At 36.8% G+C, this 114904-nt stretch carries 124 protein-coding genes, 1 other RNA gene, 2 pseudogenes and 3 riboswitches; of the genes and pseudogenes, 89 read left to right on the forward strand and 38 right to left on the reverse strand.

Annotated elements, in window-relative coordinates; genetic code table 11:
• Positions 1 to 199 precede the first annotated feature (199 nt).
• A complete protein-coding gene (locus tag BAZO_RS04560) occupies positions 200 to 535 on the forward strand; it encodes an ArsR/SmtB family transcription factor (RefSeq protein ID WP_003330130.1) in 336 nt (111 codons plus the stop codon).
• A gap of 88 nt (positions 536 to 623) precedes the next feature.
• A complete protein-coding gene (locus tag BAZO_RS04565) occupies positions 624 to 2387 on the forward strand; it encodes a SulP family inorganic anion transporter (protein ID WP_003330131.1) in 1764 nt (587 codons plus the stop codon).
• Positions 2388 to 2461: 74 nt separating this feature from the next.
• Here BAZO_RS04565 and BAZO_RS04570 read toward each other — a convergent pair whose 3' ends face one another.
• The 5 genes from BAZO_RS04570 to BAZO_RS04590 all read right to left on the reverse strand — a co-directional run bounded on the left by BAZO_RS04570 (position 2462) and on the right by BAZO_RS04590 (position 6303).
• Positions 2462 to 3046, reverse strand: a complete 585-nt coding sequence (locus BAZO_RS04570; protein WP_003330133.1) for a hypothetical protein — start codon at positions 3044 to 3046, stop codon at positions 2462 to 2464.
• A 26-nt stretch (positions 3047 to 3072) separates the two neighbouring features.
• The gene (locus BAZO_RS04575; RefSeq protein ID WP_003330134.1) at positions 3073 to 3678 is read right to left on the reverse strand and encodes an SCO family protein; all 606 of its coding nucleotides are present in this window, start codon (positions 3676 to 3678) and stop codon (positions 3073 to 3075) included.
• Positions 3671 to 5152, reverse strand: coding sequence for a cbb3-type cytochrome c oxidase subunit I (locus BAZO_RS04580; RefSeq protein ID WP_003330135.1), 1482 nt, complete (start codon positions 5150 to 5152; stop codon positions 3671 to 3673). The genes BAZO_RS04575 and BAZO_RS04580 overlap by 8 nt, the downstream gene beginning before the upstream one ends.
• A 26-nt stretch (positions 5153 to 5178) precedes the next feature.
• Positions 5179 to 5697: a cupredoxin domain-containing protein gene (locus BAZO_RS04585; RefSeq protein WP_003330136.1), complete on the reverse strand. Its 519-nt coding sequence runs from the start codon at positions 5695 to 5697 to the stop codon at positions 5179 to 5181.
• Between the two features lie 276 nt (positions 5698 to 5973).
• Positions 5974 to 6303, reverse strand: a complete 330-nt coding sequence (locus BAZO_RS04590) for a winged helix-turn-helix transcriptional regulator (protein ID WP_003330137.1) — start codon at positions 6301 to 6303, stop codon at positions 5974 to 5976.
• A gap of 488 nt (positions 6304 to 6791) precedes the next feature.
• Between BAZO_RS04590 and BAZO_RS21095 the strand changes: the two genes are divergently transcribed.
• Positions 6792 to 8150, forward strand: a complete 1359-nt coding sequence (locus BAZO_RS21095; RefSeq protein WP_003330138.1) for a sensor domain-containing diguanylate cyclase — start codon at positions 6792 to 6794, stop codon at positions 8148 to 8150.
• A 41-nt stretch (positions 8151 to 8191) separates the two neighbouring features.
• Here the strand turns inward: BAZO_RS21095 and BAZO_RS23375 are convergent, their stop codons facing one another.
• From BAZO_RS23375 to BAZO_RS21100, 4 genes are all read right to left on the reverse strand, one after another.
• Positions 8192 to 8410 carry a double zinc ribbon domain-containing protein gene (locus BAZO_RS23375; protein WP_157382064.1) on the reverse strand — a complete coding sequence of 73 codons (219 nt, stop codon included), beginning with the start codon at positions 8408 to 8410 and terminating at the stop codon, positions 8192 to 8194.
• Between the two features lie 7 nt (positions 8411 to 8417).
• Positions 8418 to 8912, reverse strand: coding sequence for a hypothetical protein (locus BAZO_RS04600; RefSeq protein WP_003330139.1), 495 nt, complete (start codon positions 8910 to 8912; stop codon positions 8418 to 8420).
• Between the two features lie 12 nt (positions 8913 to 8924).
• Positions 8925 to 9170, reverse strand: coding sequence for a hypothetical protein (locus BAZO_RS04605; RefSeq protein ID WP_003330140.1), 246 nt, complete (start codon positions 9168 to 9170; stop codon positions 8925 to 8927).
• Between the two features lie 92 nt (positions 9171 to 9262).
• A complete protein-coding gene (locus BAZO_RS21100; RefSeq protein ID WP_003330141.1) occupies positions 9263 to 9757 on the reverse strand; it encodes an Hsp20/alpha crystallin family protein in 495 nt (164 codons plus the stop codon).
• 164 nt (positions 9758 to 9921) lie between these two features.
• Here BAZO_RS21100 and recQ point away from each other — a divergent pair, with 164 nt between their 5' ends.
• The gene (gene recQ, locus BAZO_RS04615) at positions 9922 to 11709 is read left to right on the forward strand and encodes a DNA helicase RecQ (protein WP_003330142.1); all 1788 of its coding nucleotides are present in this window, start codon (positions 9922 to 9924) and stop codon (positions 11707 to 11709) included.
• A gap of 26 nt (positions 11710 to 11735) precedes the next feature.
• On the opposite strand, the gene BAZO_RS04620 is transcribed toward recQ, so the two are convergent.
• The gene (locus tag BAZO_RS04620; protein WP_003330143.1) at positions 11736 to 12173 is read right to left on the reverse strand and encodes a GNAT family N-acetyltransferase; all 438 of its coding nucleotides are present in this window, start codon (positions 12171 to 12173) and stop codon (positions 11736 to 11738) included.
• A gap of 343 nt (positions 12174 to 12516) precedes the next feature.
• Between BAZO_RS04620 and BAZO_RS04625 the strand changes: the two genes are divergently transcribed.
• The 21 genes and pseudogenes from BAZO_RS04625 (at position 12517) to BAZO_RS04720 (ending at position 32672) form a co-directional block, all read left to right on the forward strand.
• Complete coding sequence (locus tag BAZO_RS04625) at positions 12517 to 13131, forward strand: metallophosphoesterase (protein WP_003330144.1); 615 nt, start codon at positions 12517 to 12519, stop codon at positions 13129 to 13131.
• A gap of 11 nt (positions 13132 to 13142) precedes the next feature.
• A pseudogene (locus BAZO_RS22270) lies at positions 13143 to 13217 on the forward strand (stalk domain-containing protein); the annotation flags it as partial.
• Between the two features lie 161 nt (positions 13218 to 13378).
• Positions 13379 to 14968 carry a nickel ABC transporter substrate-binding protein gene (gene nikA / locus BAZO_RS04630; RefSeq protein ID WP_087946149.1) on the forward strand — a complete coding sequence of 530 codons (1590 nt, stop codon included), beginning with the start codon at positions 13379 to 13381 and terminating at the stop codon, positions 14966 to 14968.
• Between the two features lie 24 nt (positions 14969 to 14992).
• Positions 14993 to 15922: a nickel/cobalt ABC transporter permease gene (gene opp1B, locus BAZO_RS04635; RefSeq protein ID WP_003330146.1), complete on the forward strand. Its 930-nt coding sequence runs from the start codon at positions 14993 to 14995 to the stop codon at positions 15920 to 15922.
• 5 nt (positions 15923 to 15927) lie between these two features.
• Positions 15928 to 16764 (forward strand): nickel/cobalt ABC transporter permease, encoded by an 837-nt coding sequence (opp1C, locus tag BAZO_RS04640; protein ID WP_003330148.1) that lies wholly within the window; start codon positions 15928 to 15930, stop codon positions 16762 to 16764.
• Between the two features lie 4 nt (positions 16765 to 16768).
• Positions 16769 to 17590: an ABC transporter ATP-binding protein gene (locus BAZO_RS04645; RefSeq protein WP_003330149.1), complete on the forward strand. Its 822-nt coding sequence runs from the start codon at positions 16769 to 16771 to the stop codon at positions 17588 to 17590.
• Positions 17583 to 18362, forward strand: a complete 780-nt coding sequence (locus BAZO_RS04650) for an ABC transporter ATP-binding protein (protein WP_003330150.1) — start codon at positions 17583 to 17585, stop codon at positions 18360 to 18362. The genes BAZO_RS04645 and BAZO_RS04650 overlap by 8 nt, the downstream gene beginning before the upstream one ends.
• A gap of 1 nt (position 18363) precedes the next feature.
• Positions 18364 to 18882 carry a GNAT family N-acetyltransferase gene (locus BAZO_RS04655; RefSeq protein ID WP_003330151.1) on the forward strand — a complete coding sequence of 173 codons (519 nt, stop codon included), beginning with the start codon at positions 18364 to 18366 and terminating at the stop codon, positions 18880 to 18882.
• A 195-nt stretch (positions 18883 to 19077) separates the two neighbouring features.
• Positions 19078 to 20148, forward strand: coding sequence for a hydrogenase small subunit (locus BAZO_RS04660; RefSeq protein ID WP_003330152.1), 1071 nt, complete (start codon positions 19078 to 19080; stop codon positions 20146 to 20148).
• 23 nt (positions 20149 to 20171) lie between these two features.
• Positions 20172 to 21887, forward strand: coding sequence for a nickel-dependent hydrogenase large subunit (locus BAZO_RS04665; RefSeq protein WP_003330153.1), 1716 nt, complete (start codon positions 20172 to 20174; stop codon positions 21885 to 21887).
• Between the two features lie 15 nt (positions 21888 to 21902).
• A complete protein-coding gene (gene cybH, locus BAZO_RS04670; protein WP_003330154.1) occupies positions 21903 to 22655 on the forward strand; it encodes a Ni/Fe-hydrogenase, b-type cytochrome subunit in 753 nt (250 codons plus the stop codon).
• Positions 22627 to 23115, forward strand: coding sequence for a HyaD/HybD family hydrogenase maturation endopeptidase (locus BAZO_RS04675; protein ID WP_003330155.1), 489 nt, complete (start codon positions 22627 to 22629; stop codon positions 23113 to 23115). Before cybH ends, BAZO_RS04675 begins: the two co-directional genes overlap by 29 nt.
• A 1-nt stretch (position 23116) precedes the next feature.
• Positions 23117 to 23533, forward strand: coding sequence for a hypothetical protein (locus BAZO_RS04680; protein ID WP_003330156.1), 417 nt, complete (start codon positions 23117 to 23119; stop codon positions 23531 to 23533).
• A 35-nt stretch (positions 23534 to 23568) separates the two neighbouring features.
• A complete protein-coding gene (locus tag BAZO_RS04685; RefSeq protein WP_003330157.1) occupies positions 23569 to 23919 on the forward strand; it encodes a hydrogenase maturation nickel metallochaperone HypA/HybF in 351 nt (116 codons plus the stop codon).
• A 14-nt stretch (positions 23920 to 23933) separates the two neighbouring features.
• Positions 23934 to 24596, forward strand: a complete 663-nt coding sequence (hypB, locus tag BAZO_RS04690; protein ID WP_003330159.1) for a hydrogenase nickel incorporation protein HypB — start codon at positions 23934 to 23936, stop codon at positions 24594 to 24596.
• Positions 24578 to 26866, forward strand: coding sequence for a carbamoyltransferase HypF (hypF, locus tag BAZO_RS04695; protein WP_003330160.1), 2289 nt, complete (start codon positions 24578 to 24580; stop codon positions 26864 to 26866). Before hypB ends, hypF begins: the two co-directional genes overlap by 19 nt.
• Before the next feature lie 34 nt (positions 26867 to 26900).
• Positions 26901 to 27125, forward strand: a complete 225-nt coding sequence (locus BAZO_RS04700) for a HypC/HybG/HupF family hydrogenase formation chaperone (RefSeq protein ID WP_003330161.1) — start codon at positions 26901 to 26903, stop codon at positions 27123 to 27125.
• Entirely contained in the window at positions 27109 to 28218 is a 1110-nt protein-coding gene (gene hypD, locus BAZO_RS04705; RefSeq protein ID WP_003330162.1) for a hydrogenase formation protein HypD, read from the forward strand. The genes BAZO_RS04700 and hypD overlap by 17 nt, the downstream gene beginning before the upstream one ends.
• Positions 28219 to 28220: 2 nt before the next feature.
• The gene (gene hypE, locus BAZO_RS04710) at positions 28221 to 29228 is read left to right on the forward strand and encodes a hydrogenase expression/formation protein HypE (protein WP_003330163.1); all 1008 of its coding nucleotides are present in this window, start codon (positions 28221 to 28223) and stop codon (positions 29226 to 29228) included.
• 174 nt (positions 29229 to 29402) lie between these two features.
• On the forward strand, positions 29403 to 31412 hold the full coding sequence (locus BAZO_RS04715) for a methyl-accepting chemotaxis protein (RefSeq protein WP_003330164.1): 2010 nt from the start codon (positions 29403 to 29405) through the stop codon (positions 31410 to 31412).
• Between the two features lie 318 nt (positions 31413 to 31730).
• Positions 31731 to 32672 (forward strand): manganese-dependent inorganic pyrophosphatase, encoded by a 942-nt coding sequence (locus BAZO_RS04720; RefSeq protein WP_003330165.1) that lies wholly within the window; start codon positions 31731 to 31733, stop codon positions 32670 to 32672.
• A 74-nt stretch (positions 32673 to 32746) separates the two neighbouring features.
• On the opposite strand, the gene BAZO_RS04725 is transcribed toward BAZO_RS04720, so the two are convergent.
• The 3 genes from BAZO_RS04725 to BAZO_RS04735 form a co-directional block, all read right to left on the reverse strand.
• Complete coding sequence (locus tag BAZO_RS04725) at positions 32747 to 33394, reverse strand: nitroreductase family protein (RefSeq protein ID WP_003330166.1); 648 nt, start codon at positions 33392 to 33394, stop codon at positions 32747 to 32749.
• Positions 33395 to 33727: 333 nt separating this feature from the next.
• On the reverse strand, positions 33728 to 35044 hold the full coding sequence (locus tag BAZO_RS04730) for a nucleobase:cation symporter-2 family protein (RefSeq protein ID WP_003330167.1): 1317 nt from the start codon (positions 35042 to 35044) through the stop codon (positions 33728 to 33730).
• Positions 35045 to 35068: 24 nt separating this feature from the next.
• Positions 35069 to 35659: a xanthine phosphoribosyltransferase gene (locus BAZO_RS04735; RefSeq protein ID WP_003330168.1), complete on the reverse strand. Its 591-nt coding sequence runs from the start codon at positions 35657 to 35659 to the stop codon at positions 35069 to 35071.
• A 128-nt stretch (positions 35660 to 35787) separates the two neighbouring features.
• Positions 35788 to 35889: riboswitch (purine riboswitch) on the reverse strand.
• A 168-nt stretch (positions 35890 to 36057) separates the two neighbouring features.
• On the opposite strand from BAZO_RS04735, the gene BAZO_RS04740 reads away from it, so the two are divergent.
• The 17 genes and pseudogenes from BAZO_RS04740 (at position 36058) to tatC (ending at position 51363) form a co-directional block, all read left to right on the forward strand.
• Positions 36058 to 37044, forward strand: coding sequence for a thymidylate synthase (locus tag BAZO_RS04740; protein WP_411844588.1), 987 nt, complete (start codon positions 36058 to 36060; stop codon positions 37042 to 37044).
• 18 nt (positions 37045 to 37062) lie between these two features.
• Positions 37063 to 37677: a DedA family protein gene (locus tag BAZO_RS04745; protein WP_003330170.1), complete on the forward strand. Its 615-nt coding sequence runs from the start codon at positions 37063 to 37065 to the stop codon at positions 37675 to 37677.
• A gap of 24 nt (positions 37678 to 37701) precedes the next feature.
• A complete protein-coding gene (locus tag BAZO_RS04750; protein ID WP_003330173.1) occupies positions 37702 to 38193 on the forward strand; it encodes a dihydrofolate reductase in 492 nt (163 codons plus the stop codon).
• A 215-nt stretch (positions 38194 to 38408) separates the two neighbouring features.
• Complete coding sequence (ilvA, locus tag BAZO_RS04755; protein ID WP_003330174.1) at positions 38409 to 39674, forward strand: threonine ammonia-lyase IlvA; 1266 nt, start codon at positions 38409 to 38411, stop codon at positions 39672 to 39674.
• Between the two features lie 247 nt (positions 39675 to 39921).
• Complete coding sequence (fdhD, locus tag BAZO_RS04760) at positions 39922 to 40680, forward strand: formate dehydrogenase accessory sulfurtransferase FdhD (RefSeq protein ID WP_003330175.1); 759 nt, start codon at positions 39922 to 39924, stop codon at positions 40678 to 40680.
• A 29-nt stretch (positions 40681 to 40709) separates the two neighbouring features.
• Entirely contained in the window at positions 40710 to 41276 is a 567-nt protein-coding gene (locus BAZO_RS23495) for a twin-arginine translocation signal domain-containing protein (protein ID WP_003330176.1), read from the forward strand.
• A gap of 12 nt (positions 41277 to 41288) precedes the next feature.
• Positions 41289 to 43688: pseudogene (gene fdnG, locus BAZO_RS04770) on the forward strand (formate dehydrogenase-N subunit alpha); the annotation flags it as partial.
• 1 nt (position 43689) lies between these two features.
• Complete coding sequence (locus BAZO_RS04775; RefSeq protein ID WP_003330178.1) at positions 43690 to 44505, forward strand: 4Fe-4S dicluster domain-containing protein; 816 nt, start codon at positions 43690 to 43692, stop codon at positions 44503 to 44505.
• Positions 44492 to 45085, forward strand: coding sequence for a formate dehydrogenase subunit gamma (locus BAZO_RS04780; RefSeq protein ID WP_003330179.1), 594 nt, complete (start codon positions 44492 to 44494; stop codon positions 45083 to 45085). The genes BAZO_RS04775 and BAZO_RS04780 overlap by 14 nt, the downstream gene beginning before the upstream one ends.
• The gene (locus tag BAZO_RS21560; protein WP_411844589.1) at positions 45072 to 45167 is read left to right on the forward strand and encodes a formate dehydrogenase, nitrate-inducible, cytochrome b556(fdn) subunit; all 96 of its coding nucleotides are present in this window, start codon (positions 45072 to 45074) and stop codon (positions 45165 to 45167) included. The genes BAZO_RS04780 and BAZO_RS21560 overlap by 14 nt, the downstream gene beginning before the upstream one ends.
• Positions 45168 to 45171: 4 nt before the next feature.
• Positions 45172 to 45972 carry a formate dehydrogenase accessory protein FdhE gene (locus tag BAZO_RS04785; protein WP_003330181.1) on the forward strand — a complete coding sequence of 267 codons (801 nt, stop codon included), beginning with the start codon at positions 45172 to 45174 and terminating at the stop codon, positions 45970 to 45972.
• Positions 45973 to 46050: 78 nt separating this feature from the next.
• Positions 46051 to 46644, forward strand: coding sequence for a molybdenum cofactor guanylyltransferase (gene mobA, locus BAZO_RS04790; protein ID WP_003330182.1), 594 nt, complete (start codon positions 46051 to 46053; stop codon positions 46642 to 46644).
• A gap of 39 nt (positions 46645 to 46683) precedes the next feature.
• Positions 46684 to 47916 carry a molybdopterin molybdotransferase MoeA gene (locus BAZO_RS04795; protein ID WP_003330183.1) on the forward strand — a complete coding sequence of 411 codons (1233 nt, stop codon included), beginning with the start codon at positions 46684 to 46686 and terminating at the stop codon, positions 47914 to 47916.
• Positions 47917 to 47930: 14 nt separating this feature from the next.
• Positions 47931 to 49853, forward strand: coding sequence for a molybdopterin biosynthesis protein (locus tag BAZO_RS04800; RefSeq protein ID WP_003330184.1), 1923 nt, complete (start codon positions 47931 to 47933; stop codon positions 49851 to 49853).
• Between the two features lie 178 nt (positions 49854 to 50031).
• On the forward strand, positions 50032 to 50235 hold the full coding sequence (gene tatA, locus BAZO_RS04805) for a twin-arginine translocase TatA/TatE family subunit (RefSeq protein WP_003330185.1): 204 nt from the start codon (positions 50032 to 50034) through the stop codon (positions 50233 to 50235).
• Between the two features lie 34 nt (positions 50236 to 50269).
• A complete protein-coding gene (locus BAZO_RS04810) occupies positions 50270 to 50467 on the forward strand; it encodes a twin-arginine translocase TatA/TatE family subunit (RefSeq protein ID WP_003330186.1) in 198 nt (65 codons plus the stop codon).
• 77 nt (positions 50468 to 50544) lie between these two features.
• Entirely contained in the window at positions 50545 to 51363 is an 819-nt protein-coding gene (gene tatC / locus BAZO_RS04815; RefSeq protein ID WP_039957000.1) for a twin-arginine translocase subunit TatC, read from the forward strand.
• 31 nt (positions 51364 to 51394) lie between these two features.
• Here tatC and BAZO_RS04820 read toward each other — a convergent pair whose 3' ends face one another.
• A complete protein-coding gene (locus BAZO_RS04820) occupies positions 51395 to 51775 on the reverse strand; it encodes a globin domain-containing protein (protein ID WP_003330188.1) in 381 nt (126 codons plus the stop codon).
• A gap of 159 nt (positions 51776 to 51934) precedes the next feature.
• Here BAZO_RS04820 and BAZO_RS04825 point away from each other — a divergent pair, with 159 nt between their 5' ends.
• Both BAZO_RS04825 and BAZO_RS04830 read left to right on the forward strand, forming a co-directional pair.
• Positions 51935 to 52162: a YozE family protein gene (locus BAZO_RS04825; protein ID WP_003330190.1), complete on the forward strand. Its 228-nt coding sequence runs from the start codon at positions 51935 to 51937 to the stop codon at positions 52160 to 52162.
• Positions 52163 to 52271: 109 nt separating this feature from the next.
• The gene (locus BAZO_RS04830; RefSeq protein WP_003330191.1) at positions 52272 to 53084 is read left to right on the forward strand and encodes a CAP domain-containing protein; all 813 of its coding nucleotides are present in this window, start codon (positions 52272 to 52274) and stop codon (positions 53082 to 53084) included.
• A gap of 68 nt (positions 53085 to 53152) precedes the next feature.
• Here the strand turns inward: BAZO_RS04830 and BAZO_RS04835 are convergent, their stop codons facing one another.
• Entirely contained in the window at positions 53153 to 53908 is a 756-nt protein-coding gene (locus BAZO_RS04835; protein WP_003330192.1) for a DUF4931 domain-containing protein, read from the reverse strand.
• Positions 53909 to 54084: 176 nt separating this feature from the next.
• Here BAZO_RS04835 and BAZO_RS04840 point away from each other — a divergent pair, with 176 nt between their 5' ends.
• Positions 54085 to 54348, forward strand: coding sequence for a stage VI sporulation protein F (locus BAZO_RS04840; RefSeq protein WP_003330193.1), 264 nt, complete (start codon positions 54085 to 54087; stop codon positions 54346 to 54348).
• Between the two features lie 53 nt (positions 54349 to 54401).
• Here the strand turns inward: BAZO_RS04840 and BAZO_RS04845 are convergent, their stop codons facing one another.
• From BAZO_RS04845 to trhA, 3 genes are all read right to left on the reverse strand, one after another.
• Positions 54402 to 54749 (reverse strand): hypothetical protein, encoded by a 348-nt coding sequence (locus BAZO_RS04845; RefSeq protein ID WP_003330194.1) that lies wholly within the window; start codon positions 54747 to 54749, stop codon positions 54402 to 54404.
• A 16-nt stretch (positions 54750 to 54765) separates the two neighbouring features.
• Positions 54766 to 54942, reverse strand: coding sequence for a hypothetical protein (locus BAZO_RS04850; protein ID WP_157382066.1), 177 nt, complete (start codon positions 54940 to 54942; stop codon positions 54766 to 54768).
• 67 nt (positions 54943 to 55009) lie between these two features.
• Complete coding sequence (trhA, locus tag BAZO_RS04855) at positions 55010 to 55660, reverse strand: PAQR family membrane homeostasis protein TrhA (protein ID WP_003330195.1); 651 nt, start codon at positions 55658 to 55660, stop codon at positions 55010 to 55012.
• A 220-nt stretch (positions 55661 to 55880) separates the two neighbouring features.
• On the opposite strand from trhA, the gene BAZO_RS04860 reads away from it, so the two are divergent.
• The 5 genes from BAZO_RS04860 (at position 55881) to BAZO_RS04875 (ending at position 60465) form a co-directional block, all read left to right on the forward strand.
• The gene (locus BAZO_RS04860) at positions 55881 to 56759 is read left to right on the forward strand and encodes an FRG domain-containing protein (RefSeq protein WP_003330196.1); all 879 of its coding nucleotides are present in this window, start codon (positions 55881 to 55883) and stop codon (positions 56757 to 56759) included.
• 46 nt (positions 56760 to 56805) lie between these two features.
• Positions 56806 to 57717, forward strand: a complete 912-nt coding sequence (locus tag BAZO_RS04865) for an RluA family pseudouridine synthase (RefSeq protein WP_003330197.1) — start codon at positions 56806 to 56808, stop codon at positions 57715 to 57717.
• A 64-nt stretch (positions 57718 to 57781) separates the two neighbouring features.
• Complete coding sequence (locus tag BAZO_RS22275) at positions 57782 to 57928, forward strand: hypothetical protein (RefSeq protein ID WP_157382067.1); 147 nt, start codon at positions 57782 to 57784, stop codon at positions 57926 to 57928.
• Positions 57929 to 58055: 127 nt separating this feature from the next.
• Positions 58056 to 60224: a GDYXXLXY domain-containing protein gene (locus tag BAZO_RS04870; protein WP_003330198.1), complete on the forward strand. Its 2169-nt coding sequence runs from the start codon at positions 58056 to 58058 to the stop codon at positions 60222 to 60224.
• A 61-nt stretch (positions 60225 to 60285) separates the two neighbouring features.
• The gene (locus BAZO_RS04875; RefSeq protein WP_003330199.1) at positions 60286 to 60465 is read left to right on the forward strand and encodes an H-type small acid-soluble spore protein; all 180 of its coding nucleotides are present in this window, start codon (positions 60286 to 60288) and stop codon (positions 60463 to 60465) included.
• Between the two features lie 46 nt (positions 60466 to 60511).
• Here the strand turns inward: BAZO_RS04875 and BAZO_RS04880 are convergent, their stop codons facing one another.
• The 5 genes from BAZO_RS04880 to phaQ form a co-directional block, all read right to left on the reverse strand.
• Positions 60512 to 60817, reverse strand: coding sequence for a DUF3846 domain-containing protein (locus BAZO_RS04880; RefSeq protein ID WP_003330201.1), 306 nt, complete (start codon positions 60815 to 60817; stop codon positions 60512 to 60514).
• 122 nt (positions 60818 to 60939) lie between these two features.
• The gene (locus BAZO_RS04885) at positions 60940 to 61329 is read right to left on the reverse strand and encodes a PilZ domain-containing protein (protein WP_003330202.1); all 390 of its coding nucleotides are present in this window, start codon (positions 61327 to 61329) and stop codon (positions 60940 to 60942) included.
• 170 nt (positions 61330 to 61499) lie between these two features.
• Entirely contained in the window at positions 61500 to 61940 is a 441-nt protein-coding gene (locus BAZO_RS04890; protein ID WP_003330203.1) for a MaoC family dehydratase, read from the reverse strand.
• A gap of 33 nt (positions 61941 to 61973) precedes the next feature.
• Positions 61974 to 62501, reverse strand: a complete 528-nt coding sequence (locus BAZO_RS04895) for a hypothetical protein (protein WP_003330204.1) — start codon at positions 62499 to 62501, stop codon at positions 61974 to 61976.
• 39 nt (positions 62502 to 62540) lie between these two features.
• A complete protein-coding gene (phaQ, locus tag BAZO_RS04900; protein ID WP_003330205.1) occupies positions 62541 to 62954 on the reverse strand; it encodes a poly-beta-hydroxybutyrate-responsive repressor in 414 nt (137 codons plus the stop codon).
• 185 nt (positions 62955 to 63139) lie between these two features.
• Here phaQ and phaR point away from each other — a divergent pair, with 185 nt between their 5' ends.
• The 5 genes from phaR to BAZO_RS04920 all read left to right on the forward strand — a co-directional run bounded on the left by phaR (position 63140) and on the right by BAZO_RS04920 (position 67566).
• Complete coding sequence (gene phaR, locus BAZO_RS04905; protein ID WP_003330206.1) at positions 63140 to 63553, forward strand: polyhydroxyalkanoic acid synthase subunit PhaR; 414 nt, start codon at positions 63140 to 63142, stop codon at positions 63551 to 63553.
• 52 nt (positions 63554 to 63605) lie between these two features.
• Positions 63606 to 64697 (forward strand): class III poly(R)-hydroxyalkanoic acid synthase subunit PhaC, encoded by a 1092-nt coding sequence (phaC, locus tag BAZO_RS04910; protein ID WP_003330207.1) that lies wholly within the window; start codon positions 63606 to 63608, stop codon positions 64695 to 64697.
• Positions 64698 to 64772: 75 nt separating this feature from the next.
• Positions 64773 to 65168, forward strand: an RNA gene (gene rnpB / locus BAZO_RS21565) — RNase P RNA component class B.
• Positions 65169 to 65355: 187 nt separating this feature from the next.
• Positions 65356 to 66186 carry an undecaprenyl-diphosphate phosphatase gene (locus BAZO_RS04915; RefSeq protein WP_003330208.1) on the forward strand — a complete coding sequence of 277 codons (831 nt, stop codon included), beginning with the start codon at positions 65356 to 65358 and terminating at the stop codon, positions 66184 to 66186.
• Between the two features lie 96 nt (positions 66187 to 66282).
• Positions 66283 to 67566 (forward strand): purine/pyrimidine permease, encoded by a 1284-nt coding sequence (locus BAZO_RS04920; RefSeq protein ID WP_003330209.1) that lies wholly within the window; start codon positions 66283 to 66285, stop codon positions 67564 to 67566.
• Between the two features lie 52 nt (positions 67567 to 67618).
• Here BAZO_RS04920 and BAZO_RS04925 read toward each other — a convergent pair whose 3' ends face one another.
• Together BAZO_RS04925 and BAZO_RS04935 are read right to left on the reverse strand one after the other, a co-directional pair.
• The gene (locus BAZO_RS04925) at positions 67619 to 68110 is read right to left on the reverse strand and encodes a peroxiredoxin (protein WP_081585640.1); all 492 of its coding nucleotides are present in this window, start codon (positions 68108 to 68110) and stop codon (positions 67619 to 67621) included.
• 122 nt (positions 68111 to 68232) lie between these two features.
• Positions 68233 to 69495, reverse strand: coding sequence for an FAD-dependent oxidoreductase (locus tag BAZO_RS04935; RefSeq protein WP_003330213.1), 1263 nt, complete (start codon positions 69493 to 69495; stop codon positions 68233 to 68235).
• 218 nt (positions 69496 to 69713) lie between these two features.
• On the opposite strand from BAZO_RS04935, the gene BAZO_RS21570 reads away from it, so the two are divergent.
• From BAZO_RS21570 to BAZO_RS22645, 3 genes are all read left to right on the forward strand, one after another.
• Complete coding sequence (locus BAZO_RS21570; RefSeq protein WP_003330214.1) at positions 69714 to 69878, forward strand: YozD family protein; 165 nt, start codon at positions 69714 to 69716, stop codon at positions 69876 to 69878.
• Positions 69879 to 70020: 142 nt separating this feature from the next.
• Entirely contained in the window at positions 70021 to 70227 is a 207-nt protein-coding gene (locus tag BAZO_RS04940) for a YozQ family protein (protein WP_003330215.1), read from the forward strand.
• A gap of 287 nt (positions 70228 to 70514) precedes the next feature.
• Positions 70515 to 70670, forward strand: coding sequence for a hypothetical protein (locus tag BAZO_RS22645; protein WP_003330216.1), 156 nt, complete (start codon positions 70515 to 70517; stop codon positions 70668 to 70670).
• Between the two features lie 51 nt (positions 70671 to 70721).
• Here the strand turns inward: BAZO_RS22645 and BAZO_RS04945 are convergent, their stop codons facing one another.
• The gene (locus BAZO_RS04945) at positions 70722 to 71006 is read right to left on the reverse strand and encodes a hypothetical protein (RefSeq protein WP_003330217.1); all 285 of its coding nucleotides are present in this window, start codon (positions 71004 to 71006) and stop codon (positions 70722 to 70724) included.
• Between the two features lie 38 nt (positions 71007 to 71044).
• Positions 71045 to 72274, reverse strand: a complete 1230-nt coding sequence (locus BAZO_RS04950; RefSeq protein WP_233276100.1) for an MFS transporter — start codon at positions 72272 to 72274, stop codon at positions 71045 to 71047.
• A 188-nt stretch (positions 72275 to 72462) separates the two neighbouring features.
• On the opposite strand from BAZO_RS04950, the gene BAZO_RS04955 reads away from it, so the two are divergent.
• The 3 genes from BAZO_RS04955 to BAZO_RS04965 are packed head-to-tail and all read left to right on the forward strand — an operon-like array spanning position 72463 to position 74512.
• Positions 72463 to 73233 carry a phosphosulfolactate synthase gene (locus BAZO_RS04955; protein ID WP_003330219.1) on the forward strand — a complete coding sequence of 257 codons (771 nt, stop codon included), beginning with the start codon at positions 72463 to 72465 and terminating at the stop codon, positions 73231 to 73233.
• Between the two features lie 24 nt (positions 73234 to 73257).
• Positions 73258 to 73803 (forward strand): histidine phosphatase family protein, encoded by a 546-nt coding sequence (locus BAZO_RS04960; RefSeq protein WP_003330220.1) that lies wholly within the window; start codon positions 73258 to 73260, stop codon positions 73801 to 73803.
• 13 nt (positions 73804 to 73816) lie between these two features.
• Positions 73817 to 74512, forward strand: a complete 696-nt coding sequence (locus BAZO_RS04965) for a phosphoadenylyl-sulfate reductase (protein ID WP_003330222.1) — start codon at positions 73817 to 73819, stop codon at positions 74510 to 74512.
• Positions 74513 to 74601: 89 nt separating this feature from the next.
• Here BAZO_RS04965 and BAZO_RS04970 read toward each other — a convergent pair whose 3' ends face one another.
• Entirely contained in the window at positions 74602 to 75219 is a 618-nt protein-coding gene (locus BAZO_RS04970; RefSeq protein ID WP_003330223.1) for a YitT family protein, read from the reverse strand.
• Positions 75220 to 75357: 138 nt separating this feature from the next.
• On the opposite strand from BAZO_RS04970, the gene BAZO_RS04975 reads away from it, so the two are divergent.
• From BAZO_RS04975 to BAZO_RS04985, 3 genes are all read left to right on the forward strand, one after another.
• Positions 75358 to 75585 (forward strand): hypothetical protein, encoded by a 228-nt coding sequence (locus BAZO_RS04975; protein ID WP_003330224.1) that lies wholly within the window; start codon positions 75358 to 75360, stop codon positions 75583 to 75585.
• Between the two features lie 165 nt (positions 75586 to 75750).
• The gene (locus tag BAZO_RS21105; RefSeq protein ID WP_003330225.1) at positions 75751 to 77205 is read left to right on the forward strand and encodes a D-alanyl-D-alanine carboxypeptidase family protein; all 1455 of its coding nucleotides are present in this window, start codon (positions 75751 to 75753) and stop codon (positions 77203 to 77205) included.
• A gap of 39 nt (positions 77206 to 77244) precedes the next feature.
• On the forward strand, positions 77245 to 78693 hold the full coding sequence (locus BAZO_RS04985) for a phosphodiester glycosidase family protein (protein ID WP_003330226.1): 1449 nt from the start codon (positions 77245 to 77247) through the stop codon (positions 78691 to 78693).
• Between the two features lie 39 nt (positions 78694 to 78732).
• Here the strand turns inward: BAZO_RS04985 and BAZO_RS04990 are convergent, their stop codons facing one another.
• Complete coding sequence (locus BAZO_RS04990) at positions 78733 to 79767, reverse strand: ThiF family adenylyltransferase (RefSeq protein WP_003330227.1); 1035 nt, start codon at positions 79765 to 79767, stop codon at positions 78733 to 78735.
• A 169-nt stretch (positions 79768 to 79936) separates the two neighbouring features.
• Between BAZO_RS04990 and BAZO_RS04995 the strand changes: the two genes are divergently transcribed.
• Positions 79937 to 81745, forward strand: coding sequence for an aldehyde ferredoxin oxidoreductase family protein (locus tag BAZO_RS04995; RefSeq protein WP_003330228.1), 1809 nt, complete (start codon positions 79937 to 79939; stop codon positions 81743 to 81745).
• A 61-nt stretch (positions 81746 to 81806) separates the two neighbouring features.
• Here BAZO_RS04995 and BAZO_RS05000 read toward each other — a convergent pair whose 3' ends face one another.
• Positions 81807 to 82079 (reverse strand): MoaD-like domain-containing protein, encoded by a 273-nt coding sequence (locus BAZO_RS05000; protein WP_003330229.1) that lies wholly within the window; start codon positions 82077 to 82079, stop codon positions 81807 to 81809.
• Between the two features lies 1 nt (position 82080).
• Positions 82081 to 82359: a ubiquitin-like small modifier protein 1 gene (locus tag BAZO_RS05005; protein ID WP_003330230.1), complete on the reverse strand. Its 279-nt coding sequence runs from the start codon at positions 82357 to 82359 to the stop codon at positions 82081 to 82083.
• Between the two features lie 153 nt (positions 82360 to 82512).
• On the opposite strand from BAZO_RS05005, the gene BAZO_RS05010 reads away from it, so the two are divergent.
• The 3 genes from BAZO_RS05010 to BAZO_RS05015 all read left to right on the forward strand — a co-directional run bounded on the left by BAZO_RS05010 (position 82513) and on the right by BAZO_RS05015 (position 84494).
• Complete coding sequence (locus BAZO_RS05010; RefSeq protein WP_003330231.1) at positions 82513 to 83283, forward strand: sporulation protein; 771 nt, start codon at positions 82513 to 82515, stop codon at positions 83281 to 83283.
• A 344-nt stretch (positions 83284 to 83627) separates the two neighbouring features.
• Positions 83628 to 83750, forward strand: a complete 123-nt coding sequence (locus tag BAZO_RS22915; RefSeq protein WP_087946148.1) for a hypothetical protein — start codon at positions 83628 to 83630, stop codon at positions 83748 to 83750.
• A gap of 264 nt (positions 83751 to 84014) precedes the next feature.
• Positions 84015 to 84494 carry a GNAT family N-acetyltransferase gene (locus BAZO_RS05015; RefSeq protein ID WP_003330233.1) on the forward strand — a complete coding sequence of 160 codons (480 nt, stop codon included), beginning with the start codon at positions 84015 to 84017 and terminating at the stop codon, positions 84492 to 84494.
• A gap of 88 nt (positions 84495 to 84582) precedes the next feature.
• Here BAZO_RS05015 and BAZO_RS05020 read toward each other — a convergent pair whose 3' ends face one another.
• Positions 84583 to 84939 carry a YolD-like family protein gene (locus tag BAZO_RS05020; RefSeq protein ID WP_003330234.1) on the reverse strand — a complete coding sequence of 119 codons (357 nt, stop codon included), beginning with the start codon at positions 84937 to 84939 and terminating at the stop codon, positions 84583 to 84585.
• Positions 84940 to 84991: 52 nt separating this feature from the next.
• Positions 84992 to 85903, reverse strand: coding sequence for a 4-hydroxy-tetrahydrodipicolinate synthase (gene dapA / locus BAZO_RS05025; protein ID WP_003330235.1), 912 nt, complete (start codon positions 85901 to 85903; stop codon positions 84992 to 84994).
• Positions 85904 to 86002: 99 nt separating this feature from the next.
• Positions 86003 to 86184, reverse strand: a riboswitch (Lysine riboswitch).
• 182 nt (positions 86185 to 86366) lie between these two features.
• Here dapA and BAZO_RS05030 point away from each other — a divergent pair.
• Entirely contained in the window at positions 86367 to 87611 is a 1245-nt protein-coding gene (locus BAZO_RS05030; RefSeq protein ID WP_003330236.1) for an MFS transporter, read from the forward strand.
• On the opposite strand, the gene BAZO_RS05035 is transcribed toward BAZO_RS05030, so the two are convergent.
• The gene (locus BAZO_RS05035) at positions 87608 to 88963 is read right to left on the reverse strand and encodes an MATE family efflux transporter (protein WP_003330237.1); all 1356 of its coding nucleotides are present in this window, start codon (positions 88961 to 88963) and stop codon (positions 87608 to 87610) included. The genes BAZO_RS05030 and BAZO_RS05035 overlap by 4 nt on opposite strands.
• A 158-nt stretch (positions 88964 to 89121) precedes the next feature.
• Here BAZO_RS05035 and BAZO_RS05040 point away from each other — a divergent pair, with 158 nt between their 5' ends.
• From BAZO_RS05040 to BAZO_RS05070, 7 genes are all read left to right on the forward strand, one after another.
• Positions 89122 to 91266 carry a putative bifunctional diguanylate cyclase/phosphodiesterase gene (locus tag BAZO_RS05040; RefSeq protein WP_003330238.1) on the forward strand — a complete coding sequence of 715 codons (2145 nt, stop codon included), beginning with the start codon at positions 89122 to 89124 and terminating at the stop codon, positions 91264 to 91266.
• 81 nt (positions 91267 to 91347) lie between these two features.
• The gene (locus BAZO_RS05045; protein ID WP_003330239.1) at positions 91348 to 91662 is read left to right on the forward strand and encodes a hypothetical protein; all 315 of its coding nucleotides are present in this window, start codon (positions 91348 to 91350) and stop codon (positions 91660 to 91662) included.
• A gap of 193 nt (positions 91663 to 91855) precedes the next feature.
• Positions 91856 to 93043 carry an MFS transporter gene (locus tag BAZO_RS05050; RefSeq protein WP_051015770.1) on the forward strand — a complete coding sequence of 396 codons (1188 nt, stop codon included), beginning with the start codon at positions 91856 to 91858 and terminating at the stop codon, positions 93041 to 93043.
• A 54-nt stretch (positions 93044 to 93097) separates the two neighbouring features.
• Positions 93098 to 93301 (forward strand): DUF6501 family protein, encoded by a 204-nt coding sequence (locus BAZO_RS05055; RefSeq protein ID WP_003330242.1) that lies wholly within the window; start codon positions 93098 to 93100, stop codon positions 93299 to 93301.
• A gap of 268 nt (positions 93302 to 93569) precedes the next feature.
• Complete coding sequence (locus BAZO_RS05060; RefSeq protein WP_039957022.1) at positions 93570 to 96065, forward strand: U32 family peptidase; 2496 nt, start codon at positions 93570 to 93572, stop codon at positions 96063 to 96065.
• Between the two features lie 226 nt (positions 96066 to 96291).
• Positions 96292 to 96933 (forward strand): thiamine diphosphokinase, encoded by a 642-nt coding sequence (locus tag BAZO_RS05065; protein WP_003330244.1) that lies wholly within the window; start codon positions 96292 to 96294, stop codon positions 96931 to 96933.
• A 31-nt stretch (positions 96934 to 96964) separates the two neighbouring features.
• On the forward strand, positions 96965 to 97171 hold the full coding sequence (locus tag BAZO_RS05070) for a hypothetical protein (protein ID WP_152551221.1): 207 nt from the start codon (positions 96965 to 96967) through the stop codon (positions 97169 to 97171).
• Positions 97172 to 97368: 197 nt separating this feature from the next.
• Here the strand turns inward: BAZO_RS05070 and BAZO_RS05075 are convergent, their stop codons facing one another.
• A complete protein-coding gene (locus BAZO_RS05075; RefSeq protein WP_003330246.1) occupies positions 97369 to 98988 on the reverse strand; it encodes an ABC-F family ATP-binding cassette domain-containing protein in 1620 nt (539 codons plus the stop codon).
• 238 nt (positions 98989 to 99226) lie between these two features.
• Here BAZO_RS05075 and ilvD point away from each other — a divergent pair, with 238 nt between their 5' ends.
• The gene (gene ilvD, locus BAZO_RS05080; RefSeq protein ID WP_003330247.1) at positions 99227 to 100903 is read left to right on the forward strand and encodes a dihydroxy-acid dehydratase; all 1677 of its coding nucleotides are present in this window, start codon (positions 99227 to 99229) and stop codon (positions 100901 to 100903) included.
• Between the two features lie 391 nt (positions 100904 to 101294).
• Here ilvD and BAZO_RS05085 read toward each other — a convergent pair whose 3' ends face one another.
• Entirely contained in the window at positions 101295 to 102221 is a 927-nt protein-coding gene (locus tag BAZO_RS05085) for a nuclease-related domain-containing protein (RefSeq protein ID WP_003330249.1), read from the reverse strand.
• 249 nt (positions 102222 to 102470) lie between these two features.
• On the opposite strand from BAZO_RS05085, the gene BAZO_RS05090 reads away from it, so the two are divergent.
• Positions 102471 to 103127, forward strand: coding sequence for a VC0807 family protein (locus tag BAZO_RS05090; protein WP_003330250.1), 657 nt, complete (start codon positions 102471 to 102473; stop codon positions 103125 to 103127).
• Positions 103128 to 103202: 75 nt separating this feature from the next.
• Here the strand turns inward: BAZO_RS05090 and BAZO_RS05095 are convergent, their stop codons facing one another.
• Positions 103203 to 103442 (reverse strand): hypothetical protein, encoded by a 240-nt coding sequence (locus tag BAZO_RS05095; protein ID WP_003330251.1) that lies wholly within the window; start codon positions 103440 to 103442, stop codon positions 103203 to 103205.
• A 118-nt stretch (positions 103443 to 103560) separates the two neighbouring features.
• Between BAZO_RS05095 and BAZO_RS05100 the strand changes: the two genes are divergently transcribed.
• From BAZO_RS05100 to BAZO_RS05150, 11 genes are all read left to right on the forward strand, one after another.
• Positions 103561 to 105258, forward strand: a complete 1698-nt coding sequence (locus tag BAZO_RS05100; protein ID WP_003330252.1) for a DUF2339 domain-containing protein — start codon at positions 103561 to 103563, stop codon at positions 105256 to 105258.
• Positions 105259 to 105387: 129 nt separating this feature from the next.
• The gene (locus BAZO_RS05105; protein ID WP_003330253.1) at positions 105388 to 106149 is read left to right on the forward strand and encodes a copper amine oxidase N-terminal domain-containing protein; all 762 of its coding nucleotides are present in this window, start codon (positions 105388 to 105390) and stop codon (positions 106147 to 106149) included.
• Complete coding sequence (locus BAZO_RS05110) at positions 106146 to 106466, forward strand: hypothetical protein (RefSeq protein ID WP_003330254.1); 321 nt, start codon at positions 106146 to 106148, stop codon at positions 106464 to 106466. The genes BAZO_RS05105 and BAZO_RS05110 overlap by 4 nt, the downstream gene beginning before the upstream one ends.
• Positions 106466 to 107410 (forward strand): FAD:protein FMN transferase, encoded by a 945-nt coding sequence (locus BAZO_RS05115; RefSeq protein WP_003330255.1) that lies wholly within the window; start codon positions 106466 to 106468, stop codon positions 107408 to 107410. Before BAZO_RS05110 ends, BAZO_RS05115 begins: the two co-directional genes overlap by 1 nt.
• A 1-nt stretch (position 107411) precedes the next feature.
• The gene (locus BAZO_RS05120) at positions 107412 to 107957 is read left to right on the forward strand and encodes a ferric reductase-like transmembrane domain-containing protein (RefSeq protein ID WP_003330256.1); all 546 of its coding nucleotides are present in this window, start codon (positions 107412 to 107414) and stop codon (positions 107955 to 107957) included.
• Positions 107958 to 108005: 48 nt separating this feature from the next.
• Positions 108006 to 108686 carry a response regulator transcription factor gene (locus tag BAZO_RS05125; protein ID WP_003330257.1) on the forward strand — a complete coding sequence of 227 codons (681 nt, stop codon included), beginning with the start codon at positions 108006 to 108008 and terminating at the stop codon, positions 108684 to 108686.
• Positions 108667 to 109983 carry a sensor histidine kinase gene (locus BAZO_RS05130; RefSeq protein ID WP_003330258.1) on the forward strand — a complete coding sequence of 439 codons (1317 nt, stop codon included), beginning with the start codon at positions 108667 to 108669 and terminating at the stop codon, positions 109981 to 109983. The genes BAZO_RS05125 and BAZO_RS05130 overlap by 20 nt, the downstream gene beginning before the upstream one ends.
• Positions 109984 to 110003: 20 nt before the next feature.
• The gene (locus tag BAZO_RS05135) at positions 110004 to 110579 is read left to right on the forward strand and encodes a hypothetical protein (RefSeq protein WP_003330259.1); all 576 of its coding nucleotides are present in this window, start codon (positions 110004 to 110006) and stop codon (positions 110577 to 110579) included.
• A 108-nt stretch (positions 110580 to 110687) separates the two neighbouring features.
• Positions 110688 to 110882: a hypothetical protein gene (locus BAZO_RS05140; protein WP_003330261.1), complete on the forward strand. Its 195-nt coding sequence runs from the start codon at positions 110688 to 110690 to the stop codon at positions 110880 to 110882.
• 118 nt (positions 110883 to 111000) lie between these two features.
• On the forward strand, positions 111001 to 112227 hold the full coding sequence (locus BAZO_RS05145; protein ID WP_003330262.1) for an MFS transporter: 1227 nt from the start codon (positions 111001 to 111003) through the stop codon (positions 112225 to 112227).
• A gap of 150 nt (positions 112228 to 112377) precedes the next feature.
• On the forward strand, positions 112378 to 113178 hold the full coding sequence (locus BAZO_RS05150; protein ID WP_003330263.1) for a Cof-type HAD-IIB family hydrolase: 801 nt from the start codon (positions 112378 to 112380) through the stop codon (positions 113176 to 113178).
• A 169-nt stretch (positions 113179 to 113347) separates the two neighbouring features.
• On the opposite strand, the gene BAZO_RS05155 is transcribed toward BAZO_RS05150, so the two are convergent.
• Positions 113348 to 114121: an alpha/beta hydrolase gene (locus BAZO_RS05155; protein WP_003330264.1), complete on the reverse strand. Its 774-nt coding sequence runs from the start codon at positions 114119 to 114121 to the stop codon at positions 113348 to 113350.
• Positions 114122 to 114353: 232 nt separating this feature from the next.
• Positions 114354 to 114457, reverse strand: a riboswitch (SAM riboswitch).
• Positions 114458 to 114904 lie beyond the last annotated feature (447 nt).

Here is a 114904-nt window from a genome sequence, read left to right on the forward strand (position 1 = left end):
TGATAATGATATTCATAGTATATAGTTTAAAATTTAATATTATTGATAATAATTATTAATAGGACCTTGTTGTATCCATTTCTTTTATAAAAAGTATTTGAATTTTTCTTTAATCGGCAGTATAATCCATACATATTCAAATATTTGAATATGTGAAACTATCTTTTGCATGTTCAATGGTTTTTAGGGGGACGATTTTTTGTGGAACGATATGCACCAATTTAAAGCTGAATTTTTCAAAGCGTTGGCACATCCTTTGAGAATTCGAATTTTGGAAATATTATCGGAGGGGGAGAAAAGTGTAAACGAAATTCAAACTAGCCTTAATAGTGAGGGCTCTGCCGTGTCACAACAGCTAAGTGTGTTGCGAACGAAGAATATTGTCGTTGGTGTAAAAGACGGGAAAAGGGTGATTTATTCACTGCGGGACCCGGCCATTGTTGAGTTATTAAAGGTTGCTAAGGAAATATTTAATAATCATTTAATTGATGCTATTAATGTGCTCGAAGGGTTAGATGATCAAAAAACAAATTAGTTTGGGTGGCCATAAATTTTGGGTGAACACAAAAACGGGGAAAAAATAATCTAGAGTGGAGAAAGTATAAAGAAAAGAAGGGTCAGTAGTGAGAAGCTTATTTATTGAGCGATTCGAAGGGTATACACTTAAACACTTTCAAAAGGATTTAATTTCAGGAATAATAGTAGGGGTTATTGCCATTCCATTAGGTATGGCTTTTGCAATTGCATCTGGGGTTAAACCGGAATACGGGATTTATACAACGATTATTGCGGGAATTTTGATTTCCTTGTTTGGAGGCTCCAAGTTTCAAATTGGTGGTCCTACGGGTGCCTTTATCCCGGTTTTGTTTGGGATTGTTATTACGTATGGATATACAGACCTATTACTAGCCGGCTTTATGGCGGGAATCATGCTTTGCCTGATGGGTATTTTTAAAGTCGGTAATTTAATTAAATTTATTCCACGTCCAGTTACAATAGGTTTTACTGCTGGAATTGCTGTTATCATTTTTTCAGGACAAATTGGTAATTTTCTCGGGCTGACTGACTTAGAGAAGCATGAAAAATTCATCGATAATATGAAAGAAATCATAATGCATATTGATACAATCAATATGTATAGCATATTTACAGCATTACTTTCGTTATTAGTTATTTTAATTACACCGAAAATATTACCTAAAGTACCCGGTTCATTGGTTGGCTTAATTGTTTCAAGTGTTGTGGCAACGATCTTCTTTTCAGGACATATCGAAACGATAGGCACGGCTTTTGGTGAAATACCAAGTAAACTTCCGCACTTTCAATTACCGGAGATTACTTGGGAGCGGATTGAAAAATTATTGGCACCAGCCTTTGTTATCGCGATTTTGGGTGGAATTGAGTCATTATTATCAGCTGTAGTTGCGGATGGAATGACGAATAGTAAGCATAATAGTAATCGTGAATTAATCGGTCAAGGTGTAGCCAACATCATTACACCATTATTTGGGGGAATCCCAGCAACTGGTGCAATTGCAAGGACAGCAACGAATATTAAAACAGGTGCGGTTTCTCCATTATCAGGTGTCATTCACGGTGTATTTGTGCTATTTACATTGCTCGTGTTTGCTCCATATGCGTCACATATTCCATTAGCAAGTATGGCACCAGTATTAATGATCGTTGCATGGAATATGAGCGAACGAAAAGAATTTTCACATGTATTAAAAATGAAAACAGGGGATTCACTGATTTTGGTAGTGACTTTCCTTGTTACCGTATTTGCAAATATAACAACAGCGGTCGAGGTCGGACTTATTTTAGCCGTAGTCTTATTTGTAAAACGAATGAGCGAAATGCCAATTGTTTCGAAGGTGTTACCGGACCATACAAAAAAGAATCAACCAGTGCAGCCTCATGTTGTGAGCGATACACATGACTGTCCACAAGTAAGCATTTATACGATCGAAGGTCCGCTGTTCTTCGGAGTTGCCCAGTTTTTTGAACAACGAATTACAGAAACAATCCACTACAAACCCAAGGTATTAATTTTACGAATGGGAAAAGTTCCTTTTATGGATACAACGGGAGAGGCAAATCTTAGAAGCATTATCCGTCACTTTAAGAAGCAGGGCGGCACCGTATTAATTTCCGGAGCTGTTTTACCATTATTGGACACATTGAAAAAGTCAGGATTATACGATGAAATTGGTGAAAATCACTTTTTCAATCATACTGGGGAAGCGATTAATTTTGCCTTGAAGGAAATTGAAACAAATAAATGTTTAGGCTGCAAGCATTTTGCATTTCACGAATGCGAACAACTATCACGTGCCGGGAGCCTTGAAAAGGGAGTAGGGCGCAACAGTCAAAAAGGAATCGTTTAAAGAAACTAAAAGGCAGATTTAACATGTTATTATGTTAAATCTGCCTTGTTTAATTTGGTGAACTTTTTAAGAACCTAGTTTTCTTCACTTACTATATAGTTTGCACGGTGGTCACCTACAAAAGATCGGAAAATAAAGTAAAGTATAATCAGAGCCGTTATCAATAAAAAGATCTGGCCTAATAGTACTTGTTGACCAAGTAGATAATTATTACAAAGCCGTACCGGTGATATAATATACAACCATCCATAAACACCAAACATTGAAATATTATTGGCCCATATAAAACTTTTCCAAAGAGGATGTAACCTTTTCCAACACAAACTGATTGGAATTCCTGCTAGTAACGGTAACGTGCTATATTTTAGAATTCCAAACACTACATCATTCAAAGAAGCATCCACTGCTCTTGGCAGCATCCAATAGGTGATCGTGAAAAGAGCCAAGAGAATTCCGGCGACTCCATTGAGTTTGGAATTGTTATTTTCAACTGAAATTTTTGTTTTTATGGCTTCTCCCATAAAAAATCCAGCTAGAACGAGCAGGGGAAGCTGGATAATCATTTGACCAACCATGTGGGATTCCATTAATTGTTTAACTGGAGGAAGTGCTAAAAGAATGAACAAACCGGTTCCCAATGTTGCGTCTCTTTTAAACATCTTTTTCTCCTCCTGATCTGAAAATTTTAACCAATTATAGAACTAACTTTTTTAATAACTTTATCTGGATTTTGATAATCAAAAATCTCAACAAGCTTTCCTTTTTCATTAATCATATAGATAGCAGAATTATGTTCATATCCGCCAGTTTCATTCGGTATGACGATCACACCAATTAAATCTAAAAATGCTTGTTGGGCATCATAGTCGGTGAATCGCACCATTTTCCATGTGACACTATCGACATCAAAATGTTTTCCATATTCCTTTAACCTTTCAGGAGTGTCCCGTTCTTGGTCAAAGCTAAAACTTAAAAAAACAACTTCTTTCCCTAAATATTCTTTAGGCAAACCCTCATAAACCTCTTTAAATTTCATTTCTAAAATAGGGCAAACATCGCCGCAGCTCGTATACATAAACGTTGCCAGAACGATTTTGCCTTTATAATCATGAAGCTGAAGTTTCTTACCGTCACCATCTTCCAAGCTAACATTCGGAAGTAGGGGAGCGGTTTCCGTAATATCAATTTGACGGGCTTTCTCCGCCGTAAAAGCGTGAAGCCCGTCAGTTCCTTCCCATAGAACTAATAATCCAATTATAAGTACGATGAGAATAGAAACTAGATTACGCATATAACTTTTCCTTTGTTTCTTTTTCATCTTTTTGTGTACCAATTTGTTTTGCTGATACCGCAAAACGGATGATAAATACAGATGTTGCAAAAATAATACCAATGGCAGCAACTGCACCTAATTGGTCAGCAGGAACCCATTCAGGGAAATGCTGGGACCAGCGTCTTGGTGCACTTAGTTTTCCGCTGTAAAGGAATGAGAAAGTTAATCCTGCAAAGAATAATAAGTATACCCAGAAGCTTAATTTATCAAGATAGGAAGACATTTTAAGTCCTTCAACTTTAAGGACATAATACATAAAACCAAAAATCATTGCGACAGCTCCGATACCCATGTACATATGGAAATGTCCAGGTACCCATTTTGTATTATGCATCACGTGATTGATTGCAATTGTTGCGTCGATAATAGCAGGAACTACACCCATAACCCAACCAAACATGGACATAAAAAATAAGGTTGAAGGCATATCCCATTTAATACCAGATCTAAATATAATTTGTAATGCACCAAAAGCTGTTACAACAAGAACTGGAAGTCCATTTGCATAAGAAAGAACTTGACCTAGGATCAACATCCATTTTGGTACAGCAAAGTCCATTAATAAATGGTGCGGATAAATAATCATTGTAAATAATGTAGACGCATTCCATGCAATTAAGAAATTACCGTATACTTTCCAAGGTCTTCCTGTATATTTAGGGAAGATTTCATAAACAGCGATAACGCCCATATAAATGATAGAGTTCGCAAAAATATGTCCAAACGCATAAATCAAGTTTTTAGATAAAAGTGGATCCATCGTAAAGCTAGGATTAAATATATTAATTATACTCATAATTAGTACGGATGCACCGGAAACTAAAGCAGCTGTGTTAACAATCGTAACCATTGTTCCTGCCACAATTGCAGGAGGAAGCTCTTCCTTCATTGTTTTACCGAAAATGATCGGCCAGCCTAATGCGTTACCAAGATTTCCATATTTTTTAATAATGGCTCTTCCTGTATCAAGGTAAAATAAAAGGAAACCGGTACCGAGAACAGTCATACCTCCAAGGTAGAAAACTGCTCCGGCAGCTCCCCACATTCCACCTGAAATGGCTGGAAGAGGATAAAGGAAAGTCCATGCTGCCGCAAAATCAAAAACGAAAATACCAATAAGAACCATTACGACTCCCAGAATAGAAAGAACGATATTTGATACAAAAATGGCCTTGCTTAATTTAATATATTGACTTGTGAAATAATACATGATGGCTGTTCCGGCCAGAGCTCCTGCACCGATCATTCCAGTTCCATGTAGAGTCATAATTTTATAGAAAAAACCATCGGAAATGGTAATTAATTTCCCTTGATTTAATAGCATGATTAAACCCACAACCATCATCAGTAAAATAAGAACGCTGCCCAAAAGGGTCGGAAAAACAACACTTTTTCTTGTTGAACTATTGACTGTATCAGTAATAGGTCTCATATGACGTTACCCCCTTTAAATAATTATTATTCTGTTACTGTAATTGTTGCTTGCATTACATGATGGGCAATCCCACAGTACTCCAAGCATAAAACTTTATACGTACCTGGTTTTTTAAATGTTACATAAACTGGATTCGTATATTCAGGCATTGCTTGTGTTTGTGCAACAATTTGCATGTTGTCATCATAAATTCCAAAACCATGGTTGACGTCCTTACTTGTTACATTAAAAACAATGGGTTGCCCAACTTTGAATTCATTTTGCGATAATTCGAAAGCGAATTGCATAGCAGTTGCATCGACTTCAATTTGATTTTCTTGTGCTTTTGCTCTATCAAAAGGAAGATCTTGAAGTGTAATGGTTGTTGCAATACCAAGCACAACAATTAAACCAAGAAAATAAAATTTTTGAACCGTATGCCCTTTATGTTTTACTGAAGCATACTCTTCTTTTTGACTTGAATTGATTAGTACGTAAACAAATACTCCAATAATACCAGCGATGAAAATAATGGTCGTAAACCAAGCTGCTTGTTGATACATAAATGAACCCCCTTAATAAAAAGTTTTAATACAATTCTTCATTTTGTTTTTTTAGGTTTCTTACGTTTTAGAAGTGCACCCCCTACAGTTGCTCTCGAAATAACCATATAAAATTTAAAATACTTCATCTGTAACAAACTTCACAAATTGCTCACAAATTTTACAGTAATTTACATTTTTATAAATAGAGTAATAAAAACTATCGTAATAGTGTTAAATACGCGAAAAAACCGTCTGTACAATTTTTGACAGACGGTTTATCATTTATTTATATTCTTATTTTTCATCTAAGTTACTATGATCCATGGAATTTTCTGCCCAATACTGAATCGCTTTAATAATAGGTTCCATCTCTCTACCACGTTTTGTTAACTCGTATTCGATGCGTACCGGAATTTCAGGATAGACATTTCTCGTTACAACACCCCATTTTTCTAATTCCTTTAGCCTTTCAGAAAGAAGTTTCCCACTGATTGGTAAACTTGATTCCATCTCTCCAAATCGTTGGGGTCCAACTAGTAATTGAGAAATAATAAGTCCCATCCACCGTTTTCCTAATAATTGCATAGCTGCTTCAAATTTAGGGCAGAGTTCATAATTACTCATAAAAATTCACCTCTACCTTTATTATAAACAAAAAGTAATGTTGTTACCATATTTCAATAATAAATATAATAACTAATTAATATGAAATAACTAAAGGTCACTATATATTGTATAAAATATACACAATTACACTTAAGCAGAAGCAAGTAATGAAGAAAGATTTACTTCGCTCAATCCAGATTTCTTTTGCTTTTTTTCGTTCATAGATTCTATGGTTACGAATACTATTTCTGCGGCTTTCCATCTTCGAAAACTCCCTTCATACATATTAAGGTATAAATTGAAATCTTTGTTATAATCATTTTAACACTGAAAAATTCAACTTTTGTCGTCGTTTTAGGAATAATTTTTGAAATATAAAATATGAAATTTTTGTAAAATATTTCTAAATGGACTATTTTAATTGTTTATTATTCTGTAAAATAATGAAAGAAAATATAAATATCAAAAGTAAAAAAAACTAAGACATATTATTGGAGAAAAATAGAATGAAATTTTTAAATTTCGGGAGAATTGGCAGGAAACTCTTAATTACTACTAGTATTTCTGCGATTGTTTTCTTTATCTATGTATTTTTTAGTTACTTGGAAATCGATCATCAATTTTCAACAAATGCAAGATTACAGATAGAGATTGATGAACTTCAAAATTCACTACATATTTTATACGTATCATTATTAAACCAAGAAAGTGCACAAAGTGGTTATCATTTAACAAAGGAAACTACTTTTTTGGATTCTTTTGAAAAAAGTACAGAAGAATACAATAATGCAACAGATTTTCTTATCGGAAAGCTTGAAACACAGCCCCCAAATATTAAAAAGTCAATTGAAGATGTTATCAAAAAAGGACAGTCATGGCATGAGGAATATGGTGCTCCTTTAATTACGATGACTAAAAACGGAGAACAGCCTACGGTGGAGTTATATAAAGAATCTAAGGCATCGTTTGATGACTTCCGCCAATCACTTCATGAAGCAGAAATCGTCGCCGCAACATTAAGAGATACATACCGAAATACTTACAAAGACAAAATTTCCGAAGCAAGAAACACATTATTTATTATTTCGATTTTACTCATTATTCTTAATGTACTTATCATTAACAGACAAACAAAATCGATTATTCAACCCGTTCTATTATTAAATAATAGTGTGAAGGCCTACACAAGAAAAGATTTTACAGTTGGAATACCTCCATATAAAAGGGAAGATGAATTAGCTGAACTCATTCGAAATATAAATACGATGAGAATAGAATTACATGAAAAATTCTCATCAATGGAATCCTTAGTCGACCTGGATGGCCATACCGGTATATACAATCGACGGTATTTTGATCAAACATTAGAATTGGAATGGGCCAATGCTAGATATTATTCAAAAGTGATTTCACTCATTTTATTTGATATTGATTATTTTAAAAATTACAATGATACCTTTGGTCATTTGGAAGGTGACAAGTGCTTAAAAAATATCTCCAGGCAATTGTGCGAGCTATATGGTGATTCATCGGATATTGTAGCCAGGTTCGGTGGAGAGGAGTTTGCTATTATTCTACCGGATCAAAGTGAAGAGGTTGCGTTAACAAAAGCTGAAACCTTAAGAAAAATGATTTTGGATTTAAAGATTTTACACCCAACCTCAGAGGTTAATAAATTTGTTACGATTAGTGTTGGTGTTGCAACAATGACTCCGTCCAATGGAAATAGAAGATCAACCCATTTAATTTCCCTGGCAGATCAAGCCTTGTACCATGCAAAGGAAAATGGAAGAAATCAAGTGACCCAATATAGCGATATTACAACCGATAATTCACCGGGATTGAAACAAAAAATTGTCCAATAAAAATAAATAGCACTTTTTCGCTTTAGAAGTGCGAAAAAGTGCTATAGTAGCCCGTGCTGCCTAAAAACTGTTTCAAATCCGCATTTTGCACAAAAAGCCGCGTCAGGCCTATTTGTGTGCCCACAACAGTGTTTGCCACTCGTTTTAGAATCTGAACAGCGATTAATTAACGGTGCTCCGCATCGAACACAAAATTGATCTTTTTCTTCGGCAAGATGATGGCATCTTATGCAATGTTTTTCTTCTTTTTGATCACTCAAGGCCCCATCACCCTATTTCTGTAGTTGGTGAAAAGTTTATTAAGCGCTGTTGCACTGGTGCATCAATGATATCATCATCTTTGATGACATTTAGGCTGTCCGCTAAGACATTATCTCCAATAAATTGTCCGTTCCCCAAGTTGCCTTTTATTTGAGATGCCCACCCGGATTGAGTGCTTTCCCCAATTGATATTGTCGAATTTGTATCAAGAAGATCAACCTTAATTTCATTAAAATTTATATTAATATCACTATCAGAGGTTTTTATGTTATTTTCAATCCACATGCTGTTATTGACCATTGGGGTATCGACATTGTCATCATCAGATACAATGGAAATAAAATTTTCTAATTTATTTTGATTACCAACTTCCCCTAACCCTGAATTCAATTTGATTTGGGACCGCCAGCCGTTCATAATATTCGATTGCGAGATGAAAATCCCTGATGAAGATTCAATTGAGGTTACTTGAATATCACCTAGATCAAATTGGACTCTCATAGTGTACCCCCCTTAAAGTGCTTGAGTTTGGTTTGATGGGACAACATCATTATCAGACACTGGCATATCAATGACATCGTTATCAACAATATTAATGATCATATTTATTTCAGCAGTATTGCCGATAGCCTGACCAGTTCCAAAATTTTGCTTTTGATGTGAATTCCAGCTTGATTGCAAATTTTCACCGATTGCAACCGCTGCATTTGTATTTTGAGAGTTGATGACGATAGAAACAAAGTTAATGGCAATTGCCATAACAAGATCACCCTAACATGTTTTGGTATTATATCTTATGCAATACTTTATTGAAAAAGTACGTAACTAAACGGTCGCTTCGACCGGACATCCTATAAATTCAAATCAATTTCCGTAAATTGAAGGTCATCAGCTTTAGGTATTTTAATCTGAAGGATACCATTTTTATAATTAATTTTCGCCCCCCGCTGCTGAACAATAGCAGGTAATAGTACTTTATGCTTGTCGCCAATATTTGGAATATCCTTTAAAATGAGTTGATTTGAATTGTAAAATATTTTTCCGGCCTTAATATCATTTTTATTATTTAGCGGGAAGTGGACAAAGACATCTTCGTGCGACTCAAATACCTTTATTTCAATGGGTTCATTTTTATGTTGAGCACTAGTAGGATTTTTTGTAGGTTCTTTATTCGTTAGGGTGGATGGTTTTTGCTCCCTTGATTTCACATCCGTTTGCGGGGAAGATTGAAAAGGAACATGACTTGATAGAATTTTTTTAATAAAATCTTCAACCTCATTCGGTTTAACATTTGTAAATTGTTTTATATACTCCTGCAGGTTTCCGTTAAGATTCCAAGGGAACATCACCACTCACTCCCTTCAGACCCTTGTTATCTTTATATGTATGCTAAAAAATTATTTTTTTTCAACAAAGTTTTGCTTTACCGGGTAATTGTTATAGCACCTATGATGCTAGAAATTGTGATATGATAATATATACGATTGAGACTCACAGCTGAGGTGATGAAATGCTTCAAGAAGCACAAAAAATATTAAAGACTTATTTCGGTTATTCCTCATTTCGAACAGGGCAAGAAGAGATCATCTACCAAATTCTCCAAAAGCAAGATACACTTGGTATTTTACCAACTGGGGGAGGGAAATCCCTTTGTTACCAAGTGCCTGCATTACTTGCAGAGGGCGTGACCATTGTAATATCTCCATTAATTTCCTTAATGAAAGATCAAGTTGATCAACTTCAGCAGGCTGGCATATCTGCTACGTTTCTAAATAGCTCCATTGATGCTTTTGAAATGGAGGAAAGGGTAAGAGATGCTATTCATGGGAAATACAAGCTTCTTTATATTGCCCCGGAGCGTCTAGAGACTCCAAATTTTCGAGCGGTACTGGAAAGGATTCCAATTTCAATTGTCGCTGTTGATGAAGCGCATTGTATTTCGCAATGGGGACACGATTTTCGGCTAAGCTATCGATTAATTTACCAAATGATCGAAGGTTTGAGGGTAAAGCCAACTGTAGTTGCGCTCACAGCGACAGCCACGCCAATTGTAATGGAAGATATCCGTGAACAGCTTCGTATCCCTCGGGAAAATACTGTTGTAACCGGATTTAAACGTGAGAATTTAACTTTCTCTGTTGTAAAAGGCCAGGAAAAACGTTCATTTATTTTAAAATATATTCAAGACCGCCCCAATCAGTCGGGAATTATTTATGCCGCAACGAGAAAAGAAGTCGATCAGCTCCATGAATTTCTACTGCAAAAAGGAATTAAAGCAGGAAAATATCATGCCGGACTCAGTGAAGAAGAGCGCAATCATGCACAGGATCAATTTATTTTTGAAAAAATAGCCGTGATGGTCGCAACCAACGCTTTTGGAATGGGCATTGATGCCTCAAATGTCCGCTTTGTTATCCACCACAATCTTCCGAAAAACATGGAATCCTATTATCAGGAAGCAGGCAGGGCCGGTAGGGATGGGGAACGAAGTGAATGTATTTTATTATTTACACCGTATGATATTCAGCTTCAAAAGTTTTTGATAGAGCAATCGCTTTTGGACGAATCCGCTAAACAGATCGAATACGAACGACTTCAAAAAATGACTGACTACTGTCATACCGAGCTTTGTCTCCAACGCTATATTGTCGAATATTTTGGGGACCATTATGAAGAAGAAACATGTGGGACATGTCAAAACTGTACGGACAATCGGGAAAAAATAGATATCACAACCGAAGCACAAATGATTTTTTCTTGTATAAAAAGAATGGACGAGCGCTTCGGGAAAACCCTTGTTGCCCAAGTATTAAAGGGCTCGAAAAATAAGCGGATCATCGAAATGCATCTACAAAAACTATCAACTTATGGTTTACTAAAAAATCGAACAGAAAAAGATATTGCTAACTTGATTGATTTTCTAATTGCAGAAGGGTATTGCAAGTTAACAAACAGCCAATATCCAACCGTGGGCTTAACAAATAAAGTTGTACCCGTATTAAAAGGGGAGCAGAAGGTATACAAAAAAGAGCAGGCGATAAGACATCTGCTCGATGCCAATGATGAGTTATTTGAAATTTTACGCACGGTTCGAAAAGAAATTGCCGACCGCGAGAAAGTTCCGCCTTACATCGTTTTCTCAGATAGCACCCTCCGGGACATGTGTGCAAAATGTCCGGAAGATGAAGCAGCGATGTTATCTGTAAAAGGGGTTGCCGAAACGAAGTTAGAGCGGTACGGCCGTGAGTTTTTAGCTGCCATCACGGAGTATTTGAAAGGGGTCTCTGTTCCAAGGTAAATAGTAATGGGAGCTGTTGCTTTATCTCACAGCTCCTTTTCCATTAACATGGTAACCTCTTTAAATCCAAGCTTCTCGTACATATTTTTCGCCGAATTCCCAGCAAATACATTCAACTGTACGGATTTCATCCCTGCCTGTTTAAGCTGGTCCATAGCTTCTTTCATTAGGATTTTCCCAACCCCATTCTTCCGATAGGGCGGGAATACATAAAGTTCATAAAGAAAACCAACCGGGTTATTTTTATAAAAATTCTGGTCGAATCCCAACAAAATCCAGCCCATTACTTCCCAACCATGTTGGGCAATCAGATAATAACCACCATGAGAAAGAACCTTTGAAACCATATCATGTGTCATATGTAAATTACTTTCCATATAACCCGCTGAAAGTTCTTCAGTCAATGATAAAGACCATTGAAATAAATGATTTATTTCATATTCGTTAGCCCTTCTAATAATCATTTTTTGAAACCACCCTATTATTTTGTACATCCCTGTATGGGAAAAATATTCACGGTATAGTAAATGATATTTAAAGAAATTGGTTACCTGCAAAATGGTAAGGTACGTATGAAAATACGGGAAAAAGCAGGATTCACTGTGATATATACCATAGACTAAAAATACTTATTTGAAATAATGTTTGTATCGCACTGTTCAGTTGGTATAAGTGTTAATACTATTATTACAGTTGGAATATTCAGTAATTACATTTTGTCTATAATAGGGGGAATAATTGAATGAAAATCGCAATATTATCCGACATTCACGAAGGACTTAACCGCAAAAAACAAGGATTGATATCATGACATTATTAAATAATTGGCTCGATGCGAACCAGCCAGATGTATTTATTATAAGTGGTGACATGACAGCAGGTCCTGAAAAAAGTCTTAATCTGTTGAATCAACTTCAAAATTCAAATCTGCAAATTAAAATAATATTTGTTCATGGGAACCATGATGTTTATTATGGAGATTCAACTCAAGCATATGAAATTTTGCTTAAGTTCCCAGGTAATCTTGGTAATGGACCAATTAAATTGGATGATAATTGGGTAGTCATCGGTGAAGGTGGTTGGTATGATTATACATTTGGAATGAAGGACTATAATGCCGAACATTATGCTCTCGGAACATTCGGTAATTTTACATGGCCTGATAAAACCTATGCCAATTGGCCGATGGATGACCAAAATTTGACGGATTATTATGTTGAAAAAATTGAGAAATGGCTACAAGAGTATGAAGGAAAAAATATTATTATGGTTACGCATTATGAAGGAAAAAATATTATTATGGTTACGCATTATGAAGGAATTGAAATAATCTGCAACCCATTAGGCTACTATCCCCATGAATGGAACCATAGTTCCCCGGAAAAAGAGATCCATTCAACAATAAAAGTTATTGTCATTTAAAGTTATATTATGTAAATGGTCAAAGAAAAACGATGGATGTCGCCCCGTTTATCGAAAAAAGCAGGACTTTCCTGCCTATAAGATAGGTTGCTATTGCTTTAGGTGTGGATACTGATTCCATATTGATTCTACAAGCTTTTTTTTTGCCTAAAAATTAGAGGCTTATATTATAATAGTATATAATCATTTTTTGCTGATGAATGCTCTTTGGGATGCATATTTTAAAAATGTTGGGACGGAAAATGGAATGAAAAAAAATAAATTTACAATCATACTATTTACTTTGCTGCTTCTGTTTATTAATGGGTGCTCAGGTGAAATTAATGCACCAAGAGAAAACAGTGAACTAGACGAAATTGTGTATGCCAGTACAAAGGATATACGCGACATCAATCCCCATTTATATAGTGGTGAAATGGCCGCTCAAAACATGGTTTTTGAACCTCTCGTGATCAATACTGACGATGGTGTTAAGCCATGGTTGGCTGAAAGTTGGGAGATTTCGGAAGATGGATTAGAATATACTTTTCATCTAAGACAAGATGTTACGTTTACAGATGGTGAACCGTTTAATGCACGGGCTGTTAAAATGAATATGGATGCTATTTTAGAAAACAAAAGTCGGCATGCTTGGCTCGATATGGTACATTTAATTAAAGAAAACATAGTCGTTGACGAATATACATATAAACTTGTTTTACAACAGCCATATTACCCTACTTTAATAGAATTAGGTTTAACCCGTCCATTTAGGTTTATATCGCCTTCAAGCTTTATAAATGGAACAACGAAAGAGGGTGTGAACGGGTATGTTGGGACTGGTCCTTGGATTTTATCAGAGCATAAAAACGACCAATATGCACGATTTATAGCCAATGATCACTATTGGGGAGAAAAACCTAAGGTACGTGCCCTCAGATGGAAAGTCATGCCAGATCATCAGTCTATATTACTTGCACTTGAAAAAGGGGATATCAATCTTATTTTCGGCTCTGACGGGGATATGGTTAATATCGATTCCTTTAAAGCTTTGGAAGATCAAGGTGTATTTCAGACACTATTAAGTGAACCGATTACATCACGTACAATCTTATTGAATTCAAACAGCCCAGTATTAAATAATTTACAAATTCGTGAGGCAATCCAGTATGCAATTGATAAAGAATCCATCGCTGACGGCTTGTTTAACGGATTAGAAACAGCTGCTTATACATTGTTTGCGCCAAATGTCCCATATGCAAATGTCGATTTGCCGAAAAGAACCTACAACCCTGTTTATGCAAAAGAACTTCTTGACCGAGCGGGTTGGAAGCTTGGTGAAGATCGATATCGCTATAAAGAGGGAAAAAAGTTGGAGATGACTATTTACTTTAATTCAGATAATGCCAGTGAACGTACGATTAGTGAATATTTGCAGCAGAATTTACAAGAGGTAGGAATAAGTCTAAAAATAGTCGGGGAAGAGAAACAAGCCTTTTTAGATCGCCAAAAGTCCGGGAAATTCGATTTGCAGTTTTCAACATCATGGGGAATACCGTATGATCCCCAATCTTTTGTATCCTCTTGGAGGATCCCGGCTCATGGCGATTACCAAGCACAATTGGGACTTGAGAATAAAGAATGGTTAGATCAAACAATAACAGCCCTATTAATAGAGCCCGATGCAGAAAAACGCCAGAAAATGTACACCGATATTTTATCCTATCTCCATAAGGAGGCTGTTTATGTACCGCTTACTTATTCTCGGACAAAGGCAATTTTTGATCCTGCCCTTAAAGGTGTTACATTTACCCAGTCACAGTATGAGATTCCTTTTGAAAAAATGTACTTCGAATAGTTCGATATGGATTTGGGGGTATAAATGAATAGATACATCCTAAATAGAATGCTAGGCATTGTTCCAATTGTTATTGGAATTTCCTTTCTATCCTTTGTTTTAATTAATCTAAATCCTAGTGATCCAGCGGAAGTTGCGTTACGTGTTAATGATGTAATCGCTACGGAACAAGCTGTAGCAGAAAAGCGTTTGGAGCTTGGATTGGACAAACCTTTTATGGAACGGTATCTTGATTGGATTTTTGGGAGTTTTCATGGGGATTTTGGGACTAGTTTTATAACAAAGGAGCCTGTCCTTGCTGAAATGAAGAACGCGATAGCAGCCACGCTTTTACTGGTGGCCGTTGCCCTGATTATGATTATGGTTGTGAGCATTACAGTAAGTATTTTTTGTGTGATTTACGAAAATAGCATAGGAGATCGTTTAATAAGAGCGGTCGTTTTTATCGGTGAAGCGATGCCGAGCTTTTGGATAGGAATACTCCTCATATGGTTCTTTTCTGTAAAACTAGGATTGTTCCCAATCGGCGGTATGGAAACACCTAGTTCTGTAGTCTTGCCAGCTCTTACTCTTTCACTCGGTTATATTTCGATGTATGTTCGATTGATCCGAAATAATATGGTGCAAAACAAAAGTGAATCCTATGTTTTTTATGCCCGCGTTCGAGGTCTTAAAAAGCGGGTAATATTAAAGCATATTTTAAAAAATTCGTTGCTATCAACAATAACAGCCATTGGTATGTCAATTCCCAAGCTGATTGCAGGTGCAGTCGTCGTAGAGAATATCTTTGCTTGGCCGGGTGTAGGAAGATTATGTGTAACGGCAATCTTTAATCATGATTATCCGATAATCCAAGCCTATATACTGATTATGGCTGTTTTATTTGTTGTTTTTAATTTACTCGTCGATATCATAACTGCGTTTGTAGATCCAAGAGTGAGAAAAGGGGCGTAATAGGTGTGCGATTAATAGAAAGACTTAAGAAAGATCGGCTTGCTGTACTATGTGCGGGCATTCTGCTCGTTATCATAATCGTTGGAATCTTTGCACCTTTTATTGCCCCAAATAGTCCAATCGATGTAAATGTGAAGGAGAAAATTGCAGGGGTTAGTTGGAAATATCCTTTGGGGACCGATCATCTTGGCCGTTGTATATTATCAAGATTGATATATGGAATTCGTACAACCGTTGTCCTATCAATAGCAGCAATGATGACAACGATCTTAATAGGAACTCTGTTAGGGTTACTTGCCGGTTATTTTCGCGGCAAGGTTGATGAAATAATAATGAGAATTTGCGATGTTTTTTTATCAATACCAAGTGAGATCATGATCTTAGCAATCGTTGGGATTTTAGGTACGGGTTTAGTAAATATCGTATCTGCAGCCATCATCGCTAAATTGGCTTGGTATACAAGGATGATTCGAACCATTGTCATTAAATATTCAGACAAAGGTTATATTCATTTTGCAAAAGTTAACGGATTAAGTACAGGCCACATTATGAAAAAGCATATTCTGCCTGGGGCTGCTGGTGAAATAATGGTCCTCGCTACACTTGATACTGGATCAGTAATTTTAACAATTTCAGCTCTTTCATTTTTAGGGTTGGGTGTGCAAGCACCTACACCAGAATGGGGAATGATGTTAAATGAAGCCAAGAATATTATGACAGTAGCACCTCTACAAATGCTCTTCCCTGGATTAGCAATCGTCCTTGTTGTTGCGGCATTTAATTTTTTAGGAGACAGTTTACAAACTTCTCATCATATAAAAGGGGATAATATAACGAGGTGAGGACATGGTAGTCTTAGCTATGCAAAACCTAGTCATTAGGGACTTTAGGACAAAGGCTGTCCTTGTAAATGGGATTAATTTTACATTGGAGAGGAATAGCTGTCTAGCCATTGTCGGTGAAAGCGGTAGCGGTAAAACGGTCATCTTAAAGGCCATCTTAGGGCTTACAAATCCTTCACTTGAGGCTTCAGGCTCTGTTTTCTTTGACGGTATTGATTTGCTTCAAGCGAAAGGAGAAATGATTAGAAGGATAAGAGGTAGACGAATTTGTATGATCCTCCAAGACCCATTAACAGCCTTTGACCCAGTCTATACAATTGGAAATCAAATGGCTGAAACTTTATGTGAACATCTCCAAATTTCTAAAAAAGAAGCCATGAAACGGTCACTATTTGAACTCCAACGGATGAATATAGGCGAGCCATTGGACGTTTTAAAAAAATATCCTCATCAGCTTTCAGGTGGGATGTTACAACGATGTATGATTGCCATCGTAATGGCGATGAAACCGGAGATTATAATTGCAGATGAACCAACTACTGCCCTTGACTCTATTAACCAAAATGAAGTATTAGCAGAATTTCAGAAAATTAGAAAGGAATATCGCACTTCACTTATTTTTGTTTCCCATGATCTTAAAATCGTGCAGAGTCTTGCAGATTACGTGTTAGTTTTGAAGGATGGAAAACAGGTGGAGTATGGTAGAGCGGAAGATATATTTTCACACCCAAAACACGAATACACAAAGTATTTACTAAACAGTCGAGATAAAGTAACCGAAGCCTTTATAAAGGCGATGAGTTTGGGGATTAGAAATAATGATTGAAGTAAAAAGAGTAAGTAAATCTTATTCGAAAGGTGAATATTGGTTTAGGGAAGATAATCAAACGGTATTAAAAGATATAACTTTTACAGTAAAGGCTGGGGAATGCGTAGGTTTGGTTGGAGAAAGTGGCAGTGGAAAAAGTACGCTAAGCCGAATTATAACGGGTCTTGAAAAAGCGGATAAAGGCGATGTACTTATTGATGGAAAAGTCGTCCCAGAGTGGAAGAAGGAAAATAAGGGACGAATGAGTATCGTATTTCAGGACTATGCTTCTTCTGTAAATCCAAACTTCACAGTAAAGGAAATTATTAGTGAACCGCTACTTGCGTTAGGTCAAAAAAATGATCGGATAGAAATCATAAATGAATTATTGGAAAAGTTTAGATTAACGAAATCATTACTTAACCGCTATCCACATGAAATAAGTGGGGGGCAATTACAAAGAGTGTGCCTTTTAAGGGCGATTAGTACATCCCCAAGATTTTTAGTGTTAGATGAGGCGTTAAGCGCTTTAGACGCGCCAACACAATCCCAATTATTAGAGTTATTAACTAGAATTAAGCGAGAAAGCAGGGTAACATATTTGTTTATCACACATGATATACTGTCAGCTGTGAAGCTTTGTGACAGAATATTGTTTTTATATAAAGGGGAAATAGTAGAGCAAATAGCGACGAATCAGCTTGCATATGTTCAACATGAGTACTCAAAAAAATTATTACATTCTGTTGCCAATGTCATCTTTCAAGAAAACAAGAGGGGTGTCTTCTAAGTTGAATACAATTCAATCCTTTATGATTAGAAGGGTTTCTAAAGATAACTACAGCCAAGTGATGGACTTTATTATTAGGCTCCGTAAAGAACTCTTTCCAATGTTATCCCAAGAGGATGTTCCAAAGGATCTCGTCTGTTTTGAAGAATATTATCACAATCAGGATGACGCAGCATTATTTGCAGCATTTTTATTAAATGGATACGTAGTAGGTACAATTGGGGTCCTTCCCTATGATGGACGTTTTAACCAGCTCCAGCAATTTTATGGCAATACTAATATGGCTGAAATTGTAAAATGTTATGTGGATTCTAACTATAGACGCTTGGGTATTGGCACCCGTTTATACAAAACCGCATTAGACTTCAGCCGTTCTGCCGGATATGAAGATCTTTACTTACATACCCATCCGTTTCTGCCTGGAGCTATTCCGTTTTGGAAAGCCAAAGGCTTTAGAAGCAGGATAGTGGAGGACGACCCGATTTGGAATACGATACATATGGATAAAAAATTAGTTTAAAGTCAAAGACGGCATTTACCAAAAATATATTGTTACCATGTTAATGCAGTTAAGGAGAATTAGTGAACAACTAAAAAAATCACATGATATTTTAAGATAATATGATAAATTCTAAAATAGGATGGTAAATATAACCTCCTATTTTTTATTTGTTTTTCCTTAAAGAATGGAGCTTCGCTTGGAGGGAGATTGCTTATGAATGAAAGAAAGTCCATCTATGAAACTGCACTGGAACGAGGGATATCTCGTCGAAACTTTTTAAAGATGTGTACAGCGTTAGCTGCAACAATGGGGTTGGACTTTTCCCAAACCGACCATGTTGTTAAAGCAATGGAAACTAAGAAAAGGGTGCCTGTTATATGGTTACAATTTCAAGATTGTACCGGTTGTTCTGAGTCGTTTATCCGTTCTACTCATCCGAAGGCTGAAAGCGTTTTACTTGATATGGTCTCACTTGAGTACACTGAACTATTATCGGTGGCATCTGGACATCAAGTAGAAGCAGCCCGAAAGCATGTTATTAAAAATTATCCTGGTGAGTACATCCTTTGTGTAGAAGGCAGTGTCCCTGGAGAAGATTATTATTGCACTGTCGGTGGACATTCTGCTAAAGATACTTTGCTTGAAACAGCAAAAGGTGCCATGGCGGTTATTACTTATGGTAGTTGCTCTTCCTGGGGAGGCATACCAGCCGCTTATCCAAACCCGACAAAGGCTGTTTCTGTAAGGGATATTGTCAAAAACAAGCCGGTCATTTTAGTGCCGGGTTGTCCGCCGATTGCGGAAGTAATGACGGGTGTGATTGCCCATTTTATTACTTTTGGTACAGTACCAGAGCTTGACCATCATGGCAGACCGAAGGCGTTTTACCGTCACCGGGTTCATGATAAATGTAATCGTCGTGCCTATTTTGATGCTGGTTTATTTGTGGAATCATTTGATGATGAAGGAGCAAAACAAGGTTATTGTCTTTATAAAGTTGGCTGTAAAGGACCAACTACGTATAACTCCTGTGCTGAAATGCGCTGGAATGGCGGCGTTAGTTATCCAATCCAATCTGGTAACCCGTGTATTGGTTGTTCAGAGAAAAATTTCTGGGATAACGGTCCATTCTTTGAGCGGCTTGCTGAAATCCCTGGAGGCCAAACGACATTTAATCCTGAGAAGGTTGGACTATATGCCGCAGGTGTGACAGCTGTCGGTGTTGCTGCACATGCTACAGCTACTGCAGTAAAGAAAAAGATGGATGAAAAACAAAAACAATAGTTTACGGTAGAGGTGAAATATAAATGGCACAACGTATTGTAGTCGATCCAGTTACACGTATAGAGGGTCACTTACGGATTGAAGCGGATATAAATAATGGTGTAATCGAGAGAGCGTACAGCTCTGGAACAGCGGTGCGTGGAATTGAATTAATCGTTAAAGACCGGGATCCACGTGATGTTTGGGCGTTTGTTCAGCGTATCTGTGGAGTTTGTACAACAACACATGCATTGGCATCCATCCGTTCGGTTGAGGATGCGCTAGATATTAAAATTCCCAAAAATGCCCATTTAATTCGCGATATTATGAACGCGGCAGTGTTTGTCCATGACCATGTCGTTCATTTCTATCATTTACATGCACTTGACTGGGTAGATATCGTCAGTGCTTTAAACGCAGATCCAAATGAAACGAGCCGCATTGCCCAATCGATCTCCGACTGGCCTAAATCATCACCTGGTTATTTTAAAGAAATCAAAGAAAAAGTACAAAAAATCGTTGATAGTGGTCAATTGGGCATTTTTGCTAACGGATACTGGGGACACCCTGAATATAAACTTCCGCCGGAAGTGAATTTACTAGCAGTAGCCCACTACTTAGAAGCATTGGATTGGCAAAAGGAAATCGTTAAAATACATACAATCTTTGGTGGTAAAAATCCGCATCCACATTATGTTGTCGGTGGTATGGCTACCCCGATTGATATTAATAGTGATAACGGTATCCATGCTGAGCGTTTAATGCACGTTTCACAGCTAATAGACGAGGCTAATGAGTTTGTAAACAAGGTATATATACCAGATCTATTAGCAATCGGTTCTTACTATAAGGACTGGTTATACGGTGGGGGCCTAAATAACTATTTATCATATGGAGACTTTGCAACTGGTGATATTCGGGATGTTAACACCTACCGTATGCCACGGGGAGTCATTTTAAATGGGGACTTAACGAAGGTATTGGATATCGATCCAACGGATCCTGAGCAGGTCAAGGAGTTTATTGATCACTCTTGGTATTCCTATGATGGTAAGGATAATGGTGGAAAGCATCCGTGGGAGGGTGAAACAACCTTAAATTACACTGGACCTAAAGCTCCTTTTACGGAATTGAATACGGCTGAAAAATACAGCTGGATTAAAGCTCCGCGCTGGAAGGAAGAGCCGATGGAGACAGGTCCATTAGCTAGATTAATCGTAGGATATGCAAAAGGGCAAAAGGAGATTGTGGAAATTGTTGATGCAACATTAGAAAAATTAGGCGTTGGAATAGAGGCTCTTCAATCTGCATTAGGTCGTACAGTTGCACGCGGCTTAGAATCAGTCTTAGTTGCAAAATGGATGAGAGAGGATATGGACCAGTTATTAACCAACATAAAGAATGGTGACCAAGTTACATTTGACCGTACAAAATGGGAACCAAAAACATGGCAGAATCAGGCAAAAGGAGTTGGCTGGGTGGAAGCGCCTCGTGGTTCGCTCGGACACTGGGTAGTCATAGAGGATGCAAAGGTGAAAGGTTATCAGGCTGTTGTACCTACTACATGGAATGCTTCCCCAATTGATGGAAACGGTAAAATCGGGGCATATGAAGCTTCTTTGGCTGGAACTCCTGTTCATGATCCCAATCTGCCGTTGGAAATTATCCGGATTATTCATTCCTTTGACCCGTGTCTAGCCTGTGCGGTTCATTTAACAGACCTGGAAAACAATAAGACAACTGAAATTAAATTAGGATAAAAGGGGGTTCAACTGATGATTAACCCTTCTAATAAAGCGTTCGACCCGGATGGATTAAGAATTTCCGAAAAGAAGGGGGGGCATATTTATGTTTGGCAGGCCCCGGTCCGTGTTTTTCACTGGATTAATGCAGCGGCTATTATCATTTTAATGGTAACTGGGATTTATATTGGCAGACCGTTCGTTAGTGCCCCTATCCCTGAAGAGGCCTCGTACAACTTTTTAATGGGCTGGGTCCGAATCGTTCACTTTGTTACAGCGTTTATTTTCACATTTAATTTGGTTATTCGTTGGTATTGGGTATTTGCAGGGAATGAGTACGCAACTTCCAACCTACTAAGAAAAGACTTTTGGCTCGGCATCTTTGAAACATTAAAGTCTTATTTATTCTTACCAAACAAGAAAAAGCACTACATCGGACATAACCCGTTAGCCCAATTGAGCTATTGGCTCTTTATTGGCGTTGGTTCAATCATTGTTATTTTTACGGGATTTTATATGTTTCTTGAGCCACAACCTGAATCGACTTTGGGAAAACTATTCAGCTGGGTTCCTTACGTATTTGGTAACAGCTTTACAATCCGTTCTTGGCATCATATTGCGGCATGGGGCTTTATGGTCTTTATGATCGTCCATGTTTACATGGCATTTCGTGAGGATTGGTTACAAAAGAATGGAACATTGTCATCCATTTTTACTGGCTACAAGCATGAGCAAGAACATATTGAAGGTGGAGAAATTGACAAAACTAAAAAACAAGCAAACTAATAAAATCTCAATACTTGGAATCGGCAACACCCTCTATTCTGATGAGGGTGTTGCTATCCATGTGTTGCCTTTACTCGAAAACGCCTTAGCGGGCTTTGAAAATGTTGAGATTATTGAAGGGGCTACAGACGGTATGCGCCTTTTAGGACCAGTGGAAGAAGCCGACTATTTATTAATTATCGATGCTATTAATGCCGGAGAAGCGGGAGGAACATTAATTACAATTAGTAATGATGATATTCCACAGTATTTTGGAGTGAAAATGTCAATTCATCAAGTAGGCTTTCAAGAAGTTTTATTTGCATCAAAGATTCGTGACAAATTACCAAATGAAATGGTTATGATTGGCGTTCAACCGGAATCATTAGTATTAGGTGTTGAATTGTCTGATACTGTACGTGCTGTATTACCAGATTTAGTGATTGCGGTTGTAGAGCAAGTGAAGAAGTGGAGCAACTAAAATGGATCGCTTAGGTTTTTTTTCTTATGTCAAAAAGAGCCTCGTAAATACAGTTAAGGAAATTAGTGTGCCTTTTGTTGAGGAGGATATAAAAAAGGTTGATCGATGGATTGACGATTTGGCAGGGATTGAGTGGATTCCAATCCAAGGAAAAGAGTTAGATGACGCAGTTGGCTACAAGGATTTATATATTGCAAACAAACATTTTCTATCATTTTTTAATGGTGAAGATGTTCGCATTTATGAAAAGGTGTGTCAAAAATGTCATATAATTGTTCATTGGCTAAGTTATGATGAAAGTTTAAAATGTTTTCAATGTGATACTTCATTCAAAGTCAAGGAGAGGCAAGGTGAATTACAACTAAAAGAATACCGGGCAAAATGTGAAAACGGCATTTGGTTTATTGGTATTCTTTAAATTTTACAATATTTACCACTATAAGGAAGATGTATATGCATGAAATGGCTTTAATGGGTGATATATTAAACATCGTTGGTACAAATGCCAAAAATCAAAGCATAAGAAAGGTGAATAAAGTACATTTAATTGTTGGAGATTTGAGTAATGCTTTACCTGATGCACTGGAGATGGCCTTTGATATCTATAAAAGGCAAGGCATTGACTTTTTAAACGAATACTCCCAATTAGTGATCCATCGTGAGGAAGCGAAAGCTATTTGTTCGCTTTGTCAAAGAGAGTATGTGCCTGATCAAAGGATTGCGGTTTGTCCGGAATGTCATATACCTACTGGAAGGTTGATCTCAGGTGAAACATTTAAAGTAGATTCGTATGAAGGGGAATAAGGAGGAAAAAGACGATGAAAGTTATCTTAGGAGAAGATGTACTAGTAGACAATAACACAGCAGCAGCTTTTAATAGAGAACAATTCGTAAAAAATAATATTCTCGTAATCAACCTTATGAGTTCACCAGGTGCCGGTAAAACAACACTGCTGCAGAAAACAGTGGCCTGCCTTTCTAATGAATTTCGTATTGGTGTTATAGAAGGTGATCTAGCCACAGAAATAGACGCCAACCGAATTCGTGAGGCTGGAGCACAGGCGGTTCAAATTAATACCGGTGGCGGCTGTCATTTGGATGCTAGAATGATAGCGAAGACTTTACCACAATTTGATCTAGAGCATTTTGATATATTGTTTATTGAGAATGTAGGGAACCTCGTTTGCCCATCAGGCTATGATCTAGGTCAAAATCATAAAATAGCGATATTAAGTGTTCCTGAAGGAAATGATAAAATTCCTAAATATCCAGTGATGTTCCGTCGCACTGAAATGGTCATTCTCAATAAGATTGATCTTCTTCCGTATTTGGATTTTAGTGTTGAACAAGCTATAGAAGATTTAAAAGGAATTAATCCTGATTCTAGTCTAATGATAGTATCCGCTAGAACAGATGAGGGGATGGACCAATGGATCAATTGGATCAGGAGTGCCTATCAACAATGCCAAAGGCAATCTTAGTAAGAATAAAAGGACGGGTTCAAGGTGTGGGATTCCGTCCCTTTGTCTATCAACTTGCGAAAAAGTATGGTTTGAAAGGAACTGTGCAAAATAATATGGATGGTGTTCGCTTAGTATTGGAAGGGCAGGAAAAAACACTGTGTTATATGTTGGATGAACTAGAAAATAAGAGTCCACGCTTAAGCAGAATAGATTCAATAGAGAGCGAAGAACTCTCTTATTCTAACTTTCAAGATTTTACTATTATTCCAAGTGAACGGTTGGGTACATCTTCACTTGTGATTCCTGTCGATGCATCGGTTTGTGATGATTGCTTAAAGGAAATGAATGATCCTACAAATTTTCGGTTTCAGTATCCGTTTATTAATTGCACCCAATGCGGGCCACGTTACACAATTATTGATGAATTACCATATGACCGCACCTTTACAGTCATGCGTGAATTTGAAATGTGTGAAAAATGCCGAAATGAATACAACGATCCAACAAACCGCCGCCACCATGCCCAACCAATCGCATGTCCGTTTTGTGGACCAAAGGTTACTCTTTATTCAATAAATGGTAAAAAAGAGGCTACTGGGTCCGATGCTATTCATTTAGCTAAGGAGCAGTTGAAAGCGGGAAAAATATTGGCGGTAAAAGGGATTGGTGGCTATCATCTTGCTTGCGATGCAACGAATCAAAAAGCAATTGAGGAACTAAGGAGAAGAAAAACAAGACCACAAAAACCATTGGCAATTATGGTGAAAAATATAGAGTTGGTAAAAACAAGTTGTGAAGTGAATTCACTTGAGGAAAAAGCTTTAATCTCAACAGAAGCTCCAATTGTCGTTCTTAGACAAAAGCAACCGCATCAATTACCAACAGCTCTGGCACCTGGAATCAAGACTCTCGGTGTCATGCTTCCTTATACGCCACTACATCACCTGTTATTCGCTGAAAGCAAGCTGGACTATCTTGTGATGACAAGTGCCAATCCATCTGGGATGCCAATGCTATATAAGGATGATGAAGCGTTTGATTATTTAGGTGATATCGCTGATTATGTGTTGACGGGAAATCGAAAAATCAAGCACCCTATTGATGACTCCGTAATTCAGGTGATTAATAGTGAAATAACATTTTTACGACGGGCGAGAGGATATGTCCCTGACCCGATTTATACAAAGAATAGTCATCACGGTGTTCTTGCTTTTGGTTCCCAGCAAAAAAATACATTTGCAATTGGAAGACATCATGAGATTTTTGTCGGGCCACATATTGGGGATATGAACCATTACAATATGCTTCAGCACTATAACCAAGAATTAGACCATCTCCTTCAATGGATGGGGCCATTTGAAAACCCTGTAATTGCAATCGATAAGCATCCCGGTTATACCGTTCGTGAATTGTTGGATAAGTTTAATCCTTCCAAGGTTGTCGAAGTCCAGCACCATCATGCCCATCATGTTTCTTGTATGGTTGACAATGGAGTGGACGAGTGTTGCTTTGGGATTATCCTTGATGGAACCGGATACGGGGAGGATGGGAATGTTTGGGGATTCGAAATTTTATACGGTGATGCCGTAAATTACAAACGTTTAGCCCATTTGCGCTATACTCCACTTCCAGGAGGAGAAAAGGCGATTAAAGAGCCATGGAGAATCGCGGTAGGAATGCTGATTGAACATTTTGGGGTAGAGGGAAAAAAGGTATCTGAACAGCTATTTCCTGAAAAAAAATATGAAATTGGCATTATTCATAACATGATCGAAAAAACTCTCAATAGTCCTCTTGCAGGTTCATGTGGTCGGCTTTTTGATGCTGTAAGTGCAATCTTAGGAGTTTGTACAACTTCCAGCTATGATGGAGAAGCTGCTATCAAGCTTTCAGAACTAATGGATGCAACGGCGTCCTTATCGAATAATGGCTATGGTTATCAGTTTAATAGGGTGGGAGAACTGCTTGAAATTGATTTTGCACGATGTCTTTCAGGAATTGTTCACGATTATGTAAACGGTCGTAACAAGAAAGAAATTATCCATGCCTTCCACGAAACCATTGTAAAAGCTTGTCGAGATTGCATTAAAATAATGAGTACCCAGTTGCCTCAAGCAAATCGTAAGGTAGTTTTGTCAGGCGGTAGTTTTCATAATCCATTTTTAGTAACACAAATGAAAAGAATTCTAGAAATGGAAGGTTTTAGAGTGTATACCCATAAACAAGTTCCTTGTAATGATGGGGGTCTTTCCTTAGGGCAACTAAAGGTTGCCTCAGCACAAAACTGATTGAATTATGCGCAAGATGAAAGGAGATATTTCGATGTGCGTAGGTGTACCTGCTAAAGTTCTTGAAAAACAAGAATATAGTGCTGTCGTAGATGTGATGGGTTCACGGATGACGGTTGGTATCATTTTTGTTCCAGAAGTTGAAATTGATGATTTTGTTGTTGTTCATGCTGGACAAGCCATGTCCATTATCGATGAAAAATTCGCAAAAGAAAGCATGGATGAATGGAGGAAGCTTGCTGATGTTAGAGATGCTTGAACAAACATCTAATCCGGAAATTAGCAAAAGACTTCTTGAAAAAACGATACAACATGCAAAAAAATTCGAAGAAAAATATGGTCATAAACCAGCTTTTATGGAGGTTTGTGGTTCACACACGATGGCTTTAGCTCGCACAGGAGTAAAAAAGGCTCTTCAGGCCCATGTCAAATTAATTTCCGGACCGGGTTGTCCTGTTTGTGTAACCGATCAAAAATCAATTGATGCTATGATTGAGTTAGCGAATGGAGAAAATCGCATCATTTGTACATTTGGTGATATGATCCGTGTTCCGGGTACAAAGCGAACCTTAATGGAAGCAAAAACTGAAGGTGCAGATATCCGTATTATCTATTCACCAACTGATGCTGTTCGAATTGCGGAGGAAAATCCTACTAAAGAAGTTATCTTTTTAGGTGTAGGGTTTGAAACGACAATCCCGATCTTAGGGGTGGCTTTAAAGACTGCTTATGAAAAACAAGTTAAAAACTTTTCAATGTGGGTCACAACAAAGCTTGTTGAGCCTGTTCTCCGCACTTTATTAGATGCTGGTGAAGTAAAAGTCGATGGCTTTATGCTACCAGGCCATGTTTCAATTGTCTTAGGAAGAAAAGGGTACCAGTATTTGGTTGATGAATATAAGATTCCTGGTGTTATTACTGCTTTTGAGCCCGTCGAGCTTCTAAGTGGAATCTATCATCTTATCGATCTATTGCTTGAAGAACGAGTCGATATAATTAATAACTATAAAAGGATTGTGACTGAGGATGGCAACCCAGTTACTCAAAAGATTTTGGAAACGTATTTCAAGCCTTGTGATGAAGCTTGGCGTGGATTAGGGATCATTCCGAATAGCGGGTTAGATATCCATGATAATTTTGCAAATTTAAATGCAAAAAATAGATTTGAGGTTCAGGTTGGCGAGCCTAAAAAGACAAAATGCCGTTGTGGTGAAATTATTTGTGGCTTAGTTGGTCCTGAGGATTGTAAATTATTTGGAAAGGCCTGTACACCAGCAAACCCAATTGGACCGTGTATGGTGTCTGGTGAAGGTAGTTGTGCTGCCCATTACCAATACATGAGGGAGGAATAATTATGAGTGAACGGATTAGTTTAGCACATGGTGATGGCGGTGAATGGGCCCATAAACTTATTCAGGATGTTTTTGTAAGGAACTTTGGACATCAAAAGGAAGCACAATTAGATGCAGCTCCACTATCCCTTTCAAGGGCTGAAATAGCCTTTACAACAGATAGTTTTGTAGTCAGGCCGATCTTTTTCCCCGGCGGAAATATAGGCAAGCTAGCGGTTGCCGGCACTGTGAACGATCTTGCAGTAACAGGTGCTAAGCCTGAGTATTTAACAGCTTCCTTTATTATCGAAGAGGGATTTCCAATCAGTGATTTAAAAAGCATCGTGGAGTCCATGTTTCAGGAGGCTAAAAAAGCTGGAGTTCGGATTGTTGCAGGAGATACGAAGGTAGTTGAACGGGGAAGTGCTGACGGACTTTACATTAACACTACTGGGATAGGGATTTTTGAATCCGAAGAAAAACGTGTCAAGCCTGAAAGTATCAAAGAGGGTGATTCCATTATTATTAGTGGGACCATTGGCGATCATGGGATTGCGATTTTAAGTGCCCGTGGTGAACTTGGAATCCAGACCGACCTTTCGAGCGATTGTGCTTCCCTTAACCATATGATTCAAGACGTTTTGAACGTTTCTAATCATGTGAAAATGATGAGAGACCCAACGCGTGGAGGGTTAGCTACAACACTAGTGGAAATATGTGAGGATTTCCAGATCACAATGGAGATTGAGGAAAGATCGATACCTATTAAAAACCAAGTACATGGTGCCTCTGATATTTTAGGTTTTGACCCTCTTTATCTGGCAAACGAGGGTAAGATCATATTCATAGTCGCAAAAGAGGATGAAGATAAAGTATTGCATGTGTTACAGCGAAATAATAAGGGAAAGGATGCCTGTGTGATTGGTAAGGTTACATCAAAGGATAAAGGGCAGCTTTTTATAACTACCCCGATTGGAAGTAAAAGGAGGTTGAATAGACTGGTAGGTATGCAACTTCCTAGAATATGTTAAATGTAAAAGAGGGTGTCACTAACGTTCACGGGGACATCCTTTTGTATTCCATATAAACAAAAAACTCCCGCTTATCGTAAAAATATTTGTAATATTTTGTTGTTTTTTGTCGTGAATAATTATACCATTATATTTATCTAGCTTTAAGTTAATGTAAGGGGAGTCGTAGTATTTATGGTTGAAAAGAAAAGGTTTAGTTCCAATAGTATCCGAACAAAATTTATAGCATCATTTTTATTAGTATCATTGATTCCTTTATTAATCGTTTCTTTGTTAGTATCTAACTTAAACAGCAAAATCACTATTTCTAAAGAAAAAGAATCAATGCATGGCCTCGTTTTAAGTAAAGCACAGGCAATGGATGAATGGTTCCGGACTCAAATGGCTGAACTACAACTAGTAGCGGAAACAGAAACCATTAAATCAATGGATAATGAACGGATTTTCCCGTTTATTTCAATTGTTAACGAAAGATCAGAAGTCTTTGAGACCAATTTTATCGTTAATTCTAAAGGGACTGTTATTTCTCATACAACCCCGAAAAATATCGGCTCTGATTATAGTGACCGTTCCTATGTTCAAGCGGCATTAACAAAAGGCGAGTCATCCTACTCTGAAGTATTAATATCTAAAGCAACGGGCAATCGAATTGTAGTTGTAGCTACTCCAATAAAAGATAATGGTGGAAAAGTGATTGGTGTACTAGCCGGGTCCGCGAATTTTGAGGCTCTTGTTGATACATTTTTAAAGGATGGGATTGATAAAGCCTCTGGTATTACGCTTGTAGATGCTGAAAAACGCCTACAAGTAGCACCTAATAAAGAAGATATTTACTCAACAATTGATGAAGCCTCTATCAGTAGTACATTGAAAGCAGCGCTCAGAAAAAGTTTAGTTGAATCTGGAATTTCTTTATTTGAACTATCAAATGAAAACTTTTTAATTGCGTATGCACCAATTCAAACGGTGGGCTATGGGTTAAGCATCAGTATGCCCGAGAAATTAGCTTTGGAAGAATCTAATGCGATTGAAAAACTAACATATCTGATAATAGTGATTTCGTCCATTTTGATTATCGCTCTTGCTTACTCTATTATTACTAAATTGATAAAGCCAATTCTAGCAGTTTCCGAAGGTATGAAAACTGTAGCAAACGGTGATTTAACCAGTCAACCTCTTGAAGTGAAGTCCAATGATGAAATTGGAAATTTAACTGCAAGCTTCAACGAAATGGTTGTTAATATGAAGGAGGTCATTAAAACAGTAGCCAATACAGCAGCACAGGTTTCAGCTTCCTCTGATGAATTAATGGCTAGTGCTGAACATACAAATGTGGCTACTGAACAAGTGACAGCTTCAGTTCAAGAAGTAGCAGGCAGTGCTGAGAAACAAACATACGAGGTTGAACATAATGCAAGAGCATTGGGAGAGGTTTCCAATGGTGTCAATCGGATTGTGGATAGTTCTAAAAAAGTATTCGAGCTTGCAAACCATACAACTACGCTAGCCGAAATTGGAGGCCAATCTGTTCAGGATACCGTGAACCAAATGAATTCCATTCATTCGTCTGTTAACGAATCCAATACGATGATTAAATCCCTATATGAGCGTTCACGTGAAGTAAGTTCTATATTGGATGTTATTACTGGTATCGCAGAGCAAACGAATCTGCTTTCCCTAAATGCTGCAATTGAGGCTGCAAGAGCGGGAGAACATGGCCGTGGATTTGCAGTCGTAGCTGATGAGGTGCGCAAGCTTGCGGAGCAATCGCAACAATCTGCCAAAGAAATTCTTGCAATAGTGGAAGGAATCCAAAAGGACACGGAAAGTTCAGTGCAAATTATGGCTCGTGTGACAGATGATGTCCAAGTAGGGGTTAAAGTTTCAAATGAAGCAATAGAGAAATTTAATGGAATCCTTCAAAGTACAAAGGAAATTACGCCGCAAATGGAAGAGGTATCCGCGATAGCGGAGCAAATGTCAGCTGCCGTACAGCAGGTATCTGCTACGATTAATGATCTTTCAGTAATTGCAAAAGGGAACGCTACAACAGCAGAAGAAGTAGCTGCATCAACAGAAGAACAAATGGCTTCCATGCAAGAAATAACAGCATCAGCCAATACTCTTTCATCAAAAGCGGAAGAATTAAATCAATTGATTTCTAAGTTTAAATATAAAAACTAGCAAGAAACAAAAAAGCTTACGTTCATCGCGTAAGCTTTTTTTAAAAATACATGGTGAGAAAGAACTTGAACAACAACCTGTTAATAATATGGAAATAAACATAATGTGACAATTTAACTGGTATGGTACTCAATATTAAAAAATATAATTATTTTATAGCGATATTTTTTTAAAAAGAAGTAATGTGATACAATAATTTTGACTTTTCTTACCTGTATTTTTACAGTAAAATATCTATGTACTTAAATTATTTAGTTATTTAAAAGTGGAAATCTTCTTAGAATGAAGAGCAAACTGCAAATGAAAAGGAGTAATCTTATGGAAAAGGTGTTTATTCTCGGTCATAAAAATCCTGACACAGATTCAATCTGTTCTGCGATTGTCTATAATGACTTAAAAACAAAATTAGGATTTAATACGGAAGCAATCCGTTTAGGAGAAATTAACGGGGAAACAAAATTCGCCCTTGACTATTTTGGAGCAAAAGAACCGCGTTTGGTTGAACAAGTTGCTTCTGAAGTAAGTACGGTTATTTTAGTAGACCATAACGAGCGTCAGCAAAGTGCGAATGATATTACAGAAGTGCGAATCGCAGAAGTAATTGACCATCACCGTGTCGCAAACTTCGAAACAAAGGATCCTTTGTATTTCCGTATTGAGCCGGTTGGTTGCACAGCAACCATTTTAAACAAAATGTACAAAGAAAATGGCGTTGCGATCGAAAAAGAAATTGCAGGCTTAATGCTTTCTGCTATTATTTCTGATTCATTATTATTTAAATCACCGACATGTACACAGCAAGATGTGGATGCTGCTAAAGAATTAGCAGCCATTGCGGGTGTAGATGCTGAAGATTATGGATTAGAAATGTTAAAAGCTGGCACTAATTTAAGTTCAAAAACTGCTGCTGAGTTAATCACACTTGATTCTAAAGAGTTTCCTATGGGAACTGCAAGGGTTCAAGTTGCTCAGGTAAATGCGATTGATCCAAACGATATTCTTGTACGTCAACAAGAGTTGGAAGAGGCTATGACAGCATTTATTAAAGAAAAGAACTTAGATTTATTCGTTCTAGTTGTAACGGATATTTTAAAGAGTGATTCAATTGCGCTAGCTCTTGGAGATTCAACTTCTAATCTTGAGGAAGCTTTTAAGGTTAAATTAAATAATAATTTAGCGATTTTACAAGGTGTTGTATCACGCAAGAAGCAAATCGTTCCACAATTAACTGAAAGTTTTACAAGTAAGCAAACATTATAAAATTGGGATTAAAATAGAAAGCCGCACTGTCCGAATTGAAATCCGGGCAGTGTGGCTTTTAACGTTATTTTTTATTATTCAATAATCTTCAAGATATCCGCGACTTCTTTACGGGCCAATCTTTTTGGTGTTTCTTTTGGATACCCTAAAGCAATAACCATGTTAATCGTTTTACTTTCTTCAATATGTAAATACCCGCGTAATCGTTCTTCAGCAAGTAAAACAGGGCCAGTCATTGGACAAGTACCCAATCCTTTGGCATGGGCTGCTAACATTAAATTTTGGGAAGCTAGGCAGCTGCTTTTTATTCCTTCTTCTCGCCATACTTCGTCAGGAACAAGGTCGATCGGGTTAAACACTTTTTCCCTAAACTTAGATTCGTATGGTGTTGCTAAGCAAATAACCAAGACAGGCGCATCTGAAAAAGCAGTGGCATAAGGACCAAATGATTTGAGCAGCATTTTAGCTGGTCTATCTAAACCACGTTCTTCTGCGTCTTTCGCTCTTTCGTGAAGGGCATCCCAAGTTAATTCTTCGATCTTCTTTATCTTTTCCTTATCTTTAATCACGATAAATTCCCATGTTTGTGAGTTTGTGTCACTAGGGGCGTATCTAGCGCAATCAATTAACTCAATAATATCTTCGTTTGATACTTCTTTTTCTTCGAATTTTCTTACACTTCTTCTGCCTAAAACAATTTCTTTAAACTGACTGTAATCCATAAAAACCTCCATCAAACCATTTATAAACATAATAAACTAACTCTATCAAAATATAGCATACTTTTACAACAAAAACTGCCTTATCCCTCATCAAAAGGAGCTCGAGTCCATATTGGTGAGGATAAAAGCAGGTTATCTATTATCAAAAGGAGCTCGAGTCCACTTTGGTGAGGATAAATGGAAGTTATCTATTATTAAAAGGAGCTCGAGTCCACTTTGGTGAGGATAAACGGAAGTTATCTATCATCAAAAGTAAATCGAGCCCACTTTAGTGAGGATAAATGTAAAAGCATTAAATTGAAGACAGGATACCACGCAAATGTAACGAGCAATTTAAGAAACTTTCTGACCTTCTATCGAAACGACGGTATTTTTTCCTTCAGCTTTGCTGCTAGGTATAACATTAAACATAATGTTTAGTGCAATTGCTGTTAAGCTGCCGGCGACGATCCCGTTGCTTGTTAAAATTTGAACACTGGAAGGTAATTGAGCGAACATTTCAGGAACGGTAGTTACACCTAAGCCCATACCAACAGAGCAGGCAATAATTAATAAATTTCCTTGGGTATCAAAACTAACATTGCTTAACATCTTAATCCCATAAGCGACTACCATTCCGAACATCGCTACCATTGCACCGCCTAGTACTGGCTCAGGAATTATGGTAGTAATGGCCGCAATTTTTGGAACTAATCCTAAAATAACAAGGATAAAGCCTGCCATAAAAATCGTATTTTTCGATTTAACTCCCGATAGCTGGACAAGGCCGACGTTTTGCGAGTAGGCTGTATAAGGTAAAGCGTTAAATATACCGCCGAGCATAATCGCCAATCCTTCTGCTCGGTAGCCCTTTGTTAAATCTTGTTGCGATAGCTTTTGCCCGCAAATGCTGCTTAACGCAAGGTACACACCTGTAGATTCTATTAAACTAACAATATTAACCAAGGTCATCGTTAAAATTGGTGTTAGTTCAAAGGTAGGTGTTCCAAAATAAAATGGCTGCACCATATGTACCCAAGAAGCTTCGCCAACTTTTGAAAAATCAACGAGCCCCATAAAAGAAGCTGCAATCGTACCGATGATCATTCCTAATAAAATGGAGATAGAACGAATAAAGCCAGTGAAAAATTTGTTTAGTAATAAAATAATGACTAAAACACCAAATGAAAGCATTAAAAACTTCGGATTTCCAAACTCTGGATTCCCTTGTCCACCAGCCATGTTATTGATAGCGGTGGGAATTAATGTAATACCAATGATTGTAACGACGGAACCAGTTACAACAGGAGGGAAGAATTTAAGCAACTTACCGAAATATTGGGCGATCAAAACAACGATTAGTCCTGAGACAATAATCGCACCGTAAACGGAAGATATACCATATTGTGTACCAATCGCAATCATTGGACCAACGGCTGTGAACGTACATCCAAGCATGATCGGCAGGCCGATACCAAAAAAACGATTTTTCCAAACTTGTAGAAGTGTAGCAATACCGCATGCTAATAAATCAATTGAGACAAGATACGTTAATTGTTCAAATGATAACCCTAAAGCACCCCCCACAATAAGAGGTACGATAACCGCACCAGCATACATAGCTAAAACATGCTGAAAACCTAATGAGAATGTTTTCAATGAGTTTTTCATATAATCCTCCAATAAAAGAAATAGTTAAATAGATACACATTCCTCAGTTTTAAAAGAAACTTCACCGTTTTCTAATGATTCAATTCTTGCAAGTGATTCTAAGCGGAATCCTTTAGCTGTAATTAGGTCGGCACCTTCCTGGAATGATTTCTCAATTACAATCCCAACACCGGCTACTTTTGCTCCCGCTTGTCGGGCAAGATCGATTAATCCAAGAGCTGCTTGGCCATTTGCAAGAAAATCATCGATTATAAGAACGGTATCTGATTGTAATAAATAATCCTTCGAAACAGTGATTTCATTTGTTTCTTGTTTAGTATAGGAGTAGACACTTGAACAATATAAATGGTCGCTAGCGGTAAGAGGTTTTCTCTTTCTAGCAAAAACAACTGGAACATCGAACTCTAAAGCAGTCATAATGGCCGGCGCAATTCCGGATGATTCGATCGTTAAAATCTTCGTAATTCCTTCATTTTCGAATCTTTTTGCAAATTCCTCCCCGATTTTCTTCATTAACTTTGGATCCATTTGATGGTTAATAAAGGAATCAACCTTTAAAACGTTATTCGGTAGGACAATTCCCTCTTGGCGGATTTTTTCTTGTAATTCTCTCATAGTTTTTCTGTTTATCTCCTTTCAACTAAAAAAGCCCAAACCAGTTGTTTCTCAATTTGAGTAAGCAACAGATTTGGGATATAGTATTCTAGTAAAGATAATACTTTAAATGAAAAGTATTAAATCTTAAACCAAATGAGCTTACTCGTAGTCGGAAAATTTATGGTAATCCGGTAGAAACTCGCTGGCCATATTCCAGCTATTATACGAGCTAGTCTTATGTAATTTTTATTTAATGTAATTTGCATTATATATTAGAAAAATAATCTTGAAAAGAGGGTTTTTATAAAAAACGAACAAAAATTTTAAAAAAATTATTAACGTTCGGTTTTTCTCTTTTTGTAACTGTTTTTACACAGTAAAGGGCCTTTTTGTTATAATAGAGTGCAAAAGAAGGAATGAACTATATAAAAGGAGTTGTATCATCATTGCATCATTCAGAAAATGCTTATTTACAAATGTGCCAGCACATTATAAATAACGGGATTAAAAAAGAAGACCGAACTGGTACAGGCACTTTATCTGTGTTCGGCTATCAAATGCGTTTTGACTTAAATCAGGGATTCCCACTGTTAACAACAAAACGTATTCCTTTTCGATTAATTGCCAGTGAACTTCTATGGTTTATTAAAGGGGATACTAATATCAGGTATTTATTGCAGCATAATAATAATATTTGGAATGAGTGGGCTTTTAAGAATTGGGTAGAAAGCAGCGAGTACAATGGGCCCGATATGACTGATTTTGGTCGCCGCAGCCTTATCGATGAACAATTTAATGAACTCTATCAAATTGAGATGGACAAGTTCAAAGAAAGAATTTTATCAGACGATGAATTTGCAAAGAAATATGGTGAACTTGGGCCGGTTTACGGAAAACAATGGCGGAACTGGGAGACAGCACGCGGAGAAATGATCGATCAGCTAAAAAATGTTATCGAAGAAATTAAGAGAAATCCGGACAGCCGAAGATTGTTAGTCGTTGCCTATAATCCGGGTGAGGTTTCCGGCATGGCATTACCTCCATGTCATAGCTTATTCCAATTTTATGTTGCAGAAGGAAAACTAAGCTGTCAGCTTTATCAAAGATCAGCCGACATTTTCTTAGGAGTGCCCTTCAATATCGCCAGTTATGCGTTATTAACACATTTAATAGCCCAGGAATGCGGCTTACAGGTTGGTGATTTTGTACATACATTTGGGGATGCCCATATTTATGTGAATCATATTGAACAAATTAATACACAGTTAAGCAGGGAGCCAAAACCCTTGCCAACTTTAAAATTAAACACAAATGTTACCTCTGTATTTGATTTTGAAATGGATGATATTGAACTTATTGGATATGATCCATATCCGGCTATTAAAGCACCGGTAGCAGTGTGATAAATGGGTTGTGAATAAATGGAAAGCCATTTAATTTATTTGTTGGAGCATTATGGATACTTTGGAATTATGTTCCTATTAATTTTGGGAATTGTCGGTTTGCCGATTCCTGATGAATTCTTGCTTACTTACATTGGATATAACGTATTTTTGGGAAAATTATCCTATGTTTTATCTTTAGCTAGTGTATTTATTGGGGCCATCATTGGAATTTCGATTAGTTATTTTTTAGGAATTAAATTAGGTAGCCCCTTTTTACATAAATTCGGACCTAGACTTCATTTTACAGAAAAAAGGATCGAAACGACTCATCGTCTCTTTGAAAAATTTGGCCCTTATTTATTGTTTATAGGATATTTTATTCCCGGTGTACGTCATATTACCGCTTATCTTGCCGGAATTAACACAATGTCATTTAAAAAGTTTGCCTTATTTGCCTATACAGGTGCGGTGTTTTGGGGATTTACCTTCATAACATTGGGCCGGACATTGGGGAAAAATTGGCATCGAGTCGAGTTTATAATAGACCAATATCGGGTTTACTTTATCGTATTTGTATTACTTGCAACTATTAGTGTTATTTTTATTTATTGGAGAAAAGCAAAAACAAAAGCAATTAAATCGAAGATATGAATCGAATAGGAAAGGATCTTTCGAATGATTTCAATCGTGGTAGCAATGGATAAAAACAGAGTGATCGGCAAAAATAATCAATTACCATGGCATCTGCCGGCGGATTTGGCTTTTTTTAAAAAAGTAACAATGGGGAAAGCAATCGTAATGGGAAGAAAAACCTATGAGTCGATTGGAAGACCATTACCTGGTCGGGAAAATATTATATTAACGAAAAACAGAGAGTATCAGACTGAGGGCTGCACGATTATCCATAGTATTGATGATGTTTTTGATATAGAAAAAATAGCAAATGGGGAAGTGTGTGTCATCGGTGGTGCAGAAATTTTTAAAGAAGTTTTAACTTCTACCGATCGCTTATATATAACCGAAATTGACCATGAATTTGAAGGGGATACATATTTCCCGCTGGTAAGAGAATCGGATTGGACACTTATTTCTAAGGAAAAAGGACCTAAAGACGAGAAAAATCCGTATGATTATTATTTTGCTATTTATGAAAGAATTTTGTCATAATTTTGGCGGTGAATGGGAGAGCTATCATCAAAAATGGAGCTCTTCCATTTTTTAATTTTACATTAAATTGCAGGTTATATTTTAATGATAACGTTTTCGCATTTACCGAAAATTGCAAGAGTTTTGAAAATACTTTTCTCAGTCCCTCTAAAACGTGTTATAATAGAATGAAAATTCTATGTATACAATAGCTTTAGAAAGAAGGACTATCTAAGATGGAAGGTACAAAGGTTATGAAGAAAGTACAAATTGAAGATATCATCATTGCAAATCATGCTTTAAAAGATATTGTTACCCATACACCATTACAAAAAAATGAAATATTATCTGAACGATATCAGTGTAATGTTTATTTAAAAAGGGAAGATTTACAAATTGTTCGTTCGTTTAAACTTCGTGGTGCCTATAATAAAATTCAAAGCTTAACGGAAGAGGAACGGAAGAAAGGGGTTGTTTGCGCAAGTGCAGGAAATCATGCACAAGGCGTGGCTTATTCCTGTAATGCTTTAAAAATTAAGGGGAAAATATTCATGCCATCCACAACACCGCGTCAAAAGATTAACTCTGTTACAAGATTTGGTGGAGAGTTTGTAGAAATCGTCTTAATCGGTGATACATTTGATGATTCCTCTCAAAAAGCGATGGAGTGCTGTAAACAAGAAGGGAAGGTATTTATCCATCCATTCGATGATCCACATGTCATTGCTGGTCAAGGAACACTGGCTATGGAAATCTTAAATGATATTGATGAGGAAGTTGACTATATATTTGCGGCAATTGGTGGGGGCGGCCTCATTTCCGGGGTTGGTACTTACGTTAAAGCCATTTCTCCAAAAACTCAAATAATTGGAGTTGAACCGGAAGGTGCTCCATCCATGAAAATTTCACTGGATCAAAATGAAATTGTTACCCTCGATAAAATTGATAAATTTGTTGATGGCGCCGCTGTTAAAACAGTTGGTGAGATGAATTTTGAGATTTGTAAGGAGTTGTTGGCGGGAGTAACTGTGGTTCCTGAAGGAAAAGTCTGCTCGACCATTCTTGAACTATATAATGAAAATGCCATTGTTGTAGAACCTGCAGGAGCGTTGTCTATCGCTGCTCTTGATTTTAATAAAGATAAAATTAAAGGAAAAACAGTAGTTTGCGTCGTCAGCGGCGGTAATAATGATATCAGCAGAATGCAGGAAATGAAAGAAAAATCCTTGATTTATGAAGGATTAATGCATTATTTCATCGTTAATTTTCCACAACGTGCAGGTGCATTACGTGAATTCCTGGATGAAGTTTTGGGTCCAGATGACGATATTACTCGATTCGAATACACGAAGAAGAATAATAAAGACAACGGACCGGCTCTCGTTGGATTGGAACTTAAAAACAGGATGGATTATGAACCATTAATTAATAGAATGAAGAAAAAAGGCTTTAAATATAAAGAGCTTAATAAAGATATGGATTTATTTAATTTATTAATATAATAATATGTAGTAAACAAAGACTGGAGATTATTCCGGTCTTTTTTATTTGTTCATATTTTTGTCGAAATTTGTATAACTTTCTGATATGAAAAAGTAGTTTAATAATAGTGTTAATGGTTAATTGCACAAAAATATTATTTTAAGAAAGCACTTTCAATGATGGAGAGTGTGATTTAAATTACAGTCAGGTATTTTTAATCAGGCTAGTATAATATTGGATGTTTTTGCATGAAGGGGGTGTTCACAAATGAATCGAAAATCATGCCCAGACGAGTACCCTATCACTCTCTTTGTTAATGGTCAAAATCTAGCAACTTACCAACTTACAAACCGAGATTTAGAAGATTGGGCAGTTGGCTATTTATATTCCGAGGCAGTCATTAGCTCCCCTAATGACCTTAAAATGATCAGAATTGATGAATCGCGAGGTAGGATATTGGTAGAAACAACCAGTGACTTTGATATCGATCTTTTTCGTGAAAAACAAATGAACTTTTCAGCTGGTTGTGGCAGAGGAATTACCTTTTTTTCGATGTCAGATGTTAAAAGTTTTACTAAAGTTAAAACAAATCGGACCGTTTCACTTTCTTATTTGTTAAAGAAACGGCATGAATTTGCGATAAATTCACCGCTATATTTGGAAACAGGTGGAATGCATGGTGCCTGCATTGTCGATCGCGAAGGTAAAATCTATGTTCGTGAGGATATCGGCAGACATAATGCTGTTGATAAAATTATTGGTTTCGCCTTACGCGAAAATATGAAACCTGAAGATCTCATCCTGCTTACTACAGGACGAATTTCATATGAAATGCTTTCAAAGGCTGCCAGATTTGGCTTTGGCATTGTGGGTTCAAGGACAGCCGCCACAAAGCAGGCTATTCAATTGGCAAACTATTTGAATGTAGAAGTCATTGGCTACATTAGAGGGAAAATGATCAATGTTTACACTTCTTGTGGCCGCGTCTTAAAAGATCTTAATGACAAAGTAGCTGGAGATCTATGATCAAGCAACAAGTGAAAGGAGAATAATGTATGGCAGAATTGACTAGAAGACAATTCCTCAAATTGTCCGGTGCGACAGCAGCCACATTAGCCATTGTTGAGCTTGGCTTTAATGAAAAAGAGGTACAAGCAAAGTCTAAACAATTTAAATTAGCTGAAGCCACTGTTACACCAACGATTTGCTGCTATTGCGCAGTTGGCTGTGGAATACTTGTTCATACAAAAGACGATCATGTATTGTTCACAGAAGGAGACCCAGATCACCCTATTAATGAAGGATCGCTTTGTAGCAAAGGTACAAATATCCGTCAGGTGTACGAATCTCCACGTCGTGTGACAAAGCCACTTTATCGTGCGCCTGGGAGCAGTGAGTGGGAGGAAAAATCATGGGAATGGATGTATGACAGAATTGCAAAAAAGGTGAAAGAAACACGTGATCAAACATTTGTGACCCATGATAATGGGCTACCTGTGAATAGAACTGAGGCCATCGCGTCCCTTGGTGGAGCAGCTTTAGATAATGAAGAGGACTATTTGCTTGCTAAGCTTATGAGAGGGCTGGGATTAACCTATATTGAACACCAGGCACGTATATGACACAGCTCTACGGTTGCCGGTCTGGCACCTTCATTTGGTCGTGGAGCAATGACAAATCATTGGAATGATATTCAATATTCTGATTGCATTTTAATCATGGGTTCAAATCCCGCTGAAAACCATCCGATAAGTTTCCGTTGGATTTTAAAAGCGCAAGAAAAAGGCGGTAAGATTGTATCCGTAGACCCGCGTTTTACACGAAGTTCAGCGAAAGCTGATATTTACGCACCATTGCGTTCAGGTACAGATATTGCCTTTATTGGTGGTCTGATAAATTATGCGATTGAAAACAATTTGTATCATAAAGAATACATTGTGAAATATACAAACGCTGCCTACATATTAGATGATGCGTACGATTTCCATGATGGCTTATTTAGCGGTTTTGATGAAGCTGGCCGAAAATATGATCAAGCCACTTGGGGATTTAAAAAGGATGCTGCTGGCAATGTATTAATGGATGAAACGCTGGAAGATCCACGTTGTGTGTTCCAAATCATGAAAAAGCACTATTCCCGTTATGATATTGATACAGTTATTTCTGTAACCGGAACACCAAAAAATAACTTCCTTGAAGTAGCTCAAGCTTTCTGTGGTACAGGGAAGGCTGGTAAAACAGGTACAATCATGTATGCAATGGGTGGAACACAATCTACTCATGGATCTCAAAACGTGCGTGCCTATGCGGTTATTCAGTTATTATTAGGAAATATTGGACTTCCTGGCGGCGGCGTTAATGCCCTTCGCGGTGAATCAAATGTTCAGGGTTCAACGGACTTTGGGCTCTTGTATCACAATATTACTGGTTATCTAAACACACCGATAGACAATGAAAAAATGGCAACTCTTCAAGCGTATCTTGATAGTGAAACACCAAAATCAGGGTATTATGTGAACAAGCCGAAATTTTTTGTGAGTTATCTTAAAGCGATGTATGGGGAAAACGCAACAGCCAATAACGAGTTTGGTTATCAATATCACCCGAAATTAAAAGCAGGGAAAAACAATTCCTATATGGGATTATTTGACGAAATGTATGAAGGGAACCTCAAAGGGCTGTTCCTATTTGGACAAAACCCGGTTGTTGGATCACCGAACTCTACAAAGTCCCATAACGCGCTTGCCCAATTAGATTGGATGGTTTCAATTGACCTTTTTGAAACAGAGACGTCCGCTTTCTGGAAAAAGGAAGCTGGGAAAAATCCTGCTGAAATTAAGACTGAAGTTTTCTTTTTACCTGCATGTAGTTCATATGAGAAAGAAGGAACCGTTACGAATTCTGGCCGTTGGATGCAATATCGTTGGCAGGCAATTCAACCAAAAGGAGATTCCAAGGGTGATTTAGAAATCATTCACGTTTTGGCTCGCAAATTAAAAGAGCTGTACAAAAATGATTCTTCACCAGTTGCAGCACCTTTCAATGCGCTTAGTTGGAGCTTTGGCGAGCATGCTCACCCGGATATCGACCTTGTTCAACGAGAAATCAATGGTTTTGATTCCAAAACAGGCAAACTCGTTCCTGGCTTTGGAAAGCTCGCGGATGATGGTTCAACAGCATGCGGCAACTGGATCTATTGCGGTTTCTATCCGGAGGAAGGCAAAAATCTATCAAAGGCTCGTGATAACAAAGATACGGGCATGAATAACTTCTTAAATTGGTCTTTTGCATGGCCAATGAACCGTCGGATTCTTTATAATCGTTGTTCAACAGACTATAATGGCAAGCCATGGTCTGATGATAAAAAGGTAATTTGGTGGGACCAAGCGAAGAAGGAATGGACAGGCTATGATGTTCCGGATTTTGTAAAAACACAAGTTCCAACTGAGGAGGCGGGACTTAAACCGTTTATTATGAATGCATCCGGTGTGGGTAATTTATTTGCTAACTTAAAAGATGGCCCACTTCCAGAGCATTATGAGCCATATGAAAGTCCAATTCCGAACCCATTCTCCAGTATCGAGGTAAGCCCTGTTGCAGCCATGTTTAGTAAAAAGAGCAACAAGAAAGGAAGCCCTAAAGATTTTCCAATTGTGGCAACAACTTATCGTGTCAGCGAGCATTGGCAGTCTGGATCAATGACGCGGAACCAATCATTCCTTGCTGAACTTATGCCGCATATGTTTGTGGAAATCAGTGAAGAATTGGCTAAGGAAAAGGGGATTAACAATAAAGACCGTGTTATCATCAAATCAGCCCGGGCTGAAATTGAAGTGTATGCTCTAGTTACGAAACGCTTTAAACCTTATAAGATTAAAGGGAAAAAAGTACACCATATCGGCATGCCTTGGAACTACGGCTTTAATGGAATTGCCACTGGCGCTTCCGCTAATGATTTAACAACCTATGTAGGGGATGCTAACTCTCAAATTCCTGAATATAAAGCGTTCCTTTGTGATATAAGGAGGGCATAAGATGACAGAATATATTAAATATGTAGATGTAACGAAGTGTGATGGTTGCCGTGCTTGCATGGTCGCTTGTAAAAGTTGGAACGACCTTGAAGCAGAACCCGAAAGCTTCAACGGCACAATTCAGTCACATGAAACATTGACAGCGAATACGTGGAATTTAATTACGTATCAAGAAAAAGAAATGAATGGCCGCTTTGAATGGTTATTCCGTCATAAATCTTGCCTTCATTGTACGGATGCAGGCTGTGAAAAGGTTTGCCCGGAAAATGCAATCAGCTACACAGATTATGGTTCAGTTGTAGTTGACTATGATAAATGTGTCGGCTGTGGGTATTGCGTCGAAGGATGCCCGTTTGATGTGATCCAGCTAACCCACTATATTGATGAAAATGGGAGAGAGCAGCGTCGTGCCCAAAAATGTACTTTATGTACAGACCGTCTTGATGAAGGTTTACAACCTGCTTGTGTAAACTCCTGTCATACAGATGCATTAATGTTTGGGGAAAAAGATGAAATGTTAGCACTTGCCGAAAAGCGTGTTAAAGAAGTGAAAGAACGTTATCCCAAAGCACATATCTATAATCCGCCTGGTGTAAATGGCACTCATACTATTTATGTTCTTGTGGAGGACCCTGAGTTTTACGGCTTGCCAAAGAACCCGAAAGTACCAACCTCAGCTAAGATTTGGAAAGACTATGCACAGCCGATAGGAAAAGCATTATTAGGGGTAACAACGATGGCTGTTCTCGGCAGTATGGTTTCTAACAAATTTTTAAATCCTTATCATGGTGGAGGCGATTCTGATGAGCAAAAGTAGTGAGCGCATGGTTAAGCGTTTTGGTTTGCCGTTTCGTATTGCCCATTGGACTGTAGCATTTTCGTTTTTGGCGCTGTATATAACTGCACTGCCGATGTATACCGAGTTTTTCGATTGGCTCTGGCCGATATTAGGTGGTCCGGCTAATGCCAGGATTTTGCATAGAATTTTTGGAGTAACTTTGATGGTTCCGCTTTTCATTATGATTTTCTTTGATCCAAAGGCATTGTTACATTGGCTTAAAAGTGCCTTTACTTGGGGTAAGCATGATATCCAATTTTTATTGGCTTTCCCACTCGTGTTTTTTGGGAAAGATAAGGAATATCCAAAGCAGGACTTTTACAATGCTGGAGAAAAAATAAACTCTTTACTTCAATTATTTTGTGGTATTGGGATCGTCGGTTCAGGGATCATCATTTGGAAAACAAACTGGTTCCCAAATTGGCTTGTTGATATCGGCTATCCTGTTCATGCTATTTGTGTAGGGCTCTCTGTAGCCGTTGTGATTGGGCATGCTTATTTGGGTACATTTGCCCCCGACGGATGGAAAGCATTTCGTGGCTGGCATGGTAAAAGGTGAGGTATCAGAAGAATGGGCGAAGCACCATCATGGCCGTTGGACCGATGAAGTAGAGAAAGCGAAAAAGGAAAAAGGTGCTTAAACTTATGTCAGTTATCAATAAGGAATATATTGACCTTCAAAAAGAGATCTTAAAAAAACAATCATTGTGGAAAAAGGAAATCAGTCAAGATTTTCACCATAGTGAGCTTTCGATTAAAAATGAAAATATGCCATTAATTGAGCAATTGGATTTCAAGGTGCCCATTCCAATTTATAAGTCATGGATTTTAGAATTAATGGAATTACTATCTGATAGACAACCATCTCTAACAAGCGAAATGGGTCAAATTAAAGAGTTGTTAAATGATGTGATTTTGGAACAATGGGTTGATGAAGTGCTTACTTTCAATGAATATTATTTCACACATTTGGTCCAAGAATGGAAAGTAAGTGAATGGATTCCGCAGTTTTTAGCCGAACATGCCATTCGTCCTTATTTGCGTCAAATGGCAGATGTTTATGCTGAAGACCTTACTAGCTTTAAGCATACAGGAACATGTCCATGCTGCGGTGAACCGGTGCGTCTTGCCAGATTAGAAGGCAAAGTAGGTAAGAAAGTTCTGTACTGTCCACGGTGTTATGCATCTTGGTCCGAAAAACGAACAAAATGCTCTCATTGCGGTGTGGATCATGATGATAAAATGAACTATCTTCATCTGGAAAATGACCCAACAAAACAGTTGTATGTTTGTGATGATTGCAATGGCTATGTTAAAGTAATGGATGAAAAACAAGTATTAAAAATAGAAGAACCAGCCCTTTTGGACCTAAACACAATTCATTTAGATATACTTGCCCAAGAAAAAGGATATGGTGTTACGATAGAAAAAGATAGAGTTAACTAAGGCGGTGGGATTTTACACCGCCTTTTTTCAACTGTTTAGTTTAAGAGTTAAATACTAAATTGAGTAGGTGGGACAAGCATGAATGCAACAGCAATCATCCTAGCTGGTGGAAAATCCAGCAGAATGGGCACAAATAAAGCACTATTACCAATGGATGGAAAACCAAATATCGAGTTGATTAAAGACCAATTAACACCTTTTTTTTCTGATATAATAGTCGTAACGAATGATTTTGAAGCCTATGAATTTTTGAAAGTGCCGATGGTAAAAGATGAGTACGTAGGGAAAGGGCCACTTGCCGGTATTCATACAGGATTAAAGAACAGCAACACAGAAACCAACTTTTTCGTCGCTTGTGATATGCCTTTTGTCTCAGGTGAATTAGCTCAATATCTAGTTTCCTTATGCGAGAATTATGATGCGGTTGTTCCAAATATAAACGGAACATTACATCCGCTATTCTCTGTTTTTAAGAAAGAGACACTACCAAAGATAGAACAATGTTTGCAAGCGGAACGCTTACGAATTAGAGACTTTCTTAATGAAGTAGCAGTACTTTTTGTACATGAAAATGATATAGACCCTGTCCTGGTTGGTAATATCGAAAAAGTATTTTATAATATGAATTATCCTGTGGATTATGAAAAAGCTAGAAATTGGCTAAAGCAGTAAGTGATTTTTTACGGTAAATTACGGGGGGAGGGGTTATTTTTGCAATTTTTTAAAGTAAAATCAGTTGAGGAAACATATGACTTAATAAGACAACATGTCAAAGCCATTACTACACAAGAGACTGTTTTTCTATCTGAAGCATTACATAGAATACTAGCGGAGGACCTTGTTTCATCTGAAAATATTCCAAGCTTTCGCCGCTCTACGGTTGATGGTTATGCTATTAAAGCTTCGGATATTTATGGTTCCTCAGAATCTATGCCCGGCTTTCTAAATGTTGTTGGAGAAGTCCACATGGGAGAGGAAGTAAGCCAAGAACTGGAAGCCGGCGAAGCGATGTATATCCCAACTGGAGGCATGGTTCCAAAAGGTGCTGACAGTGTAATTATGATTGAACATTGTGAAGATATTAGCGGGTTATTAAATACGTATCGTTCGATTGCACCTGGTGAAAATATTATTGGCATTGGTGAGGATATTAGGGAAGGTGAAACGTTTCTTACAAAGGGGACAATGCTAAGACCACAGGAAATCGGTGCCATCGGTTCATTAGGAATTGATCGAGTGAATGTTTACCAAAAAATCACTGTCGGTTATTTATCATCTGGTGACGAAATCGTCCCATATGAAACAAATCAGATCTTACCTGGACAGGTTCGTGATATTAATGTCTTAACCATTGGCAATATGGTCAAAGAATGGGGTTATGATTTTGTTTACGGTGGAATAGTCCCGGATCAATATGAGATCTTCCAAAAACGAGCGGCGGAATTAGCTGAAAAGGTAGATTGTCTTATCCTGTCGGGAGGCAGTTCCGTCGGTGCAAAGGACTATACAACCGAAGTTATACAATCAATCGGAGATCCGGGTGTATATGTTCATGGTGTATCAGTTAAGCCCGGGAAACCGACGATCCTATCTCAAGCGGGTGGGCTTCCTGTTATTGGGCTTCCTGGGCATCCGGCTTCGGCAATGATTATCTTCCAATTATTTGGTAGTGAAATCTTAACGAGATTAAGCGGAGGAAAAACAAGTGAATTGCCATCTAGAACGATTGCTAAGATGAAGAAAAACATTCCGTCATCACCAGGCCGCTCAGATTATATACGTGTAAAATTAAGCTTTGAAGAGGGAGAATGGTGGGCAGAACCAATCTTAGGGAAATCAGGTTTATTAAAAACGTTAGTTCAAAGCGACGGTATAATTGAAATTCCTTCTAATAAAGAAGGGGTAGTGATAGGTGAAGCGGTTTCTGTTATTTTGCTGCGGTAGGAAGGTGAAAATTCTTGAAGGATAAAAGGTACGGTAGAAAGATATATTTAGAGGACAAGCCCCGAAGTCAGGCATTACAGGAATTACTAGATGCATTTACATTTGAACGTGTGATTGAAAAAGTGCCAACTCCAGAGGCGCTCGGTAGAATAACTGCTGCTCCAATTTATGCTCGGCTTTCGCAACCACATTATCATGCCTCGGCCATGGACGGCATTTCTGTAATAGCTGAAGAAACCTATGGTGCACATGAACAAAACCCTGTACAATTATCTATATCAAATGGTCAGTTTATATACGTCGATACGGGAAATCCAATTCCCTCCCCTTTCGATGCCGTTATTATGATTGAAAATGTACATGTTGTAGATGAAGATACGATTGAAATTATTGAACCAGCGACACCATGGCAGCATATCAGGCCTATTGGGGAAGATGTTGTAACAGGGGAAATGCTGCTACCACAAGGACATAAGCTGCGACCAGTTGACCTTGGGGCGTTACTTGGCGGAGGAGTCTTTGAAGTTCCCGTCACCAAAAAGCCAATCGTTTCGATCATTCCTACAGGTAATGAAATCGTTAGTCCGAGTATCGACGTGAAACCCGGAGAAATTATTGAAACGAATGGGACTGTATTTGCGGGCTATGTAACGGACTGGGGAGGGGCTCCAGTTAAAGAGGAGATCGTTAAAGATAACCCGGATTTAATTCGCCAGGTTCTTCTAACTGCAGCAGAAAAATCAGATATTGTGATAATCAATGCTGGATCATCTGCGGGCTCAAAAGATTATACGGTTCATATCATTGCTGAAATCGGCCAAGTATTATCACATGGCGTTGCAACACGTCCAGGTAAACCCGTTGTCCTTGGGAAAATTCATAATACAGTGGTGATTGGACTTCCCGGCTATCCTGTTTCTGCTTATCTAGCGATGGAATGGTTTGTCCGGCCGCTTATTTGTGAATATTTAGGAGTGGCCGAGCCGGAAAGAGAGAAATTAACGGTTAAACTTGGTCGTCGCGTTATCTCGAATATGGGGTCCGAAGATTTTGTTAGAATGAATATTGGCTATGTGAATGGTCAATACATTGCGAACCCGCTGACAAGGGCAGCAGGTGTAACAATGTCGATGGTTCGGGCGGATGGCCTACTGCTGGTTCCGGCTGAAAGCCTCGGTTTAGAACAAGGTGAAATGGTGGAGTTGGATTTATATAAACCATTAAAGGTGATCAATAAGTCGATCTTGTTTAGCGGCAGTCATGACTTAACTATTGATATAATATCTTCCCAAATCCGGAGTCAGGATATTAATAGGCAAATCATTTCGTCCCATACTGGCAGCATGGCAGGACTTATGGCGATCCGAAAAGGGGAAGCCCATATTGCCGGTATTCATTTATTAGATCCGGACTCAGGTGAGTATAACTTGCCTTTTATAAAAAAATATATCAACGATCAAAAACTAGTATTATTAAGATTTTTGAAAAGGGAGCAAGGCTGGATTGTTGCCAAAGGAAATCCAGATCATGTTCATTCGGTCAATGATTTAATAGAAAAGAACTTAAATTTCGTTAATAGACAAAAAGGTGCCGGTACGAGAATTTTATTTGATCATCTATTGAAAAAAGCCAATCTTTCTTCTGAAAGTGTAAAAGGCTATCAAAGGGAAATGTTCTCACATTTAAGTGTTGCGGCTGAGGTAAAACAACAGGAAAAAAGCGTCGGACTAGGTATTTATTCAGCTGCAAAAGCGATGGATTTAGATTTTATTCCGATTGCAGATGAAAGTTATGACCTATTAATGACAGCCTCCTTCTATGAAAGCGAAGGTGGAAAATTGTTAGAAACTGTACTGCGATCCAAAGAGTTTAAAAACACAGTAGAACAACTAGGCGGCTACAAAGTGATCCAGGATTTCCAACCCTACTACATTTAATTTAGATGTATTGAATCAGTTACAATTCTGCGACAATTTAATAGTTTGAGTTGTGAAATAACTTTGAACACATGAATGACTATATAGCCAAAATACTATGAAAAAGCGTATAATATATTTATCTTAAGGTGGTTAATATCACTGCTAGATATTCAAATTGATGTAGGAGGAAATTATCATGTTATCGAACATTGGAATTCCAGGCTTAATTCTTATTCTAATTTTGGCATTGATAGTATTTGGACCAAAGAAACTACCTGAAATAGGAAAAGCCACGGGTCAAACGATTCGGGAATTCAAAAAGTCAACTAAAGAATTAACTAGCGATGTTGTAGAAGAATTTGATGAAGTGAAAAAAGAAGTAAAAGACCTTAAAAACTAATATAGCTTCCAAACAACTTTAGGAGTGAACATTTATGCTATCAAATATTGGTATACCAGGATTAATCTTAATTCTTGTAATTGCACTTGTAGTTTTCGGACCATCTAAATTACCGGAGATCGGTAAAGCAGTCGGCAGTTCATTAAAAGAGTTTAAAAAAGCAACAAGTGAACTGGCAAAAGATGATGATGAACCTAAGAAGATTGAGGAACAAAAGAAAGACACTATGTAATATAGAAGGTAGAGGGAAGGTGTAGGATCTATCATCTTACATCTTCTTTCCAGTTATACAGCTAAGAAATTAAACATATGCTCTCATCGTTTGGGGGGACTAATTTGGAACAAGATCAAAGTATGAATTTGGTTGGACATCTTGATGAGTTGCGGAATCGTATCATTATCACAGGTGTTGCCTTTATTATTTTCTTTATTGCAGCATTTATTTATGTCCAAGAAATATATGACTTTTTTGTAAGGGGATTGGATTTTAAGCTGACCGTTTTAAGTCCAACGGAGATCGTATGGGTTTATATGCAAATTGCCGGTATTGCTGCAATAGCATTAACAATTCCGGTACTTGCCTGGCAACTTTGGCTGTTTATTAGACCGGCTTTGAAACCTATAGAACAAAAGGTCACGCTTTCCTATATTCCTGCACTATTTATTTTGTTTATAGCGGGCCTTTGCTTTGGTTATTTCTTTATTTTTCCGATTGTATTTGATTTTTTACTAGGCTTAGCCGGCGAAAATATGCAAAATATGTTCACGATTGAGAAATATTTTGGCTTTTTGTTAAGAATTACCTTGCCGTTTGCCATCCTTTTTGAATTGCCTGTTATCGTTATGTTTTTAACAAGCCTTGGCATCATTGATCCAGTTAAACTGTCTAAAATTAGAAAATATGCCTATTTAGTATTAGCAATTGTTTCTGCCGTCGTTACACCCCCAGATTTCTTATCACAAACATTAGTAATGATACCATTGTGTTTGTTGTATGAAATCAGTATTCAATTATCTAAAGTGGTATATCGGAAAAAACTGAAAAAGGATAGAATGGCAAAAGAAGAATTTGGAATGCTGGACCCTGAAGAGCAAGAATTAATGGAAAAAGAAAAAACAGCAGAATAAAGCTTATGAATACTAAGTAAAACACGCCTGATCATTGGTCAGGCGTGTTTATCATTATGCCCGCAACTTGCTGTAAGCGGTCGTAAAATTGTTCGCGAATGGGCCCTTCTAAACCGATATCGTCCATTGCTTCTCTCATGCACGCTAGCCATGCAGTGGCCCTTGTTGGCGTAATTTCAAAGGGCATATGCCTTGCTCTCATCGCAGGGGGGCCGAATTCATCACTATAAAGAGTAGGGCCACCAGTAAACTGTGTTAAAAACATTTTCTGTTTTCTTTTAATTTCTTCCATATCTCCTTCAAATAAAGGACTTAGAATTGGATTTGCATAAACCTTTGGGTAAAAGGAATTCACAAGCTTTTGGATTATTTCTTCCCCACCAAGCATTTCATATGGAGTTTCAAAATTCATTCTATCACCTATTTTTCCTATTTATTATACTATAATATATCAAAAGAAGGTTTTGATAAAAGTGATTTATATCACACTTTCTATTATGGCATAGAAAATAGATTCTTGGTAAAATAATGTGAAACTTGTGGAACTTGTATATAGAAAGGACGTTATTCTTTGAAAAAACCATTTTACCAATTTGTACTAAAGTTTCGAACAACGAAAAAAGGAGATATACTAGGTCAATTTGCAGAAGAGGTTTATAAAGACCATAGTTTTCCTAAATATTCTTCAGATTATCACGAAATCAGCAGCTATTTGGAATTAAATGATACAGCCCTACATTCAGTTAGTATCTTTGACCAAGTGTGGGAAATGTATGAACAGGAAGTTATTGGATTATAGATAAAAATGTTTTTCTCAAATCATTTTGCCAACATTTCTAAGCAATATAATTTTCGTACAGCGGAAATTATAAAAAAGAAAGGGAAAAAAATTTGGGAGGAACAGACACGTGAAAATAAAATCACTAAAATTAATCGTAATGAGTGTATCATTGTCAATAATGGGTGCCTGCGGTGTTAATAATGCAAACGAGGAGCAGGATATTTTAAACCCTAATGCAGCTACCATTTCTAGTATGAATACATCATTAAATAGCGATCAATATCCGCATACAGTACCGATGCTAACGAATGGTGCGAAGTACGAATTTAGAATTGCGGATGGGCGTTCGGGTGGAATGTATAATTTTGATGGTGGAGATTACCGTCAACAAGAGCAGCAAAACCAGCAATATTTACAGCAGTACCGACAACAATTCCAACGGGTACCACAAGCTCCTCAGGAGCAAGTACAACAAGTGCCACAACAAGTACCAAAACAACAAGCACAACAGGCTCCAAAGCAACAAACACAGAAAACACAGCAAGCTGCTCCTACTGCAGGCATAAGTGCTGCTGAATCAAAAGTTGTGCAATTAACAAATGTAGAGCGGAGAAAAAATGGGCTGCCTGATTTGCAAATGGACACAGCTTTAAGTAAGGTTGCTCACGAAAAAGCGAATGATATGCAGTCCAAGCATTATTTTTCACATACAAGTCCAACCTATGGATCACCATTTGATATGATGCGTGATTTTGGCATTACTTATCGTTCTGCGGGTGAAAACATTGCCCAAGGCCAAACAACACCGGAAGAGGTTGTTCAGGCTTGGATGAACAGTGAGGGGCACCGTAAAAACATTTTAAGTGCTGATTTTACTCATATAGGAGTAGGTTATACACAGCAGGGAAGTTATTGGTCACAAATGTTTATAAAAAAATAATCACGAAATAAAAAAACAGGCTGTCTTAAACTTACCATTTCGGATAAATTTAGGACAGCCAGTTCCTTTTAAAAATAAAGCTTTTTAATTTTATCAATGACATAATCTGTATGATTAGATACTTGTGGAATGGAATATCCGACATAAAGTGGTGATGTCGGAAAACGAGGAATGACCTTAACAGCGATTTTTCCAGCATACTCGTAAAAAAACAAATTATAGCTATTACAATTTCGATTAAAGTGATTCAAAATATAGTGAGTGGCAATCTGGATATCCTCTGCAAAAGTTTTTAAGCCCGATTCAGCTTCCATGATCACATTAAATTCGTAAAAGCCCATTCTAGGGTATTTTGAAATGTTAAATTCCACCCCGTCTTGAATCTCGATCGGAACCCCAATAAAATGATCGTCGTGTAATGAATCCAGATAGTTAATATGATCGAGTCCAACAATTTGCATATGGGGATGACGTAGTGAACCACCGGATAATGGACCATGATTTTTGAAAAAAAGCACAGATTTATACTTCTTAGTCTTAATCATCTCTTTCCAATGGTTGAGTCCAAACGAAATGACTTTATATAAGTGCTCCTTACTATACTCGGATAATTCTGATTGGCATTCATCTGTCTCAATAATGACCGTTTGAAACGTTTTTTCTAATGTAGGATATTTATTTTTCAGCCAAATGATTGAGCCGTCAGTATCAAAAATATCTGTAAGTGCATCCCGCTTACAAAAAGGGCATGTTGTATCAGAATGAATTAGACTGTTTGGCTTTTGCGAACCAATCGAGGAATCAAATATTAAATGATTATGCATAATCGAGTTTGCTCCTTTAACAGTTTCCTATAATAAGTTTATTATAGATTTAAAGGCTTTACCACTAAAAAGCTAGTTTGATTATTAAAGCCTGTTTTTTCCGATTGCTGCACCTTCAAACAAAATCCTCCATACAATGTTAGTAACTGTAAATAGAAATGGAGGGCAATAAATTCATGCAAAATAAAAATAATAACAATAATATGTTTGGGAATATCGAGAAGAAAACAGGTGTCAATATGAGTGACATTTTGAAATTGGCAAACTCTTTATCTAATGCAAATTTCAAAGATGAAAACACAGTAAGAAGAGTGATCCAGCAGGTAGCACAATTAGCCGGTAAACGCGTTCCAAAAGAAAAAGAAGACATGCTAGTTAAATCAATTTTAAGCAATAATATGCCAATGGATTTAAACTCATTAACGAAAATGATGAAATAAGCTTCATGTACTAAATAAAGAGGCTAGCTCATTCGAGAAAGCCTCTTTGTGTGTTAATGAATGATTATTTCCGGAATGGAAATCATCATATCCGAAGACATTTTTGGTTCATAGCTTCGATATTTAATTAGGGCTTTTCCCTCTTTTAATACGGAGAGCGATAATATTTTTTCAGGTGACTTTCCTTTTGTCTCGAGAAGGAAATGAACGTCATTTTCAGTTAACGTATATTCATGAAGATCTATTCCTAGTAAATGGCGGCTTGTTTTAATCGTATTGGAATCATTTTTAATAAAGGAGGCCAGCTCAACTAAGGAAAATTTATTATTGTTTCCTTGAAGATGATGAACGGCTTCCTTTACTTTGTCCGTAATGGTATGAAAAATTGTTTTAAAATCCAAGACAATCCTCCTATATTTATCCGTCGTCTTCACTTTCATCCTGGGCATGTTCGATATAGTCATCTAATGGCAGGAATGAAAGGACTTCTTTTATGATTGTGTTTCCCTTTTGGTTAACCATTTCTTGTCCAAACGCATTTTTTGCCTTCACCGCTATTTTAATAGTATGAGCAAAGGCTTGTGACTTAGTCATTTCCATGTTTTCTCAAAGTGTGCATAAGATTCAAAACAAAAAGCGTTATCTCAAGCGATGCCCCTTTTTAAGCGTTTAAAGGTAAGACGTATAAGAATACAGCAAAGAAATGTGCAACAGAACCTAAAAGTACAAATACATGCCAGACTGCATGGTGAAAGATGAATCCTCGCCATACATAAAAAATAGTGCCAATCGTATAAAGAATTCCACCTGTCACTAATAACACCATACCGCCCGTTGAGAGACCAGCAGCAAGCGGCTTCCATGCAAATACTATAAGCCAACCCATTACAACATAAAGGATTGTAGAAAGGTATAAAAATCTTTTGCAAAAGAAGATCTTAAACACTACTCCTAACAAAGCTAGCCCCCATATGATACCGAATAAAGTCCATCCAACCCAACCTTTTATTACGATAAACAAAAACGGAGTATATGTCCCAGCGATAAATAGATAGATGGAAGAATGGTCCATAATTTCAAAAATATCTTTCGCTTTACCCGCTGGAAAACTGTGTACTAGCGTAGAGGAGACATATAAGAGCAGCATTGTCCCTCCAAAAATTGAAAAGCTGATGACATGGAGTACGGATCCTTCTAAACTTGAAAAAACTGTGAGTAAAACAAGTGCTGCAATACTAAGCAGAGCGCCGATACCATGAGTAATTGAGTTTACAATTTCCTCAATTTTTGTAAATGTATGCGTTGTATTCATGAATGATTTACTTCCTTTCAAAGTCGAATACTCAATAATTCGTATTATAACAGAAATGTCGTTGTTCAATGTATTTTAAAGTGATTTTTAAAAATATATCATACCGATATCAAAGTGCTATCAGAATGATAGGGTTGGCTACTTTTTACGGATAGTATAGACCTTTTAATGTTGGCAATAATCAGTAGTAGATTTTAACTTTATTCTCGTGGGTGAAAAAATGAAGAACGCACTTGATATAACCAATTATTTCTTTTCAGAAAATTGGCTTAAACTTTTAGAAGAAGTTACATTTTTTGCAAAGAAAAGCAGGCTTGTTTGGTATCGCGGTCAAAGTAACAATGCTTCCGAAAATGGTTGTTATCCTTTACTTTCAGGGCTTTTTAGACAATCATTTTCGGTAGAGAAAATTTTACAGTGGGAAGAACTAAGCTATAAACGCTTTTTTGAAAATGGCTTTGATTTACACAAAACGGAAAACCAATGGGACCTCCTTTATTTGATGCAGCAATACGGTGTTAAGACAAGATTATTAGATTGGTCTGAATCCTTTGCCGTTGCTTTGTATTTTGCTACAAGAAATTGGGACCATAAAACTTCTTGTTCCATCTGGCTTCTCGACCCTTTCCGGCTTAATCGAATATTTCACAATTTAGATGAATTAACAAGTATGCCAAAAACAATCGATTTCCTAGAAGCTAGGAAAGAATTCCAAAAAACAATGGCGTTAAGCCCTAGAATGAATACATATCGAAGTATGTTTCAAAAGGGTTATTTTACTCTCCAAGGCAATACAAAACAAGGGCTTGAAGAAGAAGAAAATGGGGTGCTTTTACGAGAACGCATCCTTAAACATATCAAAATAGATGTTGAACTTCGAAATGATGTTGAATTGTTTTTGGAGTTAAGCGGGATTAATCAATTAACGTTGTTTCCTGATTTAGGGGGTCTGGCAAGCTATGTTAATCAATGGACGACAACAGATTTAATGAAGCAGAAATTTCTTAAGGATACAAATGATCAAAATTCAAAATTGTTCAGACAAACCTCGTCAGGTAAGATAGAATGGAAAGAGGATGAAAATACGTTTTTACCGTAAATCAATTAAATGAAACAAAAATTTAGCAAAATAGGAGTTTAAATAAATGGACTGTGTAAAAAAAGGGGAATGGCTCCAAATCGGAGTACCACAGGAATGGGATCAGGTAAGCGTTGAAAAAATATTGAAGGAAAAATGGAAGGTCCCCAAAAAACTGTTACACCAATTTAGAATGGAAAAAAGGGTACAAGTAAATAGTGAGATCGTAACAAGATGGGATCAACAGCTTAAAAAAGGAGATAAACTGCAAATTCGTTTATTTGTCGATGAGGAATACGGTGCCGCCCCACAATATATTCCGATTGAGGTTTGTTATGAGGATGACCATGTGTTAATTGTAAATAAGCCTGCTGGAATCGATACCCATCCTAATGCCGGGGAACGTGATACACTGGCAAATGCAGTCGCTTATCATTTCCAAGCGGAAGGTCTTCGGACGAAGGTTCGGCATATTCATCGTCTTGACCATGATACTTCCGGTGGTGTCGTGTTTGCTAAACATGCACTGGCGGGCCCCGTTCTTGATCAAATGCTGGAAAAAAGATTGATTTCTAGGACCTATATAGCTTTTGTACATGGGCAAATAAAACAGAAAAAAGGAACGATCACCGCCAAAATCGGACGTGATCGCCATCATCCTACAAGAAGAAGAGTATCAAGCACAGGAGATTTGGCTATCACCCATTATGAGGTTCTCAAATACTACCCTAAGGTCAATGTAACATTAGTAAAGCTTAAATTGGATACGGGGAGGACTCACCAAATCCGGGTCCATATGAGCCATCTTGGATACCCCATTGTTGGCGATATTCTTTATGGTGGAAAACCTGTAGGTATCAAAAGACAAGCCCTACATGCGGAGCATATCCATTTTGTCCACCCATTTACCAATGAAAGTATTGACGTAGCCATCCCATGGAGTGACGATATGAAAAGGTTTCAGAAAACCTTGGCATAATTTCACTCCTTTTGCCAAAACTAGTATAGTGAACATTAAAATTTTGGTAAAAGGAGTGATTTGAATGTCAAATGAAAAAGAAAAACAGCATAAATTAAGCTATGAATCAGATGGAGTTATGGGTCATAATCGCCCGGAAAATCCTAGTGAGCAAAATCAAAACAATGAAATGGCGGAAGAATTTTTTAATGTAACGCAAAATAGCGAATGAATAGAAAAAGGATTGTTTTCGTTATGAACACCCACGGAAGCAGTCCTTTTTTGGTAAGTAATTGTAAGCTCCTTCCATAATTTACATGATATAATGAAGTGAGATGGTAAAAGGGGTGGTGGTTAAGGTGGATCTAGGTCGGAAACACGAATGGAAAGAAAAAGGTGTTGAGATCGGGTACGTATTGGGACTCTCACTAATACTAGCTGCTATTATTTATTTTTTTGCATCAAATTGGCCTGGCTTTGAGAAGTGGACAAAAATTGCCCTTAGTATTGGCTTGCTTATTTTGTTTTATCTTGTGTCCTATTTAGTAAAATTTATTTTCCAACGACATCCTTCATTAAGCTCCTTATTTTTATTTTTTGGTTCGTTATCATTTGGGGTATGTGTTGCCTTATTAGGACAAATTTACAACTCACATGCAGATAGTTATATGCTATTTGTCGTTTGGTCGATTCCAGTACTCTTATTAAGTGTTATTTCTAAATTTCAGCCATTTTATGTGGCATCATTCATTCTCATCCATTTAGCTGTCTATTTTTATGTGTTTCCATCTTCTGGTGTTCAATATGTTCCGAAAAACTATGCTCAATGGGTCTTTCTAGGCATAGCTATTTTAAACGGTATATTATTTTTTATAATTGAAAAAAATCTTATAAGATCTATTCCACTTCAATATTTAAGTTTGATTGTATTTCATGTTATTATGCTCGGGTTAACAGTAGAGAAGTTATTTGATCCGTTTAATGTTATTGTGAGTTTAATGTATATCGGTTCACTCGGATTTTTATATCGATACTTAACACAAAAAGAACAGAATAAAGGCTTTCTAGTCATACTCGGCTTGGCTTCGATTGCCTTTGTCATAATAAAATTTATTGAGTTTGTTATTTATACCAACACTGAATGGATCTTTCTATTTACTTTTATCCTTCCTTTTATTATTGTTGGCCTTGTTATTTATGGTTTGCGGAAATGGAAAGTAAGCGGGAAAGGGGAGGAAAAGCATTCCTTTTTCAGAAAAATTGTAGTAGGAATTACGACTGCAGTCGCATCGATTATCGCTGGAAGTTCACTTTTTGGGATTTCATTTTTGTTAATCAATGATATTCCGTTTTCCTTCTTTGCCTTTTTTTCAATCGCCCTAATTTTATTGGCCAAAATTAAATCGAATTGGGATTCAATCATTACGTACACATTATTATCCACGGCATTATTTATCGGGATACCGGCAACTTTTGAATCAAATTTGGGCATTGATTTGTTATTCATTGCCGGGCTGCTCTATATTTTCTGGACATTTAAAAATAGAACGATTCGATATATCGTCTACTTAAGTATGATGATTGTGATCACAGGCGCATTATTTGAACCAAATGAGTTTACGAAGGAATTTGTAATAGGCTGCATTTTATTAATTAATGTTGTATTGTATTTGATTTCTAACAGCATATCTAAAACTGCGGTCGGGCATATTTTAATGCATAATAGTATGTTTTATGGTTTATTATCATTTTTTATTTTAACATTCCTGTTTGAGGATCAAAAAACGATATATTATTTGACTAATATCCTGTATTTTGTGACGACAACTTTACTTGTATTATGGTCCCTTAGGAAGAGCTATTCGATTCGCTATCGTGTCTTTTTGGCTTTCTGGTTTGCCTTCATTGTTTACAAGTACTATGATCTTGTCTGGAGTTTAGTCCATAAATCTATAACATTCCTTATTACAGGACTGTTCGTATTACTAATAATCCAGAGGTTTGACAGAGTTCCTAAAGAGAAAATTTCAAGACATTTATTGTCGTTGAAGGCTGCCAGTATTATTGCAGTTATTTTCTTACAGTTGGCTATACTCGGTGTTCAAGTTGGGAAGAGTGAATCACTTCTTGCAAATGGTGATTTAATTAAGCTAGAGCTGGCACCTGTTGATCCAAGGTCACTATTGCAAGGTGATTATTTAGTATTAAGATATTACATTTCATCGTTACGAATTGAGGAAGACGGTTGGAATGAGGTGGTCCGAATTGGACTTATAGAAAACAAGGATGGGCTTTTTAGTTATAGCGGTCACTATGTCGTAGGTAAAGAAGTTCCTGCAGATATGATGAAAAAAGCCGATGTTTGGATTACTGGAAGATTGAAGGGATATGAAAATATCGAATATGGAATTGAAAATTATTTTGTACCTGAGGGGACAGGGCTTGATCTTCAGGAGAAAGTCCGTTACGCCTATGTTAAGGTTGCGGAAAACGGTGATGCCATGCTAGTAGAACTTGCAGAGGAATAGGTATAAATTTTCCATTCACTACAAACCATAATAGGGAAAAACGAAAAGGGAGTAATGAAAATTGGATATTCATCGTGCAAAACAAATCATCTCGTCTCCAAATGAAATCACAGTAACATATCACGGAGTACCTGTTTGGTTACAACATACAAATGAAACGGATCAATCTGTAAGTGTATTTACAAAAGATAATCCAAATGATGTTAGGGTTGTACCAGCCGCAGAGCTTAATGAAAAATAATTCTAACAATAAATGAAGGGAGCCCGGAAAGGCTCCCTTCATTTATTTAAACTAACGTAAAATCTTCTTTTCTAATGGTATGAATAATTTCATTTATTTCATCCTTAGAAAGACTGCGTAACCGATTATTCTCACGACCTAAAAATACGAAAGTGCCAGGAATATTTAATCTGTAAGTTCTGTTATTACTTTTGTTTTCATAGTAATCTTTGTTGCACATCACAATTATCGAAGGATGATTTAATGGCAGTGCCTTTACGTTATCACCAATAATCTCTTGTATTTCCCCATACTTGCCTTTTATAGACTTTATGCACGGTGGAAGATTGGGTTCGCATATCAGTATATTCATTACAAATCTCCTCGGTATAATCTCTTATACTATTGTAACATCAAAAATCCTGATGCAAATATATTAAAGTTTGGTAAAAATTTATGATATTCTTAACTTATTAAGAAAAAAATTCAAATTTTTCATGGTTTAGCTTTTTTTGATTGTACATTCTTCTCAGCATGTTTTTTTAATCCAGTTACAATACTTGCTGTTATTTCTTCACTACAGAGGAGCTTTATGCCATAGGAATAAACATTTAAAGACCATTCTTTTTTCTGCCATAGAATTATACCAGGAGTAATAAATGCTTGTTCATCAATTGGAAAATGTACTTCTATTTCTACTTTTTTTAGAGTTGGAGAAACATTGAGTGAAGAAATCATTTTTAAGCCGTTTGGGCTAATATCAATGATTTGTCCACTACCGAACTCAGTGTTAACCTCGGAATCGTCTATTTTAATGATTTTAAATGTGCAATCAATTGGTTTATTAAAGGTATAACGGAAGCTTTCCTGACGCCGAAATATCATATTATTCCTCATTTATTTACAAATTCTTCCCTTTTAAGTAGTATTATACAATAGAAACCCTATTCTTTTCCATATAAACTATTTAAAAAATTAAAAGTACCCAACACCGTCTTGGATTGCACGGTGCCAGGCACTTGGGATTTTTAAAGAAACTCTTGGCTATTGAAATTTTACATTTTCATAACTACGGCTGTTCCTTCTAAAACCATTTTTTCATATTGATTGTAAATATGTGTATTCATCTTGAGTATTTGCTTATCATCTCTTTTTTCGATTACTTCGCCTACAACGGTTAAGGTATCACCAATTTTTACAGGCGCCTTGAACTTTACATCTTGAGATAAATACAGTGTATTTTTTCCTGGTAGCTTTGTGCCAATTAAAGTAGAAATAAAACCGGCTGTGAGCAGTCCATGGGCAATACGTTCTTTAAACATCGTAGTTTTTGCAAATTCGTCATCCACATGAATCGGATTAACATCCCCTGTCACCTTTGCAAATTCCATCACATCATCGTTCGTAATCGTCTTCGTGTAAATAGCTTTCGTACCAACCTGAATTTGAGAATATGGGACATCACATACTTGGTTTGACTGTTCAATGAAGCTCATCCACATCTCCCCAATCTGTTTAACTTAATAAAGTTACTTTAGTAACGAAAGGTTTTGGGTTTGGAATTTTTCAAATTCCTCTGTAATTTTTTCAAAAACATTTTTCATCTCAAGAGAAATTTCATTAATCATAGATTTCATTTCAGAGCGATTTTTCTCTTGTTGCTGAAAGAGTTCATCAATACTTTTCTCAATTTGGCTTAAGTTTTGAGACATCAATTGTTTGACAGCGTTTTGTGGTGTAAGTGAGATTTTTGATACACGTTCGATTACATCCTCAAGCTGCTTTTGGATATTTTGTAGTGATTCACTTGTGTTTTCGTCTTGATACTTTTCTACTGTGGACAATGCTTTCACCTGAAACTTCTCAGTGATTGCTTTTAATTCCTTAGAATATGAATCTAATAATTTAAAATATAATTCCACCGCGTTTTTCTGTTGATTAAAGGTTTGCATAAACAAATTTTCAAATTGTTTTTGATTGCTATATACTTGCGTCAACCCCTCGTCCCATCGGTCCCAAATAAGATTAATGAAATATTTTGAGTCAAGTGCTGTCATGAATAATTACCCCTTTTTTATTATTTATTTTTATAGTTTCTAGTTTTCTTTTTCTTCGTCTTTCTTCTTACTATGCTGTGGAAAAGTAAACATATTGGTATAAACTGAAAAAAATTGATCAAGTATCGATTGGTAATGCTCAAGCGAATACACACAAGTTTTTAAGTATTGTTCACCTGCCTCTGTTAATGAATAAATTCTTTTTGCCGGTCCAGCTTCTGATGTGTCCCATTCAGACTTAACGAGTGTATCCTTTTCCAATTGTCTAAGCATCCGATATAAATTTCCTTGGTCAATCGTAGAAAAACCAAAGTCCATTAATTGCTGCAAAATTTTGTAGCCATGGCAATTAATATCGCGAAGACTTAAGAGTATGAATGGAACAATAAAATTTTTAGGAGCCTGAAAGGTTTGTTCTGATTTACTAGAAGAGTCTTTAGAATGATTTGTCATATTATTCACCTGCTTTAAAATGTTCTCCCTACATGTAATTTACACATAGATGGATCAATTAAGAACTAAAAAGTGTAAAAAATAAAATAAATTATTGTATTTTGAGTTTTTGGTTCTAATTCAGGTGCAGGGTCATAAGTTAAAAAGGGATTTAAAATAGCGGGTTTTTAGAAAGGAGAACGTCTGTGAACCATTCAAATACGATTGATCCATTTGAGATTTGGAAGAAGGTTTATGATCAAACGGAATCTTATTGGAGTAAAGTGCTGGATGAAAATCTTGCAACAGAAGATTTTTCGATAGGCCTTGGAAAAGTTCTTGATATGAATCTTCAATATAAAAAGTTAGTGAATGATTCCACGAGCGCTTATCTTGAACAAATGAATATGCCTTCAAAAGACGACCTAGCAAAGTTAGCCTCATTAATCATAAATGTGGAAACGAAAGTAGATCAAATAGAAGAGGTTGTAGAAGAGGCCATTGTTGTACAAGCAGACCAGGATAAACAAGCTAGTGAAATTAAGAATTTACAACATGAAGTAAAAAGGATTCATAGAAAAATGGATCAAATTTTAGAGCTACTGCAAAAACAAGCTTAAAACTAAATAGGAAAGAAATTAGGGTAAAAAAGAAGGGATGGCGAGGGGGCACATGGTAAATTCATTAGTAAAAGATTGGGAAAATGTATTTGAAGAAACAGTCCCAAAAGAAATTAAAGATTCGTATATACGAATTAAAAGGGCTTCTGAAATAATGATAACAGAAGCAGAGCCTGAGGTAGGTTTAACACCAAAAGAAGTGATTTGGACAAAAAATAAAACAAAGCTTTATCGTTATGTTTCAAGTCAACCAACTAAACATAAAACACCATTTTTAATGGTCTACGCGTTAATTAATAAACCTTATATTTTAGATATAACACCTGGCTTCAGTCTTGTGGAATATCTTTTGAATCGCGGCTTTGATGTTTATTTGCTTGATTGGGGTACACCGGGAGAAGAAGATAAGCAAATGAGGTTAGATGATTATATTCTAGATTATATTCCTAAAGCAGTTAAAAAAGTATTAAAAACATCAGGTGCTGATGAAATCTCGATGTTAGGTTACTGTATGGGTGGAACAATGACATCGGTTTTTGCTGCATTACATCCTGAGCTACCGATTAAAAATATTGTTTTTATGGCAAGTCCTTTTGACTTTGAAAATACAGGTCTTTATGCAAGATTATTAGACGAACGTTATTTTGATTTAGATAAAGTGGTAGAAACATACGGAAACGTGCCGCCTGAAATGATCGATTTTGGAAATAAAATGCTTAAACCAATTGCAAACTTTTACGGACCTTATGTAAGTTTAGTGGATCGTTCAGAAAATCAAAAGTTTGTTAACTCGTGGAAATTAATGCAAAAGTGGTTAACTGATGGAATTCCGTTTCCAGGTGAAGCTTATCGTCAATGGATTCGCGAATTTTATCAACAAAATAAGCTAATAAAAGGCGAATTAGTCGTACGTGGCCGAAAAGTGGATTTATCCAAGATTAAGGCGAATGTTTTGAATATTTCTGCTGAAAAAGATCTAATTGCAATGCCGCACCAAGTAGAAGCCTTGATGGATGCTGTTTCTAGTGAAGATAAACAATATGTATGCATATCAACTGGTCATATTTCGATTACTTTTGGTCCAAAAGCTGTTAGAGAGACGTTTCCAACAATTGCCGACTGGTTAGAGGAGCGTTCTAATTAAGAAACATTGACTTCCGTGAACTCAATTGATAAAATAAACAAAGTAAGATATAATAAACAAGCAATACTTCATACAAAACTGGCGAGAATCGCGCAGATCTTGTATCTGTGAGGAAAGTCCGTGCTCGCACAGGCTGCGATGCCTGTAGTGATCGTGCCTAGCGAAACCGTAAGCTAGGGCAGCTCTTTCCAAGAGTTGACGGCAGGGAAAATACCTAAGTCCATTTTGGATATGGTATGACTACCTTGAAAGTGCCACAGTGACGGAGCTTCAATGGAAACATTGGAGGTGGAACGAGGTAAACCCCACGAGCGAGAAACCCAAATTTGGTAGGGGAAGTGTCTGGAGGGAATTGAACCGAACAGACACCATAGCCATTAAGGCTGTGAGATAGATGATTCTCCATTCAAGTGCGAGAATACTTTTCGTATTCATTTGCAGCACTAAATGAACAGAACACGGCTTACAAGGTTTTGTATGAAACCAATTGTGAAAATAAACTGAATGATGTAAAATGACGGACTTTGCAGCTAATTATGCAAGTCCGTTTTGTTTTATAATGACAATAGTAATTCATAGTTATCATCAAGCGAAAAGTATGCTATATTTGTTAAGTCTTTGTTATTTTCTAATTAGATAGTAAAAGGAGTTTAATAGTATGGATTTTCTTACAATTTTAAAAGCAATTATCCTTGGTATGGTTGAAGGATTGACGGAATTTGCGCCTGTTTCTTCGACAGGACATATGATTATTGTTGATGATATGTGGCTGCAATCAGAACAATTTTTAACGAAATATGTGGCTAATACATTTAAAGTAGTTATTCAGCTCGGTTCAATATTAGCTGTTGTCGTTGTCTTTAAAGACCGTTTTATTGAGATGCTGGGACTTGGAAAACGAGGGAGGCAAGCCCTTCATGAAAAAGGACATCTTAAACTAACACATGTGATTGTTGGCTTAATTCCTGCTGGAATTCTAGGAGTACTCCTCGAAGATATGATTGATGAACATTTATTTACAACTGGAACAGTTCTAATCGGTTTAGTTTTGGGTGCCATCTTAATGATTATTGCTGATAAATTCACTAAAAATAAACCAATGGTTCAAACGGTAGACCAAATTACTTATAAACAGGCATTTACAATCGGCTGCATTCAATGCCTTTCATTGTGGCCTGGATTTTCGAGATCAGGTGCAACGATTTCTGGAGGCGTTTTAGTCGGTTTAAGCCATCGTGCCGCGGCTGATTTTACTTTTATTATGGCTGTGCCAATTATGGCTGGTGCAAGCGGTATATCATTTCTTAAAAACTTAGAATATTTTTCATTCGATGCATTGCCATTTTTTATTCTGGGTTTCATTAGTGCTTTTGTATTTGCTTTAATTTCTATCCGCTTTTTCTTAAAGCTCATCAACAGGATAAAACTTGTGCCGTTTGCAATTTATCGTATAGTATTAGCTGCTGTGATTTATGTGGTTTATTTTTAAATAGCAGGAAAGGGACTTACCCCAAACACGGTAGGTCCTTTATTATTTTGAATATTTCAATGGATGCTTTTTAATCGGCTGTAAGGAGAGAATACGATGAAGAATATCATGCCTACGCTCCAATGGTTACTGTTTATGGTTTCAGGGAGCATCGTTACACCAATTGCAGTAGCAGGTATTTATAATTTTAATGTTGATCAAACGATTGATTTTATCGCAAGAACCTTCTTTGTATTAGCAATAACAGGGTTACTGCAAGTTTGGTTTGGACACCATATGCCTGTTTTAGAAGGGCCGGCCGGTTTATGGTGGGGGATTTTTGCTTTATACGCAAATTTAGGAGTCGTTATTTACGGTTCCTTGGAAAATACGTTACAAACATTGGAATTTGCATTGCTTATTAGCGGGGGAATCGCCATCCTTTTAGGTCTCTTTGGGCTGATTGAAAAAATTGCAAAATTTTTTACCCCGGCGGTCACAGGGACTTATATGATTTTATTAGTTGCCCAACTAAGTGGTTCATTTTTAAATGGGCTCCTAGGCGTAGATTTAACCGGAAAAATCTCATATAAAATTGCCATTTTATCATTTATTATTGTTTTGATCTCATTTTTAACAGCTCATCATTATATATTAAGACAGTTTGGTATTGTGATCAGTATCGTAGTTGGTTATATTTTATTTTCTGTTTTTGGTCTTTCAACACCATTTCATGAAGCAAAATCCTTCTTTAAGCTACCTCAACTTTTTGCATTTGGATCCCCTAATGTAGATTGGGGGATTGTACCTACTGTATTTTTTATTACATTGCTACTAATCACGAATATGTTAGCAACGGTCAAAGTTGTTCAAAGTGTCTTAAAAAGGGAAGGGAAAAAGATTCCGGAGATGCCCGGAAAAAAAACAGGGGCAATTATGGGGATTAGTCAGCTCTTAAGCGGATTATTTGCTTCTGTAGGTTCTGTACCAATCTCAGGTACAGCGGGCTTCATTGCAACAAGTAAAATTATTAGCAGAACACCTTTTATAATTGCTTCCCTTGTTATTATTGTTTTAACGTTCTTTTCACCAGTGATTGCTGTAATTGCAACAATACCTGCTGCAGTTGGATATGCAGCTATTTTTCCAGCCTTCTCAGGACTGTTGTCTATCGGCATTAAAGAATTGTTTTCAAGTGAAGCAGTTGAGAAAACAATTAGCAAAGTCGTTGTGCCACTTTTTGTCGGTTTAGGTGTGATGTTCATTCCAACCGAAGCTTATTCTTCATTGCCGCCACTAGTTGCTTCAATTCTAAGTAATGGGCTTGTATTGGGAACGATCATGATCTTATTAGTGGAGGTTATTGATGTAAAAAAACAACAATTTAGAAAAAATCAATAAATAAACACCCTCATTACTTGGAGCGTGTCCAAAGTAATGGGGGTGTTTATTATTATTTATTTTCAAGTTTTCTTAAAACTTCGAAGATCTCTTCGTTTTCAGGAAGTTCGCCGATTGGATGTACATCAATAAATTGGATAATACCTTCTTTATCAATGACGAACAATGCGCGCTCGCTCATTCCATTTTCATGGCGCACTCCATAAAGGTCTGTTACTTTACCTTGTGGGTAGAAGTCAGAAAGAAGTGGGTAGCTGATGCCACCTACAGATTTTTGCCATGCTTCATGGCTAGGTACACTATCTACGCTAATACCCAAAACTTGAGTATTTAAGCCTTCAAACTCATCGAGGTCATCTTCGTATGAAGGCATTTGCGCGCCTCAGACTGGTGTCCAATCTAAAGGATAGAATGCAATAAATACATTTTTTTTGCCAAGATAGTCAGAAAGAGTGACTTCTCGATCGCCGTGTGCTTTTAGAGTAAAGTCAGGGGCTTTATCTCCAACTTTGAGCGTTTTTGTTTCAGTTGCTCCTTTTGGCACAGTAATTCCTCCTTTTATAACAAATAATTTATTTATAATTAACCAATAAGGGAGAACACCCTTTTGGTAATTATCACAAAAATATTGTAATTGTTAAAATCTTTATAAGCAAATTGTGCTTATTAGCTGTACTGAGCTTTCATTGTTTTACGTTTGTTAACATGTTGATCTGCTCCAAGCGCAGCAATACATCCATCTGCAGCCGAGATAACAGCTTGCTTAATGAGAGTACGACGTGCATCACCGCCGGCAAATACGCCGTCAACACTAGTACGTAATGCCTCATCAACCATTATATACCCTTCCTCATCACGTTTAACCGCATCTTTTAGGAAATCTGTGCCTGGTTTAAGTCCTGCAAGGTATAAGAAGACACCATCAACTGCCCATTCTCCTTCATGCTTGTCAGCGTCTCGAATTATAAGCTTTTCAACTTTTTTATTCCCGATGATTTCTTTCAAGCGGTGATTCCAATATATTTTTACATTATCAAGCTTTTCAAGTTCATCTGTATTTGCTTCACCTTTTAACTTATTGGTTGGAACAAACAGCATAACTTCTTTAGCAAATTTAGCCAAAGCTTGTGTTTCGTGAACAGCTTCTTCCGTATCTCCAACTACACCAACAATGCGGTCTTTAAAGAAGGCAGCGTCACAAGTTGAACAATAGCTGACACCACGACCTGTATATTCTTCTTCACCTTTAATTTTACTGCCAGGTGCTTTAGCACCAACCGCAATAAAGACACTTTTTGCTTTAATTGTCCCCTCAGGAAGTTCAAGCAATTTAATATCTTCGTTCGAAAAATCTACGCTTAACACATTCGAACGAACAAAAGTTGTTCCAAAATTATGGGCTTGTACATGCATTTTTCTTAGAAGTTCTTGACCAGTAAGCTCCTCTGGAACTCCTGGATAGTTAGCGATTTTATGTGTAATGGCAAGCGTTCCTGAAGCAGGTGCTTTATCAATAATTAATGTTTTTAAGCGGGCACGGGAAGCGTAAACAGCTGCTGAAGCTCCAGCAGGTCCTGCCCCAATGGTTACAAAATCATAAACATCATCAAACATTTCCTTTGTTGGCTCTTGGAAGAAGTTTTCAGAGGATTGTTCCTCACTGGTATTAGTTGGTTTATTTGCAGCGATCATTTCATCAGTAATTCCAAGAGCTTTTTTCATTTTCTTAGGCCGATATCCGATAAAGGCTTCACCGTTAATATAGACAACTGGTGTAGAGAACATACCTTCCTTATGAAGATCTTCAAAATAGGCAGGGTTTTCAGTTACATTTCGTTCCTCATAATCATAACCCCATTCTTTAAATTCCTTTTTCATTTTTTCACAATAAGGACAACCGGTACTGCTATAAATAATTATTTCAGCCATTTGAATTACTCCCTTTTTCAATTAATTTTGATTACGAATTAAGAGTTATATTTTATAATAAAGATTAAAATATATTAATTATTAATTTATAATTATTATAATCTGTAGAAAAGAGGCTGTCAACTTAATTGGACATTTTTTTATTTTTAAAAAATGTATTCATTTACGCATAAAATTTTCATATATATAAATAAAATTCTTTTTTTTGGGGGGTATATATGAAAAATATTGTTATTGACTCAGACGATATTGCAAAATTTTTTTATGAAAGATTAATTCAATCCGGTTTTGTTCCATCAGAAGAAGAGACATTAATAATCGCTGATATAGCTTTTGATTATTTATTAAGTATTGGCATTATTGAAGAAATTGATGATGAATAATCAATAGCCTATATCGAATTTTCCCCGTTTCCCCCCTTTTTTACTACAGGTCATGCCTTCCTATTTTTTTAACCTCCCATTATGAATTCATTAACAATAATTACATAAACTATTGTTGTCCGACAAAAAGGAGGTATGAAGGATGACGCAAAAAGCTCAGAACAACAATGAAATTGCAGAAAAAAATTATCAACCGCAAGACTATACTAGTAAAAATGAGCTCAATTCAGGCTTAGCAACCACCCATGAACAAGTGAGTGATACGTATGCAGAAGGTACGCTTGAAGCAAAAATTGATAATGTAAAAGGTCAAGATATTGAAATCCCGCGAAAAGGCTATGAAGCTTAGATTTTTGAGGCTAACTTCTAAGCCTCTTTTTTTCGAAGGGAGGGAGCTTTCTGCCATATCTAAATATTGACAAAGCCTCACTGATGAAATGTACAAAGCAGGTCTTTACTACCAACGAAACATTATTATAAGTTTAATAAATTAATTGACAAATTTATGCAAAAACTAGCAACCGTTTCGAGTTGAATATTATGTAAATTACAAACTTCGCTAATATCAGCTTAGGATGTCAATTTCTGCGCTTTCCCGAGAAATATTTTATCTTTTAATGATGGAGGTACAGAACAATGAAAAAAAGTACTCAAGTAAGGTCAGAGGCAACTGTTGCACCAGGAATCGATGATGAACAAGGACTGGAATTAAAGGCAACCTCAGAAGATATTAAGAAAGGAAGTACAACAAAGGTCACGATATTATCATTGGATGAAAACGATCCCTCTTGAAATATTATAACGCAAAAATAAAAAAGAGGTACTAAATATTGGTACCTCTTCCTATTTTCCTTCATTATTTTGATTTAGATCTATTTTTTCACCGCCAACAGTCAAGTAACAAAGAATGTCAATTTCTTCTGGCAGCGATTTTTTCATCCCTTGGATATAAGGTTTCACCAAGTCTTTAAAGTCCTCTGTCACGCCATTTTCTGCTTGACCAAACACATATAATTTCTTCTCATCAAATAAAAAGGTTAGAAACCCGACAGGTTTATTATTTTGATCAACAATATTTAATAATTGGTAATCGTTTTTTATCATTTCAGGTGATAAATATATTTGCAAGCAAATGTACCCCCTTTATTAATTTAAATTTCCTTTCCTTATTCAGTTTTTAACTCGAGCGGTTTAAATAGGGATCCCCCCATTTTTGTGGAAGGATTCTCGTTTTTGACGTGAATCATAACCATACATAAAAGCCCAACAAGAAGCGTTAAGCTTGCTGTGGAAAGAAACATACCTGCTCTTGACCATTCCATCAACCATCCATAAATTGGCGGACCAATCGCAACGCCCAAAAATCTTACAGAGCCATATAAGGAGGTTACAAATCCCCTTCGCGTCGTCTCTACTGACCCGGTAATGAAGCTGTTTACACATGGTAGAACTAATCCTGTTCCAATACTTGAAATGGCCAAAATAGCAATAAAAGGGATTAATTTTTCAAAAAAAACGAGCGTCGCAAAAGAAACAGTCATTAAAATAAAGCCAATTACGATCAGTTTTTTCATTAACGGCATCTTTTTGCCAATTTTACTCCCAGTAACATAAGAGGTAATTGTCATAAAAAGAAGAGGTATCGCTAGAATACCGCCTTTTAATACACCGTCTGTGTGATACGTTTTTTCTAATACATCAGAGATATAAAATAAAATTCCAAATAAGGTAAATAAACAGGTAGCCCCTGCTAAATAAGCGGTAAATAACCATCTGCCTTCCTGTTTAAAAACTGAAAACAGTCCTTTAACATATGTCCCGACAGGTGGAGGCTCTTTCTTTTTCTTTTTTTCATGAATAAAAAATATCGTTAGTAAAATCGATAATAAACAAAAGACTGGAAATGCAAAAAATGCTGCATACCAAAATAATAAGGCCAAAAGTGAACCGATAATGGGGGAGACAACTTTCCCAAAGCCATTTGATGCTTCTACGAGACCTAATACACGACTTTGTTGCCCCCCTTTAAATAGGTCTCCTGTTAATGCCATGGCGATTGGGGCCGTACCAGCAGCTCCAATCCCTTGGAGAACACGTCCAGCCATAATCCACATATATGGATCCTTAAACCATGCCGCCGCTGCACCAGCTAATAAACCACCTGTCCCATATGCAATCAAGGCTGGTATAATAACGGCCTTTCTTGTAAAGCGGTCGGATAAATAACCTAAGACAGGAATAGAAATAGCCGCACCAACAGAAAACACAGTAATGATTAAACTAACTTGGAATTGCGAAATATCTAATTCAGATTTCATTTTCGGTAGAACGGGGATAAGCATGGAGTTCCCAAGCACTAAAATGAGCGGAATTGATCCAATTGCCAAAATAGTCATAAATGAATTGTTTTGTTTGGACAAGTGACTATACAGCTCCTTTAATACAAATTCTCATGACTTTACTATTGTTCGAAAAATTTTCGATTCCTATGCAAATAAACATCCCATCGGTTTTAATTGCGATTCACCCTTCAGATAAATGTTGAATAGCATAAACAGAAGGAAAAAGGAGGCGTATATCCTAAATGAACTTTCTTGATATGCCAAAGAGAACTATTGGAAATAGAACATTCGGATTGACATCCATTGCCGATTTTGGGGTCCCAGTTGGACAATTACGATGTATTTTAGATGATTACCATTCTTATATTGATGTAGCAAAATTAGGTGTTGGTTCTGCCTATGTTACCCCAAACTTTGATGAAAAAATCAAATTATATAAACAATATGGAATTAAGGTATATTGTGGGGGAACATTATTCGAAAAATGTTACTATCAGGGAAAATTAGACGAATATAGGAAGTTTTTGCAAAAACATGGGGTAGAGTGGATTGAAGTGTCAAATGGCACGTTGGATATACCTCTTGAAACAAGATTTGATCTTGTCAATGAATTGAAAGCCGATTTTTCCGTTCTAGGTGAGGTTGGTTCGAAAGACCAAACCCAAGAACTTTCTGCTAGAAGTTGGGTATTAGAAATGAATTCATTACTTGAGGCTGGATGTAAGTACGTGATTACTGAAGGTCGTGATTCAGGAACAGCCGGGATTTACAATCCAAATGGGGAAGTAAAGAAATCGATTATAAAAGAGCTTACAAAACAGGTGGATATAAACAGGGTCATTTTTGAAGCGCCAACAAGTAAGCAGCAAATGTATTTCATTAATGCCTTTGGTCCCAATGTTAATTTAGGTAATGTTAAAATGCAAGATGCACTTTTGTTAGAAGCAGAACGAGTGGGATTACGTAGTGAAACGTTTTTTATGGAGCCAGACTCAAATCCCGCCCGCTTATAGTAAAAGGAAAAAGGAGTAGCGGTGATGGAATTATTATTAATAAGACATTTACCAACGGAATGGAATATATCTGGATTCCTTCAGGGTTCACAGGATATTCCACTACTTCCAGTTATTGATGAAGATCTTGCAAAACTAGAGGAAAATAAAAAAGTGATCAGCTCTTTCCAGCCGGAGATTGTCGTTGCCAGTCAATTAAAAAGAACACAACAGACCGCTTTACACTATGGCTTTCCTAATCCTTTTGTTGAACCGTTACTTAATGAACTGAATTTTGGAAAATATGAAGGAATTGAGAAGAAACATCTATTACAGGTAAAAGAATGGATTTCAGATCCTAAATCACTTATATTAGGTGAGCGATTAAGCGATTTTGAAAAGAGAATCTTTCGGTTTCTTAGCAAATATGATCACTTTACTCGTATCTTGGTCTTTGGGCACGGTTCATGGATTCGCGCACTGCTTTCATTAAATCAAATAGGTTCCATAAAGGAAATGAATCAAATCGAGGTTCACAATAATGAATTGATTTACCTTACAATTAATCAACAATTGCTTCAATTGGGATAAGGGGGAGGTTATCTTGCTCACATATGATTCGTGTCCGGAAGAGTTACTGAAAACCATTTCTTTTAAAGAATCAATGGAATGCCTTAAATGGGCCTATAAGGAGTATGGCGAAGAAATCGTGTACGCATGCAGCTTTGGTGCGGAAAGCAGTGTGCTCTTACATTTAATAAGTAAGATTAAACCAAATGCAAGGATCACGTTTATCGATACATCTCTTCATTTTAAAGAAACGTATGAAATACTTAATGAGGTCAAGGAAAAATACCCCGATTTCCAAATCAACTCCATTTATACTAGTATGTCATTAGAAGATCAAGCAAACCAATATGGTGAGAATTTATGGGAAAGAAATCCAAATCAATGCTGTCAAATTCGAAAAATTGAACCATTGAAAAATGAGTTAAAAAAATATAAGGCCTGGATTTCTGGATTGCGCAAAAGCCAATCTGAGACGAGAGCCAATATAGAATATATCAACATGGACCATAAATTTAAAACGATAAAAATTTGCCCGCTAATCCATTGGAACTGGGAAGAAGTTTGGATGTACATTAAGGTACATGATTTGCCTTATCACGAGCTCCATGACAAAGGATATCCAAGTATTGGCTGTAAGGTATGTACAAAACCTGTAACTGGGGATGGAGACTTGCGGTCCGGGCGTTGGCTGAATCATCAAAAAACTGAATGTGGCCTCCACATGGATTAAGCGATGTGAAAACTAAATGATCTATATCAGCTGCCTATACAGCAACAGAGAAAAAGAGTAAAATAAATTCCTACTTGATCAAGTAGGAATTATTTTTTTCGCCAACCAATAGAGGGAGATGAAAATATAGGGAATTCCACTTCAATTATAAAATCAATAATTTTGGTTGAAACCCATTGACACATGACGGCAAAAATAATAATTTTCCAATAGATAACAATGGAAGTTAACAAAAAGATTGAAATATTAATAAAAAACATCACACGTCCGGGTCGGATCCGATAGGAATGTGAAATCATGAGAGCGGGTATAACCATCCCGCCGCTTGATGCCCCGTTACGGATTAACAGTCCGACACCGATACCAAAAATAACACTTCCCATTACTAAATCAATAATGATGTGGGTGTGGGAAAGTGAGACAAAAGTAGTAAGGAGACTAACTGTAACCGATGTAATCGTTACTGCAAACATCGTCCGCATTGTCCACGAGTAACCAAAATATTTCAAAGCAACGGTTAAAAAAATAAAATTAACAATCCATAACCCAAAGCCAAGAGGCATTCTAAAAAAATAATTTAATAATATTGCAAGACCTGCTGCTCCCCCTGATGGGATGTCATGTGGAAACAAGAATAATGACATACCAATGCCTTGAAAAACTGCCCCAATTAATAAAAGCAAATAAGTTATGATGTGTCTCTTCATATGGGATTCCACTTTCTATTATTTACTTTGTTCTTGTCCATATTATGTTTTCGAGCGATAAATTATGAATTTTTAAGAGTAATAGATTTTTTAAATAAAATAAAGTAGGATAGTTAAATAGGGTGGTGCGAGAAATAAATGAACCAACAAAAAGTTAATTGTTTTAAATGCAGACATTTCTATACGACGTGGGATGTACGGTTCCCAAGAGGGTGCAAGGCTTACGGCTTTAAATCGAGGCAAATTCCTTCAGATTATGTTCAACAAGTGTCAGGCCATGCTTGTATGAAATATGAGGATAAAAATAAACCTCCGCAACGACAAATCAAACAAATAAAAGATAATAATGGGGGATACCATATTTGAATGGCATCCCTATTTTCAAAATGCACAATAATTTGTGTTCCCTCTTTATTGCACTTTTTGCCAATTTATTCTACGTAAAGTAATCAATTTGAATTTTTATGTCATACATTGAGGGACAGGCTCATACATTTTATCATATATTTCTAAATAGGATGTGTGAGCTTAATGAGATATTTATGGATTTTTCATATGATGATCATTATGACTTTTCTTTTCATTGCGGCGCCATCTGTTTTTGCGGAGGTAAGGACAGGACAAGCTGTGTTTAAGGATTTGATTATCGATGATGATGGAAGAGAGATAAAAGTTTCAGAGCCGGTGATTTTATTTGAGGGGCAGAATTACTTGCCATTACGTGCCGTGACTAATAATCTTCAAAAAAGTGTATATATTGATGAACATACAAACAATTTGGTTATTGGAGCTAGGTTTCCAAATGAGGAACAACCCTCCAAGGAACCTGTTGAAGCATCACAGTATCGACCAAGTTTAAAATTTGATGGGCAGGTTTCATCAAATGGTATCATTATAATGGAAGATAATCAGAAAAATGTAATGTTTGAAAAAAATGGCTACTCTACCTATTATCCCGCCAGTACGACGAAAGTACTAACAGCACTAATTGCGCTTGAACTAGGGTCTTTAAATGATCAAGTTATAGTTTCAGAGAATGTAAACAAGCTGCCTAGCGATAGTCGCAGGGTATTTATTCAACCGGGGGACGCACTCACATTGGAACAGCTTCTATACGGAATGATGCTTTATTCTGGAAATGATAGTGCATTGGCCATAGCTGAGCATATTGCTGGTTCTGAAGAAGCCTTTGCAAAGTTAATGAATGAAAAAGCGAAAGAAATCGGTGCCATCCACTCTAATTTTGTTAATCCACATGGGTATCATCATCCTGATCACTATACAACACCATACGATTTGGCATTAATATTAAAAGCGGCAAGTGAACATCCGTTATTTTTAGATATTATCAATACCCCTGTTTATAAAGCAGTGTATACAAATAAAAAAGGGGAAAAGGTTGTAAAAACCTGGGATACAACGAATAGTTTTTTGAAAAACTCAAATTTGGCTATCGATGGAATTATCGGTGGCAAAACCGGTTTTACAACCCCTGCTAAACGTACTTTAGTTACGGTTGCTGAACATAATGGCCATCGATATTATGTTGCAGCGTTAAAAGGAGATTCAGTCGGCAGATACATGGATACAAGGAAGCTATTGAAAATGGCCTATCAAAAAAGAGCTGCATATGACCAAGAAATAATAAAAAATATTAATGTGGCTTTTTTTGATCATTCATTGGAAATAGGGGATCAAAGCATCGCTTCACCTGGACAAATATTTATTTATAAGGGAAGAACCTATATCTCTCAATCTTTCTTAAGTCAAATATTAGCAGATGTTGATCAACTTACTGCAACTGATAATAATATTAAAATAAATCTTGAGCCAAAATTTGCATTTGAAGAAATCGTGAAGCCGTTGTCCATGTCACTTGTTAAACAGCAAAATAAACCGCATATACAAAATAAATTGATCGCTCATTCCTTTTCTTCATTGTTAGCCTTTTCTTACTTTAAAAGTCACTCCTTTATGGTAAGGTAGAATAGAAGATTACGTACCTAAGGTAAAAGGGGTTTTGTCATGGGATTTAAAAGGTTTATTCTAGTATTTTTCATAATAGGAGTTTTTTCATTTTTTAATCATGCTAACACAACTGGCGCTGAGGGAACTGCCTTATTAGATATTGACAAAGGACGTACATATGTACCGATTCGCTTTGTAACTGAACAATTTGGTGCAGAGGTAACTTGGAATGGGGAAGACCGTACGGTTTTGATTAATAATCAATCGAAAACTGTTATTTTAAAAATTGGCGACCAAAAGGTTGAAGTCAATAAGAGGATCGAGCAAATTGATGCACCACCTTTTATAAAAGACAGTATTACCTATGTGCCGCTTAGATTTATTTCAACGGTATTAGGGACAGAACCAGTATGGGAACCTAAAACGTCAACGGTTAAAATTGAATTGAACAAAAAGGTAATTACCTTATCAACGATCCCGTATAACTCAAAAACAGTAACAAAAATAAATGGAACCAAAGGAAGTTCAATAACGGAGACCGTCAAATCTTTTAAAGTCGGTGCAAAAACATTCAAGGCAAATGTGATTACTGTTGATTTGAATGACCTAGCGCTCGATTTGAAAGTTGCTATTGCAAAAGACAGGGTTGGTCAAGTAGAATCACTGGCTAGTATCGCAAAGCGTAATGGGGCAGTGATAGCCATAAATGGAACTTTTTTTGATGCTTATACAGAAAGTAAAGAACCATATGGAATGATCATTGCTGATGGAAAAATCGTTTGCGTAGGAAAAGAGCGTACTGTCTTTTCATTTGATGCCGATAATAATGTTTCTTTTGGAATTATGAATCCTGAAATTAAAGGTTCTACCAACGGTTCCGATGTATGGCCTAATAATTGGTATTCCTATTGGCTGAATCGAACACCTTCATTTAATGCAGCGGCAAACGTTGTTGTTTTTACACCTGATTGGGGGGATTCGCTTGGATTTCCCCATGGGACAAACGTCATTGTAGAAAATGGGAAAGTGAAAGAAATTGTAACAGATAAAGATGTTAAAATTCCTAAAAATGGATTTGTTATTAACCTTATGGGATCGGAAGTTCATACTTTATTGTCACGGTTCACAGTTGGAACAACTGTTGACTATGAAGTGGTCGAAAACAGTAATAAATTAGAGTCCATTGATGGTGCAATTGCTGCAGGCCCCCGTTTAGTAACGGATGGCAAAATTACAGTTGATTTTGATAAAGAGGGTTTTAAAGATCCTAAAATCAGAACACAAAGTGATGCCAGAAGTGCGATCGGTGTTACTAAAGATCAAAAGCTGATTTTCTTAACAACCACCTCAACTATTATTGATTTAGCTGAGATTATGAAACAAGCTGGGGCCTATCAAGCTATGAATCTTGATGGCGGTGCCTCTAGCGGGCTTTATTATAATGATAAGTATATTTGGGCACCAGACCGTGAAATTAGTAATGCTATTTTGGTGATAAAAAAGTAATGTGATAGGCTGACTGCCATTTAGTCAGCCTAGTTTATTTTAAGAGCCGATATATTTAGCATAAATTGCTTTGGCTTTCGTAATATCATCTGTTCCCTGAATCATGACCCGGCCGTTGTTAAAAAGAATTATTGTTATTTCATCAAGATGACATTTTAATAAAAAAGGATTAAGTTCAACAGTGCTAACATTCAAAAGAATTTCCTTCATTTTTTCTAAATCAACTTTATGTTCTTTTCTCGGTGTAATTTGCACGGCATTCCGTCCACATAATGCTGCATAATCATCACCCTGAAAAGCAGCATTCAAAAATTCAAATTCATGCTTTTCACAGGCAGGGCATTTTGGATTTCTACTATTAGATATATCCATTTTCATTTCATCATTTAACCAAATATCGAATTGTTCTAAATTTGGATTTCGATTTTCATGATCTTGAACAATTAATTTTATCACTTCAGTTGCTTCAAAGCTTCCGACTAAATGGGTGACGGCTGAAATGACACCAACCATATCACAGGTTTCTGACTGGCCTTTAGGAGGATTCGGGAACAGGCAACGATAACAAGGCCCGTGGGTAGGTGTAAAAACGGCAAACATTCCTCTAGAGCGGACAGCAGCCCCGTGGACCCATGGAATGCTGTATTTAATTGAAATATCATTAATTATATAACGGGTAAGAAAATTATCAGTACCATCAATAATGACGTCTACATCTGACAATAGCTCTTCAGCATTCCAGGCATGAATATCCGTGACAACAGGTTCGATTTTGATCGAGGAATTAATTTTGATAAGCTTTTCATAAGCAGCCACTGCTTTAGGCTTATTTTCCAATGCATCATTTTCGTCATATAACATCTGCCGCTGCAAATTTGTTTTTTCAACAAAATCTCTATCTATGATTCTTATAAAGCCAACTCCACTTCTTGTTAAATGATTGGCAATGACTGTTCCTAATGCACCCACACCAACGATAGCGACGCAGCTTTTTGCCAGCTTTTCCTGTCCTGCTTCACCAATTTGTGAAAATAATATTTGTCTAGAATATCTTTCTAAATATTTATTTTCCATACAATCACATCCGTAAATTTAGAATATTAATACTTTTCACTATTTATTTTGACCTTATTATTGTATAATATATTCAGTGAAAAGTGGAATAATAGGCAGTTTCTTTATGTAAAATGAAATGAAAACGCTGTTATTTCGTCCAACTTTATTTTAAAAAGGGGTGTATTTCATGAACTTAGGCGGATTTAAAAACAAGGAAGTAGTGGTTGATTTAACTCAAGGACAGGTTACATACCGAGAAATCAACGAAGATTTAGCGAAAAAATATATCGGTGGACGAGGCCTTGGTGTTAAATACGTATTTGATAATGGACCAGAGGTGGAAGCACTTTCAGAAGAAAACATCCTTTGCTTAATGACAGGACCAGTTACAGGCTCACGTTCAACGATGAGCGGAAGACTATGCTTTGTTACAAAATCACCGTTAACAGGTACGGTTACGGACTCTCATATGGGTGGTTGGTCTGCTGCAAGGCTAAAATGGGCTGGAGTAGATAATGTTATTTTCAAAGGAAAAAGTGACAAGCCCGTCTATTTATATATTGAAAATGGTGAAGCAGAGCTTCGTGATGCAAGCGATCTTTGGGGTAAGAGTGTCCGCGAAACCATTAATCAATTAAAAGATCGATATGGCAAGGACGATTTAAGTGTGATCACCATCGGTCAGGCTGGGGAAAACCAAGTTCGCTTTGCTTCATGGATAAATGAAAATGACCGTGCTGCAGGTCGGGGAGGTACAGGTGCTGTTGCCGGTTATAAAAACTTAAAGGCAATTGTTATCAAAGCAGCGCAAAAAGGGAATATGCCTGAACCGAAGCAAAAGGAAAAATATTTGGAAGCTAGTAAAAAAGCAACAAAGGCCATTATGGATGGCGGCCTAACAGCTCCTAAAAAAGGTGGATTGTCGCTTTACGGTACGAATGTATTAATGAATATCATTAATGAGGTAGGTGCTTTACCAACTGCTAATTCCAAGTTTTCTAATTTTGATGGTGCAGAACAGCATAGTGGTGAAGCAATTCGGGATTCAATTCTAGTTTCAGAGCCTGCGTGCCATGCCTGTCCTGTTGCTTGTAAGAAAGAAGTAGAGGTAAAAGAAGGAAAATATAAGGTCAAAGTTGAAAGCTTTGAATTTGAATCTGCTTTTGCGTTTGGATCAAACTGTGGCTTGGCTGACAAAGAACCAATTGCCTTCTTAATTGATATTTGTAATGAATATGGAATGGATACAATTGAGCTTGGTCATGCTTTATCAGTGACAATGGAAGCATATGAAAGAGGCTTGACTGAAGAAAAGCTCGATTGGGGCGATGCCGACCGCATGATTGAGATTGCGAAGCTTGTTCCATTCAAACAAGGTATTGGGGCCATTTTGGCCGAAGGACCTGCCGCTGCTGCAGCCAAATTCGGTGCACCGGAAATTTCAATGTCCGTAAAAGGACAATCAATTCCTGCTTATGACCCTCGTGGAATTCAAGGAATTGGTCTAGGATATGCTACAAGTAACCGTGGTGCTTGTCACTTACGCGGCTATACAGTAGCAAGTGAAATCGCTGGTATTCCCGAGCCTACTGACCGTACTAAACCAGAAGGAAAAGGCGAGCTATTAAAAATATTCCAAGATTTATTATCATTCTCTGATTCTATGAATATTTGTAAATTCTCATCTTTCTCTGAAAATGCTGAGCATTATGCTGAGCAATACAGCACGATGACAGGTAATGAATTAACGGCAGATGATGTAATGAAAACAGGTGAAAGAATTTATAACCTTGAGCGTTATTACAATAACCTAGCTGGTTTTAACAAACGTGAAGATGATTTCTTACCAAAACGATTTACAGAAGAGGGTGGATCTGGTAACAGTAAAGGTCTTGTAAGCCGTATGGATATCATGCTTGATGAATACTATCAAGTCCGCGGCTGGAGAGATGGCGTCGTTTCAGATGAGAAATTAAAAGAATTAGAGATTATCTAATTCACCAAAATGAAAAGTCTTGCGTCCCGACTCTTATTCTCGAGTCCTGCGCAAGACTTTTTTATCCGCCAACCCTCGTTGTTTTTTTGCGGTAATTTTTAAGCAGAGTATCTAATACTTCTTCCGTTTCTGCTTTAAACCTAATATGGACGGCATTTACGAAAAAACTGGAGGTAATTTTGATTTCTTCTTCATACAAAATTGATGATTCCCAGTTTGTCCCTTGAATTATTATCGGAAATTGAGTAGTTTTTTGGGTACCACCAAGTTCCTTGAAATAATCTAGCAAATGCGCTAAATGTATACCCCTAAACTCTAATTCCGTTTGGACCATATTACCCTCCCGCAACCGGAGGAAATAACGCAAATTGATCATCAGGATTTATTTTTGTTAGTAGGCCGTCTTTGTGAATAATATTATGTCCATTAATAAAAACATGCACAAATGACTTCAGTGTTCTTTCCTCAGTGAAAATTTCATCTTCCATAGCTGGAAACATTTTGACCAATTCTTCTAAAATATCAATAACAACAAGTGATGCTGTTTCAACTTCAACAACACTCGCATTACAAATTTCTCTTAGATTTGCAAACACTTTAACTTGAACTTTCATCAGATCCCTCCTAGTCTCTATTTTATTATAAATAGGGCTGTTCCAAAAGTTTAGTCACTCGTCAAAGAAAATTTTTTGAAGCCTTATTTCATAATCTATCCAATATTGTTATGATGTGGATATGAGTAATTATTTTTAATGTGGAGGTATGGCATGTCATTTTTTGATAAAATGTTCGCAAGCGTTGGGATTGGTGCAGCAAAAGTTGATACGATTTTAACGAATGATAGACTCATTGCAGGGGACGATGTAAGTGGAAAAGTTGTTATCCTAGGGGGAAAAATTGAACAAGAAATTGATGAGATTTATTTAAAGGTCATTACCAGCTATGAAAGAGAAAGGGACGACAAAAAAATAAGGGAAGAATGCGTCATCGGTAAGTATCGTTTGACAGATCGGTTTACAATTAGGGCAAATGAAAAACGGGAAGTCCCTTTTTCCTTTGAGCTACCTATTGATACACCTGTTTCTTATGGAAAAACGAGAGTGTGGGTTGAAACTGGCTTAGATATTAAAAATGCCATTGATCCATCAGACCGTGACTATATTGATGTGCATCCTTCTACACTTATGAGTCAATTTCTTAATGCTGTTACAGACCTCGGATTTCGTTTACGCGAGGTGGATTGCGAAGCAGCTCCACATCGTCTAAGACGGAGATTACCCTTCGTTCAAGAATTTGAATTTATTGCAACAAAGGGGGAATTTAGAGGTCGACTAGATGAACTTGAGGTTGTATTCCTTGAAACTAGCCATGATCGAATGGATATCCTTTTGCAGGTCGATCGTCGCCCCACAGGTTTAGGCAGTCTATTTTCGGAAATGTTAAATCTTGATGAAACTAATCTTAGATTGACTGTAACTTCTGCAGAAATTCCTTTAATTAAAGAGAAATTACTACAAATTTTAAGAAAACATTCCTAATAGCACCCGAGATGGTGCTTTCTTTTTTACTAGCAAAAAAATCATTATTTTTGAAACTTTACATATATCTTTAACGTATTTAAAGTGTAAACATTTTCCGATAAGGGAGTAGATCCAATGTTAAAGAAAATATTAAAAACATTATTAAATTCTAACCATCGTCGCTAAAGCAGCAGTGATTACAAAAAAAAATATGTATAGAAAGAATGGATACCATGGCCATTCAAGTTATGGTCTTGTGTCGAAGAAGTAATTCAGATGTTAGATCAATTAATTTTTGAATCAAAATTGCCGAAGTAATCCAAACTAAAGATGAATTTCAAAACATAACAGGAGGGTTACAAATGGGCAAAAAGCCTCGCAACAGCTTACGTGAAAAGAAAAATAATCATACACCCGATGATGTTATTCAGGCAAAAGAAATCGCACATGCGAAAGAATATTCCGCAACTGGAAGAAAACGATAGGCTGCCTACAAGGTAGTCTTTTCTATTGTCTAGCTTCAGCGCCCAGCGACTCGTAAACTTCACCCACCTCCCTACGATAAGTCAACATCGCTTCGCAATTACTCATCGTGTTTCCTTTATCTCAGTCGATGGGCTCCAGTTTTGTCGTGCGCTAAACGGGCGCTTCCGCTTTTCTAATTATTCACAAAATGTTCAGTTATAGCCCATTTTTATATATAGTTTACAACATATAACGTGTTATTATAATGGTGGAGGTGGAGAGATGTGTTAGCTGGTTTTAAATATACTTTAGATGCCATTTTATCTCTGCTCAAGGAAAATGACCTTAAAGCACGTTATATGGAGTGTGAAGGACGATTTTTGTTTCGAATTGATGAGATGATGTGTGATGCAGGCTTTGGCTGTGACAATGTGGTCCTCGATGTGTTTTTTGATGAAGAGGAAAAAATACTTTTCATTGGATTGCTTCGCTTTCCTAAAGAGAAAAGAAGGGCCGGGTTGGGCAGTAAAATTTTAAAAAAGATTTTGGAATATGCCAATGAGCATAATTTTACAATATATTTGGATGCTTGGAATGAATCCCAGCCTTTCTGGAAAAAGTATGGTTTTAAGCATGTATATACCGATAAATATCATTTTGAAATACTTGGGTATTCTGGTAGTGGGCTTGATATCTTTCACGAGTGGGAACTTTTCAAAACGACAAAGGTATTTAAAATGTATCTTACCTGTCATGAAGAATAGAAAAGCGGAAGTTTACGAGTCGCTGGGCGCTGAAGCTAGGCAAAAAAAAGAAAAGCGATACCGCTTTTCTTTTTTATTCAGGTTCTAGCTATTGAAGCTTTGTATGGATAATTTTTGCGCTAATAATTCGTGCGAATGGGATCGGAGTACATAGCTTTGTATGTCCTTTAACACCATGAATGAGAAGAACTTTTTTATTTCTTCTATCAATATGAAGAATCCGTCCCTTTAAGCCTATCGTTTGATCGGTCTGTTGACCGGAGACTATGATTTCAATAGGTAACCCAAGTCTATAAGCCTGTGAAATGATCCGCTCCGTTTGCTGGGGATCTTGATCTTTTTTTCTTTTTCTATTTTCTAATAATAATATGCCACGCTTCATTCTTGTGTTAGCCAAATAAATAAAATTAATCCGCCAGTTTTCACCGCTACTGTCATCCAACATTATAAGTACCACCTATTATTATAGTATAAATATATTATAGGGGTTTGAGCGTTTATCTGGCAATAGACGTAATGAATTGTATTTTGTCTTTTTCAAGGATTGGCAGTAATGCGTTTTTCAATACTTCTCTTTCGGTTTCATTTAACGGTATTAGTGGCAATCTTAATGATCCTGTATCAATTCCCTTTAACCCTAGCGCTGCTTTAACAGGGGAAGGGCTTGGTGCCGCAAATAAAGCTTTCATCATTGGTAATAATTTTCGATGAAGGCTACTTGCACCTTTTAAATCTCCGTTAAAAAAAGCTTGAACCATGTCTTGCATTTCGTTTCCGATAACATGTGCCGCAACGGAAACAACGCCAACGCCGCCAATTGCAAGTACCGGAATGGTTAAGGCATCATCACCACTATACAAACTAAAGTTATCGTCCGTTTCTTCGATAATTTGGGCCATAGCATCAAGGTTTCCACTTGCTTCCTTCACACAAACAATATTTTTGACTTTAGAAAGACGGATGATAGTCTCAGGTGTCATATTTACGGCACTGCGTCCAGGTATATTATAAAGCATGACAGGGAGGGTAGTAGCTTCTGCAATGGTCTTAAAATGTTGATAAAGCCCTTCCTGTGAAGGTTTATTATAGTAAGGAACTACAAGCATAATGCCATTAACGCCTGCTTCTGCGGCTTTTTTTGTTAATTCAATTGAGGCTTGCGTATTGTTAGAGCCTGTTCCGGCAATTACAGGAATTCGACCATTCGCGACTTCAACAACTTTTCTATATAACAGCACTTTCTCATCGCTTGATAAAGTAGGGGATTCGCCTGTTGTACCTGCAACAACAATACCTTCCGTACCATTTGTAATTAAATAATTAACCAATTCAGTTACTTTGTTATAATCCACATCTCCATTTTCATTAAAAGGTGTTACCATAGCTGTTAAAATTCTTCCAAAGTTCATTCCATTCGCCCTCATTTCAAAATTTTTTTTACAAATAAAAAAGCAACAACGATAGCTATCGTTGTTGCACGGAAGTTGTAAGTAAATAAAAATTCCAATGCGTGAGATAGCCCTCCATATAGACAACGCTATATGACAATCTTGCACCTATTCGATGCAAAACCAGTATCTGAGAAAAATGAGCTTCTCATCACTTCGGCGAATTCCCCTTTCAACCATGATCCCTGGATCTCATTATCCTCCCATAGTGTACTAATGGTTTTCGCGCCTCTATACTCACTTCAATGTAAGTTGAAGTAAATTTTATATTGTTTCTTGTACAATAACAGAAATTCCAGAATTTTTCAAGGGATTGGATAAAAAAGAAAAAGATTTTTGGAAAAAATTATTTAAAGTGATAAAATAGGAAAATATTAATCAGATAGTATCCAAGATATATAGATGGAAGGGATGGAAAATAAACGTGCGCGCTCAAGTTAAAGAGATTTCGTTAAAGGCACATCAAACAACTGAAAATGCAAGTACAATGTACCATATTTTATTTATAATCGGCTTTGTACACTTGCTAAATGATTCTATTCAAGCGGTAGTCCCCGCGATGTTCCCAATTCTTGCTGAATCACTTGGCTTTAACTTTACCCAGCTTGGTTTGATAGCCTTTGCTGTAAACATGACGGCTTCGATCATGCAGCCGTTGGTTGGAGCATTTTCAGATAAACATCCAATGCCGAAACTGTTGCCGATTGGCTTAACGTTTTCTTTATTTGGAATGCTTGGTTTGGCGTTGGCCCCTTCCTATGGTGTAATCCTTTTATCAGTTATGTTATTGGGCGTGGGATCTGCCGCCTTTCATCCCGAAGCTTCGAAAGTTGCCCATATGGCATCTGGAACACGAAAAGGTCTAGGGCAATCCGTTTTCCAGGTTGGGGGGAATGCGGGGCAATCACTGGCCCCTTTAATCACGGCGTTAATTTTGGTCCCGCTAGGCCAATTAGGGGCGATTTGGTTTACATTAGTCGCTTTTCTGGCCGTCATGATCTTAGTTTATATTTCAAAATGGTACGGACAACAGCTAACGATTAATCAAACTAGGAAAAGAAATTCAGGCGAAGATGCACCAACGATTGGAAAGTCTATAAAAATTGCTTTTGTATTACTCATATTTTTAGTGTTTATAAGACAATTTTATCATGCCGCAATCACGAACTATTTTGCATTTCATTTGATTGGCACCTATGGAATGAGAATTGATCATGCCCAAATCTATATCTTTTTATTCCTTGCCGCTGGCGCTGTCGGGACATTCCTTGGCGGACCGATTGCTGATAAGATCGGGATGAAAAATGTTCTGCTTTTTTCGATGATAGGAGCTGCTCCGTTATGTATTTGGCTTCCATATACAGGGCCTAAGCTTTCCATGGTTATTATTACGATAATTGGCTTTATATTACTTTGCAGTTTTTCCGTTTCTGTTGTCTATGCCCATCAGTTATTGCCAGGGCGGATTGGAATGGTTTCAGGGATGATTATTGGCTTTTCATTTGGTCTAGGAGCGATTGGTTCCATCGTCATCGGCTGGGTTGGAGACCAAATCGGCATTTCAACTACCTTGCTGTATGCGAGCTTCTTACCTTTGTTAGGGATTTTTACAGCTTATCTGCCGAATGAGAACAAAATACAGGAATTGCATAAGGCTAACCTTGTTTAAGAAGGCAGCCTTATTTTTTTTGCTTGGATAATAAACAATCTTCCAAATAGCATGATGGCCCCAACGGCGAGTCCAATAATTAAGCCAATCCAATATCCGAATGCTGCAAGGGAAGTATATTTAGCGAGCAAAAACCCCGTTGGCAGACCGATCAGCCAATAAGAAATAAGAGCGACTATGAAGGTTGCATTGACATCCTTGTACCCGCGAAGAGCACCTTGAATAGGAGCACCGAAAGCATCAGACAATTGGAATAAAATAGCGTATAACAGAAAATGTGTTGTTAGCTCCAGTACTTCTAGATCATTTGTATAAAGCCCGGCAACACTCTCTCTTAAAAAATATAAAAGAACAGATGTGATCAAAGCCATTACAATAGCAAACGAAATTCCAAGAAAACTGTATATTTTAGCGTCTTTAAATCGTTTTGCCCCAACTTCAAACCCTACTACAATCGTTAATGCCATAGAAATACTTAATGGAATCATATATAAGTAGGATGCAAAATTCATCGCCGCCTGATGGGAAGCAATAGTGAGTGTATTATATTCACTCATTAATAAGGTAACAGCAGCAAAAATACTCGTTTCAAAAAACATTGCAAAACCGATAGGGAGCCCGATTTTAAGAATTTCCTTCCATGTCTTAAATTGGACAGGATACAAAGTTCGAAATAATTGAAATGGACGAAAAGGGGCTAGTTTGATTACGACAAATAGGGCAAATCCAAGTATTACCCAATAGGTGATTGCCGTTGCATAGCCAGTTCCGATTCCGCCCAACTCAGGAAACCCTAATTTGCCAAAAATGAATACGTAATTTAAAATCACGTTGATAGGCAAGGAAGATAGTGTAATGACCATTGTCACCCTTGTATGCCCTAAAGCATCAATGAAGCAACGTAAAACGGTGTATATTACTAAAGGGATGACCCCAAATCCTAATCCTATTAAATAATGTTTGGCAATGTAAGAAACCTCAGTGGTTAGACTCATAGTATTTAAAATTGGATCGATTGCCACAAAACCGAGGATTAATATGATTCCAGCAATAATAATTGATAAATACACACCTTGAATAATAGAGAACGGAACATTCCTTGTGTTTTTAGCTCCAATTAATTGAGCAATAATGGGTGTAATCGCCAACAAAATACCATTAACCAAAGTGAATATGGGCATCCAAAGACTTGAACCAATGGCAACACCGGCTAAGTCATCTGCACTAGCCCTTCCGGACATCATCGTATCAAAGAAATTCATTGCGTAAAGGCCAATCTGGGTAACTAATATAGGAAATAATATTTTAATGAAAAAAAGTAGTTTTTGCTTCAACGTATAGGTTTGTTCCATGTCTTAACCTCAATCCTAGAGTATATGTCAAATAACTGAATTTAATCTACTAAACGAAAAATTACATGAGGAATATTATATCATATCGCAAAAAAATAAATTATAATTAAATTAATATTACTATTACTTTCCATAAAAAATAATTTTAGGTGATTATAATGGCCTTACCATTTACACAATTCTCCCAGAATGCAAATAAAGAGATGCTTAATCTCCTTCGGCAATTAGGTGATAACGATCAAACATCTGAAATCGGGGAGAAAATTAGAGAAATCTTTTTGAGAGAATATGCATTCATAAAAGATGCACTTGATTCGTCAACCATTGTTGCTGTAACTAATAAAGCTGGCATTATAGCATATGTAAATGATAAGTTTTGTGAGATTTCCCAATATAGCAGGGAAGAATTAATAGGCAGTACACATCGACTATTAAATTCGGGTTATCATAGTCCAAACTTTTTTAAAGAGATGTGGACTACGATTTTGTCAGGGAAAATTTGGTGTGGAGATGTAAAAAATCTAAAAAAAGATGGCAGCTATTACTGGGTTCATACAAATATTATTCCAATCATTAATAATGTCACAAATCAAGTCGAACAATTTATTGCGCTTCGTACAGATATTACGAAGGGAAAAGAAGCGGAAGAAGAGCTGCGCAAGGTTATTCAAAATGATTTCGAAAGGACGATAAGAAGCCTTGATAATATGGTGTTTAAAATTAAAAAAGATAGATATGGCGATTTCATTATTACTTTAGTAGAAGGAAAATTATCGAAGTTGCTGGACATTTCGGAAGGGATTTTTGATCAAAAAAGAATCGAGGATTTCTTTGGAACTGAAATGGCTAATGAGGCTTTGAGAAAATGTGAAGCAGCTTTCCGTGGAGAAAAGCATTCAATTAAACATCATTACAATGGCATCGAGTTATATACGACATTGTCTCCAATAATAGAAAACGGTACTATTATTGAAATTATTGGGAATTCCAACGATATCACTTTATTAGAATTGGCTCAAAAAGAAATTCACCATTTAGCCTACCATGATGATCTAACAGATTTACCGAACAGGAGAAAGTTAACAAAAGATTTACAAGAAAAGCTTAATCATATTTCCAATCAAAAATTCGCGGCTTTATTTGTTGATATTGACCGTTTTAAACAAATAAATGATACTTTAGGGTTCAATAGAGGGGATAAACTAATATTGGAGCTAAGCCAAAGATTAAAGCAATTTATTTCTGGGCTTGGAACAATCTACCGCTCAAGCGGAGATGAATATGTTATTATTCTTGAAAAATATAAAAATGACTCGATTCTTTCGAGGCAAGTACAAGAACTATTGAAGATTGTAGAAGAACCTATGTTAATTGATGGGTATGAATTAATGATTACATGTTCCGTTGGTGTTACTACGTTCCCTAACGATGAGGATTCAGCGGAAAAAATACTAAACCGAGTGGAAACGGCTTTAAAGCATTGCAAATTAAATGGTAGACAGGGATTTATCTTTTACAATGAAGAAATGGCTCAAAATACGAAGGAACGTTTAAACTTAGAGATCAATCTTAGAAAAGCTATAATAAATGATGAATTAACCCTTCATTATCAACCAAAATATATTCTTAATTCCAATCAGATGGATGGGATGGAGGCACTGGTACGCTGGTATTCCCCGGTATACGGTTTTGTCAGTCCGAACGAATTTATCCAGATTGCTGAGGATACTGGCTTAATCGTTCAATTAGGGGAATGGGTCCTTTATAATGCTTGTAAGCAAAATAAAGAATGGATTAATAATGGCTATCCACCGCGGAGAGTAGCTGTAAATGTTTCTGCGATTGAGCTCTTAAGACCAAACTATGTAGAGCGTGTAAAACGAATTCTAAAAGAAACAAAGCTTGATCCACAGTATTTAGAACTGGAAATTACTGAAAATAGTGTGATGCGTAATCTCGAAAAGGGGATCCAAATTCTTCAAGAACTAAAGAGTTTAGGGATTTTTATAGCCATTGATGATTTTGGTACAGGATACTCTTCGTTCGGATATTTAAAGCAGCTTCCAATTAATATTTTGAAAATCGATAAATACTTTATACAGGAAATTGATAAGAGCGAAATTGATGCAAATATTGTGAAATCTATGATACAATTAGGGCATACGTTTCACTTGAAAGTTATTGCAGAAGGGGTTGAAACAAAGAGAGCAGCGGAGATTCTCAGAGACCTAAACTGTGATATCGTTCAAGGTTATTATTTCAGTAAACCAATACCAGCTGATATGTTTGAAAAACTGTTATAACTTATATGAAACGTAATCATGTTTTCATGGTATAATGCATATGTATGAAAAAAGTGGAAAAAAGAAACGGAGGGTAGAAAGATGGACCAACAGAAACTAGCAACCTACTTTGAAGAGAAGATTAATGCCGCTAAAATCCAATTTGAACGAACAGTTGAATGCAAGCACACGGAGTTTGATGATTTGTATCCTTATATGAATGAACAGCCTACATTTTTTTGGTATAAGCGCTATGTTGCATGGCAGGAGTTATTAACCATTACTAAATTAGCAAGTGAGCTTGAGCTTGAATGGAAATCTTTCTTTACCAAAAACCAAATTCTTTTTATTGATAACAAAGTATTAGACGCAAAAGTTTTAGACCATTGGTTTGAAGAATGCCGCCAAGAATCCTAATAAAAAGTATAGTGGAACAGCCTGACTATAAAATGTCTAGATTCGCTCTAATCTACATGCGAATCAGGCATTTTTTTGTTTGTAGGCATATTAAATGAAATTTATATTTTAATAATTATATAATAAATCAAGAAATGTACTATTCCTAAAGAAGGTGAACGGTATTTCATTACATAAACGCAATCTAATCATAATGTGGATTTCCTCCTTCTTAATTTCTGGAAGCATGACGATGGTAATGCCTTTTCTCTCCTTGTTAATAGATTCAATGGGAAATTATTCTACCGAATTTGTTTTAAAATGGGCCGGTTTAGTTTTTGGGGTAACCTTTGTAACTGCGTTTATCATGTCACCAGTATGGGGACGACTCGGGGACCGTCATGGCAGAAAAAAATTGTTATTATTTTTAAGTTTTGGTGCCTCGATTTGTATTTTATTAATGGGGATTGTGACCTCGGTTTATCATATTTTTATTATTCGCTTTTTTATGGGCTTTTTTGCCGGCTTTATTCCGATGGCGCAAGCCTTTATCGCTATACAAACACCGAAGAAAATAGCCGGAAAAGTAATGGGTACCCTCCAAACAGGATCGGTTTCCGGAGGACTATTTGGTCCGCTTATTGGAGGGTGGCTTGCAGATTCATTTGGATTTACTTATACATTTTTATTAACAGGATTCATTATCCTATTTACTTTTTTAATGATTTTAGCTGGAGTCAAGGAAGTGGAAGTTAATAAGAATGACTCCAAGAAAGAAGATTATTCAAGTAAACAGGTGTTCCATTTTATCTTTACAAGTCCACTCCTATTAGCTGTTATGGTTGTTGGAATGCTAATACAAATCGCAAACTTTAGCATCCAGCCTTTACTTGCCATTTATGTAGGGGAATTACACGGACAACAGAATTTAGCCTTTTTCTCCGGCGCAGCTTTTTCGGTTGTTGGATTAGGTAATTTATTACTTTCGAGGGAATGGGGGAAATTAGGTGATCGCTTTGGTCATGACAAAATTCTCTTAATATTAGTCCTGGTAGGTGCAGTTGTGTATGTACCGCAGGCCTTTGTCACTTCCATTTGGCAGCTACTCGTCTTGAGGCTTTTTCTAGGAATGGTAATCGGTGGTGTCATTCCTTGTATTGTCGCCTATATCCGTCAAGCTGCGCCATTTTCGATACAAGGTGAAGTGTTAGGCTATAATACGAGCTTCCGCTTCTTTGGGAATGTCGTCGGTCCTATCATGGGCGGCTTTATTTCAGGCTATATTGGGATTTCATCCGTATTTTTTGTGACAAGTGGGCTGTTTATCATAGGTGGATTTTTATTATGGATGGTACGCAGTAAATCAAACCTTCCCAAAATGAAAAATTCTTTTGGAAATTAGGTGAGTTCCCTATATAATATGGAGATGAATAACAATTTGAAAGGACTGTACGAAATGATTCATAATACATGGCAAAATAAAGACACCATTAAGCAAGTAAAATGTGTACATACAAACGCAGAAAAGTACATGGTAAACAGAGCGTTAACAGTAGGTAATATCTACGAGGTCAAAAACGAAACAGAAGAATTTCTGTTTATCATTGACAATACTGGCAAAGTTGGCGGATATTATAAAGATTATTTTGAAGCAATTTAATAAACAATTGAAAGGTAGGTTCGCAATGCAACCTATCTTTTTTTACTTTATTCAGGAGAATAAAGTAAAAGCCTCCGGCGGATGCCTCAGATTTTCAGAGGTAGTTTTTCGAGCAGGCTCGAAAAAATCTGGGCGCAAATGCGCCAAGGCGCATTTGATCAACGCAAAAACTAACAATCTGCGACATAATTCCCTGTTGTTGTATAGCTTTTTCATTTCAAATGCAGTAAAATTAATTTTTGAGTGCCGAACAGAGAGGATTGAGAAATTGAAAAGCATCAATAACACTAAGATAGAGTTATTAGCACCTGCCGGAAATTGGGATTGTATTAAAGCTGCAGTTGCTAATGGAGCAGATGCTGTTTATTTTGGAGTTGGAACTTTAAATGCAAGAGTACGGGCAACGAATTTTCAAATCAATGATTTGCCCGAAGTTATGGCTTATTTGCATAAATATAATGTACGTGGTTTTGTCACGTTGAATATTTTAATTTTTGAAAAAGAGATGAATGATGCCCGCACTTTAATTGAAGCTTGTATTGATGCCGGCGTAGATGGATTAATCGTTCAGGACATGGGAATTTTGCAATTAATTCGCGAAATGTCACCTGATTTTCCGATCCATGGTTCAACGCAAATGACGGTCACATCACCTGAGGCTGTTGATTTTTTAAAGCCGTATAATCTTGAAGTCGTTGTTTTGGGTCGTGAAAACAATATGAAGCAAATCAAAACGATTCACGACCAAACAAAAACTCCATTGGAAGTTTTTGTACACGGTGCTATCTGTGTTTCCTATTCAGGCCAGTGCTTAACATCAGAAATGTGGGGCGGACGATCAGCTAATCGTGGTGAATGTGCCCAAGCATGCCGCTTGCCATATGACCTAGTCGTTGATGGTGAAGTAAAAGAAATGGGAAATCTTGCTTACGTGCTATCACCAAAGGATTTAGCTGCTTTAGAGATTATACCTGAGCTAATTGAAGCGGGTGTAACTACTTTTAAAGTTGAAGGTCGTTTAAAATCACCTGAATATGTAGCGAATGTCGTAAGCAAATACCGTAAAGCGATCGACGAGTATCTTGCCGGTAGAGACTACACACCATCAAAAGAAGAAATTCGCGAACTTCAGCAGAGCTTTAGCCGAGGATTTACATTTGGCTTTTTAAAAGGAACTAACCATAAGCAATTATTAGATGGAACATTCCCTAAAAGCCGTGGTGTTTATGTAGGAACTGTCAAAAAAGTGCTAAAAGATGCAGTTCTATGTGAGACCCTAGCTCCTTTAAAGCGCGGCGACGGGATCGTTTTTGATGCTGGACGTCCAGAAGAAAAAGAAGAGGGCGGACGAATCTACGACCTTCGCAAAAAAGGCAACAAAGTAGATGGAGAGGTAAAAGAAGGTCTCATTGAAATCGTACCAGGCCGTCATGATATTAATTTAACAAAAGTCCATGTAGGTGATAAAATTTGGAAAACAAGCGACCAAGAACTGGATCGCCGCTTACGCAAAACCTATGAATCAGAACAAACCTATCGTCTTTTCCCAGTAAGTGTGTCAGCATCAGGTACGGTTGGTAGTTCATTAGTTACAGTATGGCATGATGAAACGACAAATCATTATGTCACTGTTGAGTCAAGTAGTAATCTTGAATTGGCAATGAAACGCCCATTAACTAGTGGATATCTAGGAGAACAGCTAGGCCGCTTAGGTGGAACAATTTTTGAGTTAACTAATATTGATGCAAGTTTTAGTGAGGATGTTATTATTCCAGTAAAAGAATTAAACCAAATGAGAAGAGAGGCAGTCGAGCAACTTCTAGTTTTAAGACAAGCGCCACCTTGTTATCAAAAAAACGAAGTAAAAGTGATCTCCAAATCTAAAAAAAGACAAAATAAAGACAAGCAAACTATGGAAAATCCGAATCTAATTGCCCTTTGTAGGACAATGGAGCAGGTTGTGGCTGCTTGTCAAACCGATATTGATTTCATCTATGCTGACTTTGAATTTACAACGGACTATCCGAAGGCTGTGAAAGCTGCTAGATCATACAATAAGCCGATCGCACTAGCTACACCTAGAATTCATATGCCAGGTGAAAATGCTATTTTAAACGGCTTAATTAAAGCTGAACCTGATGCCATTTTGGCAAGAAACCTAGCTGCAGTTCAATTTTATATGGATCAAAATCTATCAATACCGATTATAGGCGATTTTTCTTTAAATATTGCGAACTCAAAAGCTGTGGATTTATTTTTGGGACGAGGCTTATCAAGAATCACTCCATCCTATGATTTAAATATTCAACAGATGTTTGATTTATTAGAGAATTCTCCAACGACGAATATTGAGGTTGTCATCCACCAGCATTTGCCGATGTTCCATACTGAGCATTGTGTATATTGTACATTCCTCAGTGAAGGAACTGATTTCACAAATTGTGGTCGACCTTGTGAACAACATCGTATTTCGCTTGAAGACCGAATTGGGATGAAGCATCCCGTTAGAGTTGATATCGGCTGCCGCAACACAGTGTATAATGCAATCGAGCAATCCGGTGCAGAATACCTTTCGAATTTTTTAAATGAAGGCATTCAGCATTTTAGAATAGAGTTTTTAGAAGAAGAGGCTGGTAAGGTTCAAGAAGTAATCCAACTTTACCGTGAAGCACTTGAAGGAAAAAGAACCGGTACAAGTGTATGGAAATCACTAAAAGCTACAAATCAATTAGGTGTTACGAGAGGTCAGTTAATTAAAAAATAAATATTGGGGATACGCAATTCCCCTTTTTTCTTTAAAATAGGAGAATTTTAGGAAAAATTCTTAAATTAGCCATACAATTTTGCGAAAAATGTATTACTATATAGTAGAGTTTATATTTTTATTAATTTAATTTGGCATACATATTGACAAACTGTAAAAGATAAATAAAAAGATGCTTTCCTAATCCAACTACTGCACGATACGACAGAAAGATAGGTGCAATGCAGTGCGAGTATTAATATTTAGTGGTGGAAATTTAAATACTTGGGCCCTTTCAAGTATAAAGGAGGAGGATTATATTATTGGAGTCGATCGCGGTGCCTATTTTCTATATTCTAATGGTATAGAAATGGATTGTGCAATCGGGGATTTTGATTCCGTAACGAAGGCTGAAAAAGAACGAATAGTGGCAAAAACAAAGGAAATAATTTCATGTGATGCCATTAATAAAAATGAGACCGATACGGAGATGGCGTTTAACTTTGCGCTAAATAAACAACCAAAAGAAATATTGCTATTTGGTGTTTTAGGAACTCGTTTCGATCATTCGATAGCCAACATTCAACTACTATACAGCGGATTAGATGCGGGAATTGACTGCAAAATCGTCGATGAGAGGAACGAAATTCAACTCGTTAATAGTCAGCTTGTCATACATAAGAATCGCTTCAAAAACGTTTCTTTACTGCCCTTAACCTTTGAGGTGAGCGGGATCACATTAGAAGGATTTAATTATCCCTTGACTGATGCGACGATCAGAATAGGGGAATCAATTGGAATTAGTAATATATTAAATGGTGAAATTGGCAAAATTGGCAAAATTACGATCAAATCTGGAATTTTGCAAGTGATAAAAAGTAATGATTAATAAAAAATTTATAAAGGAAGTGCAGTTTAAAATGGCAAAGAGAATAAGTGAACTATATGAGCATGAACTAATTGAAATGGCAGCAAAAAATTTACAAAAAGAACAAATTAAAAGAGAATGGTTTAGTCGTTGGGGTTTAGAGTTTCCAATGATTCGTACTGCTTTTGGTGTAAAAAAATATGGCGAGGATTATACAGCTAAAACTGAAATGAAAAACAAAGAGTATGTTGCGATATAAATAGAAAAGCGGAGGCGCTCATCGACGAGGCTTCCGCTTTTTTGTTGTCTAGCTCCAGCTCCCAGCGACTAGAAAACTTCGCAAGCCTCCCTACGATAAGTCAACATCGACTCGCATGCTCGTCGCCGGATGTCCTATATCTCAGTCGCCGTGCTCCAGTTTTTACGTCGCTAAACGGTCGCTTCCGCTTTTCTATTTTATTTATACATTTCTGCGACTTGTTTTTGAATATCTTTATTTTCCAAGTATTCATCAAATGTCATTTGCTTATCAACTAAGCCTTTTGGTGTAATTTCAAAAATACGGTTAGCTATAGTTTGGACAAACTGATGGTCATGGGATGCAAACAGCATTGAACCTTTAAAGGCAATTAAACCATTATTTAATGCTGTAATAGATTCAAGGTCTAAATGGTTTGTCGGCTCATCCAAAAGTAGAACGTTCGCACCGCTAAGCATCATTTTCGAAAGCATACAACGTACTTTTTCGCCCCCGGAAAGGACGCTTGCTTTTTTCAATACTTCTTCACCTGAGAATAGCATTCTTCCTAAAAAGCCTCTTAGGAAGCTTTCACTTTCATCATTAGGTGAAAATTGGCGAAGCCATTCAACAAGATTGACATCACTGTTTTCGAAGTACTCAGAGTTATCTTTTGGAAAATAAGCTTGCGATGTTGTAACTCCCCACTTGAATGTACCGCTATCAGGCTCCATTTCACCCATTAATATTTTAAACAAGGTTGTTTTCGCTATTTCATTGCTGCCAACAAGGGCAACTTTATCGCCTTTATTCATGATAAAGCTTAAATTGTCTAGAACTTTTTCACCATCAATTGTTTTTGTTAAACCTTCGACACGCAATAGGTCATTTCCGATTTCACGGTCAGGCGTAAAACCGACGAATGGATAGCGGCGTGATGATGGTCTAATATCGTCCAGTTCAATTTTATCTAATAATTTTTTACGGGAGGTTGCCTGTTTTGATTTTGATGCGTTTGCACTAAATCGGGCAATAAACTCTTTTAGTTCTTTGATTTTTTCTTCTTTTTTACGATTCGCATCCGAAGCCATCTTTGATGCTAATTGGCTTGATTCATACCAGAAATCATAGTTACCGACATAAATTTGAATTTTACTAAAGTCCAAATCAGCGATATGTGTACATACATTATTCAAGAAATGGCGGTCATGGGATACAACGATAACTGTATTTTCAAAGTTAATTAGAAATTCTTCTAGCCATGCGATCGCTTTTAAATCAAGATGGTTCGTCGGCTCATCCAATAGTAGAACATCAGGTTTACCGAATAATGCTTGGGCAAGCAATACCTTCACTTTTTCTGCACCGGTTAGTTCAGCCATTTTTTTCGTATGAAGCTCTTCTGGAATACCAAGCCCTTTTAATAGAATCGCCGCTTCAGATTCTGCTTCCCAACCGTTCATTTCAGCGAATTCGCCTTCAAGCTCGGCTGCTTTTATGCCATCTTCATCTGTAAAATCAGCCTTCATGTAAATGGCATCCTTTTCCTGCATAACCTCATAAAGACGAGCATGGCCCATAATGACTGTTGTCAGCACTTCATACTCTTCGTATTCAAAATGGTTCTGTTTTAGGACAGCTAAACGTTCACCAGGGCCCATGATCACATCACCAGTTTGCGGTTCGATATCACCAGATAAAATTTTTAAAAAAGTAGATTTACCGGCACCATTGGCACCAATTAAACCATAGCAATTTCCAGGGGTAAACTTAATGTTGACATCTTCAAAAAGTTTGCGGTCCCCGTAGCGTAGACTTACATTACTTACAGTAATCATTTAATTAAATTCCTCCAAATATTTGTTATCTATCAGATTATATCAAATAAACACTAATAAAGCGATTAACACCATAACAGGCCATGATTAATGTGTTATTTATGTTTGTTATTATTATTTGAAAATAATTGTAAATCATAGTTTTCAAATTTTTACTGTCATGGTGATAGAATTAGTGGTACAATATTAAATAATTTCAATTTAATAATTTTTTAGATAATAGTTGGAGGGATTACTGGTGGCAGAACTACGTAGTAATATGATTAAAAAAGGCTTTGATAGAGCACCACATCGCAGTTTACTTCGAGCTGCAGGTGTAAAAGAGGAAGATTTCGATAAACCATTTATCGCAGTTTGTAATTCTTATATTGATATAGTACCAGGGCATGTCCATTTACAAGAATTTGGTAAAATTGTAAAGGAAGCCATTCGTGAAGCAGGTGGTGTACCATTTGAATTTAATACGATTGGTGTAGATGATGGTATTGCAATGGGTCATATTGGCATGCGCTATTCGTTACCAAGCCGTGATATTATTGCTGACTCGGTTGAAACAGTTGTGGCAGCTCACTGGTTCGACGGTATGGTCTGTATTCCAAACTGTGACAAGATTACACCAGGAATGATGATGGCAGCTATGCGTTTAAATATTCCAACCGTTTTTGTTAGTGGCGGCCCAATGAAAGCTGGCGTAACAAGCACTGGTAAGAAGCTTTCACTTTCATCAGTTTTTGAGGGAGTAGGGGCATACCAAGCTGGTCAAATTGATGAAGCTGCATTAACAGAGATCGAACAATATGGCTGCCCAACATGTGGATCATGTTCAGGTATGTTTACTGCAAACTCTATGAACTGTCTTGCAGAGGTTCTTGGATTAGCATTACCAGGAAATGGCACCATTTTGGCGGTTTCCCCTGAACGACGTGATTTTGTTCGTGAGTCTGCAAAACAATTAATGCATTTAATTGAAAAAGACATTAAACCACGTGACATCGTTACAGAAAAAGCAATCGACAATGCGTTTGCTTTAGACATGGCAATGGGCGGTTCTACAAATACAGTATTACACACACTTGCATTAGCAAACGAAGCAGGTGTTGAATATTCCCTTGAACGTATTAATGCAGTAGCTGAACGTGTACCACACTTGGCAAAGCTTGCTCCAGCATCTGATGTATTTATTGAAGATTTACATGAAGCAGGTGGTGTGCACGCAGTACTTAATGAATTAGCGAAAAAAGAAGGTACCCTTCACTTAGATACTTTAACTGTAACTGGTAAAACATTAGGTGAGAACATTGTTGGCCATGAAGTAAAAGACTACAATATTATTCTTCCAATTGATAAGCCGCACACTGAAAAAGGCGGACTTGCGATTCTATTTGGTAATTTAGCTCCAGAGGGTGCAGTTATTAAATCGGGTGCAGTCGAGGGTGGCATTACTCGCCATGAAGGTCCTGCGATTGTATTTGATTCACAGGAAGAGGCGCTAGAAGGCATTGCAAATGGCAGTGTTAAGGCAGGCCATGTAGTTATTATCCGCTATGAAGGACCAAAAGGTGGTCCAGGTATGCCGGAAATGCTTGCTCCAACATCACAAATTGTTGGTATGGGTCTTGGCACAAGAGTTGCCTTAGTAACAGATGGTCGTTTCTCAGGTGCATCCCGCGGCTTATCAATCGGTCACGTTTCACCTGAAGCTGCAGAAGGCGGACCACTTGCATTCGTTGAAAACGGCGACCATGTAGTTATTGACATTGAACAACGCACAATGAACGTTGACGTACCGGAGGAAGAGTGGAACAAGCGTAAGGAAAACTGGAAAGGCTTCGAACCAAAGGTTAAAACTGGTTATCTTGCACGCTATTCTAAACTTGTTACAAATGCAAGCAAAGGCGGAATTTTAAAGATTTAGTTGATGGTGGGTATTTGGATCTCTGCTTGAAATTGAAATTTTTGTGATTGGAAATTGGTGAAAGCATGGCTCTTAGTTTGGGCCATGTTTTTTTGTGGTTATTAAGTATTTATCCTCATCAAACCGAGCCTAGATGAGGTTTGATAGTAAATAACTCGTGTTTATCCTCACCAAACCGAGCCTAGATGAGGTTTGATAGTAAATAACTCGTGTTTATCCTCACCAAACCGTGTCTAGGTGAGGTTTGATAGTAAATAACTCGTGTTTATCCTCACCAAACCATGTCTAGGTGAGGTTTGATAGTAAATAACTCGTGTTTATCCTCACCAAACCATGTCCAGGCCTGATTTGATAGTAGAAAACTATTATATTATTTAGTTAGTATATTATTTTAAATGTAGTGAGTTCCCCTTTGTTTTCCGATAGATTGATAATTAGTGGTCAGAACCTTCCTAATAGTGTTATCTGATTTAATAATACCGCACCATTCACTAATTGCCGTAGTTGTTACTTTTATATCAGGAAATAGCATTTTATATTCTTCAACATTCCGCAAAACAGCTGCTTCAATCTTCTCCCGAAAACCACATTTATTGCAAACTATTGTTTTGGGATTAGTGAAAACATCAAACGACTGACAAGATTTGCAATAGATCCCCTTTTTTAACCCCTCAAAGGTATAGTCCGGTCTATTTTTGAAGGGTGATTCGTCCTTATGGTTTTGTAGTAATTGTTGGGCTAACTTAAAATCTCTTTCTTTTAATTTGGCAGTTGTTAATTGTGAGTTTAATTGATTTACGAAGCGATCAAGTTGTGTTGGAAAGATGATAGGGTGATTGGGTGGTGCTTGATATAGGTAGAAATTTGGGTTTACAAACACTAGCTTTGATGTGATTGGGGATTTAAATCCTAGCCTTTGAAGTTGTTGTTTTAATAATAGCTCGCAACGGTTTAATTGGTGAATTGGATTTTTGCTTTCTTTTTTTCTATCATTTTTGAGGATAGAATACCAATTATTGTCGTTGTCAATGATGTAGTCGTTTTCAAAATTCTTAACATCGTAAAGATGTATTTTTTCTGGGGCCAGTAGCAGCGAATCGATTTGAAAATAGGTATTATTGATTTCAAATAATAGATCATTTAATATAATAAATTCACCTTGCAGCGGTGCAAGCAAGTGGTCGAATTGCACTTCACCCTCGTATCCTTTTTCAAGGGTCCAGTAGTATTGCATTTCGCTTTGTGATAGAGTGGTTCGGGTATTGACAACTCTATAAATCATTAATTCCTTCGATTCAGTTCGGTGTTTATAAATCATTAGAAAACTCCTTTCAATAATGTTATCTATTATTTTAAGTGAATTTTCATATATTTACCATGAAAAAATTAATAGATTTTATTTTCATCTAGTTTACATAATAAAATTATGGAATAGTAAGGATTCCGATAAAATTTCTCTGTTCTTGAAATGGTAAAATTAACACCCCTTGCAAAATTTGATTATTTAATTTTTCAATATTAGATACTATAATGGATGGATAGCGGATAAAAACTTAAAGGAGTTCCTATGAAAAAATTCAAACCGATTATAGAAATCATTTGTTATATTGTATTGCCGATTGTAATTTGGAAGTATGGACGCGAGCCACTAGGGGATTATTATGCAATGTTGTTATCAACAGCGCCAGCGTTTGTCTATACGATATGGAACTTTTTCAATGACCGTCAATTTAACGTTTCTGGTTTATATATTATGTCATCGCTTTTGGTCAATACGATTTTGGATTTAGTCAGTGATTCGGCTGAATGGATGCTTTGGAACGGCATTTATTTTAATTTCGGTATGATTGCCTTTTTATTACTGACAATTGCTATTAAAAAACCGATTGTCATGTATTTTCTAATAGACGCTGCTTATGTTCAAGGTACACCGCGTGAGGAAAGCCGTAAAAAGTATAAATCAAAAGAGCTATTTAAATATTTCCAATGGTTGACTGCTTTCTTAATTTTACGGGACGTGTTGGAGAGCGGTGTGAAAATCTGGCTTATCTATAAATATGGTGTAGATGGATTTGATAAGATTTTGATTACGATGAGAACATTCGGTTATGTCATGTCAATTGTCTTTGTAGGAGCCGTTATGTTTGTATTTAATAAAATTAGCCAGCATGCTGAAAAAGAAAAAAGTGCCGAAAGTGAAGAAGAAGAGGAAAAGGTCATTTAATAATCGCCAGTAGAAGCTATTTAAGCTAAAAAAATTAAACACCTAGTTTCCGCTTACACAGGAATTAGGTGTTTTTTAATCCATTTTAATCGAAGTAGCAAATGCAACATAGGGCACCGACCCAATCATGATCCGTATGACCTGGATTGGAACTAAAGGGAATTTTAATTCAATAAATGCTACTGCTTCTTTTTTTACATTCTGTACAAATTCACCATCTTCGTTTAGTTGCGCAGCATGCCTTTTCCCTACATAAAGTAAAGCTTCAAACCGGCCTTCATTTTCTATGATTTCGTGCTTTAAAAATAAACCCAATCCTATCACCTTATCCAAACTGACGTTTACTTTATAGCTTAAACATTAACATAGATAATATCCTTGTATATTTTTCTCTGGTATAATTTAGAAAAAGAACAAAGGGGGGGAATAACGGATGCAAGACGAAGAACGAATTTATTTATTAGAAAAAAGAGTGTCCGAATTGGAAAGTGAGCTAAGTATTTTAAAAACGGCGATCCATGTCCCGTCACCAATTGACGATTCCCATTCTTCATTATTGCAAACTCAATCAAATACTAACGTGGCAAACGTCCCAAAGGTTCCCGTAGATCAAACAATCGATAAAAACTGGGACTTACTTAAAAAATCACAACAAAAAGAACAGCCAAAAGAAAAGCGTGATTTAGAAAAGCTATTAACCCAGGTTTGGCTACCACGGATTTTTATGGTTGTTATGTTGTTGGGGGTACTGTGGGGATTCAAAGTTGCGATTGATTACGGATTTCTTACGCCTGCTGTGCGAATTATACTTGGCTATATTGTCGGTGCAGCACTCATTTACTTAGGCCAAAAACAACTAAAACATGCTCGTGAAAAACTAGGAATCGTGTTATTAGGAGGATCCTACTCGATTCTTCTATTTACAACTTTTGCGGCTAATATCTTATTCGGATTTTTCCCAAGCCCATTGGCCTTTATTTTAAATATTATTTGGCTGGGAATCGGGTTATTTTTGGCAAGCAAGCATCATTCACAAGCTTTAGGGGTTTTCATTGCTATTGGCGGTTATTTAATCCCATTTTTAATCGAGAGTGAAAATCCAAGTATATGGATATTTGCATCATATGAAACGATTCTCTATCTTATTTTACTTTATTTTTCGTTACGTAAAAAATTCATTAGCCTTTATTTCGTAGCGTTTGCACTTTTACATCTAACATTTTTCATTTATTCGATAGCAGCTGGATTCCTAAGTAACAATGATCCGCTCGTTTATGGTGTCGTTATACAGTTCCTGTTTATTACGGTGATTTATTTGAAAGGAACCTTCTACACAACGGAGCAAAGGGCAACATTGTTTACAAGCTTTGTTTTAACAACCGGCTGGGTAAACATCACCTTTACCGATTTTGCTGCTGAACAATTTGCGCTCATCACTACAGTTATATTTTTACTAATCACCTATTTCTTCAAAAAAGATAAGGATAAGATGGTCATAGCTTCGGTAGTGGCAGCCTTCGCCTTAATTACCTGGCTAATCCATATTTTTGAAGGTGATTTACTGCAAGTCTTTTTATTAGTCGAAGGGGTAGCGTTATTGTACCTGGGCTGGAATTTACAGTCCAGTTTGCAAAAATTAGCCGGAGCGATCATTTATTCGATAGCATTTTTGATTGCGATTGAAAATAATTATGAGCGGCTGTTTTCGATCGATTCGATGATTTGGCTTACACTATTACTAACAGCCGGCTATGTACTATATGGAATTGTAAAATATGAAAAAAATCAAAATATATTAAAATGGACTCTTGTTGGAATGAATATAATCGTCTGGTTGAGGTACACTTTGCTTTTAATCCCCTTGATTTTGGCCGGATTAGATGAAAATGTGATCCAAATGACGGTTTCGTTTGTTTGGGCGATTCTTTCTGTAGCATTAGTTGTCTTTGGTGTTAAAAGAAATAAAAAGTCAGTTCGCTTAACGGGTGTTGGATTATTATTTATCTCCTTAATAAAAGTTGTCTTTTTTGATCTGTTCATGGTATCGATTGCGATCCGAGCTATTTTGTTCATCGGAATAGGTGTCATTGGTATCTTAATTTCAAGAATTTTTTACAGTAAAAATAATTAAAATAGATCTAATTTTGTTGGGGCTGACCGTTGGGGTGGCCTCATTTTTTTTCGTAAATGATAAAAATATTTATTTTTTCACTTTTTTTTCATTTTCGCTGGTTAGGATGTAAGTGTGGAGGGATTGAAAATGAAAAAAATATATTTAATACCGGCGGCCTTTCTTCTTTCAAGCAGCATTTTGAGTTATGCCCTAGTTGCTAAGGCAGATGATGATCACAAGGAAAAAAATTATTACAAGTATTCTGACCAGCGAAATTATGAACAGCTAGATTATAAAAAAGATCGTTATGAAGATGATGATGACTACAAAAAATATGAGCATTTCGAAAAGGACCGCTATAAAAACTATGATGAATATGAGAAACATCATGACGATGATGACGATGATGACGACGATGATGAATACGAAGAAAATGAAGACTATTACTATTATGATCAACACCAAATAAATGTAACCAAGGAATCATGGTTCAAATGGTCGAGATCAGTTGCAGAACCAACTGAAATAGCGGCATTGCCGATCAGTCAAGCAACGGAAATCTTACTAAAAATGAATAACCAAGAGCCGATCAAAATTGAGGCCCTTCCAAATGGTAGTCAGCTTTTAGTACCTGTAGAAGAGGTGGCCAAATACCTTGGGGCTAAAACGGTTATTTATCCTAAATCAGAAATTATGGAGATTAATAAAGACAACATGCAGCTAATCGTTCGCAACAATACAAAAGTCGTTTATGAAAATATGAAAAAAACGCCAATGCAAGCCCAGGTTACAAAGAAAAATGATCGGTATTATATGCCTATTTCGGTACTGGCGAATGGTTTAGGTTATCAAATAATGGAAACAACAGCAAATAATCAAATAGAAGTAAAAGGTGGCTCACAGTTATGAACAATAAATGGATGAAATGGATTGTAGGTGTTGGCGGGATTTCGGCATTTACGCTTTTTCTACAGACGATTAATGCTAATGATCAAGCATCGAATGTGAATGAAGACTTTGCCTTAAACGAAAATATGAATGTGAACGTGGTAAATGCTACAGAAAATACTGGAATCAATAAAGATGAGCGGGAGCAACAATTACTTGCATTAGATTGGGATGAAAGTAATTGGGATGTGGAATACAGCAATGAGACGATCATCGCTTCTCCAAGAAACGGAATACCGTATTTAGACCGCGCTGAAGAGCGGACAAGGAGATCATGATGCTGATGCAGGAATATTATTTTCAATGCAAAGCCATGGATACCCTCATCGAAATTGCCGGAACAGGTAAAATTGATTTGTTTGAATGGGAGAAGGAAATTGAGAATTGGTTCGAACAATTTGAAAATATTTGCTCACGCTTCCGCCCAAACAGTGAGCTTTCGCTTTTGAATAATCAATCTATTGATACCATTATTCAAATTGAGCCGACTCTTTATCAAATTATTAAAAAAGCAAATGATTTTGCTGTGCAAACAGATTTCTATTTTAATCCATTTCTGGGCAAAGCCCTAAAAGCTTATGGGTATAAGGAAACTTTTAATGAATTCAAGGACAAAAACGATGTAGAGATTGAACCCTATCAATATGAAGGATATATCAAAGAACCGATTGAATTTTTACCAGTGATGAATGGTGTGATCAAAAAGGGAGATTACGAAATTGATCTTGGTGGTATTGCTAAGGGCTGGAGCGTTGATAAAGTCGCTTCCATTGTAAAAGAATTAGGGCTTGAAAATGGAATTGTGAATGCCGGAGGTGACATCTTTGTTTGGGGAGAAGAGGAAAGAACGATTGGTGTCCAGCACCCGTCCTCGGAGCTTAGTGATAAAGATATTATTCAATTCAAAATGCGGAACGGGGGAATTGCAACCTCAAATACGTTATACCGAAGCTGGAATGTAGGTGGGAAACGAGTTCACCATATTTTAAATGGAAAAGAGGGCATTCCCTCTGAAAGTGATATTGTTCAAGCAACGGCTTTCTCATCCAATACAGCAGAAGCTGATGTAGTAGCAAAAATATTGTGTATGCACAATTTTAAAGAAGCAATCCCCTGGCTAACGAAGCACTTTCCACATGCCGGCTGCATTGTAGTTAAAAATGATGGCCAAGTAGCTATTAGTCAATCAGTAAAAAAATATGTTACAAGGATCGTGATGTAATATGGCTTTACCTACATGGGAGCTTATTCGTGCCGCAGGCTTAACCTCTTATTTCTTACTATTTGTTTCTGCAGCTTGCGGCATATTGTTTAGTATAAAAGTTGCAACACATAAGACAAATCAACTTTTGCAAATCACTCACCAATCAGCGGGCTGGATTAGTTTACTATTTGGCTTATTTCACGGCCTACTTTTATACATTGATACTTACAAACCCTATACATTAACGGAAATCTTTATTCCATTTACAACAAAAGAAGAAACATTACTAAATGGCTTCGGTACCATTTCATTATATCTTTTAGTACTGCTGTTCATTTCTGGGGATATAATGAAAAAAATTGGGGCTAAAGTATGGAGAAGAATTCACGGTTTGGCATTGCCATTGGTTATTATCGCCAGTGTCCATGGTATTTTATTAGGAACGGATGCTAGCAATGCTTGGGCAATTATCCTTTATGCCGGCGCACTTGCGATCATCCTCTCATTATTAATTGTAAAATTGCTTCTCATTAAAGCAAAAACAAAAAAGGTAGTAAGTGCATAGGAAAATTTTGCTATATAATGTAGTTAAAAAGACAAGGTGTTGGTGAAAATGTTACTCCTTTTAGCAGAAGATGATAAACGATTAGGGAATCTAGTTGTTCATATGTTGAAAAAGGAAAAACATCAAGTAGACTGGGTGCAAAATGGGGAAGATGCCCTCCTTTTTGCAAAAAATTCTAACTATGACTTGATTATTTTAGATTGGATGATGCCGAAAAAGGATGGGATTACAGTTTGTAAAGAGCTGCGTTCATACGGATATGATGGGGCAATTTTAATGGTAACAGCCAAGGACGGATTGGAAGACCGTGTAAAAGGCCTTGATTATGGAGCGGACGATTATATTGTTAAACCATTTGAATTTGCAGAGTTATTTGCGAGAATTCGTGCATTGCAAAGGAGAATTTCTAAACCGTTAGTGCAAGACGAAATTCTATCAGTTGGTTCAATCCAGTTAAATGTTGTCACCCATGTTGTTGAAAAGGATGGTCAGGAAATTCAACTAACACCAAAAGAATATCAGCTCTTGGAATTGTTTTTACGTAACCCAAACCAAACATTGCCTAGAGATTTATTGATAGATCGAATTTGGGGCTATGAAGCTGAAGTAAGCAGCAATAATTTAGATGCCTTAGTACGTTTATTAAGAAAAAAAATTGAAGATGACGGCTCTCACCTCATTCAAAATATCAGGGGAGTAGGTTATAAAATTGAAAAACAAACTGTTTAACCACACCCAATGGCGATTAACTCTATTATTTACGAGCTTTCTCATTATTTTTCTAATTTCGTTTATTCTAATCACATATTTTTCATTGCTTTCGATTGTGACACACGACCAAAAAGAGAAAGTAATTGCATTAGCACATGAAGAAATGGAAGACCATCGTGAGGATTTGTTCGAATGGTATTTTAAAAAGAAAGAAAAAAAACACGATAAAAAAGATGCGATTGAATATAAACCGGAAGCAAGAACATTTTATTTTGTTTTATCAAGAGATGGAAATTTAATTGACGGGGATGAAAACAAACCGGAGATTCGTTCCGAAATCCTATCTCATATCAAGAGCTGGCAGCCCGAGGAGAATGAAGTAAAGAGGATTAGTATTCATTTGGAAGATGGGTCAAAGGAAGATTTACTTCTATCCGGTCGTCCAATCTTTGAACATGGTAGTTATTTAGGAACGATTTATGCAGGTACAAATATTTCAGAAGAAACAGAGATAATACAAACACTTCTATTCATATTAATCGTCCTATCGATTATTTTTATTGCCGCTTCTGCTTTACTAGGCTATTGGATGGCCGGCAGAGCGATGGTGCCAATTTCAAACGCTTTTAATAGACAAAAAGAATTTACAGCAGACGCTTCTCATGAATTAAGGACGCCGCTTAGTATTTTACAATCATCGTTGGAAGTAATTGAGGCAGAAGATCGTGAAAATCTATCACCATTTTCCGTTACGGTGTTGGATGATCTAAAAGATGAAGTAAAACGAATGACACATCTTGTCAATGATCTATTGCTCCTGGCCCGTACTGATCTTGGTAAAGAACAAATAAACAAAGACTGGTTTTCGATAACAAGCGTCCTTGAAAAATTACAAAGAAAATTTCAATATGAAGCCGAAAAGGCTGGTGTTCATTTGAGTGCTTCACTTGAAAACGAAGTCAAGGTCTTTGGTGATGAGGAAAAAATAACACAATTGCTATTTATCTTAGTGGATAATGCCATTAAATATAATGTGCCTGGGGGAGATGTACAAGTCTCGGCAGTAAAGGATAATAATCAAATTAGGATTGAAGTTAAAGATACAGGTGTAGGTATTCCGTTAGAACATCAAAAAAGAATATTTGATCGTTTTTATAGAGTAGACCAAGCAAGGTCAAGAGAGAAAGGAAGCAGCGGAATCGGATTGTCAATTGCTGATTGGATCGTCCAAGTGCATAATGGCAAATTGGAAGTAAGAAGCGGTGAAGAAGGAAAAGGGACGACATTTACAATCCTTCTCCCATTAATAAAATAGAAAAGGAGCAATGAAGTAAAATGAACGGTAAAACTAAAAGAATAGTTGGTGGCTTTCTAGCATTATTGCTTTTGTTAGTTATATCATTTGTTGCCCAGCCAAGCTTTGCTGATGATGATCACAACAAATATCGCGAAGGTGAATTTTACAATGGCCATTATGACAAGCATAAACATGATGAGAATGAGGCTCTAGAGGAAGGCGGAGAATTATTGGGATGGGGCACGGTCATCGCCATTGGTGGTGCAGGCGCATTAATGCCCTTAAGAAGAGGATCTCGTAGTATAATTAAGAAATTTCCAAATGCTAAAAGTGGGATTATTTCTGCTTTAAAATTCTTAGGTAAGTCACATATTTGGATCGGGGCATTAGCCCTTATATTAAGCTCCGTCCATGGGGTGATGATGTATTTCAATGAAAGGGAATTTGGATTTGACGAAATATCGGGGACAATTTCTGTTGGACTTATGGCCATTGCCGCTGTCTTCGGTGTCCTATTAATGAAAAATAAAGGAAGCAAACAATATCGTTCGTTCCATTTTGCCTTTCTAATCGTAGCGGTCATAATTGGGGCAGTCCATGTTTTAATTTCATGATATTGCCAGTGAATGGACAATGGTATATGATATCAATATGATAGTTTAAAGATAGTATATAGATAGCAACTTGATATCATAATCATAGCGGAAAGGCGTGTAATAAAAATGATGGATCAATCAAGGGTTCAACTGAACTTAAGAGTGCCTATCGAAACAGTTCAAAAGCTGGATGAAATCGTTGAATTTTATCAAAAAAACACGAAATTCGGCAGGGTCTATAAGGGAGATGTGCTGACAGATATTATAGAAAAAGCACATGCTGCTATGATCAAACAAAGCCATTTTACTAAGCAATATTAAAGATGTAATGACAGCCATTACATCTTTTTTAGTTTCTAAACAAATAAGTTTACAAATGTTGGGATAGATTTTATAGTATTCCTTATAACGGTTTCAACTGTTGGAAAGGGTGCTACTAGTGATCAATGAAGCAAGCGAGCGAATATTTACAAAAAATTTTGTCTTATTATTTTTAACGAACTTCTTCCTTTTTATAGCCTATTACTCATTCATTACCGCTTTACCTATTTATGTATTAGACGAATTAAAGGGGAGTGAAGCTCAGGCTGGGTTAGTTGTTACAATGCTATTAATTTCCGCCATCATCGTTAGACCATTTTCGGGAAAAATATTAGAGTTGTTCGGAAGAAAAGAAACGCTCATTATTAGTTTAGTTTTTTATCTGTTCGGAACAATCATGCACTTTTGGATCATTAACTTTTATACTTTAATGGCCCTTCGGTTTTTTCATGGAATTTGGTTTAGTATTATTACTACAGCTACTTATGCAATCGCAGCGGATATCATTCCTGAGCATAGGCGTGGGGAAGGTTTAGGTTATTTTACAATGTCAATGAATATTGCCATCGTTGCTGGTCCCTTCATTACAATAGCACTTTTAGGAACCTCAACCTTCCAGACACTATTTAATTTACTTACTGTATTAATGGTTGGAACAGTTTTTATTACAACGTTTATTCAGGTTCCAAAGCTTGAAATTAATCAATTACAGTCAAAACTTAAATTTAGTATGAATGACCTGTTTGAAAAAAAATCAATTCCAATTGCGGTCATAGCCCTTTTACTTACTTTTGCCTATTCTAGTATACTATCTTATTTAACAATCTTTGCGAAATCACTCGGATTATTAGAAGCCGCAAGCTATTTCTTTATAGTGTTTGCAGCTTCCATGCTAATCGCTAGACCATTTGTTGGCCGTTTATTCGATAAAAAAGGTCCAACAATCGTTATTTACCCGTTAATCATTTTGTTTTCTATCGGTCTATTCCTATTAACGGTCACAAAATCGGCCTTATTGCTAATCGTTGCAGCAGCATTCATTGGAATTGGTTACGGAAGTCTAGGTCCGTGTTTCCAAACTTTAGCAGTGCAATTTGCGGGGAAAAATAGAAGCGGGCATGCAACAGCCACCTATTTAACTTTTTTCGATATTGGTATAGCGGTAGGGGCCTACGTATTAGGGCTCATTGTGAGTCATTTTAGCTATTCAGGATTATTTTTATTTGCAGGTATTGTTGCGTTATCGATGCTAGTTCTTTTTAAACCAGTGTACAATAAATCTCAAGCGTTAGTAGAGGAATCCTTTAATGAAACAGCAGTTCCTTTAGAAGTGAAAATGAAATAAAAGAAAAACAGATTTATAGGATATAAGGTTATCTAAAATGTGTATAGTAGTCACTTCTAGATAACCTTTTTGTTTTTTTACCGTATAATAGGTTAAGATAATTAAGTGTAATAATTAATTTATTTAACTTTATTTGTAGGAGAAGAGTTCATGATTAAGATGATAATAAGTGATTTAGATGGAACGCTGCTAAGTTTTGATAATAAGGTTCACGATAACGATATTAATGCGATTCATGCCGCCCTACAGCAGGGCATTGATTTTTGTTTAGCTTCAGGGCGAAAGGATCTAGATATACAAGCAGTGGCTAAAATAATCGGAGGCAATAAATTTCATCGCATCAGCCAAAATGGGGCTTTTGTCTTTTCTAGTGATAATCACGAACTTCATCGTACTTCGTTTGAACCGGCAATTGCTAAAAAATTATATGAACGAATAATCGGAGAAGATGTCGTTACAATTTTATCAACGATTGACAGGGAATATGTTGAAGTTAAAGATGAAGTAATCCGTAAAATTGAAGAAAGGCTTTTCAGTCAAATTGAAGAAGAAAGAGAATTGAAAGCAAAGATAGGGAAATCAATACATACATCAAAAATAATAATTAATGGTGCAGAAAATACAATTAGACAATTACAACAGGAATTAATCGAGACTTTTCCCAATGAATTAGATACCTTTATTTCAGAATCCAAAATACTAGATGTCATGCCTAAAAATATTAGTAAGGGAAATGCAATTAAAATACTAATGGAAAACGTAGGTTTATCCCCCAATGAAATTGCCTGCATTGGGGATTCCTATAATGACATCCCCATGTTCCAATTAACAAAGAATAGCTTTGCAATGTCTACAGCGCATCCTGACGTAAAGAGAGAGGCGAATTTCATTGTAGAGACTGTAGCGGAAGCAATTGAACAAATACTTACTTCCTCTAAGGTTAGATCTTAACGGAAGCCATTTATCCTCACCAAAAGGGTTGCGACTCTGGTTTGATAGTACATAACCTGTATTTATCCTCACCAAAAGGGTCGCAATCCAAATTTGATAGTACATAACCAGACTTTATCCTCATCAAAAGGTGTCGCGTCTTCATTTGATTGTAGATAATCTAGCTCATTTAAGAAACTTTGTATCCACTTAAAGCATTTATTACTGTTTTCCGAATGAATCCTTCGGTATACTCAACAATATTAAATTTATCAAAATCCATGGTGGCTACATGATAAGAATTCGTTAATTCAACAATCTTTTTGGACCATGATGAAACATTGTGATAAACGTAATCCGTGCTTTCAGCCGGCACAACATGATCATCTAAAGATTTGAACAATAAAAGGGGACTTGTTATCCGTGAAAGATTTTCCTTACCAATTTTAATTACAGTTAACAGCTGCTTAATGGCATGCACAGGTACAGCAGGATAAGTAATTTCGATTATGCTGTCATCCTTAATATCAGGTTTCCCTTCCTGAACATAATCAAAATCATGGGCCTCTTTATACAGCTCATATCCTGGGACAGAAAAGGCCGCATTAATTGTAATTACCCCGGCCGGATTTACTTTATTAGCTAAAATAAGTGATAAAACTCCTCCCATTGACTGCCCGGCAATAAAAACATGGGAACAGGTTGATTTTAGTTTGTCATAGGCATGTTCAAGTTCTGTGAGCCAATCTTGGAAGATGGTTTCTTCCAGCTCATCAGAATGCGTCCCATGTCCTTTTAAGCGTGGCGCATAAACTGTAAAGCCTTTTTCTGCAAGATGATTTCCAACAAATTTTACACTTTGTGGCGTTCCAACAAAACCGTGAATTAATAATATTCCAATTTCATTTCCTTTTATGTAAAAAGATTCTGCTCCAGGGATTACTTCATATTTATTAATTGTCATTACAATCTCTCCGTTTCTTAAGAAATTTGTGCATAATGGTCTAGCTTCAGCGCCCAGTGACTAGTGGACTTCGCCCACCTCCCTACGATAAGTCAACATCGACTCGCAAAAGCTCGTCGTGTTTCCTTTATCTCAGTCGATGTGCTCCAGTCCTTACGTCGTTGACCGGGCGCTTCCACTTTTCTAATAAAAAACTCCTTCTGCTCGTTGCAAAAGGAGTATTTTTTACACACTTTTATCAACCAAAGCAGAGCTTTGTTGGTAGGAGCACCTTTCCTGATGGGGAGGTTGCTGTGAAGTCATAGAGCCAATTCTCTCGTTCACTCTTGATAATCATTTATTTAATTTTTCCGATAAGAATACTATGTTTTGAATAATAACATGTTTTCATCCATTTGTAAATATCTAAAAATACAAAAGGGCACTTTAATAAAAGTGCCCTTTCTCGCATTGAGGCGACTGACTGCATGCCACATTCATGCATTCCCTTATAGGGCGTGTCAATCGACTTACACAATTCAGCTCATCGCAAAAACTACTATACCATGTTATTCATATAAATTGCAACTTTTAAAAAATTTTCATAAAAGTCTGTTATCCTTCGCAGTTTAGATTTACAATAGAAAGTGAATTTATTTTTTTAACTTTATTCGAGAGAAGTCCCCTCGTCCATAAGTATAGTAGGATTAACGTAACCGGCATTCAATACAGGGGTCAAACCCACCCTGAATAAAGTTAAAGCCTCCGGCGGATGCCACAGATTTTCAGAGGTAGTTTTTCGAA

The organism is Schinkia azotoformans LMG 9581, assembly GCF_000307855.1.
Lineage (GTDB): Bacteria > Bacillota > Bacilli > Bacillales > Bacillaceae_J > Schinkia > Schinkia azotoformans.

What these genes read in the sequence shown, in the direction of transcription:
- BAZO_RS04915 (WP_003330208.1), top strand. Translation starts at nt 65,356, where the DNA reads ATGGATTTTCTTACAATTTTAAAAGCAATTATCCTTGGTATGGTTGAA.
- cybH (WP_003330154.1), top strand. Translation starts at nt 21,903, where the DNA reads ATGATTAACCCTTCTAATAAAGCGTTCGACCCGGATGGATTAAGAATT.
- BAZO_RS05010 (WP_003330231.1), top strand. Translation starts at nt 82,513, where the DNA reads ATGTCATTTTTTGATAAAATGTTCGCAAGCGTTGGGATTGGTGCAGCA.
- BAZO_RS04955 (WP_003330219.1), top strand. Translation starts at nt 72,463, where the DNA reads ATGAACTTTCTTGATATGCCAAAGAGAACTATTGGAAATAGAACATTC.
- hypE (WP_003330163.1), top strand. Translation starts at nt 28,221, where the DNA reads ATGAGTGAACGGATTAGTTTAGCACATGGTGATGGCGGTGAATGGGCC.
- BAZO_RS05125 (WP_003330257.1), top strand. Translation starts at nt 108,006, where the DNA reads ATGTTACTCCTTTTAGCAGAAGATGATAAACGATTAGGGAATCTAGTT.
- BAZO_RS04775 (WP_003330178.1), top strand. Translation starts at nt 43,690, where the DNA reads ATGACAGAATATATTAAATATGTAGATGTAACGAAGTGTGATGGTTGC.
- BAZO_RS22275 (WP_157382067.1), top strand. Translation starts at nt 57,782, where the DNA reads ATGTCAAATGAAAAAGAAAAACAGCATAAATTAAGCTATGAATCAGAT.
- BAZO_RS04985 (WP_003330226.1), top strand. Translation starts at nt 77,245, where the DNA reads ATGGGATTTAAAAGGTTTATTCTAGTATTTTTCATAATAGGAGTTTTT.
- opp1B (WP_003330146.1), top strand. Translation starts at nt 14,993, where the DNA reads ATGAATAGATACATCCTAAATAGAATGCTAGGCATTGTTCCAATTGTT.
- BAZO_RS05050 (WP_051015770.1), top strand. Translation starts at nt 91,856, where the DNA reads ATGTGGATTTCCTCCTTCTTAATTTCTGGAAGCATGACGATGGTAATG.
- BAZO_RS04700 (WP_003330161.1), top strand. Translation starts at nt 26,901, where the DNA reads ATGTGCGTAGGTGTACCTGCTAAAGTTCTTGAAAAACAAGAATATAGT.
- BAZO_RS04685 (WP_003330157.1), top strand. Translation starts at nt 23,569, where the DNA reads ATGCATGAAATGGCTTTAATGGGTGATATATTAAACATCGTTGGTACA.
- nikA (WP_087946149.1), top strand. Translation starts at nt 13,379, where the DNA reads ATGAAAAAAAATAAATTTACAATCATACTATTTACTTTGCTGCTTCTG.
- BAZO_RS05100 (WP_003330252.1), top strand. Translation starts at nt 103,561, where the DNA reads ATGCAAGACGAAGAACGAATTTATTTATTAGAAAAAAGAGTGTCCGAA.
- fdhD (WP_003330175.1), top strand. Translation starts at nt 39,922, where the DNA reads ATGAATCGAAAATCATGCCCAGACGAGTACCCTATCACTCTCTTTGTT.
- BAZO_RS05035 (WP_003330237.1), bottom strand. Translation starts at nt 88,963, where the DNA reads ATGGAACAAACCTATACGTTGAAGCAAAAACTACTTTTTTTCATTAAA.
- BAZO_RS04645 (WP_003330149.1), top strand. Translation starts at nt 16,769, where the DNA reads ATGGTAGTCTTAGCTATGCAAAACCTAGTCATTAGGGACTTTAGGACA.
- BAZO_RS04860 (WP_003330196.1), top strand. Translation starts at nt 55,881, where the DNA reads ATGAAGAACGCACTTGATATAACCAATTATTTCTTTTCAGAAAATTGG.
- BAZO_RS21095 (WP_003330138.1), top strand. Translation starts at nt 6,792, where the DNA reads ATGAAATTTTTAAATTTCGGGAGAATTGGCAGGAAACTCTTAATTACT.
- BAZO_RS05105 (WP_003330253.1), top strand. Translation starts at nt 105,388, where the DNA reads ATGAAAAAAATATATTTAATACCGGCGGCCTTTCTTCTTTCAAGCAGC.
- BAZO_RS05085 (WP_003330249.1), bottom strand. Translation starts at nt 102,221, where the DNA reads ATGATTTATAAACACCGAACTGAATCGAAGGAATTAATGATTTATAGA.
- tatC (WP_039957000.1), top strand. Translation starts at nt 50,545, where the DNA reads ATGCTCTCATCGTTTGGGGGGACTAATTTGGAACAAGATCAAAGTATG.
- BAZO_RS04625 (WP_003330144.1), top strand. Translation starts at nt 12,517, where the DNA reads ATGACATTATTAAATAATTGGCTCGATGCGAACCAGCCAGATGTATTT.
- BAZO_RS05090 (WP_003330250.1), top strand. Translation starts at nt 102,471, where the DNA reads ATGAAAAAATTCAAACCGATTATAGAAATCATTTGTTATATTGTATTG.
- trhA (WP_003330195.1), bottom strand. Translation starts at nt 55,660, where the DNA reads ATGAATACAACGCATACATTTACAAAAATTGAGGAAATTGTAAACTCA.
- phaC (WP_003330207.1), top strand. Translation starts at nt 63,606, where the DNA reads ATGGTAAATTCATTAGTAAAAGATTGGGAAAATGTATTTGAAGAAACA.
- BAZO_RS04680 (WP_003330156.1), top strand. Translation starts at nt 23,117, where the DNA reads ATGGATCGCTTAGGTTTTTTTTCTTATGTCAAAAAGAGCCTCGTAAAT.
- BAZO_RS05135 (WP_003330259.1), top strand. Translation starts at nt 110,004, where the DNA reads ATGAACGGTAAAACTAAAAGAATAGTTGGTGGCTTTCTAGCATTATTG.
- BAZO_RS04660 (WP_003330152.1), top strand. Translation starts at nt 19,078, where the DNA reads ATGAATGAAAGAAAGTCCATCTATGAAACTGCACTGGAACGAGGGATA.
- BAZO_RS04975 (WP_003330224.1), top strand. Translation starts at nt 75,358, where the DNA reads ATGAACCAACAAAAAGTTAATTGTTTTAAATGCAGACATTTCTATACG.
- BAZO_RS04605 (WP_003330140.1), bottom strand. Translation starts at nt 9,170, where the DNA reads ATGGCAATTGCCATTAACTTTGTTTCTATCGTCATCAACTCTCAAAAT.
- BAZO_RS04740 (WP_411844588.1), top strand. Translation starts at nt 36,058, where the DNA reads ATGAACTATATAAAAGGAGTTGTATCATCATTGCATCATTCAGAAAAT.
- BAZO_RS21100 (WP_003330141.1), bottom strand. Translation starts at nt 9,757, where the DNA reads ATGTTCCCTTGGAATCTTAACGGAAACCTGCAGGAGTATATAAAACAA.
- BAZO_RS04580 (WP_003330135.1), bottom strand. Translation starts at nt 5,152, where the DNA reads ATGAGACCTATTACTGATACAGTCAATAGTTCAACAAGAAAAAGTGTT.
- BAZO_RS04665 (WP_003330153.1), top strand. Translation starts at nt 20,172, where the DNA reads ATGGCACAACGTATTGTAGTCGATCCAGTTACACGTATAGAGGGTCAC.
- BAZO_RS23495 (WP_003330176.1), top strand. Translation starts at nt 40,710, where the DNA reads ATGGCAGAATTGACTAGAAGACAATTCCTCAAATTGTCCGGTGCGACA.
- BAZO_RS04865 (WP_003330197.1), top strand. Translation starts at nt 56,806, where the DNA reads ATGGACTGTGTAAAAAAAGGGGAATGGCTCCAAATCGGAGTACCACAG.
- BAZO_RS05110 (WP_003330254.1), top strand. Translation starts at nt 106,146, where the DNA reads ATGAACAATAAATGGATGAAATGGATTGTAGGTGTTGGCGGGATTTCG.
- BAZO_RS04920 (WP_003330209.1), top strand. Translation starts at nt 66,283, where the DNA reads ATGAAGAATATCATGCCTACGCTCCAATGGTTACTGTTTATGGTTTCA.
- BAZO_RS05115 (WP_003330255.1), top strand. Translation starts at nt 106,466, where the DNA reads ATGCTGATGCAGGAATATTATTTTCAATGCAAAGCCATGGATACCCTC.
- BAZO_RS05075 (WP_003330246.1), bottom strand. Translation starts at nt 98,988, where the DNA reads ATGATTACTGTAAGTAATGTAAGTCTACGCTACGGGGACCGCAAACTT.
- BAZO_RS04835 (WP_003330192.1), bottom strand. Translation starts at nt 53,908, where the DNA reads ATGCATAATCATTTAATATTTGATTCCTCGATTGGTTCGCAAAAGCCA.
- BAZO_RS04750 (WP_003330173.1), top strand. Translation starts at nt 37,702, where the DNA reads ATGATTTCAATCGTGGTAGCAATGGATAAAAACAGAGTGATCGGCAAA.
- BAZO_RS21560 (WP_411844589.1), top strand. Translation starts at nt 45,072, where the DNA reads ATGGTAAAAGGTGAGGTATCAGAAGAATGGGCGAAGCACCATCATGGC.
- BAZO_RS05000 (WP_003330229.1), bottom strand. Translation starts at nt 82,079, where the DNA reads ATGGTCCAAACGGAATTAGAGTTTAGGGGTATACATTTAGCGCATTTG.
- BAZO_RS04820 (WP_003330188.1), bottom strand. Translation starts at nt 51,775, where the DNA reads ATGAATTTTGAAACTCCATATGAAATGCTTGGTGGGGAAGAAATAATC.
- BAZO_RS04720 (WP_003330165.1), top strand. Translation starts at nt 31,731, where the DNA reads ATGGAAAAGGTGTTTATTCTCGGTCATAAAAATCCTGACACAGATTCA.
- BAZO_RS05040 (WP_003330238.1), top strand. Translation starts at nt 89,122, where the DNA reads ATGGCCTTACCATTTACACAATTCTCCCAGAATGCAAATAAAGAGATG.
- BAZO_RS04890 (WP_003330203.1), bottom strand. Translation starts at nt 61,940, where the DNA reads ATGAGCTTCATTGAACAGTCAAACCAAGTATGTGATGTCCCATATTCT.
- BAZO_RS05140 (WP_003330261.1), top strand. Translation starts at nt 110,688, where the DNA reads ATGATGGATCAATCAAGGGTTCAACTGAACTTAAGAGTGCCTATCGAA.
- BAZO_RS04590 (WP_003330137.1), bottom strand. Translation starts at nt 6,303, where the DNA reads ATGAGTAATTATGAACTCTGCCCTAAATTTGAAGCAGCTATGCAATTA.
- BAZO_RS05045 (WP_003330239.1), top strand. Translation starts at nt 91,348, where the DNA reads ATGGACCAACAGAAACTAGCAACCTACTTTGAAGAGAAGATTAATGCC.
- BAZO_RS04650 (WP_003330150.1), top strand. Translation starts at nt 17,583, where the DNA reads ATGATTGAAGTAAAAAGAGTAAGTAAATCTTATTCGAAAGGTGAATAT.
- tatA (WP_003330185.1), top strand. Translation starts at nt 50,032, where the DNA reads ATGTTATCGAACATTGGAATTCCAGGCTTAATTCTTATTCTAATTTTG.
- BAZO_RS04960 (WP_003330220.1), top strand. Translation starts at nt 73,258, where the DNA reads ATGGAATTATTATTAATAAGACATTTACCAACGGAATGGAATATATCT.
- BAZO_RS04735 (WP_003330168.1), bottom strand. Translation starts at nt 35,659, where the DNA reads ATGAGAGAATTACAAGAAAAAATCCGCCAAGAGGGAATTGTCCTACCG.
- BAZO_RS04780 (WP_003330179.1), top strand. Translation starts at nt 44,492, where the DNA reads ATGAGCAAAAGTAGTGAGCGCATGGTTAAGCGTTTTGGTTTGCCGTTT.
- phaQ (WP_003330205.1), bottom strand. Translation starts at nt 62,954, where the DNA reads ATGACAAATCATTCTAAAGACTCTTCTAGTAAATCAGAACAAACCTTT.
- BAZO_RS04725 (WP_003330166.1), bottom strand. Translation starts at nt 33,394, where the DNA reads ATGGATTACAGTCAGTTTAAAGAAATTGTTTTAGGCAGAAGAAGTGTA.
- BAZO_RS04885 (WP_003330202.1), bottom strand. Translation starts at nt 61,329, where the DNA reads ATGATATTTCGGCGTCAGGAAAGCTTCCGTTATACCTTTAATAAACCA.
- BAZO_RS04585 (WP_003330136.1), bottom strand. Translation starts at nt 5,697, where the DNA reads ATGTATCAACAAGCAGCTTGGTTTACGACCATTATTTTCATCGCTGGT.
- dapA (WP_003330235.1), bottom strand. Translation starts at nt 85,903, where the DNA reads ATGAACTTTGGAAGAATTTTAACAGCTATGGTAACACCTTTTAATGAA.
- BAZO_RS04620 (WP_003330143.1), bottom strand. Translation starts at nt 12,173, where the DNA reads ATGATTATTAGAAGGGCTAACGAATATGAAATAAATCATTTATTTCAA.
- BAZO_RS05155 (WP_003330264.1), bottom strand. Translation starts at nt 114,121, where the DNA reads ATGACAATTAATAAATATGAAGTAATCCCTGGAGCAGAATCTTTTTAC.
- recQ (WP_003330142.1), top strand. Translation starts at nt 9,922, where the DNA reads ATGCTTCAAGAAGCACAAAAAATATTAAAGACTTATTTCGGTTATTCC.
- BAZO_RS04850 (WP_157382066.1), bottom strand. Translation starts at nt 54,942, where the DNA reads ATGACTAAGTCACAAGCCTTTGCTCATACTATTAAAATAGCGGTGAAG.
- hypD (WP_003330162.1), top strand. Translation starts at nt 27,109, where the DNA reads ATGTTAGAGATGCTTGAACAAACATCTAATCCGGAAATTAGCAAAAGA.
- BAZO_RS04730 (WP_003330167.1), bottom strand. Translation starts at nt 35,044, where the DNA reads ATGAAAAACTCATTGAAAACATTCTCATTAGGTTTTCAGCATGTTTTA.
- BAZO_RS04600 (WP_003330139.1), bottom strand. Translation starts at nt 8,912, where the DNA reads ATGAGAGTCCAATTTGATCTAGGTGATATTCAAGTAACCTCAATTGAA.
- BAZO_RS04950 (WP_233276100.1), bottom strand. Translation starts at nt 72,274, where the DNA reads ATGACTATTTTGGCAATTGGATCAATTCCGCTCATTTTAGTGCTTGGG.
- BAZO_RS04935 (WP_003330213.1), bottom strand. Translation starts at nt 69,495, where the DNA reads ATGGCTGAAATAATTATTTATAGCAGTACCGGTTGTCCTTATTGTGAA.
- ilvA (WP_003330174.1), top strand. Translation starts at nt 38,409, where the DNA reads ATGGAAGGTACAAAGGTTATGAAGAAAGTACAAATTGAAGATATCATC.
- BAZO_RS05150 (WP_003330263.1), top strand. Translation starts at nt 112,378, where the DNA reads ATGATTAAGATGATAATAAGTGATTTAGATGGAACGCTGCTAAGTTTT.
- BAZO_RS05005 (WP_003330230.1), bottom strand. Translation starts at nt 82,359, where the DNA reads ATGAAAGTTCAAGTTAAAGTGTTTGCAAATCTAAGAGAAATTTGTAAT.
- BAZO_RS04880 (WP_003330201.1), bottom strand. Translation starts at nt 60,817, where the DNA reads ATGAATATACTGATATGCGAACCCAATCTTCCACCGTGCATAAAGTCT.
- BAZO_RS22645 (WP_003330216.1), top strand. Translation starts at nt 70,515, where the DNA reads ATGAAAAAAAGTACTCAAGTAAGGTCAGAGGCAACTGTTGCACCAGGA.
- BAZO_RS22915 (WP_087946148.1), top strand. Translation starts at nt 83,628, where the DNA reads ATGGGCAAAAAGCCTCGCAACAGCTTACGTGAAAAGAAAAATAATCAT.
- BAZO_RS04745 (WP_003330170.1), top strand. Translation starts at nt 37,063, where the DNA reads ATGGAAAGCCATTTAATTTATTTGTTGGAGCATTATGGATACTTTGGA.
- BAZO_RS04715 (WP_003330164.1), top strand. Translation starts at nt 29,403, where the DNA reads ATGGTTGAAAAGAAAAGGTTTAGTTCCAATAGTATCCGAACAAAATTT.
- BAZO_RS04840 (WP_003330193.1), top strand. Translation starts at nt 54,085, where the DNA reads ATGCAAAATAAAAATAATAACAATAATATGTTTGGGAATATCGAGAAG.
- BAZO_RS04895 (WP_003330204.1), bottom strand. Translation starts at nt 62,501, where the DNA reads ATGACAGCACTTGACTCAAAATATTTCATTAATCTTATTTGGGACCGA.
- BAZO_RS05020 (WP_003330234.1), bottom strand. Translation starts at nt 84,939, where the DNA reads ATGTTGGATGACAGTAGCGGTGAAAACTGGCGGATTAATTTTATTTAT.
- BAZO_RS04570 (WP_003330133.1), bottom strand. Translation starts at nt 3,046, where the DNA reads ATGTTTAAAAGAGACGCAACATTGGGAACCGGTTTGTTCATTCTTTTA.
- BAZO_RS21570 (WP_003330214.1), top strand. Translation starts at nt 69,714, where the DNA reads ATGAAAAATATTGTTATTGACTCAGACGATATTGCAAAATTTTTTTAT.
- BAZO_RS04575 (WP_003330134.1), bottom strand. Translation starts at nt 3,678, where the DNA reads ATGCGTAATCTAGTTTCTATTCTCATCGTACTTATAATTGGATTATTA.
- BAZO_RS04970 (WP_003330223.1), bottom strand. Translation starts at nt 75,219, where the DNA reads ATGAAGAGACACATCATAACTTATTTGCTTTTATTAATTGGGGCAGTT.
- BAZO_RS21105 (WP_003330225.1), top strand. Translation starts at nt 75,751, where the DNA reads ATGAGATATTTATGGATTTTTCATATGATGATCATTATGACTTTTCTT.
- BAZO_RS05070 (WP_152551221.1), top strand. Translation starts at nt 96,965, where the DNA reads ATGGCAAAGAGAATAAGTGAACTATATGAGCATGAACTAATTGAAATG.
- BAZO_RS04810 (WP_003330186.1), top strand. Translation starts at nt 50,270, where the DNA reads ATGCTATCAAATATTGGTATACCAGGATTAATCTTAATTCTTGTAATT.
- BAZO_RS04990 (WP_003330227.1), bottom strand. Translation starts at nt 79,767, where the DNA reads ATGGAAAATAAATATTTAGAAAGATATTCTAGACAAATATTATTTTCA.
- hypF (WP_003330160.1), top strand. Translation starts at nt 24,578, where the DNA reads ATGCCAAAGGCAATCTTAGTAAGAATAAAAGGACGGGTTCAAGGTGTG.
- BAZO_RS04995 (WP_003330228.1), top strand. Translation starts at nt 79,937, where the DNA reads ATGAACTTAGGCGGATTTAAAAACAAGGAAGTAGTGGTTGATTTAACT.
- hypB (WP_003330159.1), top strand. Translation starts at nt 23,934, where the DNA reads ATGAAAGTTATCTTAGGAGAAGATGTACTAGTAGACAATAACACAGCA.
- BAZO_RS04940 (WP_003330215.1), top strand. Translation starts at nt 70,021, where the DNA reads ATGACGCAAAAAGCTCAGAACAACAATGAAATTGCAGAAAAAAATTAT.
- BAZO_RS05055 (WP_003330242.1), top strand. Translation starts at nt 93,098, where the DNA reads ATGATTCATAATACATGGCAAAATAAAGACACCATTAAGCAAGTAAAA.
- BAZO_RS05120 (WP_003330256.1), top strand. Translation starts at nt 107,412, where the DNA reads ATGGCTTTACCTACATGGGAGCTTATTCGTGCCGCAGGCTTAACCTCT.
- BAZO_RS04785 (WP_003330181.1), top strand. Translation starts at nt 45,172, where the DNA reads ATGTCAGTTATCAATAAGGAATATATTGACCTTCAAAAAGAGATCTTA.
- mobA (WP_003330182.1), top strand. Translation starts at nt 46,051, where the DNA reads ATGAATGCAACAGCAATCATCCTAGCTGGTGGAAAATCCAGCAGAATG.